Source organism: Stratiformator vulcanicus (assembly GCF_007744515.1).
Classification (GTDB): Bacteria; Planctomycetota; Planctomycetia; order Planctomycetales; family Planctomycetaceae; genus Stratiformator; species Stratiformator vulcanicus.
On sequence record NZ_CP036268.1, the window covers coordinates 1,200,858 to 1,316,200 of the forward strand.

Genomic DNA, 115,343 nt, shown 5'->3' on the forward strand with positions numbered 1-115,343 from the left:
AAAACCTTAAAGCTAGATGATGTTCTCGGTAGTACTGACCGAGTGGACTTTATCAAGGTCGATGTCGGGGGGGCGGAACTGTCAACTTTGCGAGGAGCCTCAGGCGTCATCGCAAAGAATCGCGACGTGGCCATAATCGTCGAATACGGTCCCTCGCACCTGCGTCGTGCGGGTCAAGAGTCAACAGACTGGTTCGACGCCTTCGCGGAGGCAGGGCAGATCTATAAAGTAATTAACGAGCAGGACGGAAGTCTATTCGACGCCTCAATGACAGACCTGGAATCGATAGACTCAGTCAATCTCTTCTTTGCTCGGCCGGAATCTTCGGCCTGGGAAAGAGTTGCGGCATGAACGACGAGATGTAGTGGACGGCGCCGGGGGGCATGCCAAACTATGTTTTGAATTTTTTCGCAAAGAAGACTGCCAAAACGTTCGTCCTATCGGATCGAATTCGGTAAGGGTAAAGCTCGCCGCTCGAGCGCATGACGCTCGATACGAACTTGTAAACGCAATCAGTCCGGCCGCCCAAGTTTCGCCAAGTGCGATCATGGGCCTGGGAATTGCCGTAATGACTGGTGCCGTCATCAATATCGCTCCCGAATTCGGGACTTTTCCAATCATAAACACCGGTGCGACAGTCGATCAGCCTGTCGAATCTCAAGCAGCGCTCATGTTGCCCCGCCGTGCTGTCTAGCACGAAACTTCTGATCAACGCGAAAATATTTTTCGTGATAGGCTGCAGGGTCATACCCGAAAAACAATCGTCGAATCGAGTGTGTTCGGTGGGGGCCGTGTTGTTACCAAGGATCTTCCATCGCATATCACCTCTGTGAGTGTTTCGGCGAAGGTGATCCGGTCGCACAGTCAAGCAGCCGCCTAATACGCATCCCACTATAAACCTGCGTTCTTGATGTCGTTGACGGCGCAGACGGTTTTGACGAGGTGAGTCGCTCTTCATTCTGGACGCAGCGGAAGCCGGTCATTGGGTATTGGCGGACCGGGCAGGATCCCGCAGTGGTCTTCCGGTTACGCTGCTTGAAAGACGGTCGCGACTTCGCGTCTATGGGCGTCATCAACGAACAGATGGAAGTTCGCGTCGTCTCCCGCTTCGTTGCGCTTCCCGACCGTGGTGCGTGGCATCCCTCGCTCGATCGACCCGAAGACGGGGCATTCAGTCTCAACGACCTTCGCATCCGCTATGAACTGCGTGGCGAGGGTGTTTCGGGCCGGCGGCTCGAGGGCGATCGCTTCCTGTTGTCGGCCGGATCGCGGGCTGTCCTGATCGAGCCGCAACCCGGTTTGTTCGCGGGAGAGCCGATCCAGTTTGAACTCTTAGAACGACCGGGCTTCGTGGCGGTCGACTTGATTTGCTACCGGGGGACGGAGATGTCGGTCAGTTTTGACCCTCCCCCCGAAATCAACATCGAGTGTTCTGCAACACTTCGTGACTCAGCACCTGGCGCGGGCGGCTGAGAGCCGCTGCTCGAGCATGTCGTGACGAGATCTGCCGTTCTGCTCGTGGTGACGCTAATTGGCAATCACTCCACCGTGACGCTCTTCGCCAAATTCCGTGGGCGGTCGACGTCGCAGCCTCTTAAGACGGCGATGTGGTAGGCGAGCAGTTGCAGCGGGACCGAGGTGACGAGCGGTTGGAGGTACTCTTCGACGTCGGGCACGAAGATTACGTCATCGGCCAATTCGGCGATTTTGTCATCCCCTTCGCAGGCGATCGCGATGACCGGGCCGCCGCGGGCTTTGACTTCTTCAATATTGCTGATGACCTTCGGATAAATGTGTCCCCGCGGCACAACGAACACGCTCGGGGTCTGTTCGTCGACCAGCGCGATCGGTCCGTGCTTCATCTCGGCGGCGGGGTAGCCCTCGGCATGGATGTAGCTGATCTCTTTGAGCTTCAAAGCGCCTTCAAGGGCGACGGGGAAGTTATAGAGCCGGCCGAGGTACAAGAAGTTGCGGCAGGTGAAGTACTTCTTGGCGACCTCTTCAACCGCGGCATTACAGGCCAGTGTCGCTTCAACCTTCTCAGGAATTGCCGCCAGTTGCCGCAGCAGGCGTTGGCCCGACGGGTAGGAGACGTGACGCATACGCCCGAGGTACAGGGCCAGCAGCGTCAGAACCGTGACCTGTGACGTAAAGGCCTTGGTGCTGGCGACACCGATCTCCGGTCCGGCATGCAGATAGATTCCGCCATCGGCTTCGCGGGCGATCGTGCTGCCGACAACGTTGCAGATTGAAAGCGACGGCAGACCTTTGCGACGGCATTCCCGCATCGCGGCGAGGGTGTCGGCGGTTTCGCCGCTCTGCGTGATCGAGAAGACCATCGTGTGGTCATTCAGCGGCGGGTTGCGGTAACGCAGTTCGCTGGCGTATTCGACTTCGACCGGAATGCGGGCGAACTCTTCGATCAGGTACTCCCCGACGAGGCCGGCGTGCCAGCTCGTGCCGCAGGCGGTCAGGACGATCCGATCGACGCTTCGCAGTTGTTGCACTGAGAGATTAAGCCCGCCGAACTTCGCGGTCGCTTCATCCTGATCGATGCGGCCGCGCATGGCGTTCTCGATGGTCCGCGGCTGCTCGAAGATTTCTTTAAGCATGTAGTGCGGAAACTCGCCGAGATCGGCCTGTGTTTCCGCTTTGTCGAGAATACGAATTTGAGGCTTGGCGGCGGCAGGAAGGACGTACTCGATTTAAGGAGGCACTTTCGTCCCTCTTTTACAGGGCAATCAATCGCATTTCGGAGGTATCGTTTGAACCCGGAACGGCTGACTTCCGTCTGATGGATCGCGTCGCTGTTGATGCCCTGAATCGTTTCAGCGAGCGCTGGCTGTTCTATCGGGGGCTGGTCCACTGGGCCGGATTTCGAAAAGCGGCTGTGGATTACGACGCGCCGCCTCGCTTTGCGGGTTCGTCAAGCTATTCGCTAACGCGCATGTTCAACATGGGCCTCGATGCGGTCTTCTCTTTCTCGCTTCTGCCGTTACGGGTGAGTCATGTCTTCGGCGTCATCTGCATGTTTAGCTCGATGCTCTATGGGGTCTGGGCGGTTGCAAAATGGATGGTCACGTCAACGCCGGTACCCGGATATACCTCGCTAGCCATTCTCGTGACCTTTATCGGAAGCCTCAATCTTCTCACTCTCGGAATCGTCAGTGAATACGTTGGTAGAATCCATGAACAGGTGAAGGGGAGGCCGGTCTTCTTGATCAAGGAATCGATCGGGTTTGAAAAGAGGGCAGCATCCGACGCTAGCGATACGGCTCATCTCGAAACTTGCGATGCGGCCTGACGGATATTTATCACGGTCCCAGTAGTTTGATTCTTAATCCGCCGGAATCGGCGGGCCACCATTAATAGTTCTCTCTTGACATAGGATCGCCGGCCTTACAGGCGGCAGCCGATCGTCATACTGAGGACGGGAATAGGAAGAGTCCATGACGGATACGCTTGACGAGGGTGGGCAAGTTCTGGTTACCGGTGCCGGCGGGTTTATCGGGAGTCACCTTGTCGAGGCGCTACTCGATGCGGGGCACCGCGTGAAGGCGATGGTCCGCTACAATTCGGGAGCCCGCAGTGGCTGGCTCGAAGAGATTCAAGCTCACGAGCGGCTCTCGATTGTTTATGGCGACATTACTGACAGCCGCATGGTCAGCAGTGCGGCCGAGGGCTGCGAGGTCATATACCATCTCGCTGCGCTGATCGGCATCCCTTACTCGTATGTGGCACCCGAGTCTTACGTCGCCGTCAACACGGTGGGGACGCTCAACTTTTTAGAAGCCGCGCGGACCCATGGCGTCGGCCGTGTGGTCATCACGTCGACAAGCGAGGTCTATGGAACGGCGCAATACACTCCCATGGATGAGAGTCACCCGCTCCAGGCCCAGTCCCCGTACGCCGCTACCAAGATCGCCGCCGATCAGATCGCTCTGAGCTACTACCGCTCGTTCGGTATGCCCGTGACGGTCGTCCGGCCATTCAATACCTTCGGCCCACGTCAGAGTACACGTGCTGTGCTGCCAACAATCATCACTCAGGCTTTGGTCGCCGACAAGATTCGAATCGGGAGCACTACTCCGGTCCGAGACATGGTATTCGTTCGGGACACAGCGCGTGGATTCATCGCAGCCGCTTCTAGCGACGCCTGTATCGGGCAGGTCACCAACTTGGCCACGGGCGTGGGCGTCACGGTCGGCGAGATGATTGAACTGGTCCAGCGAATTGTCGGACGCGATCTTCCGGTCGAGGAGCAATCAGATCGCAGGCGTCCAGAGCAGAGTGAGGTTTTCACTCTGCTCGGAAACGCCGAGGCCGCACAGTCGCGAGCCAACTGGTCCGCCGGCACCTCGCTCGACGAGGGGCTTCGCCAGACAATTGAATGGTTCAAATCAAACACGAATCCGCGTACCGCAGGAGCTTATACCGTATGAGGGCCATTATTCTCGCAGGTGGCAAGGGGACTCGTCTTGCACCCTACACGACCGTTATTCCGAAGCCTCTGCTGCCCGTGGGCGACAAGCCCATTCTTGAAATTGTCTTTCGACAATTAATGGCGGCCGGGTTCGATCACATCACCCTATCGCTGGGATATATGAGTGATTATTTCCGGACCTTCTTGGCACAGCATGAATGGATTTCTCAGAATGTGCATCTGGATTTCGTCGAGGAGACCGATCCCACCGGGAGTGTCACGAATTCACTTCCATTGCCTTGGCGAGCCATTCCGTCAAACCTCTGATCCTGGCTCCCTCTATTTCCGCATTGAAGGCTTCAGCCTGAAGTAAGAACTCTTACTGCCAGAAAAGGTAACTGATCAATGACGACTGAACTTGAAGTGCGACCGGAAGAACAGCAATGGGTGGATCGTGGATGCGTCTGCTGCGGTCAGATCGACTGGCGAAAACGGTGGGAGGAATTCATCGTTTGCCAGCATTGTGGGGTCATGACCGTGCAGAAGTGCTACAGCCCTGAGGAACTAACCGCCTTCTATCAGGAAGAGTACTTTAACGGCGAAGAGTACATAGATTACGTCGCCGATAAACCAGCACAGCTAAAGACGCTACGCGATCACCTTAGCGTGATACAAAAGTATGTGCCGCCGGGCCGTTCGGTCCTTGAGGTGGGCTGCGCGTATAGATTCTTCCTCGAACTGCTTGCCGCCGATTACCCGCAATCAACGGGCATTGACGTGTCCGCCCCGGGAATTGAACACGCCGCACGACAGGGGCTTGACGCCCGACTCGGAGATTTGCTCACGATGTCGTTCGACAAGGAATTCGATGCGGTCTGCATGTGGGACACGATTGAGCATTTGCCAAATCCAGGTGAGTACGTAAGTGCGTGCGCCCAGGCACTCGCCCCTGGGGGACACCTATTTCTCTCAACGGGGGATTTTAACGCGCTGCTGCCGCGTTTACAGGGACGCAAGTGGCGACAAATTCACCCTCTCACCCACCTGTATTATTTCACACGCAAATCGCTTTCAGAGATTTGCCGCAGGAATGGGCTCGACGTCATCTCATTCGGCACCGTCCGCGTCCATCGCAAGCTCGGCTCCTCACTCGAGGCCCTTCACCGGTTCCATGGCCAATCGTTGTCCGGCCGGGCGGCCAGCCTGTGCCGCAGCGTGATTCCGAATTTCGTCCAAAACTTCTCTTTTCCTCTCGATCTGCGTGACACGCTGTGGCTCGCTGCGCGGAAGCTGTGAGATACCTCATTGGGCATTTCTCGAGACTATCAAGTTAGCAGTGGTAGATGCAGGTGGGTGCATACTGGACAGCCCGTTGAAAAAGTGCCCAAAGGTTCTTGCGTTAGCTGTCGAGGGCGGAACGGTCGGGCGGCCGATTTGTTTTCGCAGTTGTTGGCAGATTACCAGCCTGACATTGCCCGATAGGGTTCAGTTCAATGTGGACTGTGACCTTGTCTTTTGCGTCGCTACGTTCTCGGTTCGAGGCCGGTCTGCCCGGAGGCCGGGTGTCCGTTGTGGTAAGTAGTCGTAAAGACGGTCCGCGCGACTTAACACCGAAGGACCGGTGATTCATTGCTGCGATTCGCCTTTTGGAATTGGTCGGGATTAATGCGCATTCTCAAAATCGGTGCTGGGGTCGGCCTAACAATTCTGTGTCTATGGCTCGCGTTTCGCGGGACAAGTCCAGCGAACGTCGCAGCGAAATTGGCGGGCGCCGACTATCGGACCGTGCCGATCATGCTCGGCTTGCTAGCAGTTGTCTTCGCGATGAAGACCTACCGTTGGGCGCTGATCCTGCGGCCGCTCGCCCGATTGAGCAGCCGGGAGGTTTTCCCCGCGCTGATCATCGGATTCATGGGCAACAACATTTATCCGCTGCGTCTCGGGGAAGGGATGCGGTGTTTAGTGCTAGCGAAACAGTATCCGGTTTCAGCCGTAGGGGTTCTCTCGACGCTCTTTTTAGAGCGAGTGCTCGATGTCACATCGGTCCTAATCCTGCTGCTTGTGTCGCTGACGGCGTTACCTGACCTGCAAGATGCTATCGGTGGGGCGGGGCTGTTGACGGCAGTCTGGACGGCAGCGATCGCCATCACAATCGCCGTGGCATTTATGATCCTCTATGTTTTTCGGACCGACTACTTCATTCGCGCGGCCGAGAAAGTTATTGAGGTTCTGCCGTTCGTGCCCGAATCATCGAAGGTGCGAGTGGAGGGGCTGCTTGAGGCGGGCTCGTTGGGAATGGGGACACTACGCGATCCTGTCCTGGCAACACAGATTGTTGCTCTGTCGCTCGGACAGTGGGTCGTTGTTTCCGCAACGGCGTACACGGCATTACGGGCGTTTGACATCGACGTTGGTGTGGCCGCGAGTCTGATGGTCAATAGTGTCACCGCTTTAGGAGTCGCAGCTCCGTCGGCACCGGGATTTTTTGGGATCGTCCAATATTGCTTCCGACTTTGTCTCACTCCGCTGGGGGTCTCGGCGGAGAACGCAGTAGCGGCTTCGTGGTATTATCATCTCTGCCATTACGTGCCGGTTACGGTGGTAGGATTGTTCTTCCTGCACCGTGTCGGAATGAGTCTTTCCCGGCTAAGTGAGGCCGTGGAGAAGGAGGGCGAAGAATTGAACTCCGAACTCGAGTCAATGCAAAAGACATCGGCCCACGGTGACATTCGTCGCGTTGACTATGCGGAAACGATCGCAAATTCTTCTGTCGCCATAAATTTTGAATCGCATATCAATATGGGCGAGCAACCTGCCCCGAAGAACGATATCAGCCTTTAGGTAGGCGCGTTTCGCTCCTAGAAGCAGTCTTAAAACCGTATTGATAAGGTGTACGCACAGGCGAGTTGGACGAAGCCGTAATAGAGGTGAGCGTGATATTCCCAGCGGGCGACGATGCGACGGAGGTTCTGCAGACACGCGAAGCTGCGTCCGACCGTCTAGCGTTTTTTATATCTTGCCAGCGTCCATTTTCTCTTGTAGCGGCGGCTTAATCCGGCCGCGATGATGCGGCGTAGTCAGGGCGATGCCTCGCGAGCGCAGGCGGAGTCTTAATGCGTCGCATCATCGCTGTCGTAGATCAGCCGTTCTGGTTTTTAATATGTAAGAACTGTCTTATCGAGCAGCGGTTCGATCAGTTTGACATCGTTTCGGCTGGCCGAATCTGTGTCGATCGCCAATGGCAGACCGCGACCGTCGAGCAAGGTCATGACCTTGGCACCTTTGCCTTGGCGGGTCGGACCGACCTTGAGACCCCACCGTTTTCAACGAAAACATGCTCAAGGCATTGCCGATGCAAAGGTCGCATCGGCAATGCACTCCCGTCAGATCACCGTCCGACGCCGGTCGGATTTTTCGAGCAGGCGGCGCCGGACTTCCTCGAAGACGCCGGCTTCGGTCCACTCTTTGTGGCGTCGCCAGCACGTCGCAGAACTGGGATATCGCGGTGGCCGACTTCTCGACAAACGGGCTTTCCATCGCGCGCCACTTTTTAAGACCCACAGGACGCCTTCAAGGCACGCCCGCGGATTGACTCTCGGGCGCCCCCCGAGTTCCGATGGCGGCGCGAGGGCGACGAAGACAGGGTGATGTGCATAAGAGCCTCCTTTCGGAGGCCGAGGTATGCAACTTGCCCGCCAAGCCGTTCACTTTAATTCGAGTTTTGAAACTGGCTCTAGAAAAGACCGCATCTGCGTGAGACGGTAGACTAGGTTACGCAGAGGCCACGACCAGGTGTCGCTTTTGATCAATGAGACACTGTTTTATAGGGCGACAGTCCGTGATGTGGTCCGGTTCGCGCGAATGGCGAGCGAAGCCGCATTGAGACACGGCCGGCGATGAAGTTCGACCAGCAAGTAACGCATTTGCTGGTGATTGTGATTTAATCCAAGTCCACCCATCGGGCGATTAATGACTCGCCGGCTTTAAGCCGCATTCCTGCGGCGACATGCAGCTCCAACTCCGGCACGTCCGGGACGATGATCTCGCATCGCGAGCCGAATTTGATCATGCCGATACGCTCGCCCGCTTCGAGCTCGTCGCCCGGTCTTAAGATGTTCACGACTTTGCTGGCAATCATTCCGGCAATCTGCCGCACTACGATCCTCCGGTGCGGGGCGGCATGCTCTTCAATGCGAGTTTCAATTGCTTCGTTTTCTCGCGCCGCCTCGGGGCGGAGTGCATTTAATTGTTTTCCGGGATGCCAGCTCACGCCGATGACCCGCCCATTCACAGGGAATCGCTGCAGATGCACGTCGAAGAGCGAAAGGAAGACGCCGACGCGAATTGCGGGCCCGCCGATGAAAGGGTGATGATCGAGGCGAGTCACTTCGACGACCTTACCATCGGCTGGGGCGAGGACGAGGTTATCTGCATTAACGATCTTACGAGGAGGATCTCTGAAAAACCGATGTACGGCCGCCACAATCAGTAATATTAAGACTCCATAGGGTGCAAAGAATAACAGCATCTGCCCTTCGGTGATCGCGTATCCGAAGTCTTCAAGAACTCTTGCGATGAAATAGGCTGCAAAGAGTGAGCCAACAAAAAAAAGCACAGCGGGAAGCTGGATTAGAATCGCGATCTCGGCGGTGCCCCAAGGGGCTGATCGCTGATACCGCCGTACGCGGGCGATGTAGTCCACGAACCGAAACGTTTCAGTCTTATCAAATTGATTGACCGTGTACTTTAGATCGGACCAGAAGGCGAGTTCGGACGGCAGGTCGACAAATCTATGAAGCAACTCTCGCTGGCGATCTTCAACCATCGCGGGATCGACGACTCGTTCGTAGAGCGTTTCCCTGCGACGCCACCATCGTTCGATTCGCATCGCCCAACCGCCCGCCGGTTGAATACACCAAATTGACGGATCGGGCTGCTCGATCGGCAGGCGCTGGGGAGTTTCAGACATCTCTTGATTGCTTGGTTCGGCCAATGTGGGAGCGTTGCCATGCTGCGACGACGATTCGCTTTGGCTTCCCGAGTTACCCGTGAATCGCGCATAGTACAAACGAGAATGTTCTTCGATTGATAGGGTATGATATGTCGTTGAAAGGAATGGCCGCCGTTATCACCGGGGGCGGGTCGGGAATCGGAGCGGCGGTCGCCGTGACGCTCGCCGACGCCGGGGCGAATGTACTCATCGCGGGGCGGACGGAATCAAAATTAAAGGAGACCGCCTCTCGGGGTCCGTCCGGAAAGATCACGTCGTCCGTTTGCGATGTGGCGGACGCCGACGCCTGTGAGACATTGATCCAAGGCGCGGCGAAAGACTTCGGGCGACTCGACATGCTGATCAACGCGGCCGGGATCAACATTCCGCACCGGCGGATTGAAGAGACGACGCCGGAAGAGTGGGATCGGCTGCTTAGAATCAATGCCTCGGGGGCGTTTTACTGCACCAAGGCGGCCCTGCCGATCATGCGGGCCCAACGGGGCGGGCTGATCGTCAACATCTGCTCGATCTCCGGGGTCCGCGCCGCGATGCTCGGCGGCGTCTCGTACAACGCATCGAAATTCGCGATGAACGCGTTAGGAGTCAGTGCTGCGCAGGAGGCGAAAGCGGACGGCGTTCGCGTGACGAACATCCACCCGGGCGAGGTTGAAACACCGATTCTCTCGCAGCGGCCGGTCGCGCCATCTGAAGAACACCGCGCGACCATGTTGCAGCCCGAGGACGTTGCCGCGGCGGTGCTGATGATCGCGAACTTGCCCCCGCGAGCGAATGTGTTGGAGATGGTGATCAAACCTACGGTGCAGGATTTTGTGTAGGTTTTGCTCCGGGCGCTGACGCTTCCGGCTCTCCCTGCCTGTTGTTCCTCGACACGTTGAAGTCTCTCTTTACGTGCCCGCGCAGATTCGCTACACCCCCGACGCTTCGCAGAACTGGGGCGGGGGTTCCGTCACAGTGGCCCGTCTGCGGAGCGTGGGACGCGGGTTTCATCCCCGGTGCCGGCGTCCCGATTGCGTTTGTTCGCCTTCATTCCGGGGGCCTCCTTCGTAGGGAAACACAGGAGAACATCGTGACCCGCACTTATCCGCAAGCTGCCAGCCGATGGCTCGCCATGCTTGCAACCGCGGCTGTTATCGCCGCCGTCGCCGGACAGGCCCTCGCTCAGGACCGTTACTCCGGAGACCGCTACGCCGACGATCGTTACCGATCGCCATCGCCGCAACCGACCGCGGGCTTCGCCCAAGTCGATGACAGGGCGATCATTCAGCAATACAATATGCAAGGCTTCGGTGACGGCTTCGAACGTCCCGACCCGTTCGCGCCGACGCTGTCGATTCAGCAAAACAATGTCGATGTGGCCCGCGTTCGTCGCGACATTGACACGTTCTCCCGTCTCTCGAATGAACTCTATACGGAACTCGACCGGATGCGGGATCGGCTGCCGGCGGTACGGAATCGCCTCGCGGACGTTCTGCGCTTGCGGGCCCGTTCGCGGCTGCTCGCCGATCGCGTGACGAACTACAGTCAACTGCAACAGTATCTGACCGACATTCAGGGCCTCGACCGTGATTGGCGGCAGATTTCGTACGATCTGCGGGCTGTGCGTGGGCTCGACCGCAACGCGATTCGATTGATCGATGAATTGGATCGTGCCAATGCGGACATTTCGACCGCACTCAAAATTCAAAATCCGACGCTAGACTACCGCCAGCTCGTGCTCACCAGTGCGGAATTGCGAGCCGGCATGTCGACCCTGCGGGACGACATCGACATCGAACTCGGTCGCCTGACGAACGCCCGCAATCTGCTGCTCATCGCCAATCAAGCTCAGCAGCAGGCCGCCCACTTCGCCGGTCTGACGCTCGAGAAGGTCAGTCGGGACGAACTTGCCAACGAGTTCAAGCGCTTCGAACGAGTTTGGACCGAACTCGAAACGGGAGTGCGGGCCTACAACAACCGCTACGTTGAGCGAAGCGTTCGCCGGGTTCGCGATAGTGAATCGCGATTGCGCGAACTGCTGCTCATTCCGCAGGAGATGGATACCGCCGACCTGATTTACACGACGCGGACCCTGGAGCGGGATGTCAACGACTTCTTCAACAAGGCTCCCTTGATGGTCCTGATGAGGCTGCCGGAAGCCTCGGTCGCGTTGCCCACCGCCGACCAGTTTTACGGCGTGCTGGAGAACTTCGTCGACAACGTTGAGCGGAATCAGACACCCGAAGACATCATCGACGCCTACGGCTACGTGGAAGATGCCTACCGCTCGTTTGAGCGGGTCTTCCGGCCGATCAATAGCGAAGACGCCCAAGTGGTGCTCAACGAAGTCGAAAAAAATATGCGGTCACTTCAGTCAGCCATGCTGATTGAAGAACCGTTCGACCGTCGCGTCGCCGGGGAAATCGCCGCCGAACTTGAAAACCTGTCGATGCACCTCGATCAGGATGTCCGCCGCTGGCTCAGTCGCAGCCGTCCGCCGTATCGTGATCAAGCTCTGCGCGACGTGCAGAATTACGTCGCCAATGCTCGGGCATTGCACGAGACCGTCGTCACCGGTGGGAACGTGCGAGATATCAAGCAGCGGGCCGACCAGATGTGGAACGACTGGATCCGCGTCTATCAGCACATCACAAAGTGCGACACGAGCGAGCGACCCTACCTCGCCCGTACTTCGAGCCGCACGACACCGAAGCTCGTTGAACTTCGGACTCTGCTGCAGTAAGCGATTTCTTTAACGATGTTCAATGCAAAGGCCGGGCGGCAACACTGCCCGGCCTTATTCTATGCGCATCACAAGCTGCGCATGAAATAAGCGGACGAAGCGTGGCTTTGCGATAGATCGATCCGTTTACTACGTGCGCGGCTTGTCGGGCACACGACGAGCCGAGGCTCGAAAAAATCGCGGAACGAGTTCTCAGCATCATTCTTTAAACGTGTGCCGGGGGCGTGTCGCCCCCGCAGTGCAAACTCGGCCCGCTCCTTGCATCGCGTCCGTTTGATTGCTCAAAACCCTGTCGGGAAACGCGGCAGTGCAAGAAGCTCACGAACTCCCAGATGCGGGGGCGACACGCGCCCCGGCACCCCTCGCGACGAGCCGAGGTTCCTGAGAACCGCGGGATGAGTGCACGGTCGAATCCCGAATTCTTAATGTCGTATCTCACCGCGCTCGATCCGCACTTCACAGGAAGTGCGGCTTGTCGGCCATACAACAAGCCGAGGTTCCTGAGAACCGCGGAACGAGCGCGCAATTAGAGCTCGATAAACCAAACCGGCTCGTCCCCTCGCTCGAGCAGGCCCACTCCGTCTCTTCCTCTTCCGCACTCACGCAAAAAGCTCACGGAGAATTCTCCGTGAGCTTTGTCGATTATCGTTGCAGGGGCTCTAAGAGGAGGCCTTGCGGAAATCGTGATCAGCGTCGGGCGAAGGCTCCGCCGAGCAGTGCGTCGGTCGCAGCTTTCACATCGGGATGATCGGCCGGACGGGTTTTGAATCCGCGGTAAGCCACGTCGTAAGTTTCATCTTCTTCAACGGTAATGTCGGGCTTGAGGCCGATTTTGCCCAGCGTGTGCCCGTTGGGCGAGTAGAACTTCGCGGTCGTGATCCGCAGTCCGGTCCGGCCCCGCATCGGAAGAATGCTCTGCACTGACCACTTGCCGTAGGTCTTCCGGCCCACAATGACGCCCCGCCCGTAATCACGGACGGCCCCGGCGACGATTTCACTCGCCGACGCGCTATTCTCGTCAACGATCAGTGCGATCTCGAGATCGCGATGCGTTCCGGATCGATGGGCGGAGTGCTTCCAGTTCTGATCGAAACTGCGACCTTTGGTCGACACGAGCACGCCGTCGTCGATGAACCGGTCGAGCACATCGACGGCGGCCGTGAGCAGGCCACCGGGATTGCCCCGCAGGTCGAGAACCAGGCGTCTCATGCCCTGTGACTTCAGCTTCGCAAGAGCCGCATCGAGTTCCTGAGCGGTCGTCTTTTGAAAGCCGCTTAATTCGATATAGCCGATGCCGTTATCGGCATCAATCATCTCGGCGACCGGAATACTTTTGACCTGCACGGCCCGTCGCGAAAACGTACTGCGACGCACCCGTCCGAAGCGATCTTCCAAACCCAGTTCAACCTGGCTGCCAGACGGGCCGCGGAGTAAGCGTGCGGCTTCGTCGGTACTCATGTCGCGGCAGTCTGCGCCGTCGATTTCGACGATGTGCTCGCCTTCGAGCATCCCGCCGGCTTCAGCAGGGCTGCCGCCGATGACGTCGACCAGCAACATGCCTTCGCCGGCTTCGCCCTTCATTTCGATCCCGAGACCGACGAATTCGCCTTCGATATTGCCATATAAATCGTCGAGACGATCGGGGGTCAGATAGTTGCTGTAATCGTCGAGGGCGTTGCAGCCGCCGAACACATATTCCATCACCACCGCGGTCTCGTCGAGATCGGCAATCTGCCGAGACAAGCGGCAGACTTCCACAACCAGCGCTCGCGATGCGCGGCCGTCTTTGACGGGACGATTCCAGTAGCGATCCCGCAGTGTCGTGCGGAGTGATCGCAATTGTTCGGTCTTTGTCGCGGGCAGGTGCCGGCTCAGAAATTTCTGATTCGCGAGGGCCAAGTACAGACTCTCGGTACCATGCGCCACAAAGGAGGTATGGCTGATGTTGTCGACGTAATTCGATCGAATCTGAGAAAGCAAATCGTCGAACACGCCCAGCGCCTCCGAAGGCGATTTGCCGAGCAAATCCTGGTCGAAGCTTTCGTCGGCATAGCGGCGTTCGATTCCGAAGTGGATCTTCGACCGACGTAGTCCGTACTCGAGGCGAGTGTTCTCGGGGTATTCTTCGACGGCCTTGCCGTAGAAGTCGATCGCTTCTCCCCACTGCCGCCGGACCTCCAGTTCCAGACCGGCCTCAACGGCTGATCTCTCGCTACGAAGCGCGACGTCATATTCGTCGGAGACTGAGGTTTCTGCGAAAGCGATGCCGTCCGTGCCTGCCCAACAGATCGCCATCCCGACGATCCACGCGTACCAGCCGTAACGGCCGCAAGCCATGTTGTTCCCCTCATCCACACGCCGAATCCCGCAGGATTCGGCCGGTTCAATTCTTCGGACTACGCATGTTTCATTAAAGAATCGCAGCCGTCATTTGTTCGACTATAAGGTGCGCTCCGAGGGTGGTCAAATTTCTGCAACGTGTCGCGCGCGGAGTAATTAGCGCGACCGTTAAGGTTTCAAAACAGGGTTCCGATTACCCCGGTTGTGTGGCCCGATTGGCCCAATTCCGAAGCAACTCGATTGAAAAAATTTCAGAAAAATTGTCAGACCGACCAGTTGGCGAACGACTCCGCCGATGCGCAGCGAAAAGCCCACGGGCCTGAACCCGTGGGCTTTTATCAATTATTGCGGCGATCTCGGTCGCGGCCGGATCGAAACGACGGCTCAGAACTACAGCGTCCAGCCGTCGCGGTATTCGCGAGCAACCAGATCGTTCGCCGCGGACGAGTTAGTGCTGCGGAGGTTCTCCGAGTCCCATTCGACCGGTTCGCCGGCCCGCAGCGAAAGATTGCCGAGCAGGATCGTCTCGGTGAGTCGACCGCCGTAGGCAAAGTTCGACATCGCCAGGTCAGGCTTGCCTTCGCGAATCGCATTAGCGAGTTCGGTGAAGTGGCCCGGCGAGCGGGGCAGAGACTGTTCCGGCATTTTGTAGTCTTCAAACTTCGCCAGCGGAAGCAGTTCCCAGATCCCGCCGTAATCGTGCGGCGAGTAGAGTCGGCCTTCCGAACCGACCGTCAGCGAGCCGCTGTTGGAGACTTTCAGCGTCTTCTTCTTACCTGCATCTTCGCCGAGGATCATGTCGGCATCGGGCTTGCGACCGCCGTCGTACCAGTAGAGCTTGCAGGCGGGCAGCGTGCTGCCGTCGACACCGGTTCGCTCCGGGAACTGGAACGTGATCTTGCAATCCTTCGGATAGCTTTCGCCTTCGACGAGTCCTTCGGACTCGGCCACGAATGAAATGGGGTCGAACAGGTTAAGAGCCATGACCGGCATGTTCGCGGTGTGACAGGCCATGTCGCCTAAGGCTCCGGTGCCGAAGTCGAGCCAGCCCCGCCACTTGAACGGGTGATACGCCGGGTGATAAGGACGCTCCGGTGCCGGACCGAGGAACAGATCCCAATCAAGGTACGGCGGCGTCGGCGGAGTTTCGGTCGGCCGGCCCTTTCCTTGGGGCCATATCGGCCGGTTGGTCCACACATGCACTTCGGTCACATCACCGAGTGCACCGCTACGAATGACTTCGACGCCTTCCCGTAATCGCGTCACAGCCGTTCCCTGGTTACCCATCTGGGTACACAGGCCGGTTTCGGCGGCCAAATTCCGGAGGTGCCGTGCTTCGTGCACGCTCCATGTCAGCGGCTTCTGGCAGTAAACGTTCATGCCCTTCTTGAGCGCCATCGAGGCGGCCGGGGCGTGCGTGTGATCGGGCGTGCTGACGGTGACCCCGTCGACCTTGCCTTCCAGTTCGTCCAGCATTTCGCGGAAATCGCTGTACGTCTTTGCCTCCGGGTAACGCAGCGACTTCTTTTTCAGCGAGCGCTTATCGACGTCGCACAGGGCGACCACCTGTCCGTGCCGACCCGCATCGTCGGTATCGCTTGAGCCCTTGCCAGCAACGCCGATGCACGCGAACTGCAGTTCTTCGTTCGCGCTGCGAGGTTGGGTATCGTCGGCCAATGCCGAGGCGCCGACCCACCAAGCCGACGAGACGGCCGCGGAGGTCTTCATGAAGTCGCGGCGAGATCGTGACGTTGCCATCGTAGAGTGCTCCTCGAATTGAAACTGACTTGAGTAAAGGACAACGGGCGATCCGGTGGACCGACCGAGAGTTTCCCAAATCAGTCTACGGGGACCAATCGGCGTATGGCAATGCAATGATATGGGACGCGCAGTGATTCGGTCCCTACGAGCCGATGGACTTTTGCGGTAAGATAGGAAACGAGGCCGCGCGATTTCGCGCCGAATCTCAGCGCGTGCCCTCGCCACAAATCCCGCACATACTGACTGTTGGATGTCCCAGCACGCGCCGTCGCGTTCCCGGCCGAGCTCCATTTTCGACGATCGATCCGCTCGCATGTTTGCGACCGTGGGGTTCGCCGATCGGGAACGCGCTGCCCGGCGGCTCGAAGACCTGTGTGATGGCGATGAGGCGCGGGCCGAGCTGGCGCGCTGCCTGCCCGCGCTCTTAGTCGCGCTTTCCGAAGCGGCAACCCCCGACGGTTCCCTCGTCAATTTCGAACGTTACGTCCTTGCGGCGGTCGATCGCGCTGCGCTGTTTCGGTATCTGGCCGAGCATCCCAGAGCCGTCGAAATCCTCGTTCGGCTTTTCATCAACAGCCAGTTCCTCACGGAGATCCTGCTCCGCAATCCTAATTACCTCGAACGGCTGACCAACCACAAACGCATCGCCGACGTCAAATCGCGAGAGGAGTTTTACGCCGAGGCTTACCTGTCTTCAAAAGCCCATCCGCCTGGTCGCGAACGGTTCGACGCCCTGCGGCGCTATCAACATTGGGAGTTGCTGCGCATCGGCGCTGGTGACTCGTTCGGCCTGCTCGACTTGAAGACGGTGACGGTGCAACTGTCCCTTTTGGCCGACAGCCTCGTGCGAGCCTGTCTGACCACACTCGCCGAGCAGGACGACATTTCGACCGACGGGTTCTGCATCGTCGCCTTCGGCAAGTTGGGTGGCGAGGAACTCAATTACAGTTCCGATATCGACCTCGTGTTCCTCGCCGATGGCGACGCGACCCGGTTTTGGAGCCTCGGCCAGAAGTTGATCAAAGCTCTCATGGAGGCGACCGGCGAGGGCTTTCTTTATCGCGTCGACATGCGACTGCGGCCTTGGGGACGCTCCGGAGCGCTCGTCAACACGGTCGAATCGCACCTGAACTATCTGCACAAACATGGGCAAGCCTGGGAAAAGCAGGCCATGCTCAAGGCCCGCGTGATCGCCGGCGACGAACCGGTTGGACTGAAGTTTCTGTCCGGTGCCGAACCACTGATTTACAGACTCCAGCCGGACGAAATTCGCCTCTCGGTCCGCGAATCGAAAGAGAAGATCGAGGCGGAGTTGGAACGCAAAGGGCGACTGTGGGGTGAAGTCAAAAGTGGCGCCGGGTCGATCCGCGATATCGAATTCGTCGTGCAGTCGCTGCAACTGATCCACGGCCGCGACGTCCCGGGCGTCCGCAGCTTCAACACCGTTGATGCCCTGCGACGTCTGGCTGATTTCAGCCTGCTGCAAGCTGACGAATACCGCCAACTCGTCGGAGGCTACAACTTCTTGCGGACCGTGGAACACTCCATTCAACTCATGCACCACAAGCAGACGCACACGCTTCCGCAGGATCGGCGTGAACTGGCATACCTCGCCCGCCGGCTCGATTACCCCGATGCCGACAGCTTCCGAAACCACTACGAGAAACACGTCGAAACGATCCGCGCGATCTATCTCAGGTATGTCGGCGATGAATCAACCGGCGAACCTTCCGATGAGGTCGAAGCAACGCCGGGACTCGCCGATCACCTGTGGCGGACGGAGGACTCATACCGCCAGGTCTTCAGCGATGACGATCGCAAACTGCACGCCCGCATGATCCGCCGGCTCTCGACCGAAAACACCGTCGAAGTCGACGCGATTTTGCAGCCCGACGGCCGGTGGCGGGTGACGGTCGCCGGACTCAACAGCGTCGGCGACCTGTCGATGATCTGCGGACTACTGTTTGTCTACGGGTTTGACATCCTCAACGGGCATGTCTTCACCGATTCCCCCGTATCGGGCCGCCGCCCGGTTTCCGGCTTCAGCAAGGGCGAATTCGTCAACGTCTTTACGGTCACGCCGCCGCCCGAAGAAGTCACGCCGAACAAATGGATTCAATTCGAACAAGACCTTGAATCCTTCGTCGGACTGGTCGTCGGAAACCACCGCGCCGAAGCGCAAGGGCGACTCGCCAAACGCGTGGCCGAAGTCCTCCGCGAAGTGCGTGAAGACGCAACCGAAGAGGCGCTGCTGCCGGTCGAAATTGATATCGACAACGATGCGTCTGAACTCTTCACCGTGCTGCACATTCAGGCCGAAGACACCATCGGGTTCCTCTATGAACTAACCAACGCCCTCGCGATGTCGGGCTATGACGTCGGCCGCGTCATCGTTTCGACGACCGGCAACCGGGTCTTCGACACCTTGTACGTCACCGATCCGAACGGCCGAAAGATCACCGCCGAAGACGACCTTCGCCGACTCCGCGCCGCCGTCGTGCTAATTAAGAATTTCACGCACCTTTTGCCAAGGTCGCCCAATCCGGAAGCAGCCCTCATTCACTTTCGCGAACTCGTCGAACAACTGTTTCGCCAAGAGAACTGGCTCGATGACCTCGCCCGTTTAGAGCAGTCAAAAGTACTCGATGGTCTGGCCCGGCTACTGGGCATCAGCGATTTTTTATGGGAAGATTTTCTGCGGCTGCAATACGCCACCCTTTTGCCGGTTGTGACCGATATCGAGGGTTTGGCAGAAACGAAAGATCGCAACCGACTCGGCCGCGAACTGGCGGAGGTTCTTGATGAACCACTCGTCGGCAAAGGCTCTGCGCACGAGACTCTTAAGCGTCGGCTTAACGACTTTAAAGATCGTGAGATGTTCCGTGTCGACATGCGGCACATCTTGGGAAACATCGAAGAGTTCGGGCAGTTTTCGGACGAATTAACAGCGATTGCCGAAACCGTCGTCGACGCCGCCTACCGACTTGCCTTAAACGATCTTCATAGTCGCTACGGCACGCCGTGCTTGGAATCGGGTGAGGACTGTCCCCTCACGATCGCCGCGCTCGGCAAATGCGGCGGACGCGAACTCGGCTTTGCCTCCGACATCGAATTAATGTTCCTCTACGGCGGCGGGGGCCGTACCGACGGAGACGAATCGATCCGCAACAGCGAGTTCTTCACTCGCCTGATCGAACTGTTTAACAGCACGATCGAATCGCGGCAGGAAGGCATTTTTCAAGTCGACCTCCGACTGCGGCCTTACGGCCGAGCAGGCAGCCCGGCCGTGCCAGTTGATGCCTTCGAAACCTACTTTTCGCCCACCGGGCCGGCATGGCCCTTCGAGCGTCAGGCTCTCGTGAAATTCCGGCCGATCGCCGGCGATGTCGACTTCGGCTACACGCTGCTCGGGATTCGCGACCGGCTGATCTACACGGGCGAACCATTCGACGCCACCGCCATGCGGGCCATGCGCGAGAAGCAAGTCCGCCAACTCGTTCAAGCCGGAACCTTTAATGCAAAACTTAGCCCCGGCGGCTTAGTCGATACCGAATACCTCGTCCAAGGGCTGCAGATCACCCACGGCAGTTTCTTCCCGCCTGTTCGATCGACAAACACGCTCGAAGCCCTCTCCGCCCTCAGCGACGCCGGCATCGTTCCCGCTGCGGTCTATGAACGCCTCGTCGACGCCTATATTTTTCAACGCCGATTAATCGACGCCCTCCGCATGGTCCGGGGCAACGCCCGCGATTTAACGGTGCCGTCAGCGGCGGATGAAAAATTCGACTTCCTCGCCCGCCGCCTCGGCTACGGCAACTCCGTTACCGATCTCGCCAAAGACATCGAACGCCAAACCGCGGTGGTTCAAGAAATGGTCGGGCTGCTCGGGTTGCGTTGAGATAGCGATGGCCGTTCGTCGACAATCGAAAGATCGCCTCAATTGCCGGTCAATCAGATAATTGCTGCTTCACCAACTCGACCCGCACACGGTTCGTACGGCTCCCGTCATTAAGTAAGAGCGACATTTCGCCACCGTCGTCCAGCCATTTGGTTGAAAGCGGTATCGATTGGAATTCTGATTTCGGCCCTCCGAACTTCTCCTTCCTTAGCGGCGGCTTTGCGAGCTCGACGGCAGCCACGCCTTGGCAACAACAAGGCCATCCTGCGCCTTACTCTACTGCTCGCTCAGTAACATACTTTAGGGGGATTTTATTACTTCGTCGATCATCGATCAGAATCAGTTGTATTTCAATGTCGTCTTCCAACCAACCCGCCGGCTGGGCAATATTTGCGGTTTCAAGAATATCAACCTCTCTATCACCAACCAGCACGAAATCGGAACGAACTCGCCAAGAAGAGTCGCTGATCGAGTCATCCGGAAGACTAACCTGCTCAATGACTTCTTGTGTTCCGGTACGCAGCGCGATCCCTTTGACCTGCTCAGGCAATCCGGCCCATAACAAGACGATGGCGGGGTCTAGCTGCGGATGTCTTTTCGTCGAAAGCGCTTCGTCCGCAAATCCAATCGCACCAATCAGTCTGACCTCTGCCAGTAGGGTTTCTGGATTATCTCGGAGCTCGGGAATCATCGTTTTAATTCGTTTCGCCATCTGCAAGTCAGCTTCTGATCTCTGCGTCGATCCTCTCTTGCGAAAAAGGTGAGCAGCGTTCTCTAGCGAACTGAGTCGACTCTCCAGACTCCGGCTCGCCATCTTTGTCATTACCTCCTTAATTCTCGAATCAATTTCGCGATACTGCGATAACAGCCCCTGTTCGTTGTCATCAACCAAATAAACAGTAGCTCGGCTATCGCTCCCCGCAAGACTTACTATTGAAAGGTCCGTCGTCCATTGTTCGGAAGCAGTAATTGTAGGGATTCTGGACAGCGTGTCGGGAAAGACTTGGTTCGTTCGATCTTTCTCTTCAGAATTTTCGGCCCGCACCAATACTTTCAATAATCGGATGACTAATTGCGGTTCTTTCCTCCCGACATAGACCGTCCCGGCTGGAACCTTTTCACCGATTTTCGCTACGCTGACTACTTCTCCTCCGCCTTTCTTGCTGAAAAGCAATGCATGCTCTCTGGCGTCGCGCTCATGCATAGTCGTCAGAATATAGCCGCCGAAGGCCGACTTCCTTTCGTCCGAAATGGCAAATGCCAGGAAATCACCGGTCTGGATCCCGTTTTTCGCCCATTTTTCCAAGATTTTTGTTGCTTCTAAGTATTGATCCCGGCTTACGAAACTTTTTTCACTCAGACCTCCTTTCAATTTAGCGCAAAACTCTTTCACGCTTACGTCGGTTCGTAGCACCCCCTGCGGATCACCAGCCCCCGCTACGGAAAACGACACGGACAGGCAAATTGCAAGGCAAATAAGACTTTTCATAACGATCTCACGTATTTCGCGACAATGATTATAGTACGGGCCGTCAATCCAGTGCATTTCTTGCAATGTACAAGTTACTGGCAACCGTCTTTAATTGCTCTTGCCTTGCACTTGGCCAAATCATTTTCGCTGGGATGGCTCGCGCCTGGTGCGGGGCATCGTCCGCTATTTAAGGGTGCCGTCGACGGCGGATGAAAAATTCGAATTCCTCGCCCGCCGTCTCGGCTACGGCAACTCCGTTACAGATCTCGCCGAAGAAATCGTACGCCAAACCGCCCTCGTCCAGGAAATGGTCAGGGCTCGAATTGCGTTGAGATAAACGACGGCAATAGAGGTCTCATCAAGACCGTACGCTTCTGGAGGAGCATGATTGATATGAGACTACCTCCACGACAGCACTTTGAACACACCCTCGTGGTTTCGGGCGCGTTCGGTCACGCTAACGAGACGATCACGATAAATCGACATCACGACGGCGGCGGTGAAAAACGCACCTCCACCGATCATCAGGTAAACCGCCGTCGTTTGCAGTTGCTCGGGCAACTGAATGTGAAAAACCAGACTAAGCACATATGTCGCGAGGGCGACACCACCGGCCAATGTGGTGACCCGCACCCGCGTCATAAGACCTGCGGCAAGCAATAGCAGTCCGAAGACAAGTGGCGCAATCTCATGAGCAACCCTCCATGCGGTACCGACTTCGTCCGGTCGAAGCCTTGCATGAATCATTCCGATTAAGAGCGGCACGATGGTTAGCAATGATCCAACAGTGAACGCGTATGTCACTTTGACATCGCGCTCGTCCTCTCTTTCACGCGACCATCCGACATGGCCGAACAAAAGGTGGCCGACACCGATCAAAATGCTCAATACCTCCAACCGTTGATAAAGATTTAGTTCGCTGAAATTGTGCAATATGATTAATGAAAGGCCCACCTGTGAGGCGGCGGCTGCGATCAATGATTGCCGCCAGGCGACGTTCGTCGGGCAAAGACATCCAAGGCCCAGCACTCCGGCCATTGGTAGCAAGAATTTCAGAGTTGCCAGCGAAGCCTCATCGCCGATGAGTTGATCGACCGTGAAGACGGCAGAGGCAATCCCGGTGACAAGCATCAGAATGTTTCCGGTCAACGAAACGTCGCCAAAAACTTTATTGGACGACAGACCCAGCCGGCCGGCGACGGCCAATGCCAATCCGATGAGGCTGCTGAGGATAATGAAGAATTCGGCCGAGGTCGGAACGGCGAACATGTCGGCAAGAATTGCGGTGGCCCACAGCACATTCGCTGAGACCAACAGGGGCGTAAAGCGGTCGCGGACGACGGCCGCGTTCCGGTAGACCAGGGCGTAAATGCCCGACACCGCAATCAGGAGCGCCGCCAAGTTTAAGCGAGGGGCGTGACCAAACGTCGGCCAGTCGAATGTTATTAATCGCCCCGACTCCGCACTGTATGCCACATGTCCGATGTGGCAGGTCAGTAAGATCAGTTCGCCAAAGACAATCGCGATCAAGCCCGCGTTGGCGAACGCTCGGCCGAATGTGTGTCCGTCAGCCGAGGGATCTTCACGTGGAAAGAATCGGCCGGCATGAAGCGAAATCAGGCCCACAACCGTCAACAACGCGGGAGGCGCGATCAGGTCATAGAATTTTCCAATGCGCGGGTCGGCGAGAACTAGCAAACCGGTCATCGCGATACCACCGACCATGGCGTACGCAAAGTTGGGGTCGCGTATTAATCGGGCAGTGACCGCGTAGATGAGACAGATAATCGTCGCCGGAATCCACAATTGACCGCCCGCTTCGATCGCGATCAGATTTTGAGAATCGTAGAACCAGAGATTTAAAGGCATCACGGCTGATGCCAGCAGGGCAAGACCTCGACCGGCGGTCTCATAACGAGTCTTTCTGACGAGTCCGATGCCGGCAATAAGAACGACGAGATTGCCGAATCCGAGCGCGGTCGCAGCCACGGCGGGGTTGTCGAATATGCCAGAAGACCAAAGCCACAATACCAGCCCGAAAACGAGCAGCGATGCACCGACTCCCATGAGCCACTGGATGGTCCGGGGATCAAGAACGAAGTCGATAACTGTCCGTCGTTGGGGCGGCGAGACTTCTTCGGAGGAGTCTGACTCACCCGCATTGCGTCTCTGACGAGCGTGCTCCGCAAGAACGCGACTGGAATGTTCAGGCTGCTCGGTTTCCGGAGGTGAAGGTTGTTCTTCGGGACGGCTCATTGTTGATTCTCCGCAAACTGGTGGCATGACCGACTTCGAGAAATTCGATGTGATTTCTCAGGCCCATCCAACGAGTAATCGCAATTGATGGGCGGATGCGCCGCAGTTTACGGCCCCGGTCGATCACCGCGAAAAGAGCGGAAAGGTTTTTCAGGTCGAGCGCAGTGATAACCGGCGGGATCAGCGGCCCGTTTCGTAAAACCTGATCAATTCGGGGCTTTCGTCGAAGGTAATCGTCATTTCGGTAATACGTTCGGCCGCATCGAGGCGGAAAGAACTTCGGCATGCGAACGACCGCGTTCGGCCCGACTGCCGATGCCGGAGCCAAGGACAGGTTCGCACGACCACGAAATCGTCCTCTCGCTGCAGCAATTGAAACTCGTCCGGCGACGGGACATATTCGAAAAGCGAGAAGAACGTTTCGAAAAACCACTCCGGAGCACTTCGCCCGTCAACGGGCTCAAACTTCCGAAACAGAGGAAATTCTCCTTCCCCCACGCATTCCCAGATGGCATCAGGGCATTGCAGATGTTCGGCATCACGAATCGGCTCCAGCCCGCCCAGACGGGTCGCGACGATGAGCCTTTTATAGACGCCGCCGGGGTCGGTCAGGCCGTCGATTAATTGCAGCGGAGTAATCGCTCGATCGCGGCCGTGCCAGGGGACGGTTTCGTTTAAGATATCGGCGAGCAACACGACCGTGTTCCACGACGCATAGTTTTTTCGCGACCGCAGATATCTTAAGTGCCTCGCGTCTTCAAAGCCGAGCCGTTTCGCGAGGTCTTTATATTTAATTCCGGCGGCCTTGACGTAGTCGTCAACCACTTCGGAATTAAGGAATACATGATTCATGACATCGGAATTAAGCAGAAACCTCTGCCGATTCCGTGGCGGAGCCGGCTTCCGGTTCAGGCTCTGACTCTTCCTGAGAATCCGCCGGGGCATCGGTCGGCGTCGTCGATGGTTTAGCCGCATCCTCGGCCGGTGCGTTGCCGTCGAGCATTGCTTTCGCGGCTTCCAGCTCGTCCTGCACGCTGCGTTCAATCCCGGTATCGGTCGGCTGGTCGTATAGGAGCAGGCCGAGCATTCGACCGGCCGCCGACGACAGTTTGCGCTGGATCGGAGTCTTCGGCTCTTCTGCGTCAAGCTGCCGGCGGACCGATTTCGTGCGAGACGCCAGTGATTTCATCGCCTCATCCTTAACGGTCCCCGCAGGCTGATTCTTGACGCGGCGGTACTCCCTGAGAATCGATCGCATTTCGGAGTGCAACGCCCGCTCGGGTCGCAGGTCGATCATCGAAGCGGCGGACCAACCGAGCCACGCGATCACAATGATAGCGGGTATGGCAATCGCAATTTTTGCGATTCGACCGAATGCGATGCGAGAAGTTCGCTGCCCCAAAGACTCGTTCACAAGTTCGGAAGCGGCCTGGGAGCGAGACGGGTAGATCGGCCAGTGCGAATCGAGATTCATGATTCGCAGGCCCTTCATCATGTCGGGCGAGATTTCACACACGCCGCCGCGGCCCCCGTTCCGCTGAGCCTGTTCGAGCAGACCGTTGATGACGCCGATCATCTCGGAGCCGAAATAGTTCGACAGACTCAGGTCGACGATCACGTTCTTGTAGCGCCGCGACGCCAACAGTTGTTGAATCCGCTTCAACTCGACGGCGAAATCGACATTGCTGAAACCGGCCCGCTCACCTTTGGGGCTGATGACCAATGTGTCGCCTCGGGGCTCGACCATAAAGATCGAATGTGAGGCGGTCTCGTGCAGTGTGGCATCCATAGCGCGTCACTCAAGTAACTCGGTCGTTCCGGCGCGATCCGCTGCCGCAAAAGTGAATTGTCTCGTCAAAAATTCCGCGAAGCAATCGCCGACGCCACGCGCGGCTCAAACTTCATCACAAGTTCATTCTTCGTCGCAATTTCAATTCGCGTGGTCTGGAACCGCGACCGACCGCTGACCCGGTGTGGTGAGAGCGACCATGGTCTGATGCAGATGGCCGTTGCTCGCAAGCAGGCTCGTCTTCGCCAATGGTAGCGAATCGCCGGCGCAGTCGGTGACTTGGCCTCCCGCCTCTTCAAGTATTAAACGGGCGGCCGCAAAATCCCAAGGAGAAAGCTGGTACTCGAAGAATGCCCCGAACCGGCCCGCGGCGACGTGACAGATATCGAGGGCGGCGCTACCGATGCGGCGAATCCCGTGAATATTTTGACCGAACAGCGATTCGACCGTCGCCAAGGTCGCTCGCATCATGTCGCCGCGGTCGTAGTAGAAGCCGCAGCCGATGAGGACCTGATCGAGCCGCGTCTGACGACCGCAGTGAATTATTTCGGCGTTGCGGCGGGCTCCGCCGTCGCGTTCGGCTTCGAAACGCTCGTTAAGCGCCGGAGCGTCGACGACACCACAGATCGGTTGTCCCTGCTCGTAATACGCAATTGAACTGGCGAAATTCGGGAGCGCGTGTGCGAAGTTGTTGGTGCCGTCGAGGGGGTCGATGATCCAAAGGTGCTCCGCATCGATCGACCCGGACTCCTCCTCCTCACCGAGAATCGTGTGATCGGGAAACGACTCGCGGATGACCGCCGCGATCGTACGTTCGGCTTCGAGGTCGGCATCGGAGACCAGATCGTACGGGACTTCGTCGCCGCGTTTGGCCCGCATGCTCGTGCCGGTCGTGAAGTACTTCATCAGTACCTTCGCGGCGGCATTCGCGGCATTGTGAGCCGTGTCGATCGGACGCATCGGTGAGAACCTGCGGTGGGATTCGAAGGAGGAGTGCGCAGGCGCGCATCATGCCATCGCACCGGCAGCAACTCAACTCGATACCAAGCCGACCGCAATGCAGCCGCGGCGAGCGGTCAGCCGCCGGAATCGATCCGCAGCGACGGCGGCGCGATCGTCGGATGCCGATTCCCGGCAAAGCCGTGCACGATTGAACCGGGATCGTCGGCCGTCGCCAGTGTGTCACGCACAATAATCAGCGTGACCAATCCGTTCGTATCGGACTGCAAGAATTCCACCAGTTCGGGCGAACGCAGTTCTCGGACTCCGGCCGTTTCGTTGCTCGAAATCGTAAATTTTCCTACGGGCCGAACGAGTTTCGAATCGAGCGCGTTCCCCTCGGCGAGATTGGCCGGAGCATTTTGCCAGTCGACCGCATCGGCGTCCCAGTCGTCGCGGGTTTCATCAGTCAGCCCGTAAACGGTGAACTCGGCATTCGGACTCCGCGATGCGTAGCCGTAGCCAGTCGGAGCGAAGGAGAGGGTCAACGTCGCGGACGCGATTTCGTCTCCGGATACGTCACCCAAATCAAATCTCACGTATGGCTTGCGGCGATAGGTCTTACCGGCGGCACTCTTGCTGAGCATCAGTGTTGAAGAGTGGTGATCGACGGTACCCGGCGAGAAGATATATTCGGTCGCGCCGAGGCCGCGCCCCGAAGAGATGGTCACTTCCGAAGACGGCAAAGCCGGGTCATCGGATGCGGTTCCCGACTCACTTTCTGAGTCGAGCGGAAACGTCGCGACGGCACCGGCGCGGGCGAACCGTGCCCCGTTGCCCGCGGCGACGGCGGTTCGTGTATTTTGCCGCGTTGATTCGACCTCGACGAGCCCGTCGAAAACCTGAACGTCGGCGGCGTCACCACGCACGCTCAGGCCGAACTGCGTTCCGTAATCGATCACGCGGCCCGAGGCGGTCTCGACGACAAAGCCTTTGGCTGACTCGGGAACGGTGGCGACGAGCGCTCCCTCCTCCAGTCGACATTTCATCGGCGAGATCAACTCGATCCGGGCCGGGCCTTCGAGATCGATCGTCGCCCCCGAACGAAATTGCAATCGCGCCACGCCATCGATCAATGCGAGCGAACCGGCGGGAAGATCGGCACCGGCGGCGGTCGGCAGCGAACTGCTGTTCCAGCGGCAGTTTTCAGATGACACGAGACGGGCGACCGGTTGCGGACTCGCTTGTTGGTTGGCAGTGCCGGCGAATAGTCCCGCGATCAAACCGACGGCGATCGATCCGATCGATGCGATCAAGACGGCCCCCGGCAAAGACATCGCCTTCCGGACCGCAGACACCTGGCGACGCCGAGAAACTTCCGTCGGCTGCTGTTCGACAACAGAAGCAGTTTCAACGCGCTGCCCGTAAAAGCCTGCGTCGTCGGCAGTCGACTCTTGGCTCTCGCCTATATCGAAATTGCCGTTGTCGACGGCAGACGAACTTTCATTCGAACTGGCAAACTCCGACTTGAGCGCACCGTGAACATGCAATCGCTCTGCGAACAGGCGGCGGGCGGCCGCGTCGGTGTCGAGACGCTGCTCCAGCACGCCGGCTTCGGCTTCATGGAGCCCGCCGTCGAGGAGACGGTCGATCTGCTCGATGAGCAAGGTATCGCCATCGGCTCCCTCGTCTGGCGGCGAAATGACTTTGTCTGACATATCGATCGACCTCATATTTCCTTGGCGAGTGGATTGCGCCGCACGATTCGCTCAACGCATCCGGCCAACTGCGATCGCAGTCGGCTCAGCAATTTGTATACGGCGGCCGGTGTGCGGCCGCTGATCTCCGAAATCTCTTCGACCGATAGCCCGCGGCGATAACGCATCGCGATAATCTCCCGGCGATCGTCGGCCAGTTTGGCGAGGCATTCGGCAAGGGCGCCGGTGCGGTCTTCAAGACCGTCGGCGTTCTCCTCCCAAGCCCGCTCCGCCTGGGCGACCAGTTCATTCGACAACACAAGCGAGTCGCGCTTAGTCCGCTTGCGGTAAGCGAGAATCTGATGAAAAAGCACCTTGCGGGCCCAAGCCTGAAAGTTCGTTCCCAATTCAAATTGGTCGAAGCTCCGCCACATCACCAATTTGCCCTGCTGCAGCACGTCTTCGGCATCGGCACTACAATTGATTAGCGCGTGAACGTACGCCCCCAGCGACCGCTCATGGCGGGCCAGTTCAGCGATAAACTGCTCGGCGTTCGGAGATGCTGCTCGACCATCACTCGACATCGCGGAATCGTCCTCCATTCGGCGACTACTCACCCACTTCAGTGCGGAATCTGCTGAAATGGACGGTCGATCTCGTTGATTTCAGGGATTCCCCCAAAATCGTTGTCCAAACGGGCTGTCAGAGAGACTCAGGTAGAAGACGCGTCAACTATTGTTGATTTGTTCGCGGTATTTTCCGACCGTGAGAGCAAATAGGTCCCTCAGTGAGAGACGGAATGGAAACCGCCCGTTTCACAGCTCGATGCCGGAACCGGCTATCAGCAAGCATGATATGTCGATTCTTCGGTATGATCGCCACCGTTTGCGGCGGATTCGCGGCGGCATCAGCCGACGATTCGTCCGCAACGGCGCACTTCGAGAAATCGATTCGGCCGCTGCTGATCGCCAGGTGCATCGATTGCCACGGCCCTGATTCGCAGGATGGCGGCTTGCGACTCGACACTCGAGCTGGCTGGGTCAAAGGAGGCGACACGGGGACGCCGATCATCGTCGGAAAACCTGCTAGCAGTCTCCTCATGCGGGCGGTCGGTTATCAGGATATCGCCCTGCAGATGCCGCCGGACGGCCGACTGAAACCTTCTGAGATCGCCGCGCTGCGAAAATGGATTGCCGACGGAGCCATCGATCCGCGGGTTGATGATTCGGAGACTGTCGAAACGGTTCAAACGGCAGATGAGTTGCTCGATACTTTTTGGGCTTATCAGCCTGTATCGGAACCCGTTCCGCCCGAAGTCGCTTCCGATGAAAATGTGCGCCAAGCCGTCGACCGGTTCGTGCTGGCCCGACTCGAAGCGAAGGGACGACAATTCAACGCCGAAGCCGATGCCCACACGCTGGTGCGTCGGATCTACTTCGATCTGACCGGACTTCCCCCTTCGCCGGATGAACTCGATCACTGGGCGCCGCTCGTGAGCGACCCGGCTCAGTGGAAGCGTCTTGTCGATGAACTTCTGGATTCACGCCGCTTCGCCGAGCATTTCGCCCGCCGCTGGCTCGACGTCGTCCGCTACAGCGAGTCGGTCACGCTTCGCGGTTTCATTCTGAATGGGGCGTGGCGGTACCGCGATTCCGTCGTGGAGGCGTTTGATTCCGATCGCCCTTACGACCAATTCGTGAGGGATCACTTAGCTGGAGACTTAATTGCCGATGAGACCGAATCCCTCGGGGAACGTCGCCAGCGAATGGCCGCGGCGACCTTCTTGCTGCTCGGAAACACGAATTTCGAAGAGCAGAACAAGCGGCAGTTGGAGATGGATATCGTCGACGAGCAGCTTTCGGTGATGGGCACGGCCTTTCTGGGACAGACGATCGGCTGCGCCCGCTGCCACGATCACAAGTTCGATCCGATCTCGACGCGGGAGTATTACTCACTGGCGGGTATCCTCCACAACGCATTGCCGATGAAGCACGGCAACATTTCCGTGTGGGAACCCTCGGATTATCCGCTCGATGAACAGACCCAAGCCGAATTCGCGTCGGTGCGAAACCGACTCGATTCTGCAAAGAAAGAATTGAAAGCCGCTCGTGATCGGCTCGCCGCACTCTCCGATGATCCGGAGATTATCGCGGCAAATTCCCTGCCGGGCATCGTCGTCGATGACTCGGACGGAAACACCGGAATCGTCGGCGAATGGAAGCATTCGCGATACAGCAAGCGTTATATCGGCGTGGGATACCGGCAGGACGACAACGAAGGCCAGGGCACCAAGACGATTACCTTCACCCCGGACCTTCCCGGACCGGGCGAGTACGAGGTTCGCTTCGCCTACATTCCCGGTGGCGGTCGCGCGACGAATGTCCCCGTCACCCTGCTTCACGCCGCGGGGGAAACAACGATCCGGGTCGATCAGTCGAAGGTTCCCGATATTGATCAGCGATTTGTCAGCCTCGGCACGTTCCGTTTCGAAGACGGAAACCAAGGCTATGTCACTGTCGCGAACGAGGGCGCCAACGGTTTCGTCACCGCCGATGCCGTGCAGTACCTGCCGATCAACAGTGATCAGACCGAAGTCGAAATGGATGTTGATCGAACCGCCGAACAGGCGACCGCGAAGGCTGCCGTCGACGCCGCACAGGAGAAGGTCAATCAACTCGACGCGCGCTGGAGTGAGCGTCCGCAAATGTTGCTCCCGCGCGAGAAAAGTAAGATTAAAGACCTTCCGGTCCACGTGCGCGGCAGCGTGCACTTAAAAGGAGAGATCGTTCCCCGAGACGTCCCCCGCATCGGCGGACCTATCGATGTTTCAGCAGCGACGGATGAAGAAAGTGGCCGCCGGGAACTGGCCTACTGGCTCTCGTCGCCCGACAACCGGCTGACGTCGCGGGTCATGGTCAACCGCCTGTGGTTGTGGGTCTTCGGTGAAGGCATCGTCCGCTCGCCCAATAATTTCGGCTCGACAGGAAGGCTGCCGACGCATCCTGAATTGCTCGATCACCTCGCAAACCTCTTTGTCGAGCAGGGTTGGTCAACGAAATCGATCGTGCGGGAATTGGTCCTCTCGCAGGCCTACCGACAAGCCTCCGCGGCCCCGGCTTCGCTCACTGAAACTGACCCGGACAATCGACTGTGGGGTCGGGCCGAACGGAAACGCCTTCCCGCTGAGTCAATTCGCGACGCGATGCTCGCCGCAACCGGTGAACTGGACTTTGTCGACAGTCGTCCTACCCCCGACGTGAAGAGCGACTACGGATATGAGTTCAAAGCCAATGTCCGCAGCATGTACCTCCCGGTATTCCGAAATGAAGTACCCGATCTGTTCGCCGCGTTCGATTTTCCCGATCCGAGCATGTCAATCGGCCGTCGCGACGAAAGCGTCATCGCTCCGCAGGCTCTCTACCTGATGAATTCCCCGTTCGTGATTAAGCGGGCAGAGCGTTTGGCGGAATTAATAACGACGCAGGACGCCGCGGGCGAATCGGCCGAGCGTCAGCTCAATTTGCTCTATCGTCGACTGCTCAGCCGAGAGCCGACCGCCGCAGAACAAGAGCTTTCGCTCCAGGTCTTAAATCAGGCCGCTGGTGAAGACGAAGTGAAAAGAACATGGGGCCTGATTGCCCATGCGTTGCTCGCCTCACCCGACTTTCGTTATCTCGACTGAACCAAAAACTTCGACCGAGTTCGACCATGCGTATTAATCCCTACGATCGCCGGACGGCTTTGAAAACGCTGGCCTGCGGGTTCGGCAATCTGGCCCTGTGCGGCATGGCCGCGCGGCGGGCAGCCGCGTCGAACTCAGCCTCGGCATCCGCACCTTCGACGCACTTCGTCCCGAAAGCGAAGCGGATCATCTTCCTGTTTATGCAGGGGGGCCCCAGTCAGGTCGACACCTTCGACTACAAGCCCGAACTGAATCGTCGCGACGGCGAAAATACCGGGATGCACGATGCGCGGATGATCGCCAACACCGGCAAGGTCGAAACTTCAAACCGTCGGCTGATGGGCGCCCAGTGGAAGTTCCGCCAATACGGCGAATCGGGATTGTGGGCGTCCGATCTGTTCCCTGAGACGGCTCAACATGCCGACGACATGTGCGTCGTCCATTCGATGCATTCCAACGGCATCGCTCACGGTCCGTCGACGCTGTTTTTACACTGCGGTTCGACGAACCTGATCCGTCCCTCGATGGGATCCTGGATCAGTTACGGCCTCGGTGTTGCGAATGAAAACCTGCCCGCCTTCGTCACGATCTGCCCGTCTCGGGGCAACGGCGGAGCTCGCAACTACGGCACCGCCTTCCTACCGCCGGTGCATCAGGCCATGCCGATCGGCTCAGCAGGGAAGTCGTTCGGACCCGATACCGTTCCTAACCTCGCCAACGATCTAAGGACCTCCGCTCAGCAGCGCGAGTTCTTTGACTTCTCTCGGCGGCTGCATCAGACACAAATGCAGAATTCGCCGACCGATTCGGTCCTCGACGCCGAGCTCAATTCGCTCGAACTCGCGTGGCGAATGCAAAACGTCGCGCCGGACCTGCTCGACGTCGAATCAGAATCGGAAGCGACCAAATCGCTGTACGGTCTCGATCAAAAGGAAACTCGCGACTACGGCCGGCAGTGCCTGTTGGCCCGCCGATTGGCTGAGGAAGGCGTCCGCTATATTCAGGTGACACACGGCGATCCGACGGCGAACCCGAAGTGGGATCAGCACTCCAACATCGAACGGCATGAGAAACATGCCCGAGCCGTCGACCGCCCAATCGCCGGCTTGCTGACCGACCTTAAACGTCGCGGCCTGCTCGACGACACGATCGTTTGGTGGGGCGGCGAATTTGGCCGCACGCCCTATGCCCAAGGCACCGGGCGCGACCACAACGCGGGCGGCTTCACCCACTTTCTCGCCGGTGGCGGCTTTCGCGGCGGTCACGTCCACGGGGCAACCGACGAGTTCGGCCACCTGGCAGTCGAAGACAAAGTCCACATGCACGACATGCACGCCACGCTCCTGGCCCACCTCGGACTCGACCACGAGCAATTAACCTACCGCCACGAAGGCCGCGACTTCCGCCTCACCGACGTCCACGGCCGGATCGTCAGCGAACTATCTTAAACTCCACTCGGACTTCCGACGAATGCCTTCGAACTAGTCTCTTAATTTGAATCGTGCCCCCCTCTCCTCTCGGGAGAGGGGCCGGGGGTGAGGGGTTACCGCGGCGGCGTCGTGAAATAGAGCCGCGATTGTGATGCTCTTAATCATTCCTTAAATGCAGCGGGCAGTGCTGTTTTACCGTCGCCCCACCGTCCCCTCACCCGGCCTTCGGCCACCTTCTCCCGAGGGAGAAGGCCCGCGATTTGCTGCCGCAGGCACACAGGCACGAACGTGCCCCCCCTCTCCTCTCGGGAGAGGGGCCGGGGGTGAGGGGAACGCAGCGGCGTCGTGAAATAGAGCCGCGATTGCGATGCTCTTAATCATTCCTTAAGGGCAGCGGGCAGTGCCGTTTTACCGTCGCCCCACCACCCCCTCATCCGGCCTATCGGCCACCTTCTCCCGAGGGAGAAGGCCCGCGATTTGCTGCCGCAGGCACAAAGGCACGGACGTGCCCCCTTCCGGCGTGCGGCTACCTTCTCCCGAGGGAGAAGGTCCGTGTATGAAACGCGATCATTAAGTCAAGGTTCACATTAAGAATCGCAGTCGCTCGATGATCCGTTTACTTCGAGCGCGGCTTACCTATCGTTACTCAATGGTCAGCCCATTAAGATACTCGTTCAACTTCCGCTGCGCGGCGTTTTCTTGCTGCTGCAACTCTTCGATCTGGTTCTTAAGCGCATCAACCCGGTCTTCTTGCTCGCCGAGTTTCGTAATATAGCGAGTGTAAAGCTCGGTGTTGCGGTCGATCGCCTGCATATTTCGGCGAATACGTTCCTGTTCTTTCGAAATCGCGTTCAACTCCGCCACGGCTTGCTGGCGCTGCTTCGTAAATTCCGCGATCTTCGTTTTCTGCCGCACGACCTCCTCCAGCGCGGCTTTCACTTCGTCGCTGATGACGTCCGACTTCATATAGGCAATCAGGGTGCGGTCGTTCGCTGATTTGTTACCCAGTGCCACCGTCGTGAGATTATTTTTGGAAAACCTCAATAGCAGCTCCTTCGTCTCGCGAGCGGGAACCTCGACGGCAAAGCGATAACGATCGCGGGTTTTCGCGGCGGGCTCTTCCGGTTCGACCAGTTTCCAGTCACCGTTCAGAGGGTACTCAATCAGTAAACTTTCCGCCTCGTCCCCGGAGTTTTTAATGGTGTATGTCCGCGTCAGTTCCTGTGACGAACGGGTATAGACGACGCCGCGTTTAATTGCGATGGAAACCATCCGCGTCGGTGACGACTTCGATTGCGCGGAGACCTCCGTGTTCAAGTCGACGGCATAGCTCAGCAGGCGATCGTTACCCGGCGAAATGTCGTCGAATTGCGAGTCTCCCGCATAGCCGCCGTCATCATAAATCGTCACCGGCCCTTGCATCAGGTGTAGATCGGTGTTGTTGATGAGCCGAATCGACCGCATCGGATGCTTGGCGAGTACGTTCTCGTTGTAAACCGAAACGCGCTCGGCTTCAACATCCTCACTAATGATCGGCAGCATCGCGGACTTCTGTCGTCCGAGCGTGACGGGCGCGGCAATTTGATATTGAAACAGCTCGCCCAACTCCTCCGCTTCCGCCATCGACCGACTTTGCGGTACGAAGAAATCGACATTCCCGAAGTCTTGATTTGCATCGCGATCTTCATTGTCTTGAGGAGCGCCGCTTACGATTGCAGGGCTACCATAAGGCAGATGCGGTGGACCCTTCAGGCCCATCGGGCGTCCAGTCCCGGGCATTCCCCAAGGAACAGAGCCTCCACCGCCTCCAGCACCGAATGAAGGGGTGCCGCTCAACCGACTCTTCGACCGTTTGATTTCTTCTGGGTCAGATAAATGCGATTTACGTTCACTCATATTCTGATCATGCTTTGGCGGCACCAATGACGCATACAACTCAGGCACCACGAGGGGTCGCTGCACATAGAGCGGTTGATAAAGGTCCATGCGAAAGGAGACCGGCCGACCGGAGACGAGCGAGAGGTCGATCGCGTCCCAATCCGATTCGGTCGTGTTCTCGACGATCGCCCAACCTTGGAGATACGCTTTGTCCTCTTCATCCATCACGAGCCGGTAGCTCGTCTTCCAAATCGGCATCTCGCGAACGTACCCGAGGCCGACGTCGCGTTTGCCTTCACCTCGAAATTCAATCGAGACCGACTTCTTCTCATTGCCGCGGGCCGTGGCGAGCACGGCGAGGGCCTTGCTAAGTTCGCGATTTAGTGCCTTGTCGAGCAATTTAATTCGACCGACCTGATCAAGGCTCACACTGCGGAGGCCGTCGTCCGTGACCAAGGTGACGTATTTTATGTCGATCTTCGTTTCCCCATCGATCTTTGCTCGCGATTCAATGCTCAGAATCGTGCCAGTGATCGTTTCGCCGAGCGATTGAACTTCGATCTTCTCCCCGCGCACCTGAGAGAGAAGATCGGACAGCGACGGCGCCTGTGTCAGGTCGATCGAAAACGTCTTGAGCGTCCGCGTAATAGGATCGCGGGAGCCGTAACTGACGATCCCCGCGGAGCCGCCGCGATCGGAGACGACGAGGCTCTTGAGCAAATCGTTAATCTGCTCCGCACCGAATTCCAATTCGATATTCTCTGTCCCCTCAACGGTCCCGGCGTGCTCAAAGAACCCCACACCGGAGGAAAACATCACGAGCCGCTTCAGCGGCACCGCTTCGTTTTCATCGGCAACGGCGATGCTGCACAGGCAAACACAAAGCGAAACGACGCAAGTAAACCGAAACCCGAGCATTTTGCTTCTCCAAAGTTGAGCGCAGCGAACAATTAGGAGATCGGACGAGTTATCCGGTCGCTAAGTTCCATCAAGTTTGTCACCGAGCACGAAACAATGTGCTTCAACGACAGGATTACCGAAAACCAAACCCAAACTCACGTACTGCCAAACGGTTCTTGGTCAGTTCGAATCGCGGCTTTAGATTTTCCGGAGATATCAATTATCAGTCGAATTACGCACAGCGCCGCAATGAATTCCAGGATAAAGTAACGGCTTCGGGGTCAGTCCGGGTCGGTCTCCGAAGCTGCTTCAAGACCGGCTCAAATTCGTCTGTCACAGCCGATAATGCCCAGACGGGCGCACCGCCGATTGATTCGATGGCTGAAAAGACCAACGTCAAGGGGTTAGGGCCCTCAGTTCGCAATGCATCGAAGGCATCGTGAGACGGGCGTGATGTCGCAAAGCTCGCCGGAGCAATAAATGCGACCAGCAGCGAATAGAACCCCAAGGCGATGAGCCAACGCCTCGAAAGGAGACGGAGGCCCAAAAATCCTGTCGCCACCATGGCGGATAGGATCAGCCAATCAACGGCGGGCCAAATCGCTTCCATACCCTCGGCTCACTAATGAAGACTAATCCAACCGCTTCACCTCGATATCCTTAAAATAAGCCACGCTCTTCGGGTCGTGGGCTTGAAAGGCGAAGGTGCCTTCGCTGAGGGCGCGCTCGAAGCGTTTGCCCGGCTTCGTCCCTTCCGGCTCGGTGTATTCGGTCACCGCTTCGCCGTTGATGCTGATCGTAATGTCTCGGCCGTCGACCTTAATGTGATAGTCGAACCACTCATTGTCGTTCGCGGGAGCTTCCATGACGTTCTGGACGGCGTAGAGGCTGCCAGTTTTCTTGGGGTCGCTGCCGGTATTGTTGACCTGGGCCTCAAAGCCGCCCTTCGGCCAACCCGACTCCTGATAGTCGGTGTGGAAGTAGATGCCGGAGTTGCTGCCCTTGGTGGTTTTTGCCTTGCAGCGAAACTCGAAGTCATCCCACGGCTTCTCATCGCCCACATAAAACAGGTGGCTCCGCGGGCCGGAGCATTTGAAGGCCCCATCCTCGATCGTCCAGCTATCGGAATTCTCGCTGGCCTTCCAGCCGTCGAACGATTTACCGTCAAACAGCGAGGTCCACTCGCCCGCTGCCGCGAACGAACCGAATGACACAAGCGCGAGCAGAGTTGCCGCAATGGTGGAAATAGAGCGCATCGATTGAGCCTTCTCAAGAAAATTCGTATTAGAGGATCGCAAACCCGGCAGATCGGGCCGCGCGATATGGTGCCACGGCCAGGCAGCCGCTGGCAAGTTGCGCCGGAATTCCCGTCGCAAACCGCTCCGTTTCTTCGTGGCGTAATCGTCTTTACTGATCCAACGCCGACGCAACAATCATGAACAGGATGCCCCCGCCATACGCCAAAAGCGAAAACCCGCCGAGGACGAGCGCGACGATCGAATGCGTTTTTCCGTGGACCGAAGGGTCCTCCGAAAACTTTCGCAATCCCATCACGCCGAGCACGATCGCGGGGATCGACAAAATGATCCCCACGCATGGGATCAGGGCCAGAATTCCGATGTAGTAACCGATCAACGCGGGAATGTTGTTCGACGGAATCATCCGTTCGATGCCGCCCGACGCGTTCTTTTTCTTACGGCCCGGCCCTCGCGATTGCTGTGGGCGTCGACGTCGCGGCGGTCGGCCGGAAGGTTGATCTTCTTCGACCGGTTCGAAATCGCTCATTGCCGATCCTTGATGCTGAAATACTGCTGCTGAAATACCGCTGTCACGCCAACGCTCGCCCCTGTCTCGCACACCAGCGCACAAGTGTCAAATCAGTGTGATCCCGAGATCGGTCGCCGATGCACGATTTACGGTCGCGATCTGCGACCTTGTCACCCCATAATCGTGCGATAACGGTTCCTACGGATGAGGCACGACGATGCGTTGGCGAGGCAGAAGAGGCAGCAAGAATATCGAAGACCGGCGCGGTCGACGCGCTCCGATGGCAACCGCCGGGTTGGGCGGCGGGGGCTTGCTGATCATCGTGATCATCCTCTTCTTACTCGGAGTCGATCCCGGGCAGATCCTGCGGGTGGTGGCTAACAACGCCGGGCCACGGCCGCAGGTCAACCAACCCGTCGGGAACGATAAAGTCAATGAGGAACGTGCCAAGTTCGTCTCCGTGGTTCTGGCCGATACCGAAGAAGTTTGGGCGGAGCAGTTCCAGCAGCTCGGTCGAAAGTATTCCGAGCCGGAACTCGTGCTCTTTAATGGCGCCGTGAAATCGGCCTGCGGATTAAATAGTTCAGCCGTCGGTCCCTTCTATTGTCCGGCCGATCATCACGTTTATATTGATCTGTCGTTCTACGATGACCTGAGCAAGAAGTTAGGCGCCCCCGGCGATTTCGCGCAGGCCTATGTCGTGGCTCATGAGGTCGGCCACCATGTGCAGAATCTGTTGGGGCTTTCGGACCGCCTGAATCGCGCCCGCGGCCGTGTCTCTGAAGAAGAATTAAATGAACTGACCGTTCGTATGGAGCTTCAGGCCGACTTTCTTGCCGGCGTGTGGGCTCATCACGCCCAAAAGAACTGGGATATTTTAGAACCAGGCGATGTTCAGGAGGCCCTCAGGGCGGCCGCCGCAATTGGCGATGATCGTCTGCAAATGAAGTCACAAGGATACGTCGTGCCGGAGTCCTTCACGCATGGGACTTCGGAGCAACGCGTTCGCTGGTTCCGTCGCGGCTTTGAAACCGGCGACATCACACAAGGCGATACGTTTAATACCAACGACTTGTGACCCGACAAATCAGGATTATTTGACGGACCGTTCTTCGAGGTACCACCTCGGCATTTCCCGCGTTTCGGCAAACGCCTTGGCCGGATCGTAGTGCGGGTTTTGGACAGGAATCGGTGCGTCGATCTTATTCAACCATTCGGCGAGCGTCGCCTTTAATTTCTCGCCGGTTTCCGGCTCGGTCGCCATGAGGTTTTGCTGCTCGCCCGGATCGGTCACCAGGTGATAAAGTTCGTCGTGTTGGCCGATCCGGTAGCGGAGATCTGCGTCGAAACGATCGCCGAAGAAGTGGATCAGCTTATACGGCCCCTGCCGGACCACTGCGCATGGCGTCAATCCCCAACGGGCATCGTACAGCGGCAGGTGCCAGAACAGCGGGCGGTCAGAATTAAAGGAGCCCTCCCCTGTAATCAGCGGGAGCAGACTGTCGCCATCAACGACATGACTGGCCGGCGTATCGGCACCGGCGGCCTCGAACAGCGTCGGCACAATGTCGACGACATGCACCGGGGTTTTGACGACCTCGCCGCTTAATCCGTAGTCCTGCCAATGGACGATCATCGGCACACGAATCCCGCCTTCGTACATCGAGCCCTTTCCCATACGAAGCGGCGCATTGTCGAATTCAGTTAGATTGAGTTCCAGTCGAGCAGGATTTTGCTCGTCCCCCGGCACTCCGACGACGTGAAACCGTTCATCAACGCCGCCGTTGTCGGAGAGAAAGATGATTAAGGTATTCTCGTCCTCTCCGAGTTCTCTTAATGCAGAGCGGATTCGACCGACAGACTGATCGATCGTTTCCAACCCGGCGAGATAGGTCGCGTTAAACATCCCTTCGGCGGGATATCCGCGATCAAGATATTTCTGAGTTAGGCGATTCGGCGCAACGACTTTCCCGTGGATCATGTGGTGCGAAAGATAGACGAACCATGGCTCGTCACGCTGGTCACCGATGAATTTGATTGCTTCATCCGTCAGCCACTCAACGCCGCGATCCCCACCGTCATTCCACACCCTCTGGGGCAACTTCTTGTTGACGTAATCGAATCCGAAGTGCTTCGCCGCATTCGGGTTCAACCTCTTATAATTTCCGTCGTCATTTGAATTCAGATGCCATTTCCCCAGGCACGCCGTGCGATAGCCGGCGGCCTTCAGTCCTTTCGCTAACGTCCAACTGTCACGAGGCAGGTCTTCGACGAACATCGGCTCGGTCATCCGTGCGTGAGGATACCCGTACCACGTCAAGACGTGCCACATGCCGTTCCGAGCGCTGTGCTGACCGGTGAGCAGGCTGGCGCGGGACGGAGTGCACTGAGGTTGCACGTACGCGTCCGTAAATTGAATCCCTTCGGCCGCGAGGCGGTCGAGGTGCGGGGTTGGCACATGCTCGTTCCCATAAGAACCGAGCGTCGGCCAACCTTGGTCATCCGTAAAGATCAATAAGATGTTCGGTCGCTCCGACCCCGTTGCTCGTCCGGTAATCGTCAAGCTAATTAAGACGGCCATCAATACGCACGGCAGTGCCGTTAATGTCGTTGACGCCGCACTGGAACAATGACCGAAGCAGCTGATGCCCCGACGGCTCGTCGTGCGGGCTTGCATCGCCGATACCTCAAGAAAACTACTGGAAATCGAAGGCATTGAGAAAACTCACATGGTGCTTAACGCGAGTGCCAGTGATCGCAGCCGCGTTTGGATTGAATCGGCCCGCGACATGAAGACCACCGGGGCAGCGGTGCCGCAAAGTACGCCGCCGAAGCGGCAATCGGCCGTGTACATGATCCCCTTGACCGTCAGGTTTGCGCTCGTCAAATCTGGAAAAACCATTGCATCGGCACTGCCAGCCACGCGGCTTGTCAGGCGCTTTTTCGTTGCCGCACCGGCCGCGTAAGCCAAGTCAAAAGAGAGCGGACCTTCGACAATGGCCGGTTGCCACGATTGACTCGCCAGCTTTGCGGCATCGAGCGAATCGGGCAATGCTTCGGTTGCCTTCTCGGTCGCGGCCATGAGGGCGATCTTGGGCTCGCTGGCGCCCAACGCGGCCGCAGTCTCAATGGCGTGACCGATTAATTCCCCGCGCTGATCAGAAGTCGGTTCGGGTGTAATTCCGGTATCGGTCAGGAGAAAGACGCGATCATCGCGAACGATCTCCATCAGCACCATTTGGGCGACCACCCGACCTGTGCGCAGGCCGGCCTCTCGCGAGAAGACCGCCTTCATTAAATCGGGCGTGGCGACCTGGCCCTTCATTAATATTTGAGCCCGTCCTTCGCGGACTTCCGAGACCGCGGTAACAGCAGGATCATCGGTATCGAGAACTCTAAATCCGGCCAGGTCGATGCCGCAGCTCTCGGCGACGTCTTCAATCTGGCCTTTACCACCGGCGACGATTGGTCGAATCCATCCGCGAGTGCGAGCTTCCGCAAGCGCTTTAATCACCGTCTCATCCGCTCCGCCGACGGCGACAGCTGAGACCGGCTCCCTTAGCGCATCGGCCCGCCGGAATAATTCGTCGAACCCCGGAAGACCGGACCCGGTTTCGCTCTCGTTCACGTTCCGGTCCACTCCGGCTTACGTTTTTCCAGAAACGCCGTCATGCCTTCCTGTGCATCATCCTTAAGCGCATTTTGAACCATAATGTCGGTCGCATCGCCGTAGGCTTCCGATTCGCTTAAGCAAAGCTGCTCATAAAACGCCTGCTTGCCGATGGCGAGCGTGAGGGGACTACTGGCGAGAATCGCCGTACAATACTCCGCGATGATGGCGTCCAGTTCCTCTGTGGGCGCGACGCGATTGACCAACCCGACTTCATAGGCCCGCCGCGCGGAGATCGGCACTCCGGTCAGCAGCATCTCCATGGCGACTTTCGGTCCGACGCTGCGAACCAACGGAACCATCGGCGTGGAGCAGAATAGCCCGATTTTGACTCCGGGAGTGGCGAACCAGGCTTCGTCGGCTGCGATGACCAAGTCACACGCCGCGGCCAATTGGCAACCGGCCGCCGTGGCCAGGGCATGAACCCGGCCGATCACTGGCTGCGGCAGGGACCTTAATTTCTGCATCACCCGCGAGCAGGTGGAAAAGAGTTCGCGGTATTCTTCTTCGGGCCGACCGGTCATCTCTTTTAAATCGTGCCCGGCGCAGAACGCGGGGCCGTTCGCTGCCAGAACGACGACCCGCGATTCCTCGTCGCTCGCAATCCTGTCAAGCGCCTCATCGATCTCGACGAGAAGTGAATGCGATAACGCATTTCGCTTTTCAGGGCGATTGAGCGTCAACGTTGTGACGCCATGCTGCGAAGATACTAATAATTCATCCATCAATTTATTCTCATCTTAAAAGGTGAGCTAAACCCGACAGACTTCGACCGCCTCGGCCAGGCTGGTGAGCGGGTCGCGCGTGGGCACAAATTCGTGAGCGAAATAGCCATCGAACCCCGTATCGGCGACCGCCTTGGCAATCGGCGTGTAATTTAATTCCTGTGAGTCGTCGAGCTCGTTCCGGCCGGGATTGCCGGCGGTGTGATAGTGACCGAAATACTCATGATTGGCTCGGATCGTCCGGATCACGTCGCCCTCCATGATCTGCATGTGATAAATGTCATAAAGCAATTTGAAGTTATCGGACCCAACTTGCTTGACCAGTTCGACGCCCCATTTCGAATTGTCACACATGTAGTCGGCGTGATCGACTTTGCTATTAAGCAGTTCCATGCAGAGTGTGACGTTCTTCTCTTCGGCGAGCGGCGTTACTTCTTTCAATGCACGCACGCAGTTCGCCATGCCGGTCTTAGGATCGATGCCGCGGGCATTTCCGGAGAAGCACGCCACATTCTTAAACTGCTCCGCGGCGTTGGCTTCGATCGCGGCGGTGATCTTGGTGATGCAATCGTCGTGGAACTTCGGATCACACAATCCGTTGGCCAATCTGTGCGAGGTCGTCATCGTGCAGACCAAGCCGTGCTTCTTGAGCGTCGGAAAGCTTTCCGGCCCCAATAAATCGATCCCGACGAGGCCGAGACGATTCACCTCTTTGCAGAATCGGTCGAGCGGAATTCGTCCGAAGCACCAGCGGGATACCGATTGCTTTAATCGTCCCCCGGCAGCCGAAGACTTGGCCGGCGAAGCGTCGTCTGCCGTCGAAGCAGGCCGACCGGTCGCGAGAAACGCCGCCCCAGCCGCCGCTCCGGCGAGTAGTCTGCGACGCGAGACAGATCCGTCGTCGAATCCGCTTGCCTGTACGACATGATCCATGTTTTGGTCTCGTAAAGTTTTGGCTGGGCGAGAGTGGTCACGGCAGAGCCCCGCGCTGATCCGTTATGCTGACCGGGAATGACGCCTGCTGTCCAGCGCACGCGAAGTGCATCCGACCGGGCGCAATGAAAAACCGCGGGGATTCCCGCGGTTTCTCGCATTGAAGGCTGTCAGCTCGTGAATTACTCGACAGAAACCGGCTCGGCGAGCGGCTTCAATTCGAACATCAGTTCGCCTTTACCTGGTTCGAAGTCGTCCGGTCGACCGGTTCCCGGAAGGGCATAGATCAACTTCGCGATCCCCGATTTCTGCTCGATCTCGATCAGTCCGCGGGCTTTCTGGCCCGGCTTGGGAATCGTACTGGTCATGTCGATCATCAATGCCCCGGGAATCTTCGAGGAGGCGCCGACGATCCGATATTTCGCCGCGTAAAGTTTATTGTCATCTTTGACTGTAACGACTGTGTCTTTGGTAAAGATGACGGTCAGGCCCTCCCATTCCGCCTTCGGTAAATCCTCGCCGTCGCGTTGGCCCCCGACCACGTCGAATGAGCCGACAACGGAGAAGGGTGAAGCTTGGGCCAGCGTCGTCAAAACCATCAGCAATACGACGACGGCGCCTGTTAAGAAACGCATCTGAAGACCTTTGAAATAAAATCCGGTGGTTCGTCGCGAGACTTTCTCACGACATCACGACAATTCTGGGGCATGTCGAAGCGCCCGCCACCAGGGCAATCCCTTGGCTGTGCTCGGGCGAATGCTTGCCGGGCGATTCATTGATCGCCGCACCGTTGTTCGGTCGGTCAGGAAGCGGCGACTTCCGAATCTCCGGCAGGCGCTGGTGTCATTTGACCGACGCTTATACTCAGAAAGATTAGACTCATCCCGCTGAAGACGAGATCGATCCCGACGAACAGGCCGATCACCCAAACACCTGAAAACGGCCACTGCGCCGCAATGAGAACGCCGAGCAGCAACCCGACCGCTCCGTTGATCAGCACAAGGAGCCAGTGCGGCGGCCGCACAGCGAATGCGGCGGCGATTCGAAAGATGCCGCCTAAAATCAGCGAAATGGCGATCAGCAGCGTGATCGCCGCGGCCGCGGCGAAGGGGTGAATCAGGCAGAGCACTCCGATGGCCGCGTAGACCAAGCCCACGATTAGATCGAGGAAGAAGCCCTTCCATTTCTTCCGCATGAATGCGTGACCGGCCTGCAGCACTCCGGCCAGCAAAATCATCACTCCGACGGCAATGATCACGCCGCCCGTCACCAGAGCGGCCGCCCCGATCGCCAGCACGCCAAGGATCGCCAGCACGATGCCGATCATCAGATACCAGGTCGAATTTTCTCGAACCTCTTCAATTCCCACATCGGACATAGGGGACATCGGGGTCATGGACATTGTCGGTTGCTCCACTCGGGCTTCGCGGCGGCTGGATGGTCAAGGTGAAGCATCAGCCTACTGTCGCCAAGGGCACCACTGCCAGACTCGATCGGGAAAACGATGCGAATCAGGGAATCCCGCCTGTGAAGCGCCGATCAGATTCTCCCCTCCGGCCCATTCTCCGTTATGATGATTTGGTATGCAGAACAGCCGCGCAGCCGACTCAGAAGGGACCGATGATTCTCGCCGACTCACCGACGCTCACCCGGTTGGAGCCCTCCCACAACGGGATGCTCATGACACCCGACGAGTTCGACGTCATCGACGACGCCGAGCGAGGCTACCGCTACGAACTGATCCACGGAGTGCTCGTCGTGTCACCACCTGCCGGCCCGTTCCATCGTCGAACCGGTGACAAACTCGGCTATCTACTTCGCAGCTACATGGAGGGGCATCCGCAAGGCGGGTGCATTGACGATACGCTGCCGGAGAACTCCGTGATCGTCGGGGAGGATCGCCGCGTGTGTGATCGGGCCATCTGGGTCGGACTCGGACGCGAGCCCGACGTCTTTCGAGACATCCCGACGATTGCGATTGAAATCGTCTCTGAATCGGCTCGCGACCGTCGGCGAGATTACGTCGACAAGGCCCGCGAGTACCCGGCAGCCGGCGTCAAGGAGTACTGGATCATCGATCGCTTTGCCCGGGAGCTGACCATTGTGCTGCAGGGCGGGACGACTCAAACACTTCCGGAGAGTCAGCCGTATCAATCACCGCTGCTTCCCGGTTTTGAGCTCGATCTGCGAGAACTGCTGTAGACTGGGCCGGGTCCGCGCGGTTCGAGTCTTCCACACTGCGCGATCGAGATGCCCGCGGAGTCGGTCGAAACTCGTACCCCGATACGCCGAATGTTCCGAACCCACGCGGGTTGTAGCGGTTGACGCCGAAGCCCGGTTGCATCCCCGGATTACGGTAGCCACGGCTGACAAAACCGTGCGTCTGGATTCCGCCGGCGACGAAGCCTCGGTTCACCAATCCGGTGCTCTGATAACCCCGCGCCACGAAGCCCCGATCGTAATTGCGATACGAGGGTACGACCTGAGCAAGCCCCTTCACGGGTGCGAAGGCGACCAGAAGCGCCGTCGCCCCCAGCAACAAGGCCGGAAGGTCGTTGCGGCAAAGTGAGATCGGTGCGGACCGTATTTTCATCGGACTCTCTCTCTCTCGTGTCAGCTCATCGTTTTCATCGTCACGATCGGCTGAATCGAACCAGCGCAGTCGCCTTGATCGTCCTAATTCAACGAAGTCTTCCCAATCGTCGCCGTCCCCCTTGGCAAGCTGTAACGATCAAACCGGAATTGCGATCTTCGCCGACACTTGCGATGCGAAGCATCCTGTCGCATAACGATCGAGTGATTCGTCAATTTTCTGAGCCGGACTGAACCACCAAAGAGGTCCTTTATGCCGTTTCGTGTCGCCGTTGTGGGAACCGGATTCATCGGCCCTGTTCATGTTGAGGGGCTGCGCAGGGCCGGGCAAGAGGTTGTCGGTATTCTCGGCTCGTCCGCCGAAAAGTCGAAGCAGGCTGCCGACCGGCTGCGCATCCCGACGGCTTATGCCGACTTCGATGCGCTTCTCGCCGATGGCGACGTCGACTCGGTCCACATCACCTCGCCCAATCGCTACCACTTCGACCAAGCCGCGGCGGCGCTGAAAGCCGGAAAGCACGTCATGTGCGAAAAGCCGCTGGCGATGACGTCGGAGGAATCGGGCAAGCTGGTCGAAATCGCGGCGGAGTCGGGAAAGGCAGCCGGGGTCAACTATAACATTCGCTACTACCCGATGTGCCTCGACGCGGCGGGACGCGTCGCCTCGGGCGAACTGGGCGGCGTCTTTCACGTCGCCGGCAGTTACGTGCAGGACTGGATGTTTCACCCGACCGACTTCAACTGGCGCGTGCTCGCCTCCGAGGGGGGCGAACTGCGAGCGGTGGCCGACATCGGCACCCACTGGCTCGACCTGATCTATTCGATCACTCGGCTGGACGTGGCTGCCGTCTGTGCCGACCTGCATACCGTCTACCCGACCCGGCAGCGGCCGACGGGCAACGTTGAGACATTCAGCAGCGGGGCCGGAGGTGACATCCCGACCGAACCGATCGCGATCGACACCGAAGACTACGGCTGCGTGATGCTCCGCTTCGCCAACGGAGCCCGCGGAGTGCTGTGGGTCTCACAGGTGACCGCGGGACGCAAAAACTGCCTCCGCTTCGAAATCGCCGGCGAAAAGGAGTCGCTCGCCTGGGTGAGCGAATCGCCCAACGACCTGTGGGTGGGCCACCGCGACAGGCCGAACGAAGCGGTCATCCGCGATCCCGGCTCACTCGCGGAATCGGCGCAAGGCTTCAGCGACTACCCCGCGGGGCACAACGAAGGCTTTCCCGACACGTTTAAGATGTGCTTCCGCGCGTTCTATAATTCGATCGAATCAGGCGGTCAACCGAACTACCCCACCTTCGCCGAAGGCCACCGAGAAATTGTCCTCTGCGAAGCAATCTTAGAAAGCCATCAAGAACAACGCTGGATCGAATTAAATACAAAATAAATACAAGCCCGAGGCGCAAGCCGTCGGGAGATTCACTATCAAAGCGTCGGTCACTAATAAGCCGATAGCTGACAGCCAACAGCTGATAGCTTTTTCAGGAACAGAACCATGCAACTCGGTTTCGTCAGTGCGATCCTCCCCGATCTCTCCTGTGAGGAAGTCCTCGACTTCGCGGCCGAAGAGCACTTCCGCTGTATCGAACTAATGTGCTGGCCGCCGGGTGGGGCGGAGCGGCGATACGCGGGCATCACGCACGTCGACGTGACGACGCTGACCGATGACGCCGCCGCCGAATTAAAACAGCAATTTGACTCCAAGGGAGTCGATATCAGCGGCCTCGGTTACTACCCGAATCCGCTTTCCGGCACAAAAGAAGAGTCCGATGTCGCGGTAGCCCATATTAAGAAGGTGATTGAAGCCGCGCCGCGATTGGGCATCGACCGCGTCAACACCTTCATCGGCCGCGAGCCGAGTCAGACACCCGATGAAAACTGGGAACGCTTCTTCGCGATCTGGCCCGATATTATCAAGCACGCGGAAGGACAGGGCGTTTACGTCGGTATTGAAAACTGCCCGATGTACTTCACAAAGGATGAATGGCCCAGTGGCAAGAATCTCGCCAGTTCACCGGCTGCGTGGCGGCGAATGTTCGACCTCATTCCGAGCGATCACTTCGGCCTCAACTATGATCCCTCGCACCTTGTGTGGCAGATGATGGACCCGGTCGGCCCGATCAAAGAATTTGCCGATCGCATTTTTCATGTACACGCCAAAGACGTCGCGATCGATTATGAAGCACTCAGCGAAGTCGGTGTCCTCGCCTACCCTCTGGAGTACCACCGGCCCAAACTCCCCGGACTCGGCGAAGTCCCTTGGGGCGAGTTCTTTAACGTGCTCGGCGAGACCGGATATCGCGGCCCCGTTTGCATTGAGGTCGAGGACCGCGTTTATGAAGGTTCATTGGAGGGACGCAAAGAAGCCCTCCGCCAAAGCGCCCGCTTCCTCCACAACTACATGCCGGCGTCCGATATTTAGGGGGATCGGGAGATGGGAATGAATCGTGGGAATTCAGAAGCCCGAAGAAGTTTGAACGGTAGTCGTGAGTAATCATGTTCGACACACCAACGACCGCCCTGTAAGGGACCCCTCGCCCACCAGCTTGATGTCCAACTTCCAACTTCCAACTTCCAACTTCCAAAACCTCCTCCCACCTCCCTGGCGACCAACCCCTCTCCGACGACCATGTCTGTTTACGCTGGAATCGATCTCGGCGGCACGACGATCACGGCGGCCCTCGGCCGGGCGGACGGCGAGATCGTCGCGCGGCAGCAGATTGACACAGATGGGCATCTTGGCCCGGATTCGGTCATCGAACGGATGGCGGAGTTAATCGAACGGCTCGCCACTCAGGCGGGCGAGCGACCGGACGGGATCGGGATCGGGCTGCCGGGCCTCGTTGACGTTCACCGCGGCGTCACGAAGTTTCTGCCGAACCTTCCGACGCAGTGGCGCGAGATCGCACTCGCAACGCGGCTTAAGGAACGCTTCGAAGTGCCGGTCCGACTGCTAAACGATGCCCGCGCCGCCACTCTGGCCGAATTGGTTTTCGGCATCGGGCGAACCGTCGACACCTTCGCCTTCTTCACGCTCGGCACCGGAGTGGGAGGCGGAGTCGTCATTGACGGCAAGCTGCGGCTGGGACCGTTGGGGGCTGCGGGTGAACTCGGGCATCAGACGGTCCAGTTCGACGGTCCACGTTGCGGATGCGGCAACCGCGGCTGTCTTGAGACAGTTGCCAGCGGGTCGGCGATCATCGGCGAAGCCGTCCGGCTTCTCAAAACGGGATTCGCTCCCCGCCTGCATGACGCGATCGACGGCGACGCCGGACAGGTGACACCGAAACGCGTTGCTGAGGCGATCGCCGCCGGGGACGAGCAGCTGGCCGGAGCGATCGATCGGGTCGGTGGCTACCTCGGGATCGCTGCGGCCAACATCGTCACCTCGCTGCATCCGCAGGCGATCGTGTACGGAGGAGGTGTCGCCGCCATGGGGGACCTATTATTCGAACCTGTTCGCCGTGAGATTCGCGACCGCGTCGGCATGTTCCCGACCGGTGATATCCTCGTCGTACGCTCTGAACTCGAAGAAGACGCCGGGCTGCTCGGGGCCATCGCGCTCGCAGCCGGGCACGCGGTCGAGTAGCATGGCCCGCTCATTCGCAATCGACTTTCGCAATCCATTTTTGAGAACGACCCGTGGCTGATTTTACCTACTCCGACGTCGCCAAGATGATCGACCATTCGCTGTTGAATCCGACGATGACGGTCCAGCAGCTCGAAGAGGGTTGCCGCCTCGCGGTCGCCTACGATGTCGCTAGCGTCTGCATTCTGCCTTACATGATGAAGCGATGTACCGAACTTCTCGCGGGCTCGAACGTCATGCCGAGCACCACGATCGGCTTTCCTCACGGCGGTCACACCACTGACATCAAACGTGCCGAAGCCGAGCGGGCCGTTGAAGACGGCTGCCAGGAGCTCGACATGGTCGTCAACATCAGCCAGGTCCTCAGCGGGAAATGGGACTACGTTGAGCGGGACATCAAGGCGGTGATCGACATCGCTCACGCCGCCGAACGCAAGGTGAAGGTCATCTTCGAAAACTGCTATTTGAACGACGAGCAGAAGGTGAAGCTCTGCCAGATCTGCACCGGTCTCAATGCCGACTGGGTCAAGACCAGCACCGGCTACGGCACCGGCGGCGCTACGATGGAAGACCTCAAGCTGATGGTCGAAAACTCCGGCGATGGCGTGCAGGTCAAAGCCGCCGGCGGAGTCAGAGATATCGACAAGCTCCTCGAGGTCCGCGCACTCGGCGTCACCCGCTGCGGAGCGAGCCGAACTCAGAGCATGATGGACGACGCCCGCCAGCGCCTCGGGCTGGAGCCGATTCAATTCGACGCCGCACCGGCCGCGTCAGGATATTAATGTGAGCGAGGTGCGAGACGCAGTCGCCTGAGCAGGCGGGCAGGTGATTGACGATCGAAACGCAAAACAGCCCGATGCTCAGTGAATGACAGACGCGAGCCTTAACACCATGAACGGTGTCCCTATCTTAGAGTTTGGCCGAGTGGCGGAATGGCAGACGCACGGGACTTAAAATCCCGGGACCCGAACGGGTCGTGTGGGTTCGAGTCCCACCTCGGCTAATTTTACTCGCGCGTAAAATTGCACCTCGTCGCATCGCGTGTCTTTAAGTCGCGACGAGAAGCTCCTTGCGGCATCAACGGCGACTGCGCACGATGATCAATCGCCATTCGGCATCGGGGCACTGATCCATCACCGCAGCGATCTCTTCGCGGGTGACAAACTGCTGCCTTGCCCGGTTGGGGCGCACGCTCGACGGCAAGTCTTCGAACGGGTTCACTGCGACAAGTTTTTGCCGCAAAGCTGTGCGGAAGATTTGCTTCGCAATCTAGAGATGCTTGCGGATCGTGTTATTGGCCAGACCGCGTCCGGCGAGTTTTCTCAAAAGGCGTCGGCGTTACCGGGAGAGACATCGGTTAACAGCTTCAACGGGCCGAAGAATTCACCGAGTTCGCGTTGCGTTGTCCGCAGCTAAGCGATCGTAGGCGGTTTCAGCGTTTTTTTGTCCCCGCATTTACTTCGCAATGAAGTCGACGACGCACGCAACGGATGCTTCATGGCGTTCGAGGCGGCCAACGCCAGCAAGCGTCTTCCCTCAATGCTGCTTTCTTCACCATGTTCGCCCCTATTACTTGCAAGCGCGCGCCTGCTCTTGCAACTACCGAGGGCACCGTCAATGACACTAACAACAGGTGGGTGATAACTGCGTTGCACTGCGGGCCGCTCTCACTGCGGGCTTGGCTGTCGCCTCGGTCCTGCGGACTGGTCTGACCCTCGCGGGATGAGACCACCGTCCGATTCACCTAACGCGAGAAGAATCTCTCGGAACCTCCGCTCAGGCTCGACAGGAGGGGCTACGGACTTAAGTCAGCAAATCCATTCGGCTGGTGCGTAGGCTTTTCAAACGTACTCACGAATTCGTTTCAGAATTCTCGCTTTCGTCAAGTACACGACGTTTACGGACACACCTAAGTCTTCCGCAATGTGAGCCGCGCTTTGCTCCTCAGCCACGTAGCGAAACAGGATTGCCCAGTCGCGGTCCGTAAACTCGGTTTTCACAATCTGCCGAAGCTGCTGAAAACGGGCCTCGGCGTCACTCGAATGCTGCGATTGAAGCGTTTCGTCATCCTTCAACTGGCGGTCCGCTTCGCCGATCGTTTTTGGGAAACTTGCCGTCTTTCTAAGAAAGTCAACGAGCCGCGATCGCGTCAGGAGACGAAGAAATCGCCGAAAGCTTCCCGGTCGTTGACGCTCAAATCGTTCCAGTCTGCGGAACAGATCGAGAAAAATGTCCTGCGTGACGCAATCCGCGTCGGCAGTGGAGAGACCGGCCCGACGACATCTCTTGAAGACGAGCGGCGAGTAGCGGGCATACAACCGCGACCAGGCATCCGATTCACCAGTCTTGGCCTTGTCGAGCAGGCTTGCCGAAGTCGCCTCGGTTATCGAAGGCGCGTCGCTGTCCGGCTCAGCCGGTTGGGCGGGGGGCTTCTCGGACATCAAAATCCTGACAGGCGGTTTCGTTCTACCAGAGGTACCTTTGCGCGTCTGTCGCGTCGCCTGTTCCGACCCTCTGCGGGCCGGAGTACGGGCGGCGCGGCAGGCTTTGCCATGTCTTGGTATCCGTAGTTCCCCTCGCTCGTCAAATCTTACTGGCAAAACTGGCTGGAAATTCGGTGTCAAACTCACTCCAATTGGTCTGAACACACGATCGGCTGGAGGTCTTTCAAGGACTCAACGCGTGCCTGTCGACAGCACTGTCTCTGCCGCCGAGGAATCGTTGCCGCACGGGGACCCCGTCGTCGAGGTCGACCTGCGTTGCGGGGAATTCCTGCAACTATGGTCCGAGGGTCGACGGCCTCGGATCGAGGACTTCTTGGTCGATACCGGCGACCTCGACCAGTCGACGCTGCTCAGCCGTCTGATCATGCTCGAAGTTCGTGAACGCGTCCGCGTCGGCGAACAGCCACAGCTTGACGATTACATATCCCGGTTCCCCACCAGCAAGGAGGTCATTAGCCGTCTCACGCCGTTGTTCCGTGATTCGGGCAGTGACCTGGCGCAACCGGACGAGGCGACGGCCTTCCTCGACGCCTGCACTATCAACCGGCTGGGCCGGTTCGAGATCGACAAGCGGCTCGGCTCCGGCTCCTTCGGCTCGGTCTGGCGGGCCTGGGACCGCAAGCTGAAGCGGTCTGTCGCCGTGAAGATCATCGACCGGGCCCGGCTCGAAAAGCACGAGATCGACCTGGCCCTGCACGAAGCCGGGGCGGCTGCGCAGCTCAATCACGCGAGCATCGTGCAGGTCCACGATGTCGGCCAGACCGACGGCGCGTTCTATATCGTCACCGAATACGTCAACGGGGCCGATCTGAAGACGCACCTTCGGCAGGGCGAGCTGAGTCATCGCGACGCCGTGGGGATGTGCGCCCAGATTGCCCGAGCTCTGCAGCATGCCCACGACAACGACGTCATCCATCGCGACGTTAAACCGTCGAACGTGTTGGTCAATTTCCGCGGCGAGGCCAAGCTGGCCGACTTCGGAATGGCCCGCTGGGACAAGGCCGACCTGACGCTGACGGCGAAGGATCGGATCGTCGGCGCCCCCGGTTATATGGCCCCCGAGCAAGCCCGTGGCCGTGGTGTCGGACCACGTAGCGACGTTTATTCGCTAGGCATCATGCTCTATGAAATGCTGACCGGGAAGCGGCCTTTCGAAGGCGAAATCCAGCAAGTCCTTTTCAGTCTCCAATTCCGTGAAGCGCCCCGGCCGCGGAAGATCAATAAGACAATTTCGCGCGACCTCGAAACGATCGTGCTCAAGGCGATCCAAAAACGGCCCGAGGATCGTTACGCCACAGCGGACGAGTTTGCTGCCGATCTGCAGCGGTGGTTAGATGGCGAGCCGGTGAAAGCGCGTCGGGTCTCGCCGATGGGCAAGGTTTGGCGGCTGGCACTGCGGCAGCCGCGAACGTCGGCGACACTCGCATTCGGAACATTCTTGATCGCTACTGCCATCTCGATTCTCGGCAGCTCGCTAATTACGGCCGTGCCGGTCGACCCGTTTGCCGACGGCGAGTGGGACGTTCAAGTCGAGACGAAACCGGAGGGCGCAGAAATTACTGTCGTCCAGTTGGATGAACACCATCAGCCGATCGCCGAAGCCTTAACGAAGTCGACCGATCGGACTCCACTGACGATGTCACTGGCGCCGGGGCGATACTTGGTGATCGCAACACTCGGGACCCGTTTCCACGAAGTCCATCGCACGGTGCCAGGAGTTAAGGAAACCATCGCGATCGGCGTTACAAAGCCGAAGCACTGGACACTGCTTGAGGAAGGAGTCATTGCTTGGCCGAGAATTGATATCCCCGGCGATAATATTACTGCCGCGATGCAATTGGTGCCGGCTAACGAGAAATTCGCGTACCGAGCACTGGAATCGAAGGGTAACACGGTCGGGGTGCCGGCTTTCTTCATTGCCCGCAACGAGTACAAAGTTCGCGATCATTTCGAAATCCGAGATCGAATACCGCCGACCGTGTTTGCGCCACAGGCCTTAAACCAGTCGATGAACGAGCGTCACGATTTTGCCGCTCATTGGGCGGAAGAGAGTGGTTGTCGCCTGCCGACTGACGCGGAACTGGCGTGGGCAGAAGAGTTTGCCGCTGCCAACCCGGTATTCGGGTTGGCCGAACTTGGGGCCGGATTAGACGAATGGACTTCCGTTCGAGCCGGCTCCGATGCAAGCCGACGTGACATGTTCCTCTTGTACGGGGGCCTGCGGCGCTCACGTCAGCTCAATCAGCCGGCCGCCCTGCCCAGAATGTACCTCACTAACAGCCGGACAATCGGTTTCCGGCTGTGTCGAAGCGCCAGTCCGCGGTACGGTGCTGACGATAGCTGAAGAATCCGATCAACGTGTTGGGGCCGGCGCTCTCCATTCCGTCGAATCGTAAGAGGCCCCACGATGCCAAAACCGCGAAAGCAGTGGTCAATCCTGTATTGCTGCATCGATCGCGCTTATAAGACGAGTTCCAGCCCGGACCCTTCGGAGAATGCAGCTGCTGCAGTCTTGCGTGGACTGGACCGACTCGCACCGGAACTCGATCACGTGTCGGTCACGGCTCTTCACGATGTTCGGCGTGGTGGGCGGTTGACGGATCGAACGGTTCACCAGACCGGTAACCGCTCGAAGACTTTCGAGGATTTCTGCGGCCTTTCGTCCGGAGAAGCAACTTCGTTGCCCGAGACGGTCCTGGCTTACCTGAAGGCCGCCATCAAGAATGCACCGGCGGACCATACGATCGTGTTCTTCACCGGGCACGGTTTCGGAGAATTTGGTTTTGGTGATAAGCCAGACCTGCTGGCACTCACGCTTCTGGCATCGCACTTCAAGACCGACCTTGATGGCTATTTGGAGAGCAGCGAGGACTATCGTGAAAAATCGGTGGAGTTAATCACAGACTGGTTGCCGAATTTAACAGCCGATATGTCACTTCGGGCAGATGATGAAGCCGCCGTAACGACAAAGAAGGCGACGGAGTTTGTCGATCGGCTCTTTGAGGTGGGGCCTTCCCTTGTGGAAGCCTACCATCACGCGGCGCCAGGACACATCGCATACACAACTTCCCTTGATTTCGACAAAGGCGTCGTTCGCGCCAAAAAACCGGACGTTCAAGATTCATTGACGATCCTCCGGCTCCGGGAGGTCATTCGGGACTTCATTACTTACGCAAGAAGTCATCGCTACTCTGCGAGTACGGGTCGGATCGACATGCTCGGCTTCGAGGCATGCGACATGTCAACGGTCGAGGTCGCATACGATTTGGGAGACCTTTGCAAACACATCGTCGCCAGTCCTATTCGTTTTTTCAGCGGCTTCCCCCATACATCTTGGATTGCGGGGCTCGATCAGTATCCGGGCACATTCGGGCTGCCGTCGTTTGCCATCGCAACCGCCATTGAGTGCGACGATCACTTGCGATCACTGGCAATCGCCTCAATGTTTGTCGCAATGGAACCACGACTCCGCAAAAACCTCGTCGCACGCATCAATAATTTCGTCCGTGTTGCAAAGCCACTTCTTAAAAACGACACGTTTCGGGATCACGTCACTAACGCGGTGGAAGCTTCTCGCTGGGACCTGAGCGAAAGAGATTCGACAACGGAGCTTGGAGAACGCGAGGTCTCACAAGTCGGGCTGATGTGGAGCGTGTTCTTACCACGATTTTTCGGCGACCTTGAAAGTCGCCTGTCCGACCCCGCATTTCAGGACGCAAAAACGGCTGCACACGCGATCGCGCGAATGACGGTCTTCCCGCCCGAAGATGGAGATAGAAACTGCATCATCGCCGATCGGTCGCTCACGACCAATAATCGGTTGAGCATGGGATTCGCCGCAGAAGATGGGATGCTCACACTCTATTTCCCCGATCGAGCCGACATTCTTGATCGATATGAAACATCCAGCGCGTTCGCCAGTATTTCTGATTGGCCGTCGTTCTTAAGGCATTATTTTCAGAAAAAATAAAAGTGCTGCCGTCGGGTGCAATCCGAGCAGCAGCACTTAAGCGGTTCTAATGAACTTGTTCGCAAATCTGCGGGACGCTGGCCGCGTCGCTCGTCCCTCCATGGCAAGAATGCCAACAATTCCTTTCAGTTCGTCTTAATAATCACTCTGATTCCGGTCAGCTCGACGAGGTACCCGTTGTCCGTGAAGCCCCCAGTGCTTCGTGCGATGCGGTTCACCATGCTGCGTTTGATCGTGACTTCGTTAGTGGTGTTACCGGCGCCGCCCGGAGGGTCATAGTCAGCACACGCGTTCGGGTCACGCGAAAGGAAGCCAAGCCCCCCTTGGATTCGCGGCTGCTGTTTGTGACGGACGTAAAAGAACTTCGCCCACCTTTGACGGCCGCTGCTGTTTTCCCAAGTCAAGTACGTCGGCTCCGAGTCGACGATCACGAAGTTGGCATCGAGGCCGGGATAGACATCGCCGAGTCGGGTCGTACAGGGACGAAAAACGGCACTGGTAATCGTTGTGGTAACCGTTGTCCTTACCGAATCTGGGTCTGTCTCCTCCGAGGCCCCTTCCTCCTCCGATTGACTTTTCGGCTTAGTTGATTCCTTCGACTCCTTTTCTTGATCGCCCGATTCATCGCCCTGTCCGCAGCACGCGGGGCCTTCCTGACCTCCTAATCCTCCAAGTGTCACACAGTTGCACGTCGCTGGCATTGTGCTCGTATCACACGAGCCTCCGGCCTGGCTGTCACAGATCACTTCGATCCCGGTTGCCACCCGCGTACCGCAGTCTTCGCCCATCGCAGGGTCAAATTCGTGCTTGTAGCCCCAATACGCTCCCGAGGAAGGTCCCATCGGACAAGCGGCGTTATCCGGTTCATCCCAAAGACGATAGAGTCCGCAGAAGCAGATATCAGCGCTTGCTTGCGTAGTAAAAACAGCCAGTAAGATTGCCGTTACGACAGTGGTCTCAAGAGTCTTCATCCAAGCTCCCATTCTCTTATCGTGATTAAGTTCAGAACTCCGCTACAACCTCACCGTCATTGCGCTGGGCCAATAGTTTGAGCACGCGCAAGTCCATACTTTCTCCAAGGAAGCGCACGCTTCCATCCGCTAACGTCACCTGTGCTCCGCCCACGTGTGTCGACAGCAGCGGGTTATTCGGCCCGCCTTTGGGATCAATCCCATCGAGCGAAGCATCACGTGTCCCGATGGGATATCGGATCGTCGTGAGGTTGAATGCCGGGAACGCGGGCGGGGTGAAGATATTCAGCGGCGGTCCACTGAAATTCCCATAGGTCGGCGGAGTCCCGTCACTAAACGTCCCGGCCGCCCAGCTTTCCGGGTGGCTCGGCGTCACGACAACTCGCGTCCCAGTCGAATCTTCCGCGAAGTCGGAAATCTCACCAATACAAATCGTGTTCGACGTTCCATCGGTGATATCGCGCAGCCGCACAATCCCGTTCGGGATCAACACTCCGTCGGCGCCCAGAATGCCTGCGTCAGCATCAGGGATCAGTGTCGTGCAGCAAACCACTGAGTCGACGGAGTTGTAGCCGCCATCAGCGAACCCAACGCTCGAAGATTCGGCGGCACCGGCAATGCCGGCATAGTGGGGTGCAGCCGCAATCCCCGTTGCCACCGTCACGGTCTTGGGAAGCGGGCTGGACGGGCAAAACATGAACGGCATCTTTCCCGCGCTGGCGATCACGGGGTTCAGAAGGCCGCTATTGTCTAAGTCAGCCTGAAACTGTTGGTAGACGTTCTGCTGTTCGAGTTGAGGCAGCAGTCCCACCCACCAACTCGGCCCCAAACCCGATTGTGATCTCGCCCCAATTGGGAAACTTTCCTTCCACGTACTCGCATAGTTATGCAATGCCAGCCCGATTTGCTTCAGATTGTTCTTGCAACTCGACCGCCGAGCGGCCTCACGCGCCTGCTGGATCGCGGGGAGTAATAAAGCAATGAGAATCGCGATAATCGCAATGACGACCAGTAGTTCGATCAACGTAAAGCCATGGGATGCTTTTGTTCTCAGTCGGCCACGCATGGGGAAATCTGCCTCTCCGGCTAGGGGGGATTGTGGGGAGCGCTTCCCGATGAGGTAACGTACCCATCTGTCACACCTCTCTTCAACAATGAATTTAACGTAAAGCCCGTGACCGCATTGACATCGGTAGTTCCCCCGCCCTTCGTGTCACCACCCCGGGGCTTGCACGTAGGTTGTTGCACTTATTCTGTGACAGGTCCGCTCGTTTCCGCAGAGGACCCATTGCCCGAGAATTTGTCTGAATCGATCGACCGAGGGTGGAGAGTTGGAATACGTCACCGACAACGACAACGAGGCCGCGAAGCAGGCCGAGGAAGAATTAGCCGTGATGGTCTGTCATCTCGCGATCTACCGGAACGTGCTGTCCTCATATTTGCGCGGACGAGACGTCCCGGTTTCGCCGGGAAGCCTGCCCTCGGCGCGAGAAATCGCTCAACGCCTCACGGAACTGAGCGATACGATCGATCGGGTCGTCGAGAACTCCAACGCCGCTTCGATTTAATCGGTCAGGCCTATCGTCCGGCGGCCACCGCGGCGAGCCGAGTCCGACTGGCATTTGTCGTCGCAGGCTGATCCTCGTCCTCGTCGATCGTGGGCTTGTGATTCGCTGGTCGAATTGGGTCTCGGAGGTATCCCGGAGAGCCGGCAGGATTGTTTGTTCGTCTCGCCCGGGTCGGCGGATACGCTGAAGAACTGCCATTGTCCCGTCCGCAGGATACGCGGGTTGATGTCGCCACTTGGCGAGCCGCCGTTTGAATTGCGAGCGAGTTTGCAGTCGCCCCGTTTGACGGCTCTGTTCCACGCGTTCTCAGAACGGCGGGCGCTATATGCTTGGGAACTGGCGTCGATTGGAATCTGCGATTACGTTCTTAATTGGTAGGACATTTTGCCCGCTGTCGATTCCCCGCCGCTGCTGATCGCTTTCGGAGCATGCCTGTGAAGGTCGCCCTGACATTAATTGCCATCGCCGCGGGATGGACGTTCCCGCTTTCGGTGTTTGCGGCAGCCGAGTCCCGACCCAATTTTCTGTTGATCGTAGCCGACGACTTATGCTGGCGCGATCTCGGGGTCACCGGGAACCCCGACGTGAAGACGCCTCACATCGATCGGCTGGCGACTGATGGAATGAGCCTGAGCGGTATGTTCACGCCGGCCCCCACTTGCTCTCCGTGTCGGCACGCGCTCTATACCGGATTGTACCCGGTTCGTTCGGGGGCCTATCCGAATCACGCCAAAGTTGACCCGGCAACGAGAAGCCTCTTCGTTTACCTGCGTGATTCGGGGTACCGTGTCGGCCTCCACAACAAGTCGCACGTCGCGCCCTTCGAGTCATTCCCCTTCGAACAGGTCGGTGAGCGGGAAGACGACTTCGCAGCGATTCGAGAATTCATCCAGCGAGATGCCACGCAGCCTTGGCTCCTGGTCTTTGCGTCGAGTAGTCCGCATTCGCCTTGGTCGAAGGGCCCGCAGGGTCGCTACGATCCTGAGAAACTAACAGTCCCATCCTATCTCCATGACAATCCGACGACGCGCGAGGCGCTCGCCCGCTATTACGCGGAGATCAACGCCCTCGATGACCAAGTCGGACGGCTCGAATCACTGTTAAAGGACACGAAGACTCGCGACGAAACAGTGACCCTCTTCCTGTCTGAGCAGGGGAGCGCATTTCCTTTCGGCGGGAAATGGACGCTATCGGACAACGGCATCCGAGTCGCCGCGTTCCTTCGCTGGCCCGGTCGAGTCCAGCCGAAATCTCGTACGGACGCGCTTGTGCAATATGTCGATGTCGCGCCGACGTTCCTGGAAATGGCGGGCATCGTTCCAGCGACGATCGACACCGGGTGCCCGGACGCGCTGGGAAATGTCGGATTCGACGGACGCAGCTTCCTGGGTCTGGTGACTGGGGCGACCGACCGGCATCGCGAGTACGTTTTCGCCGAGCATACGGCGGTCGGAGTGGCCGGTTATAAAGAGCCATACCCTCAGCGCTGTGTCCGCGACGGGCGATTTAAATTGGTCCGCAACTTGATGCCCGAGAACGAGTTCTTTATTCGCGGTATTCATCAATCATCCGTCTATCGATCATGGCTGCACGATGCCGAATCCGACGAAAAGTTAATTGCGAGAATAGACCGACTCAGCGTCCACCCGGCAGTTGAGTTGTTCGATCTGCAGAACGATCCCTTCGAAACAAATAACATTGCGGAAGACCCTCGTTACGAGGAACACCGTCGCCGTCTCAGCGGGCGACTTGATGCCTGGATGAAACAGCAGGGCGATGAAGGAATCGCCACAGAGTTGAATGCCAAGTCCCGGCAGGCGGGCCGCAAACAGTGGGCAAGGGATCGGCGGATGCATCGCGAAGCGAATCGTCACGCATCTATAGGATTTAAGTACGAGGAAATCGAATGATACTGCGGGCTGTGCCAGTTCCCGATGATTGACTGGCGAATCCATCGGTCCCCCGTGGATCGCCGATCATTTCTTAAGCATTCGGATGCTTCGACGTATGACTTCGATCTCTCGCGCGGCTCTTTCTTAATTGATGCCAGTATATCCGCCGTAACGGCAGTCGAGTCAGGTTTTAGGACGTGTTCAATGTCGAGCGATCACTCGCGGCCAAGAAGTGTCTCCCGAGTTATCCGGCTCCCGTGATCGATACCGAAGAAAGTTATAATGTCATTGAAATCAAATTCCGGTCCGACTGAACGTTCCCGCAACCGGGCAATGCAATTGTGAGAATAAATACCGCATTCCGAACTTCTTTCAACGAAAGCACGTGATGCACCGCCGAAATTTTCTAACATCGGTTATGGCCGGCGGCCTGTCGCTCGGAGCGTTCGGGAGCGTCAAAGCGCAGCCGATCGGCGCGAACGACCGCGTGCGTGTCGGTTGGATCGGCTGCGGCGGACGCGGTCGGTTCGTCGCGGAGCGATTTCGCTCGACTCCCGGCGTCGAAATCGCCGCGGTTTGCGATGTCTACGAGCCGAACGCGGGCAAAGCACGAGACTGGCTCGATGGTCGGCCCGATGCCGTGAATGATTTTCGGCGGATTCTTGATCGGAGTGATATCGACGCCGTGCTCGTCGCAACGCCGGACCATTGGCACGCCATCCCCACGGTGCTGGCATGTCAGGCCGGCAAAGATGTTTATGTGGAGAAACCACTCGGTCATAACGTCCAAGAGGGGCGGGCGATGGTCGATGCGGCGCGGCAGTATGAACGCGTCGTCCAGACGGGTACGCAGCAACGTTCGGCCGCTCACTTCGAACGCTGCCGGGAGATCGTACAGAGTGGAAGTCTCGGCGACGTGCGATTCGTCCGCATCTGGAACTACCGCAACAGCACGCCGGACGGCATCGGGAAGCCGCCGAACGGATCCGCGCCGAAAGGTCTTGACTGGGACTTCTATCTCGGGCCAGCCCCCGAAACAGCCTTTAATCGAGCTCGGTTTCTCGGCAACTATCGTTATTTCTGGGACTACGCTGGCGGGATCCCGACCGACTGGGGAACACACCGATTTGACGTGATGCATCTCATCATGGGCGCGTCAGCGCCGCGATCGGTCGTGGCGTCGGGCGGACGATATCCCGACATTGTCGACGACTCAGCCGAGGTCCCCGACCTGTTGCAAGCGACGTTCGAGTACCCAAATTTCATCCTTAACTACGAGTCGACCCGACTCAACGCGTTCGGCACGGGAGGACGGACGGCCGGTATGAAGTACTACCGTGCTAACGGTCCCGACGATCGGCCCAACGGCCTCGCATTTTATGGCACCAAAGGGACGTTGCTGGTCGACCGACTCGGCTTTGAACTCATGCCTGAATTGAAAGCCGGTATGAAGGCGACGGCGGAGGAGCGCGGGTCGCTCGAGAAGTTTCGGATGAAACCAGAGGATGCGTTCACGCCCGATTCGACAGGGCTCCATGTGGAGAATTTCGTCGATTGCGTCCGCTCACGCAATCGGCCGATCGCCGATGTCGAATTCGGTCACCACGCCTCGAACACGGCTCATCTCGCCAATATCGCTTACCGTACCGGGCAAAAGTTAAATTGGGACGCCGACCGAGAAACATTCGGTAATGCCGAGGCCGATCGATTCCTCTCGCGCGAAGCTCGAAAGCCGTGGGACCTGATTTAAAACCGATTTCTCAGATTACTTTCTTCGTCAGGACCACCTGATCCGAAGCTCCGGACTATCACCGGAAAGGCGTTTTTTAGGAGGTATCTGTTTAAAGAGTGACAGCGATCTGAGGCAGCCATGCTTACGAGAGGATCGTTCGCAATATCTGCCCGTGGACGTTTGTGAGACGACGGTCCAATCCGTTGTTGTACCACGTCAGCTTGGTGTGCTCGAAGCCGAGTAGGTGAAGCGCCGTTGCATAAAAATCCCAGACGGTGGCGGGGTCTTGCTCGGCTCGTCGGCCGAACGCATCGGTGGCACCATGACTGGTTCCACCCCTCACTCCCGCACCCATCATCCAACAGGTGAAGCCGTCCGGGTTATGGTCGCGGCCCTTGGTGCCTTCCTGACGTGTCGGCATCCGACCGAACTCCGTCGTCCAGAGGACCAGCGTGTCTTCCAAAAGACCAGAGCGTTTCAGGTCCGTCAGCAGCGCTGCTGTCGGCTGATCGAAGATCGGGCAGTGACGGTCATAGTCGGGCTTGAGCGTCGCATGCGCGTCCCAGTTGAGCAGTCCATCGACGCCGGAGGCCCGCGACGCGCAGTAGAGATTTACGTATCGAACGTCGCGTTCCAGTAGCCGCCGGGCAAGCAGGCAATTCTTCGCATAGGCTGCCTTGAGCTGATTGGGATCGTCGATCCCATAGAGGCGCTGAGTCTCCGCCGACTCACTTGCGAAGTCAGCGACCTCGGGAGCCGAAAGCTGCATTCGCGCCGCCAACTGATACGCAGAGATGCGCGCGTCGAGTTCGGTTTCACCGGGCCGAAGGTCGGCGTGCCGTCTGTTGAGCCGGTTTAAAAAATTGCGGGTCGCCAGGTCTTCCTTCTCCGAGATCGATTTCGGCCGCGCGAGGTTTCGGATCGGTTGCTTCGCACTGAGCATGATCGCCTGATGCTGGGCGGGTAGAAAGCCGTTGCTCCAATTCGCCTTTCCGTTCGGCGGTTCTCCGCGGATGTCGGGGATCGCCACGTAGGCGGGCAGGTTCTCGTTCTCGCTTCCGAGCGCGTAGCTGACCCACGAACCGGCGCTGGGGTAACCTTCCATGGCATAGCCCGTATTCATAAACACGCAGCCGGGACCATGCGTGTTCGATTCTGATGTCATTGAATGAACGAAGGCGATGTCGTCAACGTGCTTCGCCATATGCGGCAGGTTTGACGAAATCATTTTTCCACTCTCTCCGGCAGGCTGAAACGGCCACGGACTCTTCATCAGCGGACCGTTCTTTCCCTGAAAGGAAACCAGCGGCTCTCCGGGAAGCGGTTCACCGTCGCGTTTCTCGAGCTCGGGCTTGTGCTCCCACAAGTCCATGTGCGACGCGCCGCCCGGGCAGAATATCTGCAGCACCCGTTTGGCCTTCGCCGGGAAGTGCGTCATTCCCTTGCCCGGCTGCCAATTTTCGATTCCGACAGGTTCGCGTGACGTGTTGTCACTGCCGTGGGTATCACCTGCGAGCAGATGCGCCAATCCGATACCGGCCAGCCCGGTAAAAGCGTTACCGAGCAGGCCCCGGCGTGACAGCACATTGTCAAGCGGCACATTGTCAAGCGGCACATTGTCAAGCGGCACATTGTCGAGCGGCATATTCATTTGAAAGGACTCTTAATTTTAAGACACGCACCGACAATTAATCGATGTGGATCATCTCTGTGGAGTTCAGTAAGGCGCGGCAGAAGGCCGATAGGCCATGCTTTTCAATCAGCGTCACCGCTGCGGTCGCTTCCTGTTCCACCGGCTTGCGGCCGTAACAGAGGTGGAAAGCTCGCCGCACGTGAGCTTCTGCGTCGCCTCCCGCGATTTCGGACCGCAGCCGGGCCGCCATGAATTTGCTCATGTCGAGCGTGAAGCCATGGTTCAGCATTGTCAGAGCCTGCAGTGGAGTGGTCGTCGCGGCTCGTCGGGGCGCGGCGAACGCATTTTCCGGGCAGTCGAATTCACTCAGCAGATCGACCGTCGCCGCGCGGGCGTTCTTATGGTAGACGGCTCGGCGATAAGTCTCCGGCCCGTGCTCATCCAACGGGTAGTATGTAGCGACGTTGTCGTGCGTGTAGCGGTAGAGCCGAAAGCCGGGGCCGCCCATGGTCGTATCGAGTTTGCCGGCGACCTGTAGCATCGTGTCACGAAGTTCCTCGGCCGACAGCCGGCGCGGCGGGAACCGCCAGAGCAGCCGACTACTGGAATCGACGTTCGCCGCGTCTTCCCGCCATGTCGATGCCTGACGGTACGTTTGGCTGAGCATGATTTGCCGGTGCAGCGGCTTTAAACGCCAGCCGTGCCGATGCACTTCGGCGGCGAGCCAATCGAGCAGTTCGGGGTGTGAAGGCCGATCGCCCATGTATCCGAAGTCGCTCGGCGTGGCGACGATGCCCGTTCCGAAGTGATAGTGCCACAGCCGGTTCGCCAGCACCCGCGGCGTCAGCGGGTTTTTCGCATCGACAATCCATTCGGCAAGCGCGAGCCGACGTTCTCCCTCACCCGCATCCCCGTTGAGGGAGAAGCCATCTGTCACTTCTGACAGAACTGAAAGGCTTGCCGGTCGGACAGGCGGCCCCTTTCGCTCGGGGTTTCCGCCGAGGAACACGTGAAACTGCGGATTCTCAGGTAACTTGAATTTCCCCGCGTACCACAGCGGTGGTTCTTCAACGTCATCGAGGGCCCGCCGCGTATCGACAAGCCGCTTACGAATCTTCTCGAGCTTGGAGCGTTCTTCGGGTGTGATTTCGGCTTCGAACAGCCGCTTCGCACGGAACTCGTTATTGAATGGCGTGCGACCTGACGTGTCGGCAACCGTCTGCCAGCGTCGGCCGTCGACTGAGACTTCGAGCTGATACTCCGCGGGGAAGGAAGCTTTTCTGTAATCCTTTTGGAGAAGTCCGAGCCGGTCGCTTGAAAAGAAGACACGCTCAATCGCCGTGACTTCGGCCAGTTCGAGCAGGACTTGCGTTCCGATGATTTTCGCGCGCGTATTAATGTCGCCATCAAACGCACGATGAATGCCATATCCTTCGTCGAAGTCTTCAGCCTTCGGAGTTGACGCGGAGGCCGTCGCTCCATTGGCGGACAACGCGACATTCAAACCCCCATCACGGACGGGATAGACTTCGAACTCGTCCAAAAAGAAACTCTTTCCCGACCGGCGACTGGTCAGACCACTAACCGTCAGCCGAACGAATTTCGCATCGATCGCGTCGAACCGTTCTTCGGTGCCGGCCGGGTCGACGGTCGGACGTGTCCAAGCCTGCGAGTGAAGTTCCGCGTTCGCCTCCGCTCGTTGTTCGACTACCGTTCGAAGTTCCCTCTCGCTGGCTTCCAAAGCCTTTCGACGTTCCGCGAGCGGCTCACTGATTCGGCGGTACGCTTCCCACTGTTCGCTGGTCGCGATGGGGCGTTCTCCGTGATGCACGCCGCCGAAGGCGCTCACCATGCGGTAGTAGTCTTTCTGTTCGATCGGATCGAACTTGTGGTCGTGACAGCGGGCGCAGCCGACCGTCAGGCCGAGAAAGGCCTCGCTGGTCGCCCGCACGATGTCATCGATCTCGTTGGCCCGGATGACCGCCTGCGCCTTCACATCCTGATTTCCGACGTCATCATGCGGCCCGCACACGAGAAAGGCCGTCCCGATTTCAACCTCCGGGTCGTTCTTCCCGACCATATCCCCCGCCAACTGTTCGATCACGAAACGGTCGAACGGCTTGTCCTCGTTGAACGAGCGGATCACGTAATCGCGGTACGGCCACAGCGTGTCGATGATCCGATTCCGCTCATAGCCGCCGCTCTCACCGAAGCGGGCGACGTCGAGCCAGTGCCGTCCCCAGCGTTCTCCATAACGCGGCGAATCGAGCAGGCGGTCGACCAACGCGCGATAGGCTCCCGCCGAATCGACATTGACGAATGCTTCGACCTCCTCGGGCGTCGGCGGCAAGCCGGTCAGGTCATACGTCGCCCGGCGGATCAACGTGCGGCGGTCAGCCGGCGGATTCGGCTCCAGTCCCTGCTTCGCAAGTTTCGCGAAGACGAATCGGTCGATCACGTTCTCAGTCCACGCAGCCGATATGCCATCGGTAACGGGCGGTTCTCGCTTCGAGACCGGCTTTAGCGACCAGAAGTTCTTGTCAGCCGCCGATTTTTCTTGGACGACCGCGTTCTTCGGCCAGACGGCTCCCGCCGCGATCCATCGCGTGAGCGTCGCCACCTGTTCTTTGCTCAGGCGCTCGCCCTCTTTGGGCATCCGCGGCGGATCGGCTGCGGTCGGACGGACCATGTCGAGCAGGTAGCTGTGTTGAGGCTCGTCGGCGATGACATAGCCGAACTGCTCGATATCGTCTGCCGACGACAGCGAAAGCTCCCCCTGCTGATTGGTTTCGTTGTGGCACCGTACGCAATGTGCTTCGAAAATCGGAGCGACTTCCCGCTCGAAGTCGACGCCAGATTCAGCGACACGAATCGCGCCTAACAGAGTCAGGAACCCGACAAAAATTCGCATGGCGGCAGTCCACTTTTCGATTTGACGATTTGAGGGACAGTCACGCTTCCAGTGCGACCGACATGACCATTCGCGTACCTTCAATAAGATGATTCGATGCGAGCAGTCGATTATAGAAAGCCAAACAGCGGTTGTCAGTTTGCTACGGTCATTGTCGTAGTCAGTTGGCCTTCAATCATCAGCGATTTACATGGCTCCGAAGTGCCGACAAGCGATTCGAAGATAATACTTGATGACCTAATCGGAAAGGCATTGATGAAAGTTGGGGGGTCTTCAAGCGAAGTCGCTGCCGGTGCCGAGGACTTTTGGGTAGGGGGCCGGCCGTTTTTTCTTCGTTGCGAATGACGTCGCAACAGGTGGTGGTAAGTGGTGACTCAACACACAAGCCCGAGACGCGAGCCGTCGGGAAAATCGCTGGTTGATCGACCATCGGCTTGCGCCTCTGGCTCGTATTGAAATCGCTTCTAGTCGAGATGAACAATTCCCCTCTGGATCGCCGCGAGTGCTGCCTGGGTGCGATCATCGACTTTCAGTTTTTGCAGGATCTGAGTGACGTGCAGCTTGACCGTGACCTCGGCAATACCAAGTTTGCCGGCGATCTGGCCGTTACTGGCGCCTTTTGCGATCAGATGAAGTACTTCGCTCTGCCGGCGACTCAGCGACGGACGTTGACGCCGTTCTTCGAGCATCTTGCCGACGGAATCGGTCAGGTACTCTCCCCCGGTCGAAACAGTTCGTATGGCCTTGAGCAGTTCAGATCGATCCGCTGTTTTAATCAAGAAACCCTTCGCGCCGGCTTCGACGGCGCGGAAGATATCTTCTTCACCATCAAAAACCGTAAAGACGAGAATTTTCGCGGAGCGGTCAAATTTGACGATCTCTTCAATGACGTCGATGCCGGTCCCGTCCGGCAACTGATAATCAAGGACAACGACCTGCGGCTTGCAGTCCTTATAAAGAAAGATCGCGTCGGCGGCTGTGCCCGCCTCCGCCGCGATATGAATGTCTTCTTCCATCTCGAGCGAGCTTGCCAGCCCCATCCGCACCACAAAGTGATCGTCGACCAGCATGAGACGAATTTTGTCATCGACGTTCGTTACCATTACTACACTCTTAAGAGTCTGAGCCTGACTGTCGGGCCGCATTTCGATCCTGGCCTCAGTTAAACATGTCCGTTCGTAAATCGATCCTTCGGAACGATCACTTCGATTGTCGTCCCGTTGCCTTGTTCGCTGACGATATCGAGAGTTCCGCCGAGTCTTACCGCACGTTCCCGCATTCCAACTAATCCAAAATTTGGAATCCTCGACCGCGATGCCTGATTGGAATCAAAACCGGAGCCATCGTCTTCAATCTTAAGCCTGATCGCGTTGTCAACGTAGTCCAAGATTATCTTTACATGCCTGGCACGGCCATGCTTGAGTGCATTTGTCGTCGCTTCTTGAGCAATTCTCAGTAAGTTCGCCTTGACCGGACCCGGAAGTGGGTAAGGTTCGCCATCTGTCTTCACACTAATTTCATGCGACGATTCTTGAACTCCCCAAGTCAACAGTCGTTCAATCGCATTGGCGAGATCACCGTCTTCGAGTGCGACGGTGCGAAGATCCCAGACCGCACGTTTCGTCTCGCTGCGACTGTGCCGAACCATGGCCCGTGCGAGGTCGAGCGACTTGACGACCGACTCTTCCGTCGGGCCGATTCTTGACTTTAAGCCGTCGAGTTGAATGGCGACACCCGAGAGGTCCTGCTCAAGCGAATCGTGTAGCTCTCGCGCAATCCGCGCTCGCTCTTCCATGATGACACTTCGGGTTAAATTTATCTTGATGGTGTCTGCCTGAGCCGCGACCTGTCGTCTCAGCGCAACGATCCAGACGACACAAACGACTGATGCTGTCGCGGCGGTTACTATAGCCCATCGCATTCGTTCGGGCGTCCACCAGGGCGCGGCCTCAAGAACCTCGACGTCCTCATCGGTTCGTGCAAGAACCTGAACCGTTCGAATCGAGACTGGAGTTTCATCAGATTCGACCTGATGCGATGGACGCGCGACACAAATTCCGGTGACTCTGAGCCAGCTATTCGGCTTAAACCGTGTTTCGGCGAGCGGCTCTTCTTCATGCGGAATGTGGACGTGAAGCACGGCATCGCCCGACTGAAGATAAAGTATGTTCTCGCTTGCTCGGTTGGACGATCGCATGAGCAACCCATCGATCGTGATGAGTTCGCCCGTGTGCTCGCCTTGAAGAACATTTTCTGCGGTGACGGAACGAGGCATTGTATTAATATCGTTTTCGAATTTTCGAACGACCGCATTGGCGAGTGTGGCACCTCCATCCCCGAAGCTCGGGTACCCGACAACTTCGACCGCGTCACCCGTTGAAACTTCCTGGCAGATCGGATTGACAATCCTTGCCCCGGCTGTCCCATCTTGAACGTATAAGAGCGATCCGGGTCGAAAGTAGGTGACCCGACCGCGGAGGCGAACGCGGTCAGGGAAACGCTGATCGAACCGGGTCACTGAAGCCGCGGTGCGAAGTGGGGCATCGAACAGTGTTTTAAAGGCGGCGACATCGATCTTAACTTGATCAAAGTCGTTCACGAACAACCGCATTCCGGTCAATTCCCGCTGCTCACTAAAGAGACTTCCGAAGACACCCCGGACTTTGACCACCGCTCCCACCAAGCCGTCTCCGGTTGTCCGATCTTGTTCGTACTCCGGTACGATGGCGTCGAACCGTCGGTCTTCGACTTGCAGGCTGAGAACCGTTTCGCCCGGTGTGTCTCTCTTTTCGGATGAGCGAAAATTAACATCGGCTAAGACGGCCTCAACTTCAACGAATTGACTGTCATTGGCCGGGTTTGCCAATTGCCGCGCAGTCAGCTTGATCGGTGTCGGCAGTTCGGCTTGGCCGAGGACCCGCACGCTTGGCGGACCCGTACCGGACCCACCAATGCAGGGTGAGAAACTACCCGGCTGCGTGACGCCGATGACCTCGACAAGCTGTCCCGGTTTGAGATCGAGCGTGTCAGGAGTGAAACCGAGACCGGGTGCAACATAGACCCCGCCTGTCTCATCTTGCACGAAGGCTCGGACGGCGTAGACACTAGGATTGACTTCGAAATAGGTCACCACACCGACGACCCGAACAGTCAGATGTCGCATCGCATCTTCAGTCGAGAGCGCACGAACGGCTGCGGCGGTCGCGATGACCTGTGTGTCGTCCGCACATGCCTGTCGACTCGACAGGCATTGAACGTTCACAGCAAGCTGGATGATCGCTGCGATCACAGAGCCTGCCGTCTTGTTGGACCGTCGCATCAGTCGCCCGTCCCGTTTCGGATTCATCTCTTAAGGACGAGTCTAACAGGCAGAATTCATCATCGCATTGGACCAGCAAATGGTAGCGCGAGTCGAACACCTCGAAGTAGTGGGCAGGCGATCACATCCTCTCGTATAGGTTCTTCGGGTCGGGATTGGATGATCGAGCAAAACCTAGGCCTTTGCATATGTAAGCACGAGACTTCAGTAACAATTCTCAAATCAAGTGTTGCCAATCTGAAGTTTCGTTGCTGTGGTACGTGAACTCTTCTCTACACCTCGCGTTCCCGGGGTACAGCTCTCATCGCTCAAGGGATCGAACATGTTAACTTGCAAACGCTCATCTCGACCACGTACCGGCTTCACGCTGATCGAACTTCTCGTTGTGATTGCGATCATTGCGATCCTCATTGCGCTGCTGCTGCCCGCCGTGCAGCAGGCTCGCGCCGCCGCACGGCGAACACAATGTAAGAACAATCTAAAGCAGTTCGGCCTCGCTCTGCACAATTACCATGACGCCTACAACTGCTTTCCGATCGGTTATAACGATGGCAACATCAAGAACCAGAATCAGGATACCTCGTTGGGTGTAGGCTGGGCGTGGGGGGCAGCGATATTGCCGTACATCGAGCAGGATGCGATGTACAACTCGCTCAACTTTAACGAACCCCCCATGTGGGGCACGTTTTCGAACCCGTCAAATCCGAAGATCGGCGAAGTCACCGGAGGAAATTTATTTCCTATATATAACGTCGTGACTTCGGCCCTTTGCCCCGCCGATTCGTTTCGCCCGAAAACGCAGAAGGACCTCAAGTTCGGGGCGGCTTCAAATTACTGCGCAAACTTCGGAATTCTGGGCGGCGGCCAATGGAGTCGGCCGAGTGCGGAAGTCCCGTCGCATTACGGTCCTGAAGATGCGAGGAATAACGGCTTGTTTATGGTCGACAAGGTGATTGGCCTCCGTCACGTGACGGACGGAAGTTCAAACACGATTCTGCTCGGCGAAATCAGCTATCGACTTACTGCCAGTGGGAGCGGAAACGATGCCGGCATGGGTTTGTTAGTCGGCTCCTCGTGCGTCGGTGGAAGCTGCCCCTCGTTCGTGACCGACACGACCACCCCCGTACGGTCCAGTATTGGGAAGAACTGGTCTCGATTCGGTCGAATGAACGGAATGGGACTCAATACGGGTGACAGCAATTCCTTTAGCGGCAACCACTCGGGCGGCGTTCAATTCGTCATGGCCGATGGCTCTGTCCACTTCCTCAGTGATAATATTGAGGACAACTTGCGAATGGCTCAAAAGTCCTTTGGCGAAGGCATCTCCCCGGACTATCGCAACAATCACACTCTGGCCAAAGTCGGCGCCAATAATAATAGCCTGAAGAACAAACTTTACTCCGGCGCGACGAATTCGCCGCCGAACTCGTCGGCTACTTGGGCCAGTGGATCAGATTTTGAAGATTGGATGGGGGTGTACCAGCGGCTTCTGGCGCGTAATGATGGTCTCACCATCGGCAAGTTCTAGCAGTGCCATCTCGCCATTCGGGCCTTTTCTGAACCACCTCCCTCCAAGGACTGAACATGCAAGTCACTATCTTTCGCCGACATGGTTTTACGCTGATTGAGTTGCTGGTCGTCATCGCGATTATTGCGATCCTGATCGCGCTGCTTCTTCCGGCGGTACAGCAGGCACGCGAAGCGGCCCGAAGAAGCCAGTGCCAGAACAACTTAAAGCAGTATGCATTGGCGGTACACAACTTCCATGACGTGGAGGGAGTCCTGCCGCAGGGAATCTATGCCAGTGAAGGGGGCTATTCGTGGCAAACGCGGATTCTCCCTTACATCGACCAAGCCGCACTTTTTGAGCAGTTCGATTTGTCGTCCGGCATCGGCAGTGGCTCGAACGCCGCCCTGACGACAAACGCATTCGCATTGCTTCGATGTCCGTCCGACATTGCGCCGAAGCAAGAAGTGCCGGTCGCTAATCCCGACTACTCCAATATTTCGCCGACGAGTCAGCCGCAAGCGGTCACGAGTTATGTCGCCAACATCGGGTCAATCCCTTCGCACTGGGAATTGCACGGCAGCAATATGATCCATTCGCAGTTCGCTCATACATCTAAAGCACACGCCCCGTTCGGGGACGACAATCCCGGCCGCTTCGGTGCGAATTATCCCACCGAATTAACACTGGAAGACATCATCGACGGGACTTCCAACACGATCCTCTTGGGAGAAGTCACTTGGAATCGATCTGACACCCAGCGTGCGTACGGCGACACAGACGGACAGGTCAGAGAGCAGCATCGCTGTGTGCGGATGACTTATTTTCCGCCAAATCCCGACGAAACCCTGGTCACACCTTGGTGCCAGAGTTTTAGCGCAGGCACGTGGCCTTATGGCTGCGATGCGGCGCCAAACGCTTTAGGTCCCGCCGACTATTCTTTTCATTCCCAACACTCTGGTGGGGCTCAATTCGCACTGGCGGACGGCTCTGTCAAATATATCGCCGACACGATCGACTCGAAGCTCATCCTCCATTCCGACGTGCCGTGGAACGGAAGTGGTGATGAGTTTAATAATAATCACGTCGGACCGTATAACGACGCCGCCCGCAAGGGAGAATTGGATTGGGGCGTCTTCCAATATCTAGGCTGTCGCAACGATGGCGGAGTTGTCGGTGAGTTCTGAGTATCAAAGCGAATTGAAATCGGCTGGTGAGGTGGAAAGTCGTCGGTCGACTCTGCGTCGATGAATGAAGTAATAAGACTTTCGTCTGTGTTTCTCGTCAGCCAAAAACGAATTCATCAGACGTAAACGTTTTCTACGCGACCGCTCTGAGCAGAATGTGTATTTTTACAGGGGCAGACACGACTCTCGATTATTAGTCGATCGTAACAGGTGGTTCATTCGATGGCCGTCGCCTTATTTAGATGTCACTTACTGACTCTTGCTTTGGCAGTAGCGGTCAGTTGCGGCACGTTCATCGCCGGTTGCGGCAAAGATGAGCGGTTGGTCGAATCGGGAGCGGACGATCTATTCGCCACAGCGATCGCTTCAAATTTGTCGGCAGATGCCGATCGCGTCGATCAGACGAATATAAGCGGGCCACCCAACGTGGTGGCAGTAACCGAACCGGCCGCTCGCCCCAATGAATTCACTCCGCCAGATGAAGTCGGAACAGGCGAGATCATCGGTTCGCCGATTGACGCGAAGGCAAAGAAGAGCGACCGTCCGCTAGAAGTGACACCATCACCAAAGTCGCAATTGCCTGCGAATTTCGTCGAGGTTAAACAGGTCGGTTTCAGGGTGCAGCCGTTTGTCACTGCCTATTGCGTGTCCTGCCACAAAGATGGCAAAGACAGTGGTGGACTTCGCCTCGACACGATCGGCGATCTCACAGCGGGAGAGGATATTGAGCATTGGGAGGCCGTGCTCGATCGCCTGAATCTGGGCGACATGCCGCCGGACGACACTCCCAAAACGCTGTCCGACGAAGAGCGCAACTCTGCCGTCGAATGGCTGAATACCGAACTGCACCGCGCAATCGAATCCTCGAAAGGCGATGCCGAGGTCGTCTTACGGCGTTTGAACCGGAACGAATACGACAACACAATCCGTGATCTGCTGGGTATCGTCGGATACGCCGGTTCAGAGATGTTGCCCGAGGACGACTCGGCTCATGGCTTCGATAATAACGCCGCAGCGCTCGTCATGTCGCCACTGCTGCTCGAGCAATACATGGCGGCTGCTGACGTTGCTCTGGAGATGGGCCTTGCGGGGTACTTGGGGAAAGTCCCCGAAGCGAGGAAACAGGTTTTCGATCCGCTCGATCAAATGATTGTGACATGGGGTGCGCTTAAGGGCGAACTCGATTACAACGTTCGTGAGCATGAGGGCCAATTGGCGCTCGTTTATGAACGGCCGTTGCGAACCCCCTCAGTAAAAGTCGGCGGCACTTACATCTATCGCATCCGCGCGCGGGCCCTTCGTTCGGGAGTCGAGTCTGCGATTTTGACGATTGATGCGGGTCAGCCGACGAACGGCAATCCGCCGCGAATCCGATTCGGAGGGTTCAGCATTGCCGAAGGCGAGGCAACCACGATTGAACTTCAATGCTACCTGAGGCCTCGCGAGTTCGTAGAAGCCAGCTATAACAATTCGGGCAACGGTCGTCCGACTGTCGGGGGCGGTCGATACCCCCTTAAACTCAATCCCGATTTCGACTTTGAGAAGTCTAAGGCGGTCATCGTTGAATCGGTCGAACTTGAAGGCCCGTTTTATAGTATCCCAGCGCGCGATTGGCCCTCCGCGCTGCCGCGCGACGTGGAGAGCCAGCCCCTTCGCCAGACATTAACCGAGTTCGCTGAAAGAGCCTTTCGACGGCCGGTGATGGCCGGCGAACTCGACGCAATTTTCTCGCTGGCCGAATCCATTAAGTCAAAGAGCGGTTTGAAGGAGGCCATTCGCGTCGGGTTTAAGGCGATACTCTGCTCACCGGGGTTCCTCTATATGAACGAAGAGCCGGGACCGCTCGACGATTATGCAATCGCCTCACGAATGTCCTATTTCCTGTGGTCGAGTATGCCTGATGGGTCCTTAATGGAACTCGCAAAGGCTGGCCGACTCAGCGACCCATCCGTGCGGGCCAAAGAAGTACGACGGATGCTCGCCGACGACAAAGCCGAAGCGTTCGTTCGCAATTTCGCCGGACAGTGGCTTCAAGTTCGCAAGGTCGGTGAGAATCGGCCTGACGCTGTCATATATCCTGAATACGACCATCAGCTGGAGATTTGGGTTCAGGAGGAGGCGTTCGCCCTGTTTCGGGAGGTTCTTAGAGATCAGGATCGGAGCCTGACAGAATTTCTTGACTCTGACTTCGTGATGATCAATGAGGGGCTGGCTAAGCTCTACGGAATTGAAGGCGTCTCAGGTTCCGAGTTGCGTCGTGTCGCGCTCAGCGCGGCGGACCGGCGCGGGGGTGTACTGGGTTTGGCGAGCTTGCAGACGGTGACTTCGAATGGGACGGTTACCTCTCCCATCGTGCGGGGGGCGTGGATCATGGAGAACCTCCTCGGAACGCCGCCGCCCCCTCCCCCGCCTGACGTTCCCGCGATTGAAGCCGACATTAGCGGGAACTTGACGATTAAAGAGCAGCTTGCCCAGCACCGTGAAATTAAAGCGTGTGCGTCCTGCCACGCGAAGATGGATCCGCTGGGTTTCGCGATGGAAAACTACGACGTCATGGGTGGATGGCGGACGAATTATCGGATTCGCAAGTCCGACGAACCACCCCGCGGTCGCGGTCCCCATTGGAAAAGCGGCGCGGAAGTCGATCCGACCGGCGTGCTTGCCACCGGCGAGAATCTTGGCGGGCTCAATGACCTGAAAGCGTACCTTAAGAGTCGGCGGGCCGATTTCGCGCGGTGTCTCACTGAGAAGCTAATAGCTTACGGGACGGGACGCGAACCTCGCACGACCGATCGGCCGGCGATCAATGCCATCGTCGATCGCATCGCGGCACAGGACTTCCAATACCCGCTCGCCGAACTCGTTACTGATGTCGTCAACAGTAAACCCTTCCTCACCAAGTAGCAGCCCGCCTCAGTACTCAATAGATTGATTCATAATATGCCCGCACTTTCACGACGAACATTTCTCCACGGTACGGGAGTGGCGATCGCGTTGCCATTGTTGGAATCGCACGCCTCAGCCGCGCAGGCCGACGCGGGGCCACTGCGCATCTTTACAATTCACGCCCATCTCGGCTTCTACCCCGACACCTTCTGGCCTTCGGCATCCGGTCGGGACTACCAGCTATCTGAGGCTCTTAAACCGCTCGAACCGCTTAAGGACGATTTCACGGTCATTCAAGGAATGACTCATCCCGGTGTGAAAGGCGGGCATGGTGCGGCCAATCGGGCGCTGACCGCGACGCCGACAGATATTACAAAGAACGGAATTTCGTTCGACCAACTCGCTGCGGAGCATGTGGGGGAGCACACGCGGTTCTCGTCAATCGAGATGGGCGGGAGCGTTTCAATTAATCGGTCCGGCGTGAAAATCCCCGGCTGGGGCTCGCAAACCGACGTTTACAAGCGGCTCTTCCTCGCTCCAGATGAGAAGCAGCTCGAACAGACCATCGCGGGGTTCCGTGAAGGTCGTAGCGTTCTTGACGCCGTCCGCGAACAGTCCAAAGTGATCGCGAAGAAAGTCAGCGTTCGTGATCGCGCGAAGCTGGACGAGTATTATAGTTCGATCCGGCATGTAGAGCGTCGCTTGGAAAAGGCGGAAGCGTGGGCACATAAGCCAATGGCTGACGTACCGTTAAAAGAAACTCAGGTCAAAGATGTCCGCGGATCCGAAAACTTAAAAGCTTATACGTCCACGTGGGGCGAGCTGGCGCGACTGGCGCTACTGACCGACTCAAGCCGCGTTCTGACTTGGGACGTCGGCATCAATCGCAATCTGACAAAGGTCGGGTTCGCAAAGACGTGGCACGGCCTGACGCACACCGAAACCGACCTGTGGGGGAAGTTCGACGTCAAGCTGTTCGACGAGTTCTCCAAGGTGCTACAAAGCCTCAAGAATACCGATGAACTCGGCGCGAGCCTGCTCGACCGGACAATGGTCTTATTTACCAGCCCGCTTGGTAACGCTCGTAATCACCGCAATAACAATATGCCTGCCTTACTTGCCGGCGGTCCTTTTCGTCATGGGCAGCACCTGAAATTTGACGAGAAGTCGGCCCCGCCCTACCCGAACTTGTTTACCTCGATGCTGCAGGCACAGGGGATTCCCTGCGAGAAATTCGCGACTGCGACCGGGACGCTGACAGGGTTGGAACTTAAGCCCGTCTTAAATAAGCGCAGCCGCAATTAGGATTTGCTACAATGCGTGGTATGAAACGTTTCCTTGCCCATTCGTGTGCAGTGTTAGTGGCCCTTGCGATTGCCATTGTGGCGGACCCGTGCTCGGCGGAAGGGCCTCTGTTTGTGGCAGTCGGTGGCGGCGGGCATCGAATGTCGAGCGCGGACGGCCGCACCTTCAGCCATCATCAGGAATGGGGGCCGCCACGTCATGACAAAAATGATCTGTGGGAAGTCGTCTATGGCAACGGTGTATTCGTTGGTGCCGGCGGATGGAGTTCCCCTCGCGTGGTCGTCACGAAAGACGGGATCGACTGGCAGGAGGTGCCTGCGAAAGAGTTAGACGACATTAGAGGACCGACGCACAATCTACTTTTTAACGGAAGTCAATTTGCCTACATGACGATGCGGGGCTGCCTCGCCGGGTCATCCAACGGACGTGGCTGGCGACTTCTAGGGACTGCCGAATTGAAGAGTGCCGGAGATAAACGGTACGCCGTCCGATCGCTCGCCTACGGCAATGAAATTTACGTGGGTGTCGGTGACTATGGTGTTATTGCAACGACGGCTGACGACGGCAAATCGTGGACGTTGCAAACAGCACCGGGACACGACGAGACACGCCAATGGCTCTCGGTGGCGTACGGAAACGGTCGCTTCGTCATTGTTGGGCAAGACGGCTACACCGCCACATCGACTGACGGCGTGACCTGGGAGAATGAGTCTACCGATACACGTTTTAAGTCAATTGGCTCACTCATGTGGGTCAATGATCATTTCCGAGCGATCGGGCGGCAGCACAAGGGACCGCTGCTGCTGCGAACTTCGAATGACGGAATTGAATGGCGAGAACGGCCGTTCCGCTGGAAACAGGAACCCTCCGAAGTTTGGCACCACGGAGATGCCTTTTACGGGATTTTCGGAAATGCGTTGGGAGGCAATACGACGATATTTCGGTCCAAAGACGGAGAGTCGTGGGAAGTTCTGCCCAATCCGAAGCAGTATTCGGTCCGGTCGATCGGTTATCGGCCGGCGGTTCGTTAATCGGTCCTCTGCATCGCCTCTTACATACTTTTTCACTTTCGTCGGTGGCCCGACGCACTTCGCGTGATCAATTCAACAGTTCTTTCTGAGACGCACTCATGTACCGACTGACTTCCGCTTCGGTCCACTGCATCTTGCCAATCCTTCTCGCCGGGGTCGCTGAGCATTCAGTCTTTGCAGATCAGGCGTTTGACGGGCGCGTCGAGACGTTAGTATCGCCGGAGGCAAGCCATCCTGACGACGGGCCCGAGGTCGTGCACGTCGGCTGTGCAGCCGCAGATATCATCGGCATCGAAATTGTGGCCGGCCGAGTGCCGCTGGCATCACCTGTGCCCTATGACGAGCAGCCAAACGACATTGTTAAGCCGATCGGCTCGCAGCACTTGCTGTGGCGAAATGGAAAGCCTGAGATAGGGTCTGTCGGCTTCGAAGTCTTTCGAAAAGCAGGAAATAAGAAGTTCAATGTGGGACGACTTAATCGAGAAGCAGGCACCGTCTGGAAACAGGAAATGACAGGTCAGGAGCTTGACCTGAGAGCTGTCGACGAACTGCATTCGTATTTGATCAGTATCGATGGCGGTAAACCGTTTCATCCATTAGCTGTTTATCGCAAGAGCAAACCGGGACCGGTCGCGATCGGCTCGAGTGGGGCAACGGGGCATCATTTCATCTACCTGCAATTGCCGCGCGCTCTTGTCGAGGGGCAAGTATATGAAATTCAGTTGAAAGGTCTTAATACTCGCGACGACTCACTCAAATTTACTCATCACTCCGGCGAGAACCGCAGTGAAGCAGTGCATGTCAGCGCACTCGGCTTCCGGCCTGACGATCCGTTCAAACGCGCTTTTCTTTCGCTTTGGGCAGGGACTGGGGGAGGGCGATCGTTCGATGTCGATCGGTTCGAACTCTTAGATGAATCGGGCCGGGTAGTTTTTGTCGGAGATGTTCAGCTTGGAATCGCCAGCGAGACCACAGAGCCATTCTCTGCGCGGCGAAATCATACCGGAGCGGATGTCTTTCATCTCGATTTCAGTGACTATATGCAGCCGGGGACTTATCGCGTCCATGTACCGGGAGTTGGTGTCAGTTACTCGTTTCGAATTGGATCGGATTCTTGGGAGAAAGCGTTCAAAGTGTCGATGCACGGCTTCCTGTCGCATCGAAGCGGAATCTCGCTCGGCCCACCATTTACCGATTACGTGCGTCCGCGTCCGATGCACCCGGACGATGGGTTTGTCGTCTTTAAGACCGATACGACGATCTGGGATGGTGAAGCCGATGTGATCGAGCGAAGCCTTAAAAAACTACTCGGCCCGGAACTTGATACTTCTCGACTTCAACGGCATCCCCACGCGTGGGGTGGATACATGGATGCCGGTGATTGGGACCGTCGGAGTCAGCACTTAATTCCGAGTTTCCGTCATCTCGAACTCTATGAAATATTCCCCGACGAAATGGCCGAGCTGAAACTCGCACTTCCTCCAGCGGAGTCCAACAACGACACTCCTGATATTCTTGATGAGGCATTGTGGAACATCGATTTCTTTCGACGGCTTCAAGACCCGGATGGCGGGGTCCGGGGTGGTGTGGAATCAACCGCTCATCCCAGTCCGGGCGAGGCGAGTTGGCAGGAAACGTTGCTGGTGGGAGCCTACCGTTCCGACCCGGAATCGACATATCTCTATGCGGCCTGCGCAGCGAAAGCGGCACGGCTTCTAACGGATTTAACACGTTCCGCAGAATTGCATGATTCGGCGATTCGCGCATGGGAATGGGGGGAGAAAAACGCGCAGGCGGAAATTCGTGCGGCAAAAGAGCGAAAGGCGCGTCGAGCGGGGGCAGCTTCCAAAGCTGTTATGAACATGAAAGCGCTGGCCGCCATCGAACTGTTTCGCTTAACCGGCAACGAGCAATATCACAAAGCGGTCCTGGGCATGAACCAGTCGGTCCTTGGCGACGCTGACGTGGCAATGTCTTATGCATTGATCCCGGAGCAATCGAGCGATCCTGCTTTAAGAGCACTTGCGATTAAAAAAATTATTTCGGCGGCGGATGCGGCGATCGCCTTCAGCGAGAAAAACGGATTTAACATCGCGTTGTCGAATCGCTATCTGCCGATGATGGGCTTTACCTGTATCTGGTCAGCTCCGGGAGGGACACTGCCGCCAGTGTTACCGCGGGCCCACTATCTGACCGGGGGTAAGAAATATCTGGCGGCCACTGTGGCATCCTGTCAATATTCCGGCGGCGCAAACCCGATGAACATGGCCTATACGACCGGAATCGGCCCGAGACATCCACAGGCACCGCTTCACATTGACAGTCGAATCAGCGGGCAGAAACCACCGGATGGAATCACCGTTTACGGGCAGAGTGATCGGCGGGCAGGCTACGAGTTTAATCAGTGGGCCCACAAATGGTATTTTAATCGTTTCGGGAGCGTGCCGTCACGCGACTGGCCGACGGCGGAGGCGTACGTTGATCTTGGCACGTTGCCATCGATGAATGAATACACCATTCATCAATGTTTTTCGCCGACAAGTTTTACGTGGGGCTACTTGGCGGCACGTCCGGCGCTCGACACCCCGAACGAGTGAGACTGGGAGTTAGCATTAATAGACGCGGCCTCTCACCGCCGATCATTCACCAATGATCTTTCATACGCGAAAGCCAACTGCTATGAATAAATCGCGCCGTAAACTGTGCCAGTTAATGGCGACAGGAGCTGCCTCTTTGCTTACCCCGTGGCCGCTTCGTCGGGCGGTCTCTGATGACTTCCGCAGCCCGAATGAGCGGCCGGTCGTCGGGTGCATCGGCACTGGCAGCCGGTGGGGCTTTCGCGAGGACGGCATGTTCAAAGGCGTCGGCTCGTTCGCGATGGAGTTCGGCGACGTGGCCGCAGTCTCTGACGTCGATGCCAACCGCATGAATGCCGCGGCTTTGAAAGTGAGGGACCTGCAAGCCGAAGCGGGGCGGCCGAGCGATGTCGCGAAGGAAGCCGATTACCGCAAGGTACTCGATCGCGACGATATTGACCTCGTCACGATCGTCACGCCCGACCACTGGCACACCAAGATCGCGATCGAAGCGCTGCGGGCGGGCAAGGATGTATACTGCGAAAAACCGCTCACGCTTACGATTGAAGAGTCAAAGCAAATCCGCAAAGCGGTCGAAGAGACCGGGCGGGTCTTTCAGGTCGGCACTCAGCAGCGGACCGAGAGCAGCCAAGGGTTCCTTAAGGCCATCGCGATGGTCCGCGACGGCCGGTTGGGAAAGATCCATTCCATTAAGATCGGTATTAATGGCGCCCCCGTCAGCGACTCGATTCCGAAGGTCGACGTTCCGGACGGGCTTCATTGGGAACGCTGGCTTGGGCAGGCGCCGCTCGTCGACTATCGCTGGTCGCCCAAAACACGCGATGCAAAGCAGTATTGGAACTACACCAACTGCCACTACGATTTCCGTTGGTGGTACGCTTACAGTGGCGGAAAGATGACCGACTGGGGGGCTCACCATGTCGACATCGCCCAGTGGCTGATCAACCAAAACGGAGACGGGCAGGGGCCGACACGGATTGAGCCGGTCGTTGCCAACCATCCGGTTCCGCTTAATGAGAGAGGCGAACCGACCGACCCGACGCGGTACAACACCGCTGACCGTTTTGTCGTGCATGTCGACTTCCCGAACGACACGCAGTTCCGGATCGGCAGTGAGTTTCGCAACGGCCTGCTGGTTGAGGGGACGAAGGGCCGCATCTTCGTCAATCGTGGGGCGCTCGAGGGTTCACCGGTCGAAGATATGAAATCGAACCCGCTGCCCGATGGTGCCGTGGAAGCTGTCTACGGAGGCGAGCCGACGACTCATATGGCCAACTTCATGCAGTGCGTGAAGTCGCGTAAGACGCCGATCTCCGATGTCGCCTCACACGTGCGGGCGATCAACACCTGCCATTTGGGCAACATCGCCCTCCGGCTGAACCGGACCGTCAAATGGGATGCCGCGCGGGAAGAGATCATCGGCGACGAACTCGCCCGCAACATGCAGGGCCGCGAGCAGCGGAAGGGGTACGAAACGGACGCGTGAAGGACAGTCCAACGGCCCTTCGAACTCTGTTGTGACCGACGCGAGGACTTAGCCTGCACGTCCATCCGGAAAGATGCGAGATTTTTCCAACCAGATGTGTCAGAGTTGGCGTAGGAGGATTACCGGCCATGATCGGATGTGAATTCCGCTTCACAATCATCGTCAGGATTGAAATTGGTCGGCCTCTGAAGAACACTGCGTTTATGCTGATTCGTCGCACAACGTCGGTCGTCGTGATCCTCAGCCAGTTGGTTCTGGCAGGGGCCGGTCATGCGCTGCACGGTCTGACCTGTTCGGAGCACGGTCACGCCGTCGAAACGACTTGCGACCATGACCATGCCGACGGCGGGCACGATCACGGTCATCACGGCCACACTTGTGGCCAATCGAACGAGAATTCAAAAGCGGTTGCGGCAAAGTCGGACAATATTGATCAGCCGGACGGATTCCGCCTGACCGCTGCTGGTCACTCTCATTCGCTGCACGATTCCGCGAACTGTGTGCTCTGCCAAACGCTGAGTATGAGCCTCACATTGGCGTCGGCGACTGACGTCGTTGTCGCCGTTCAGCCGGTGACTGGCGAGGTTCTTTACACCGGTCCGGCAGCTTCGCAACTTGCTCATCGTCCTCACTTCGCCCGAGGGCCGCCCGTTTCCGCCGTGTGAGGAACGGGTTCAACCGATATCTCGCAACAGCGATCGGCCTCTGTAACTGCGCAAATTCAGCCGTAGTGGTGGTTGGATGCTGTATGTGGCCGCTAAACGGCACGTCGAGATTTGTTCGGTGATGCTTTCCGGCGTCGTGTCTCGTTCCTCACTGACGATTCGTCTGACGGCGGTCGGTCCGTCGTCGCCAATCGAAGTCGTCTTGCGCGAGGAACGTCGCCGTGCGCACCGAAAAGGATGACGCTCGAACGTCCGGCTCCAAACATCTGGAGCGGGCGGCCGGAGCGCTCCATCATGATTTCTGCCCTTGGGCAAACCGTTGGACTTATTGGCTCAAGCATCCGCTCGTCGGGCTGACCGCGGCGGCTGTCGCCAGCGCGTTTGTCGGACTATTCGTCAATCCGTTCTTGCTGCTTGTCGCGGCGGTGATTGCGGCGATGTCGGTCATCGGCTCGATCTGGCCGTGGCTGACGATCCGCGGGATCGACTGCGAAGTTCGCTTTGAGCGGAAACGCGTTCGAGAAGGCCGGCCGGTCGCGGCGGCGCTTCGCATCGAGAACCGCTGGCCCTGGCCGCTTTGGGGCATCGCCCTCAAAAAGGGCTTTGCGAGCGACGAATTTTCTCCGCCAGCCGCAGCACTCGGACGTGTGACGGCGTGGTCGAAGTCGGAGTTTGAATGGGAATTCGTACCACAGCATCGGGGCGTTTATCCGCTGGAGCCGCCGACGATCGAGTCGGCTTTTCCCTTCGGCTTCTGGACCTGCCGGAAGACGATCGAGTGCGATCGACTGATTGTGTGGCCGACATCAAGCCCGCTATCCAACCTGCCCGACTCCGCGGCAGTCGATTCGCATGATGAGACGCTTTCGGATCGGCGGGCCGGGGACTTCGGCGACCTGCTCGGAACGCGACGATTTCGCGATGGCGACTCCCTCCGCCGAGTCCACTGGGCGCAAACGGCTCGGCACGGACATCTCATTTTTTGCGAGAGGCAGGCCGGAGCCGTGGCCGCGATCCGCGTCATCGCCGACCTGTCTCGCGATGCGTTCGCCGGGCGCGAAGGCGATCTCGAGGCGGCGATTCGAGTCGTCGCCAGTCTCTGCGAGTATTTGCCGCAACAACATGCCCTCGTGGAGTGTCGCCTCAATGGTGAGCTCATTCGGATCGGAAGCAACGCGTCGGGCTTGCGGGATATTCTCGACCGCCTCGCCGCCGTACCGCGTGAGGGATTTGACACGGTCGTCGCGGCGAAGAGTGAGAGCAACACCGAAGGTCTGCTGACGCTCCTGGTGACCGGAAATTCAGACAATTCGGCGAGTGGAACGTGCCGGGGCGCCCGCGTCATCGCTGTCGGCGACGAGCCGCCAGTGATCACTTCTCGTCGACCTTGGTTGCGGGTGTCTCCTGCCGACTTGAGCCGCCTGGGTGACATCTGGCGAAGGGCCTGTCATGCATAAAAATACGGAAAAGCAGCGCGAGCGGTCCCTGATCGAGTCGACGTCGGTCCCCACGACGATCGGCCTTTCATTGTTGGCCTGCGGGATCCTGACGGTGGCTTCAGGCGAAGATCACCATCAATGGTGGACCTACGGTGAACTCGCTTTGCAGACGGCGATCACGATTGCCGCCGCGATTTGGGTCGGACGTAAGGCGTCCAAGTGGGAACGACCACCGGCGGTGGCTCCGATCCTGCTTCTGCTTGCGATCCTGACGATCGCCTGTGAGCCGATTCACCGGCTGTGCGGCGCAGGCCGCCCGGGTGAGATCGTGGTGATGGACGCCCTCAAGCACGTCGTGCTCGGCTTGGCCGCGGTGAGTCACTGGCTGGTGTTTCGTCGGATGGCGGCGTTTCTGAGTCTATTCTTAATGATGTTCGCGGTCTCCCTGACGGTCGACCCCCGCATTCAAATCATGGCGGGCATTTTCAGCGCGATCGCGATCTTCTGGGCGGCCGTGACCTATTGGGAAGGTCTGCAGGAACAGATCGTGGCGAAAACAGAGAGCCGGATGCCTCGCTGGTGGCTGGGCGGATTGGGAGCCTTCGTCGTGTTGCTGCTGGCGACGGTCTCCGTCGGCGGCGACCGTGCCTTGAACAGCCTGAAGGGCTTCTTTCCGAGCTCCGGCGGCGACGGATGGTACGACCCGGCCGCGCGAGACGGCGTTCGGGATGGTGACGCGGTCGTTGCGGGGACGAAGGACATTAAGAGTTTCGCGCCGATCGAAGACGCGCCGTTCATGATCGACGATCGGCCGACGCTTTATGACGTGTTCGATGATTCTTACCAAGAGCCCTATCCGAATAAGAAACAGGATCGGGCCATCGGTCTGACCCAAGATTTCGAGATGAATCGGTGTCAGGAACGTCTGGCGGCATTAAAGAAGGCGGGCAAAGAGTTTTCGACATTCCGTAAGCCGCAAAGTCAGAAGGAGAACGATCGACTCTCTGATCGTGACGGCGGAGCCCTGTTCTACGTCGTCGGGCGAACGCCGCTGCATTTGCGGATGTGTGCTCACGACCTGTTCGACGGCGAAGTGTGGGTGCATGAAGAAGGCAATGCCGGTCATTTTTCCATTGAAGTCGTTGATGGCAAACCGTGGGCCGTTCCCCCGTTGCCGCCGCCCAATTTGGCGGTCTTCGGTGGAGTCGAAGGGCACACGCTTAAGATCATCGATCTCGATTCCGCAGTGATTCCGGCGCCCGGAAACCTGCGCGGCGTCCACATTGATCAGGTCAATCGGGGCGATTTCTTTGAAATCGTTCACGCCGACATTCCCGCGATGGATCGAGAGGTGCTGCCACCGCTAACGACGATTAACATCGTGAGCGAACTGATCGACAGTTCTAAAGTCGTCGGGCAGTGGAATCGGTCCACCAGTGCGGGTCCTTCCTATCAACAATGGCCCGATCATCCGGACTGGGATCGGATTAAGAAGCTCGCCGGCGAATGTGCCGGAGACGCCGCGTTCGGTGTCGAACAGGTCAAAGCGGTGACGGACTTCTTCAAAGCCAACTATCGCTTTGAGCGGGGCGTCGGGACCGATAAGAATTTCGCCGACCCGGTGCATGACCACAACGACCATTCGCATGCCGGTCACGAACATGCCCATCACGACCATGATCATCAGGGACATCAACACACGGACGAACCGCTGCCGGTGAGTTGCTTCCTGTTCGAAACAAAAGTTGGCGACGACTACCACTTCGCCACGGCGACGGCCTTAATGCTGCGGTCGCTCGGGTATTCCACGCGGCTGGTGCAGGGCTTTTATGCCGATCCGGCCGACTATGATCCGAAAGCGCGGAATACGCCAATCCGCACGGATGACGTCCACACGTGGGTCGAGGTCTATCTCGGCACCGGCATCTGGATGACCGTTGAGCCGACCCCCGGCTACGAAATACTCGGTCCGCCGCCGACGCTGTTTGATCATGCTAAAGAGGCGGCGGTGACGGCTGCGATTTTTGTCGGATCGCACCCGTGGCCGTTCGCGTCCGGTTTGATCGTGCTGATATTGCTCTGGGTTTACCGTTTGGACCTGGTCGACGCCGCCGATAGTGCCGCGTTTCGGCTTCGATTCCGACACAACGACCGGCAACGACTGCTTGCCGCTGCAAATCTTTTGGAGCGTCGAGCGGTTCGTGCCGGCCTGACAAGGCCGCCGGGCATGACACTCCGCATGTGGTTAAGAAGCATTTTTGAAGCCGAGACCCGCGAACAGGCCGATCGGCTCACGGCATTTTTAATCGCAAGAGATCGAGCAGCTTTCGGGTCGATTAATGACGCTCGCCTTCCGTTGGGCGAGTTGAATTCACTGCTCGGGGAGATGTCTCTGAGCCAACTCAGACGAACGCGTCGGCATCGGTCCCGGAACGCAACCGAAAAGATGGACGTCAATAACCTAATGGAATTAAGCGGCGGTTTGCGGCCTGCGTGAAAATTAATCGCCGATCGAAACATAAGAAATAATACACTTGGAGGACTTACCACTATGACTTCAACCGCAGTCGCGGAGCCCGTTCAACACGCGACACATGAATCCGATTTCGCCAAGCTCGACGAGCTGCGACGGCGGCTCAACGAGACCCTTCGCGGTAAAGCGGAGGTCGTCGAAAACGTCCTCGTCTGCCTGCTCGCTCGCGGGCACCTGTTACTCGAGGACAAGCCCGGTCTTGGCAAGACGACGCTCGCGAAGGCACTCGCCGACGGGGTCGGGGGCCAATTCGCCCGCGTGCAATGTACTCCCGATCTGCTCCCCAGTGACGTGACCGGTTTTAATATCTTCAATCAAAAATCACATGAGTTTGAATTCCGTGAAGGGCCGGTCTTCGCCGACGTGCTGCTGGCCGATGAAATTAATCGGGCAACGCCACGAACGCAGTCGGCTCTACTCGAAGCGATGGCCGAACGACAGGTCACCTATGACGGCATCCGCTATTCGCTGTCGCCGCAGTTCTTCGTGATTGCGACACAAAACCCGATCGACCAGCACGGCACGTATCCTCTGCCGGAGGCGCAGCTCGACCGCTTCGCGATGAAGCTCTCGATCGGCTACCCCGACCGCAGCCATGAACTTCACATGCTCGGCGCGGCGATCGGTGATGTTAGCAAGGCGGATGAGCAGGGGCTCGCCCCTGTCTTCAGCGAACAGGAATTGGCCCAGATGCAGCGCGAGGTGGCCGCAGTAACGGTCGCCGAATCGGTCCGCGACTATATCGTCCGCCTGGGCGAAGCGACGCGTTCCCACCGGCTGATCGAATTGGGGCTCAGTCCCCGGGGCCTACTCACTTTGCAGCGGGCGGCACAAGCGAAGGCGTTTCTCGACCATCGCGAATTCGTGACGCCTGACGATATCCAAGAAGTGGCCCGGCCGGTCTTGTCGGTCCGATTGGGAGTAGAGGGGGACGAGCCGACATCGATTATTAAAGAAATTCTCGAGAAGGTCTCCGTCCCCACCGAGTAGATCGGGAGAAGCGGTAGACTCATTAAATCTCTGCCGAGTTGACCGCCGACTGATGAAACTGCCTTCGCGAAACTGATTGCCAGCCGACTTGAGTCAAACCGACCGCCATCATAACGAGGCCTGCTAAGAAGAACTGCACAATCGGGAAGTCGACCAGGGTCCACAATTCGTGCCGCGCGAATGCCCAGGCATACTGCGGACTATCGAGTTCCCGTGCGAGCCAGAGTGACCGACGCTGCAGGAGGAAAGCGATGGTCAGGGCGGCGCTGGCGACCGAAATAGCAAAACCGGCACTTGCCAATCGCCGAGGGGGTAACATTAAACTAAGGACAGCAACCGGCCCCGCGAAGAAAACCAGCCAGAAGGCGTGAAAGGAAAGTAGTGCTTCGACCGGCGGTCCGCAGCCCCAAGGTCCGCAATAGTTTCGGTCGGTCAGGCCGACAAACAGGGACTGCTGCAACACGAAGATCATGCTAGCCCCCCAGGCAGCGAGTCCCGTCATCCAGATTGCGATGCGATAAATCATGCCGACTGTGATTAGTGAAGAACTGTGAGTAGCGCAAAATTGCCATTCGCAGAATCGTTCGATTCCGAGTGATCTCTCACCGATCAGTCTATCAACTTTCTAAAGACAAAATCGTCAAGAATGAAATGTTAATTCCGAATTTCATCCAAGTTAAACGCATCGTCACGTCTTCTCGTCGATCGTTGGCTGAAACGGTTCACTTGTCTGATCGTGTAGGGGTTGGCTGTTGACTCTTGATTTGCCCACTATCGAAATGTTCGTCGTGACCCTGGTCGTCGGGGCTGCGCGAACGATTGTGGAAGGCTCGGCGACGATCCTCGCGGGGATCGTGACCGCGGCCTATCTGCGCACGCTCGCAACTCCAGAGAAGGTAGCCGTCATCTTCCGCGGTGAGGGGCCGCAGGGACTGCTGCGGGCGACGCTCGTGGGTATGGCGCTGCCGGTCTGTGCCATCGGGGTCCTGCCGGTGCTGCGCGAGTTGCGTCGGCTGGGGCTACCGACTTCGAAGCTGCTCACATTCGGACTCGCCGCGCCGCTACTGAATCCGATCACGCTGGTCTATGGGCTCAGTGTCCTCTCCTTCTCGAACTTCCTGCTGGTGGTGGCAGCGACCGTGGTCGTTTCAATCACGGTTTGCGACGTCTCCTCCCGATTCGCCGTTGATCCCCAGCCGACTTCGGAGCCACTGCCCCGGGGACTGACGGGAGGAACACGATTATGGAACCTGTTCATCGCGTCCGGTCGAATCGCGACCGGGTGGACCGCGACCGACTTCGCCATTGTCGTTCTGGTCTCGGCGGTGACGGCCTCATTCCTGCCGCCGGGGTTGTTTGAAGAGTTGTGCTCTCGTTCCAATCGGCTCGGACCGATCGAGGCGACGGCACTGGCGTTGCCTCAATACGTCAGTCCGGCGACCGGGGTGATGCAGCTCTCTTCGCTGTCGAAAGTCAATCTTTCGATCCCCACGGGACTCGCCGTCTATGTCTTCGGCGTCGGCTTCAGCGCGGGAACCATCGTCTGGCTCGTGAAATGGTTCGGACCGCGTCGGGTTACGGCGCTCGGGTTGGCGACGATCTTAGTCGCGGTCGCGGCTTCCTACGGTTCGCAGAGCCTCCTCCCGGTCCCCGTGGCACAGGAGGAAGAGACGCACGGGCTCGACGCGCTGACCCGCCCCCATCATGCCAGTTTCGGCAGCCTCGGCCACGCCGTTTCCTATGGTCTCTCTTACACCGATCCGATGATGCGGGGCGGTGCGGTGTTGCTCGCATTGCTACTCACGTCCGGAGTCGTCTTTCGATTGCTGAAGGTCCGCTTCCGCGACGATGACCCGGAGAAGGTCGCCACCGACACAGATAGCCGAATGAGCCGCGCAGTCCCCGCGTCTCAAATCGGGGCCGTCGCCGTCTGTGGGATGGCCCTCTTCGTGTGTCTGGTCAGTTACATCTATTTCCCCGGCCCGAAGGAATCGATGGAAGAGATGAGGACGCTGCAGGCCGACGCGATCGTCGCAATAAGGACGGGGAAGACGGGCTGGGCGCTGGAGCAACTTGCGGCTTGGGATCAGACGGCGGCGAAGCTCCCGGTCGGAGCGGCTATCCGTTTTTCCTTTCCGACGGCGGAACAGAGATCCGCGACCCGGGCCCTGCGAACCCAGCTCTTATGGATGCAAGATCGCGTCCGCGACGGCGACATGATCGCCGCGACTCAACAATCGGGTGACTTGATGAATCTCCAACTTGCTGCCCAGCGCGCCTACCTGCGAGAGCGACCGTGAGCGATACCCCGGACCGATCGCCCGACACGAAATCCAGCTCAGGGTCGGCCGAGCCGATGCTGCGAAGCGCGTTGTGGTGCGTCGGGATCGCCGCCGTCACTGCGTTCGCCTATGCCTTTCAGATCGAGTCGGGATTGTTCCGCGCCGCAGGCTTGGAGTTATGTCTTTGCGCCACGGCGATTTGGGCGGCGCTCGATGCCGCAAAGTCCCGCCGTCGGCTCGATGCGGACGACTCAGCCAACGCGCTGGCCAAGAAGCGGGAAACGAGTGCGGTTCATCATTTGTTCGTCGCCGCACCGACTGTGGCAGTGCTGGTGTTCTCAGTCCTTTCTCTCCTGTCGCAACTGGTCGAGATCCCGCGCGCCCAGTCCCAACAGCAGGTGATCGGCGGCGCGATCGCCGCGGTACTGGCAGCCAGTCTCTGGACGGTCTTTGCCCGGTCCCTGCGGCAGGCGGAGCGAAATGTATTTCCTGAACTTTTTGCCGTCCGCGATGCCTTGTCGGAGGCCCGGCTGGCGGCCCTCGTATCGGGCGGCGCGTTGCTCATTGCCACCGTTTATCGCCCCGCCGAGAGCTGGGCGGCATGGGCGATCAGCATTTGGACGCTTGCGGTGGGAACCGAGCAATTGCTTCGAGTTCTCGCCGGCTGGTTCCGCCCGATCACCCGCGACGAGCCGCTCGTCGCACCGGTCCACTCGCTGCTTCGGGAGGTGTTCCTCTCAACGACGAATCCCGTCGGAGCGTTGTTCGACATCGCCGAATCGCGGTTCGGTTTAAGCCTGCGGTCGTCTTGGACGATCCGCTTCTTCCGCCGGTCGATCCTGCCGATCTCAATCGGTTGTGTGCTGATCGTCTGGCTGGCGACCTGTTTCGTGGTCATCGAGCCGCACCAGGCCGGGCTGCGGGAACGCTTCGGTGTCGCCGAACGGACCAAGCTCGAACCGGGACTGCACACAAAGCTGCCGTGGCCGTTCGGGACGATCCGCCGCTATCCGGCGGGTGTGGTCCAGACGATGCAGGTCGGCTTCGAGGAAGCGATCGACGAAAGCCTCGTCTCGCTCGACCAGGAACGCTTACTCCTATGGACGAAACCGCACGCGCAGGAATTTTCATTAGTCCTCGGCTCGGAGACCGAACTGGTCGCCATCAACGCGATCATTTATTTCCAAATTGCCGAGGATGTTGAGGGATTCCTCAAGCACGCATTTGCGACTTCGAATCCGCAGTCGGCACTGGAGGCGTTCGCCTATCGCGTCTTAATGGAGGAGACACGTTCGGCGACGCTCGACGAAATTTTATCGCGTGGGCGGGACGACTTTGCCGAAACGATTCGCCGGCGTTTGAGTGAGTATTCCGCCGCGAATGACCTCGGGCTTGAGATCGTGGATGTCGCGCTCATTAACCTGCACCCTCCTGTGCAGGTGGCGACGAATTATCTCGACGTCGTCAATGCCGAACTCGACAGCTCACGCGTTGTGACGACCGCCAAAGGAGAAGCTTCGAAGCAGGTACTCGACGCCGAGACAGAAAGCGGTTTGCGCGTGGCGACGGCGAAGGTCGACGCAGCCAAACGTGTCTCTGAGGCAGGGCGGGAGTCGGCCGAGTTTCTCGCAGTCGGCGAAGCCTACGCCGCCGCTCCGGAAACGTATCGGCTGAGGCTCTGGTTCGAAGCGTTCGAACGTGTGCTCTTCGGTCGTCGGCTGTTCGTGATCGATGCAGCATTACCCAACGTGATCTTTGACGAACGGGCCGACGGGGCGAACACTTCACTTCCGAATGCGGCGATCTCGACGACACCTTAAATTTATTCTTTATCACAAACGACTCGGTCGAATTAATGGCAAAGCAATCTGACAAAAAGCGGGCGACGCTGGCGGGTACGCTTTCGCGTTGGCTGATTGCGACGACGCTGGTCGCGCTCCTGGTGGGCTACGCCTGTTACCTTCAGGTACCCGAAGGCCGGGCCGCCGTCGTGACACGCTTTGGTCAGCCGGTGCGCGAACTCGTTGAACCGGGGCCTTATTTCAAACTGCCTTGGCCGGTGGAAGATGCCCGGCTGATCGACATGCGAAAGCGTGTGTTTAATACCCCGTATACCGCAACCTTAACGCGCGACCGCCGCAATGTTGTGCTGCTGACCTATGTCGTTTGGCGTGTTGCCGAACCCGAGCTATTTCTGCAATCGGTGGGTGATGAGAAGGCCGCAGCGGCCAAACTCGACGGCATGGTCACCGCCGCAAAAAACACCTTAATGGGTCGCTATGATCTCTCAGCCCTTGTATCGACCGATCCGAGCAACATTAAGACGTCGGAAATTGAGGCGGGGATCGAGTCAGACGTCCAATCGGTCGCGGCTGAGAAATTCGGCATCGCCGTCGAACAGGTCGGTTTTAAGCGAATCGCCTATGAAGACGCCAACGTCACGGCGGTGCTGGCGCAAATGCGGGCCGAGCGAGAGGCCGAGGCCAAACAGCTTCGCGCGTTCGGTGATAAAGAAGCTCGGCGGATCCGTGATGACGCGGCGGTGACGAGTGAGGAAATCCTTCGCGATGGTCGTCTCACTGCGGGCAAGATTCGCGGCGAAGCCGAGCGCAAAGCGGCCGAAATTTATGCCAAAGCACATCAAACCGATCCCGACTTCTATCGCTATTGGCGCTCGCTCGAAGCACTGAAGCGGACGCTCAGCCGCGACGCAACCGTGGTCCTGCGAACCGATCAAGGCTTCTTCGATCTGCTGACCGATCCGCCCGAGGCACCGCGTCCGGTACCGACACCTTCCGGCGGACGCACGCTTGCGAACGAGCGCGACGGCCGCCTTAACGGAGGCGGCGATGAGTGACACATTCCACCCGGAAGAGCAACCGCCGAGCGATGGCGAATTCGTTCCGCCCCCCGTGCCGCCCAAGCAGCGGACGACCGAACGCTTCTCCATGATCGAGGGCGCGGCGTCCGGCCTGCGGATGGTCAGTTGGCTCGCCGTCGGTCTGTTCGTCCTGTTTTGGTGCTCGGGCATAACGACGATTCAGCCGGGTGAAGTCGGGCTGCTGTTGCGCTGCGGGAAGCTCGTCGGAGCGACGCCGTCCGAGCAGATTCGCCAACCGGGCCTCCTGCTCGCGTTGCCTTACCCGATCGACGAAGTCATTCGTGTCCCCGTCAAACAGGAGCGGGAGATTTCGGTCGCCGCGTTACGGTCGCGACGGATCGATCTCGATGGCGTTAAAACCGGCGTGGGGCTTAACGGCTATGCCCTCTCTGGCGACCAGAACATTCTGCAGGCCGACCTGACTTTGAAGTATCGCATCCGCGACCCGATCGCCTATCGGCTTGGCAACGACGACCCGGAGCGCATCCTACGCGACATTGCGACGGGGGCGGCGGCCGAGACGATCGCTGCATGGAACGTCGACGACGCTCTCCGGCTTCAACGGGAATCGGACGTCGGTCCGCAGAAGCTCGCCTTCGTCGTACGTGACTCCGCTCAGCAACTGGCCGATACCACCCGGCTGGGGGTCGAGATCACCGCTGTGGAGTTTCGTGAGATTCAGCCACCCGAGGCCGTCGCGGATGCCTTCCAGTCGGTGCAAAGCGAACGGATCGCCATCGAAACGAAGAAACGGGAATCCGAGGGCTTCGCCGCCCGCACCGTTCCCGCCGCGGAGGCGGAGAGCAACTCGATGATTCAGGAAGCCAACCGGCTCGCGACCGACCTGCGAACGCGAGCCGAGGAAGAGGTCGAGTTGTTCGACCGCCTGCACGACGAATACCGGCGGAATCCCGAATTGGTTTGGAACCGCCTGCATCTCGAAACGATTGAAGGCCTGATGCGTGACGGCAGCCAATTCCGGTTCGTCGACCCGGGAACGCGGCTGATCCTCACACCAAGAGGGCACCGCCACACGCAGGAGACCGCTTCACCACCCGATAAGACGACACCGGCCGCCGGAGGTGAATTATGAGCAGCATGACCGCGCCGGTTGCCGATCGGATTCAACGCGACCTTGATGCCGGGATGACGGTTGGGGAGCGTCTGCGTCTGGGCCTGCGTATTGGGACGGCGTTGGCCGCGGGGGTGCTGCTGATTGCCGCCTACGCGATCGGATGGGCCTTTCCCGCAGAGCAGGGCCCCATCGCTGAGAGTTTGAAGGCACTGGCCGCGATTCTCGTTTTGCTTCCGATCCTGCGGGAAGCGGCTCGCGGCGTGTTGACCGGTGCGACCGATGCCTACAGTTCCCAACTCGTCGCGATCGCGTCGCTCGCCGCCCTCGCCGTAGGTGATTTTGCCACGGCTGCGCTGATTCCGATCATCCTTAGCGTGGCGTTTTTTCTCGAAGAACGCAGTGTGCTCGGAGCGCAGGCGGCGATTGAAGGTCTTAAGTCGCTGCAGGCCAGAAAGGCCCGACGCCTTGATTCCCGCGGCCTCGAACACGAGGTCGAGACCGATGTCCTGCTCCCCGGCGATACGGTCGTCGTCCGCCCCGGCGAGACGATTCCGGCTGACGGCACGGTGGCGAGGGGGCATTCCGCAATCGATCAATCGACGATCACGGGTGAGTCGACGCCGGAGGATGTGGCCCCCGGCTCGACAGTCTTCGCCGGAACAATTAATCATAACGGGCTGCTGCACATCACGGTGGCGACCGCGGGTGGCTCGTCGACGTTGGGAAAGGTACTGGAACTCTTAAAAGATGCCGAGCAGTCCAAGACGGCGATGCTGCGATTAATTGAGCAATATGCGAAGTACTTTGTGCTCGGTGTGCTGTTGATCGCCGGAATTACGCTTTTCCTCAGCCGCGACCTGTCTCGGGCGATCGCCGTGCTCGTGGTCGGTTGCCCGGGACCGTTTATTCTTGCCGGCCCCGCCGCGATGGTCGCAGCACTCGCTTCGGCTTCACGAAAAGGAATATTAATTAAGAATGCGAAGTTCCTTGAAGCGTTGACGGAAGTTGACTCGGTGATCTTCGACAAAACCGGAACCGTCACACTCGGCCAATTGGAAGTCGCGTCACTGATGCCTCATGAGGGCACGGATGAGGAACTGCTGCGGGCGGCGACCGTTTGTGCCGAGGCATCGCAGCACCCGGTCTCGCGAGCGATCATTAATTATGCGAATCAGTTGGAACGATCGGACCACCTCGAATCGACATCGGCAGAAGAACTCGCGGGTCGGGGCGTTATCGCGAAAACGGATCAGGGACGTTTCGTATTGGGCCGTCGCGTTTGGGTTGAACAATCGGGCTTTGATCTGCCCGTCGAACCCGACCACGCCGGGCCGATCGTGTGGGTCGCAGTGGAGACCGCAAAAGAGAAACGTTGCCTCGGCTGCGTACTCTTGGCTGATCATGCGCGGACCGATGCGAAAGAGGTCATCGAGGATCTGCACCGAATCGGCATCGAACGGGCAACCTTATTAACCGGGGACCGTCGACAGGTTGCTGACCAAATCGCATCGGAACTTGGCGTCGACAATGTCGTGTCGGAAGTGTTGCCGGGACATAAACTCGATGTGGTTCGAGCCGAACGTGAGGCGGGCTATCGCGTGATGGTCGTCGGCGACGGCGTCAACGATGCCCCGGCGCTGGCGGGCGGAGACGTCGGCATCGCCATGGGAGCCGCCGGGGCGGAAATCGCGCTTCGCAGCGCCGACGTGGTCTTAATGACCGAGCGCCTCGATCGACTACCATTCGCAGTCGGGCTTGCCAGACGCACCCGAACGACCATTCATCGCAATGTGATCGTGGGAGCGGGCCTGACGATCGTGATGCTCGGCCTCGCCTCGGCGGGCTATATTTCCCCGATCGCCGGCGCCGTCCTGCAAAACGTCGGCGAGCTCTATGTGATTATTAATAGCGCTGCCCTTCTAAAAGATCGTGCCGGCTGATCTGAGAGCGTCGCGCCCGGCGTTGATCGGGCGTTGCGGGCTGTTTTGGTTTATCGAGTTTTAACTACGCGATCGTTCCGCGGTTCGCAGGAACCTCGGCTTATTGGAATGGGTGCCGGGGTGCGTGTCGCCCCCGCATCTGGGTGTTCGTGAGCTTATTGCACCGCCGAGTTTCCCGACAGGGTTTCGAACTTCACAATGGGCGCGATGCAAGGCATGAGCCGAGTCTCGCCGACGGAATCGACACGCCCTCCGCATACGGCGCAACCCGAATCAATAGGTTAGAGGACTGGTGCACCACCTCTTATCACCCCGCCGGTGATCGCAGCACTTTGCTGCCGTTCACGCGGCGGAAGTTGCCGCGGCAAACCGTCGGGCGCGTCCGATTTTTTCTTTCGATCTCGAATCACAGCAACTGAGGCTCTGAACTCAAAACACGAAGAATAACAAGCCATATTCAATAATCATCGGGTAGCCCGGCCGATGTTCGGCCGGGTGCCGACAGGCACAGGATGTTGTTCGAGAAACTTACAATGGAGTGAGTTGATTCCACAGTTCGAACGCTTCTCGAACGGCATCTTGTCGCTGCGTGACCGGGCTGACGCGTCGGTCGGCACAACCGGTGCATGGCTGCATCTCCCTCACTGCCACGCTCCGTCGCAATGCCACCCACCACACACATTTCGTCGGAAATGCATGAACTCATTCCACCCCATCATCGGTCAACAAATCAACTCTCTTTTCATCGTTCACCAGCTGTTCGATATCACGGGAAATGATATCAAGGCCGATTTCCTCCTCTGAGGGAAGCGAGGTGATATTGAGCTCTGACAGGAATTGTAGAAAGTCAAGGTCATCTCCGATCGCGTTTAAATCTGCGTCATTAATAAAGTATGGCAGAACTTTGACCTTTTTCTGACGTGCGAGCGAGACAGCAATTTTCGTCTCAAGATGAACATAGTCTTTATCGCTCACAATTCGATCGGGCTTCTCCATACTTTGCTTGCCTCGCCAATCATGAGAGAGCAGCATTACGACCACATTAGATGTTGCAATCGATTGTTCGATCTTCTCTCGGATATCTTCACCGGTGGATATTTCCGCAGAATCAAGAAAGGCTCCTTCGGACGGGAATTTGTCTCTAAGATGACGGTAAAGCCGTTCAGCAAACCTTTTCGCATCAGTTCTTCTGTAGGAAATAAACGCTTGATACTTTCTCGGTTGCCAAAGAGCGGCAGCAGATGCATGCACGCTCCATTTATTTAATGTGTCTTCGTCAACGTAGCACGCGGAGACTTCGAGTTCGCTATCGATATATGGGAGCTCTTCAGGGCTTATTCGACCACCGGAGAATGTTCTCTTGAAAGTATCTGATGCGAAATGCTCTAGCGGAAAGCTTCTAGAAAGGACTCTGAAATCAGCAACTGTGAAAGCCATCATCTCACCGTTGAGGCCGCGGTAAGATGAGTGAAAGGAATTCATGTAGTAGAAAAAGTCATTCTGCGAAAAAACCGTCTCATTATTGCTCACCCTCTCAAGAATCTCTTCGTATGACTCTTGATTCGGCACCCCAACTATTCGGCAGTCGGCCCAAACTCCAGGGCCTTTGTCCTTTCTTGACGGTCCTCCATCCCCGTGGTACAGCAGGACACGTGGCTCATCATCAGAGAAACCATGCTCCCACCACGATCTACCTATCCCGCTCGCAACCGGGAAGATGAGTTCTTTCCCATTCTGCTGTGCGTGGTAGAGCCGAGATGCCGACGTTGAATGTAGCTCGAACAACAAGCCGGAAATGTCCTCGATAGGAATAGCATCTCGCCTCACCGTAGTGTCGGGCCCCGTGTTCAATTCTAGCCAAACCCGATTGAATACCCTTGCCGTACTCGAAGATGTGCGAATGCGATCAAACGTATCGCTCCTTGGTACATATGGCGTTAAGAATAGCTTGAGATCAAAGCCTTCGAAGATATCGTAATCGCTATTAGTTAATTCGTGTTCGATGATGGAAGCATTCGGAAAATACTTCCGGCAAATCACCCACCGTGCCTTGAGTGGTTCGACTTTGGCAGGCGACTGCCAATCTGCGGGGCGAATTTCAAAGTCTAGAGCGGTTAAGGCATCCGTCCCAAGACAATCCAATGGAATTTCGGAAGATCGCAAGCTGAAGTCCGGCAACCCACGCATTTTAAAGTAATGCTTTGCTATCCACCTCGTGATTGACTCCATATCGTGAGGGTCGCCACGATAAGATTCTATTAATGTTTTTCGCAAACGATAAATGACATCTCCCCGAACATAAACGTCCGGGCGGGTACCAACGACCGAGAATCCATGGGAGACGTAAAATTCAATCTCGCTGTTCTCAGTCGAGGGAATCTCGACAATTAATTCCCGAAATCCACGCAGAATTGCAAACGCCTCGCATTTCTCCAGAAGTTGGGTCATCCCTGCAACTTTCGCCGAGGAATACGGCAGCGTCGATTGCGCTACACCTTTCCCCGCAGCCGACTTGTTACCTTTCTCTTGCTCAAGCTCCTTAACGATCAGATTTTTTACGACAACCGCGTCTGTCTCGGAGAGTGATGGCTGCGTCAAGATCACGCAGCCAATAATCTCTTCGGACGTGTGATCGCCGACCCATACCGGTCGAAACAGCCCGTATGCAATCCGACCCTTGCCTTTTGCGATATCATTGAGAGCGCGGTCAAGCCATACCGAGTGGCGTGGAAAGCAACTCGCAAGGTAGCTCGCCTCAGCCTGCAGATCTCTAATGACTGGGACCTGATTAGGCCGAAGGCGCCGGACACGAAAACCACTCACGATGCCTTAGCCTATTATTGTACTTCGCCCCTAGAGTTACCCGAGTCGCTGGGGCAGGTTAGATCAGGCAGCACCTCGCCAGTGTCGCCAAGTGACACCTTACAGCTCACGCGATTGTCGATAATTTTTACTCTTTTCTGTATTTTCGCCGCGGGATTATCGTACCCCCGGTGCGAAGAAATGAAATACAAGACGGCCTCCGGACTCTCGACGTTAGCAGGACCCCTCCGGGTCAGCAGGTCGCGTCGAAAGTCGCATATAGCTGCTTCCGCAGCCGTGGAAATGTCATCTATAGATGCGTAAAACCCTTGCTTGTTTACAAAATAAAGCGAGTATCGCGCGCGAGGTGAACTCATTCTTCGAATCCTTGCCTGTTCTCATTGACTGAAAGTTAAGCTGTTAAACTAACTGGGTAGTTACTAGAGGACCAGATTTCATTCGAGGCTCGACATTCCCGACATAGTCGACTGCCCAGCGGCTTTGTCAAGCCGACTGGTGCGAAAACGTCAGGATGAAGAGGGGAGCGTCAATGTAACACGCGCACTGACTGAACTTTGTCATTGCACAAGTGCCAGTTTACCGGAAGTCTGTTGTAGTGCAACTCTGTCAAGAAGGTGGACGCTTTCTGCGAGGGTGCTTTTCTTTCGCCACTGCAAGAATGTGCGGAGTTACATGTCGTGACCACTTCCCAGTCCCGACGTCAATTGTTAAACGGCCTTTGGTGCTGGCAGCAAACTCTCGTGCCACGTATCACGCGAGGCTACTCTTCCCCCGCGCTCAGTACACTCAAAAACGCCTTTTGCGGGATCTCGACGCGGCCGAATTGTTTCATCCGCTTCTTGCCCTCTTTTTGCTTTTCGAGGAGCTTTCTCTTCCGCGTGATGTCGCCGCCGTAGCATTTGGCGGTGACGTTTTTGCGGAGGGCGGAGATGGTTTCGCGGGCGATGACTTTGCCGCCGATGGCGGCTTGAATGGGGATTTGAAACTGGTGCTTGGAGATTTCCTCTTTTAATTTCTTACACAGACCGCGGCCGCGGCGGTCGGCGGTGGTGCGGTGCACGATCGTGGCGAGGGCGTCGACTCGTTCGGCGTTGACGAGGATGTCCATTTTGACCAACTCGGCAGGTTCCATCCGCTGGACTTCGTAGTCCATCGTGCCGTAGCCCTGCGTGATGCTTTTGAGTTTGTCGTACATGTCGTAGACGATCTCGGCCAGCGGGAGGTCGTACTCCAGCCGGGCGCGGTCGCCGCCGATAAATTCGGTTGTGCGGTACTCGCCGCGCCGCTCGGCGCATAATTGCATGATCGAACCGATATGCTCCTTCGGTACGATGAAGTTCACGCGGGCAATCGGTTCGCGAAACTCGTCGATCGAGCCCGCGTCGGGGACGTCTTGTGGATTGTCAATTTTTACCACGTCGCCGTTACGCATCTTAATTTCATAGGAGACGTTAGGCGCTGTCTGGATCAGGTCGACATCCTGCTCTTTCTCCAATCGCTGCTGGACGATCTCCATGTGGAGCATTCCGAGGAAGCCGCAGCGGAAGCCGAAGCCGAGGGCGTCGGAGGTTTCCGGCGCAAACGAAAAGCTGCTGTCATTAAGTGACAGGCGGCCGAGCTCGTCGCGGAGCTTTTCGAAGTCTTTCGAGTCGATCGGGTACATCCCGCAGAACACCATTTGCTTGGGCTTCTGGTAGCCCGGCAGCGGCGTGATGAGCTCGGCCTCTTTGGGATGGGTGATCGTGTCGCCGATGTCGATATGGTCGAGCTGTTTCTGGCCGGTGATGATATATCCGACCTGACCGGCTGACAGCGTTTTGCACGGCTCTCCCTTGGGCCGGAACTGACCCACTTCAATTACTTCATCGCTGAATGCTTTCCGCATGAAGCGGACGGGGTCGCCTTTCTTAAGAGTGCCCTCGACGACCCGCACGTAGACAATGACGCCGCGGAACGGGTCGTACTTGGCATCGAAAATTAAGGCGGTCAGCGGGTTGTCAACTTTTCCCGACGGGGGTGGGACCTTCTCGACGATCGCTTGGAACACGTCTTCGATATTCGTGCCCTTCTTGGCGCTGACCTTTAGCGCCTCGTAGGGATCGAGACCGAGGATCGTCTCGACTTCCTCAAGGACGTCGTCGATCCGCGTGACCGGGAGGTCGATCTTGTTGACCACGGTGATGATTTCGAGGTCGACCTCGATCGCGGCGTAGGCGTTGGCGACCGTTTGAGCCTGCACGCCCTGAAAGGCGTCGACCAGCAGCAGCGCCCCTTCGCATGCGGCGAGGCTGCGGTTGACCTCGTAGTGGAAGTCGACGTGGCCGGGCGTGTCGATCAGATTGAGCTCGTACATCTGACCGTCGGTGTGCTTGTAGTTGAGCGCAACCGTCCGGGCTTTGACAGTGATACCTCGTTCCCGCTCGACATCGAGGTCGTCGAGAATCTGGTTGTGGAACTCGCGCTCGGTGATCGCCCCGGTTTTCAGGAGGAGCTGATCGGCGAGCGTACTCTTCCCATGATCGATGTGCGCGATTATGGAAAAGTTGCGGATGTACTGCGGATCCATCGAGGTTCGGATCACTCTTCAGGCGGGTTGAAAACAGAGGTGACGGACTCGGTCACGCGGATGGACAGCATCTTATCGAGAGCACCGCCCGCTTTCATTCCCCCACGGGCGGGCGGACATGGTCCGCTCTTGTGCCTGCGGGCGGGCATGGCCCGCTTTTGTGCCTGCGGCAGCGAATGTGGTTGGCGATCAATGAATAGAGGGGTCGGGTTGGATTTTCGGGATGGCGCGTGAGAAAACCGCCGTGGGGGTCGGCGGTTTTCGATCGGTCAAGTTGTGTAACGCTGTTTGATCAGCGAATTCTCAACGAGAAGTAGGGGACGTTGATGTTGAGGCGGCTGCCGCCGTATCCGCCATAGCGTCCGTAGTAGCCACCCCGATAGCCGTGGTAGCCGCCGTAGTACGGGCTGGGTGCGTAATAGCGAGGTTGGCCGTAGTAGTACTGTCGCGGCACGACGCGCGGTGCGTACGGCTGGTAGAAGCTGCGTCCGCGGAAGCCGCGGATGCCATCGTCGTCATCGTAATCGAAGTTGCGCCGAAAGCCGTCATCGTCGTCGTAATCAAAATTGCGACGGAAGCCATCGTCGTCATCATAGTCGAAACGTTGCGCCGAAGCCGTGTTCGACGACGCGGTCATCGCGAACGCGGTGCAGAGCGTTGCGACGGCGATACCTGCGGACCTCATATCGTTCTCCATTCATCCTGGATGAAATCTTGTCCCCCGGTTCATTGTTGCGACCGGCGGGCCGATTGTCACACCGAAGCGGGGCTGACGCCGACGAATTGATCGTAAGTGTCTACTGGTAAGCGGCTTGCAAAAATCTTCGATTTTCGGGGAGGGTTTAGCTTCATTTTGGACTGTCCGGTATCGGTTCGCACTGATTGATCAACGTGCAGGAGCATGAAGTTAGCCCCTCATAGATACCGGACTTGGTTGCGTGGTGTGGCGTTTTGGGTTGGACTATCAACAATGCATCGTCAACAACGCCGATCTCCATTTCTGCCCATCTTCCGCAAGTTTCGAGACCACAGATGAGACACACACTTCATTATGCCGCCTGTCTTTTCGTACTCACGAGTTGCGTAATCGCGAATTCGGCTGCCGCGCAGGGATTCGATGACCTTCTTGAGCGGGTACCAAGGGCCGCCAACGCGATTCTGGCACTCGACGTCGAACGATTGCTCGAGACGCCGATGGCCAAGAACGATGGCTGGTCGTCAAAGCTGGAAGCCAAATACTCCGACCGGGCGACCTATCTGCCGCCGGAAGCGCGAAAGATCGTTGTTGCGTCAAGACTGGCGCCGACGAAAGACTTTCAGGAGGAATGGGAACTCGCCGTCATGTCTCTCAGCGAGACGATCCCGGCGCGGTTCATGGCAAAGCTGGAGGGCGGATACGTCGATGAGATCGCCGGTGCCGAAGCCGTTTGGACGCCCTCCGGAGCGTACCTGGTGCCCTTGTCGGGCAATCGCCTCGCAGTCGCTTCGCCGGACAATCGACAGTCCGTGGGACGTTGGATCGAGGGGGCCTTTGCTGGCAACGGATCGGTCACGTCGTTTCTTGAAGCGGCTGTCGATGGTGCTGATCCCGATGCCCAAATCGTTTTGGCGATGGACCTGAAGCACCTGCCGCAGCCGGGCAAAGTTCGCGAGCGGGTCGAAAAGTCGGCGGTCTTCGCCGGGAAAGACATCGCGGCTGATACTGCCGTCGAGATTCTCACCTCGATCGAAGGCATCGTGCTGCAAATTTCGATCGACGACAAAGCCGAAGGCGTGATGCGGATTCAATTCGGCAAGAACGTCGAACCACTTCGGCCGATCGCGCGTGATCTTCTGCTCGACACCTTCAACGAACTCGGTATTTCCTGGCCGGGGCTGACGCGGTGGGACGTCACGACCGAGTCGTTCGCGATCGTCGCCTCTGGTCCGCTCGATAAAGATGAGCTGCGTCGAATTATGAGTTTGCTGGAAGTTCCGACGACAAAATTCAGCGAACTGGAAGGGCAAGAGCCGGGAAGCGATGACAAAGATGTGGTCGCAAAAACCACACTCAATTACTTCCGCTCCCTCGAAACCCTCGTGGAAGATACCGAGCGGAACGTCGAAGCCTCGCGGCGAAAGCGGTCCAACAATGAAGCCGTCTGGTACGAACGGTACGCTCGGAAGATCGACCGCTTGCCGATCCTGAACGTCGACGAACAGATGCTCGCGTTCGGCCAGAGCGTCGCCGAGACCTTTCGCAATGTGGCCCTCGGTCAACGGTCGACGCGGATTCAAGGGGGCGTGGCCAAGACGAACATCAATGTCAGCGGCGACTCGATGAGCAATCGCGTCGGCTATGGCACAGTCGGTCGCAACTACGGAAATAATGGCTGGGGCTACGGCAATTACGGCAGCAACTATTACAGCGGCACGTACGACTATCGGTCTGGACCCGACCGGGCCAAAGATGACATCGCCGCCTACGGCCGCGAGGCACGGAAGATCGATACAGCCAATCAGGCCAAGGTGACGATTTCGGTCTTCAGCACCGCCGCCGAAATGAGCGGGGCGATGACCAAAATTCGTACGATTATGACCAAGCGCTACGGCGTCGAATTCTAACGCGACTGATTGACGCAATGCTGATCGCTCGGTGCCTTCCGCGTGAAAGCGGATGACCGCGAGACGCAGCAGTCGTTCAAGAGTAAAAGCCTCCGGCCGCTCAACGATCGAGATCACGGCGTTCGCCTGAATTTCGCTGCGAGTCAGCTTTGCGCTTTCGCCGAGCGCGAAAATGGCGCACGCTGGTTGGGTCACAATCCCCTGTGACGGGGCGTGCCGCGGGCCATCGCGACAGTCACGCAAACGATATCAAACGAGGAACGATCATGAAGTCCCTGCCGTCGCTCGCGGCGCTGCTGTTGTTCGGCGCCGCATTGCCGCACGCCACCGCCGACGATCCGACCGACCGGGTGCGGTCGAACGTCGCCGCTTATGTCGAAGCCTTCAACGCTCATGATGCATCCAAAGCCGCCGGCTTCTGGTCGGAAGTCGGGTGCTATCGAGGTCCCGATGGCACGCTCATTGAAGGTCGCGAGGCGATTCGCACCGGGTATGCGGGACTGTTCGAATCGTCTCCCGACATCAAGATTGAAGTCGATGTGCTTGCCATTCGGCAGACCTCGCCGAGTGTCATTCTTGAACAGGGAACGGCAACGCTGCTGGCGGGTGAGGACGTCAAACGTGATCTGGTCTACAAAGCAACGCACATCCGCACGTCGGACGGATGGAAGCTCGATAGCGTGAATGAACTGGATGCCGCCGCCGGCGGCGAACATCAGACGGCCTTGGAACCGCTCTCGTTTCTGATCGGTAATTGGGTTGATGACGGCGGCGACTTCAAAATTAAGATGACCTGCATCTGGTCGAAGAACAGACACTCATTGCTCCGCAAGTTCGAAGTGGTCTCCGCAGGGACCCTCGAACTCGAAGGCACCCAGATCATCGCTTGGGACCCACGCCGCGAAGAAATCCGCTCGTGGTTGTTCGATAGTGAAGGCGGCATCGGTAAGGGCACATGGGAGCGATCCGGGGATCGCTGGATCGTGACCAACGTGCAAACCCAGGGCGACGGCTCTTTGGCGGCAGCGGTCAATACGATTACGCCGCTCGACGACGACCGTTATCTGTGGCAGTCGACCGAGAGGGAGGTGGGCGGACGCCTGTTGCCGGACATCGCGCCGGTCACCGTTGTCCGGAAGGGAGCGAGCGAGAACGCCGATCCGCCGGAAGAGGAACATTCGAACTCAAACTCTCACGACAGCAACGCGGCCGCCCAGGAGGAGAAATAATGAACTCGCTTACAAAACGATTCTCGATCGCGTTGGCCGTCGCACTGTCATGCTCTCTGGTCGCCCATGACGCGTTCGCTCGCGGTGGATTGCGCGGCGGCGGCGGAGGTGGAGGCGGTCGCATTGGTGGTGGAGGACGATCAGGCGGTGGCGGAGGTGGCGGTCGATTAGGCGGCGGAGGAGGTGGCGGTCGGCCCAACATCGGCGGCGGGGGCTCTTTCAACCGCAGCCCATCATTAAGTCGACCAAACGCTGGCGGCGGAAGTCGTCCTAATTTCGGCGGCGGAAACCGTCCGAACACTGGCGGCGGAAATCGACCCAATATCGGAGGTGGAAATCGGCCCAATATCGGAGGAAACCGACCATCCACGCCGCCCGGCAATATCGGCGGCAATCGGCCGAGCATTGGCAACCGTCCCGGCGGCGGGGACCGGCCTAATTTCGGGGGCGGTGATCGGCCCGGTATTGGTAATCGTCCCGGCAGCGGGGACCGGCCCAACATTGGCAATCGTCCCGGCGGCGGGGACCGTCCGAATATCGGTGGTGGAGATCGACCCGGCATCGGCAACAGGCCCGGCGGCGGAGATCGACCGAATATCGGCGGCGGAGATCGCCCAGGCATCGGCAACAGGCCCGGCGGTGGAGACCGTCCGAGTATCGGCGGTGGAGACCGCCCAGGCATCGGCAACAGGCCCGGCGGCGGAGATCGACCGAATATCGGCGGCGGAGATCGACCCGGCATCGGCAATCGTCCGGGCGGCGGGGACCGACCGAACATCGGCGGTGGAGATCGACCCGGCATCGGCAATCGTCCGGGCGGCGGGGACCGACCGAACATCGGCGGTGGAGATCGTCCCGGCATCGGCAACAGGCCCGGTGGTGGCGATCGTCCAAACATCGGTAATCGGCCCGGTATTGGAGACCGACCGAATATTGGCGGCGGCAACCGTCCAAACCTTGGCAATCGGCCCGGTGGTGATCGGCCCGACTTTAGCAACTCGATACGCAATCGGGTTAATAACTCCAATTCGGGAAACCGCATTAATATCGACAATCGAGGCGATCGGAAGAACACAGCCGTCAATATTCGAAATGATTTTCGCAGCCGCCCGACAACCCTGCCCGGCCGACCCGGCTATGGAAACCGTCCCGGCTATCGACCGAATCGCCCGACCTTTGACCGAAACTGGTGGAATGGTCGCGTCAACGTCAACAATCGCCGGTATTGGGGCTACCATGCCGGTTGGGTGAATCGCCCGCGCGGATATTGGTGGGGGGCGACAACCTTCGCCGGCTTAACCGGCTGGATGGTCGGCACGGCATGGTCCGAGCCCGTTTATTACACCTACGGCACCGGGGGGAACGTCTACTACGAGGGCGACACCGTCTACGTGGAAGGCTCCCCCGTCAGTTCGCAGACCTATTATGACCAAGCCGTCACGCTGGCGAAGGCGGCGCCGGAGGTGACCGAGGAACAGGCCGAACAGATCGAATGGAAGCCGCTCGGCGTGTTCGCGATTGCGGCCGAAGACGCCGAAAAATCATATCGATATCTGCAGCTCGCCGTCAGTAAGGACGGCGTGATCGCAGGGACCTTCTATAATGAACTAACCGATACGACACGGCCGATCGAGGGAACGGTCGATAAAGAAACGCAACGGGCCGCGTTCACCTTCGCCGACGGCGAAAACACCGAAATTGTGATGGAAACGACGCTCGGCAATCTCTCTCAAGAGGACTCGACCGCCCTGGTCCACTTCGGTGACGTGATGACGCAGACGTGGTTACTTGTAAGGCTTCCCGATCCCGAGTCGGAAGAGTCGAACAGTTGATTGCGTATTTCGAATCCAGTCCAGATGCCCTATTGATCCGGCAATAGTCAAGTCAGTTTGGACAAGCGAAATACTCGAGTGGGATGAATGTGGACGGCGTCTCTACGACGCCCACAGCGATCTTGTGTCGGCTGAGATTACGCGAAGAGCCGAGGGTTTGCGTTCCGGGGGCGGCGAAAGCGCCGTCCCCGGCCACCTGAGAGAGAGCATACTTTTTCGGAACTGATTCTCTACTGATCCGCCGGACGCTTTTCCCTTCGCACTGGTTTGAGCATCTTGCCGCTCAACTGATCGACATTTTCCGCGATGTCATACCAAAGCTCCTTTAATTCCGCGGCAAGGCCGGCGTTTTTGTCGATCAGGTTGTGCATCTCCGTTCGGTCTTTCGCGACGTCGTAGAGCTCCCACGGGGCCGCCCGCGGCGTGACCAGTTTCAAATCGCCGCGTCGTATCGCCCGGTTTGTCGAGAATTGAAAATAAAGCCACTCATGCGGCTCCCGCTCCTTACCCGCGAAAATCGGTCTTAAGGTCTCGCCTTGCAGCGGTTCGACGGCTCGGTCGTTATAAGAGGTTGGATATTCGGCACCCGCCACATCGACGAGTGTCGCCATCAGGTCAATTAAGTGCGCGGGTTGATCGGAGATCGAACCCGGATCGGTCTTCAAGCCATTCGGCCAATGCACGATGCAGGGCGAAGAGATTCCCCCTTCATGCTGATTCTGTTTATAGAGGCGAAACGGCGTATTGCCGACGTGGGCCCAGCCCTTGTCATAGGTCCAATAGGATCGGGAATCCCAGGGTTGATATTGCTTGCCTCTGGTTCGCTCGAACGGGCAGGCACCATTGTCTGAGCAGAATACAATCAGCGTATTGTCGATTTCGCCATTCGATTTTAGGTCGGCGATCAGACGCCCGATGTTGCGATCCATGCGGTCGACCATCGCGGCGTAAGTCGCCATGCGAAAGTCTTCCCAGTCTTGCTGCTCGTCGGTCAAGTCCTCCCACGCCTTCACGTCCTTCGGTCGCGGACTCAACCCCCATTGTTTCTCGGCGATGCCCAATTTCACCTGCCGCTGATGCCGGTCCGCTCGGATGCGATCCCATCCCACAGAATATCGGCCGCGGTATTTCTTCACGTCTTCTTCAGGGGCCTGCAGCGGATAGTGCGGTGCGTTGTAGGCGACGTAGAGCAGGTACGGTTTCTCTTCCTGCCTCGCTTGATCTAAGAATGTGAGTGCGTAATCGGTGATGGCATCGGTCGTGTAATAGTCAGGGCCGAAGTCATCCCACTTTTTACCGTTTAACCGGAAGGTGTCATCACCGGTGAAGAAATTGGTCGCTCCGCTGAGGTGCCCATAGTAGCGATCAAACCCGCGATCGGTCGGCTGCTTTCTAAGGTGCCACTTCCCGGACATCTGAGTCGAGTACCCGGCTTGCCGTGCGACCTCGGCGATTGTCACGCCGCGATTCATGGCTTCATCGCCCGCCTGGCCGCAATACAGTCCCGTTAATAAGCAAACACGGGATGAGTGACACTTCGCCGTGTTATAGAACTGGCGCAGCCGCAGTCCTTCGGCCGCCAGTTGATCCAGCACGGGCGTCTCAATTTCCGATCCGTAACACCCGAGGTCCGCATAGCCGAGGTCATCGGCCATAATGTAGATGACATTCGGACGGTCATCCGCCGCGGCCGCATTCGTTAGCATACCGGGCAGGAACATTACGGCTGCTGAAAGATACTGGAGCGAGCGATTCATTAATTCTATCTCTTAAAGTTGCTTGTCCGGCGAGTGTTGCCTCGGTGCCATCCGACGTTCGATTTCTTCAAGGGGTACGCCCTTGGTCTCAGGGACGAACAGGATGATCCACGCCAGTTGCAGCATCATCATGCTGCAGAAGAAGAGGAAGACGGTGCCGGGCACGAAGAGGGAAACCATCTTTGGAAACAGCGTTGTCAGCAGTGCCGCGAAGATCCAGTGGGTAAAGCTACCCAGCGATTGCCCGGCGGCACGATGGCGATTCGGGAATATTTCGGCGATGAACACCCAGATCACAGTGCCCTGGCCAATCGCGTGGGACGCAATAAAAACAAAGATGCAAGCCGGGATAATCGAGAAATGCTCATTATAGAACGCCCACGAACAAGTTCCCAAAGAGGCGATATAGCCGAAGCCGCCGATCAGCAGCAGGGTCCGGCGTCCGAGGCGATCAATTAACCATAAACCGACAAAGGTAAAAATAAGATTCGTGACTCCGATGCCGACCGATTGCAGCAGCGCGGCCGACTGACCGAGTCCCGCGAGTTCGAAAATCCTCGGGGCAAAATAGAAGATCGCATTGATGCCCGACATTTGATTAAAAAATGCGATCAGAAATGCCAGTAGAATTGGTCGCGTCAGTTTCGTTGAGAAAAATGCATCGTTTCGATCGCCCTCTGACGTTGCGTTTTCGATCTCTTCGACCAGTCGATTAACTTCTTCATCAGTCCGGTGAGGATCAATTTGAAGCAAGACGTTTCTACCGCCGAGCCGATCACCTCGGGCTCCGATCAGCCAGCGAGGGCTTTCTGGCAGACACAGACACAATGCCGTGTAAATTAAAGCCGGGGCTGCTTCGACGCCGAGCATCCATCGCCAGGCCGATGGTCCGATTTCTGATAGCAGATAATTTGACAGCAGTGCCACAACGATGCCGAATACGATATTGAACTGAAATAGTCCGGCGAGACTGCCTCGAATTTTCGGCGGCGCGATCTCAGAAATATAAAGCGGAGCGGCCACAGTGGTGATACCGACGCCAAGGCCGCCGATCAGCCGAGCGATCATGAATGAATAGACGTCGGGTGCGAGGGCCGACCAGATCGCCGAGACAAAATAGAGGAAACCGATCGCAATCAATGTGGGGCGACGTCCGAAGCGATCGGTCGGCCATCCGCCGCAAAGGGAACCGATGACGGTACCCCACAGTGCGGCCCCCATCGCGGCGCCGTGCAACAGGTCGCTCAAACCCCAGATCGACTGGATTTGCTTTTCCGCACCGGAAATGACGACGGTATCGAAGCCGAACAAAAAGCCGGCGAGCGCGGAGGTGACGGAAAAAAAGAACAGGCGAGCGGTCATGCCCCTGTTGTAATTCGGTTGCGTCGAAACCGAAAGGAAGCGCGCTCAATTCGTGTCGGCGTGCCGCACGTCAGCGGAAGTCGGATCGCCCCGCGCGGCTTGATGAGCCGTTCGAAGTGCGTTCCGGTGGCGACGGGACTGGCCGGGTATCGCTCTTAAGACCGTCGCTGCCTCGCAGGGCACCGCGAACGCCGATCAACTCGGGATGACGGGCGATTTTGTCGCTGAAGACACGCAGGTCGCGCAGAACAGGCCCGAGATTCGACAGCAATACGCTGAGCGACTCGGCCGATCGATTAAGATTCTTGTAGAGCTTCGGGTCGGATGCGAGCAAGTGCAGGCTGCCGTCGCCGTCGTTGACGAGGTGGGCAAACTTATCGAGTTCGGCGGCGAAGCCTTCCGCGCTGACCAGAATCGATTCGACACGAGCTGTCATGCGTTCGGAACGCTCGGCCAGCGGCCCCGTCACATTCTTAAGATTAATCATATTCTCGTCGATGTTTGAGATCGTGCGCTGCGCGGCGTTGACCGTTTTGCGGGTATCTTCGACGAGTGTGGGCAGAATTTGCAGAGTTTCTTTAATCGCTTTCTGGTTTGCCTCATCGGCCACCAGGGCGTTGGCGGCGTCGATGGCGTTCTGCATCCCTCGCATGGTGACGGCGAACTCGTCGAGCGAAGTCGCCGCTTTGGCGATGATGACTTCGATCTGGCCGCGGTTCTCGTTGATCAGCCCGTTGACGTTTTTGGCCAGTGACCGGTATTCAATACTCGTTTGTTCGAGCGAAGCGACCGCGTCGGAAAACTGTGTCTCAAGGCGTCCGACGATCTCCATCGGGTCGATCGGCGGAACGCCGTGAAGCTGCTGTCCGGGCTTAACAAATTCCTGCGATGTCCCCGGTTCAAAGTTAATGCTCGCGTCGCCGATGAGCGTCCGCTGGAGCAGCGGTTTGGCATCCGTCCGCAGTTTAACGTGTTGCTGGATATCGGCGACAATGATCACTCCGCCATGTTCGTCATCGAAGCGAATGTCGACGACCTTTCCGATCGAAATGCCGTTCTTGCGAACCGGCGTCCCCGGAAAGATTCCGGGCGCTTTCTCGAAGTGGACGGCAATTTGATACGACTCGTCGAATAAAGAGTCGACCTTTCCGAAGGCGATCACCATGGCGGAAGCCGCGACGATCGCGAAGACCGTAAAGATGCCGACTCGAAATTGAAGCTGGCGTTCACTCATTGGTGCAGTACGTTGGAAAGGCTGTGGAAATGGATTCGGCCGGAAGTTTTGTCGTTAGAGTCTTGAGCGCGCCATACTCCTCGCTTCTCGCTTCTCGAATGGTCGCCGCGCTGCCGAGAAATTAATAGATGAATTAAGACATGCTTAACTCAGCAAGTCGTGATTTCGATTCGCCTCGAACGAATGAACGGATACGGTCGTCATCACTGTCGAGAGCATCTTCCGGCGTGCCTTCATATATGACTTGCGGCTCATCCGGTTCGAGTCGGGCGGCCGGATAGAGCATGACGACGCGGTCGGCGACGCGATCGACGGTGTGCATGTCGTGCGTCACGACGACACTGGTGACGCCCTGGCGTTCGGCCGTCTGAAGGATGAGTTCGTTGATGACGTCGCTCATGACGGGGTCGAGTCCCGTCGTCGGCTCGTCATAAAACATGACCTCGGGACTGAGCGCGAGGGCTCTTGCGAGGCCGACGCGTTTTTTCATGCCGCCGGATAGTTCCGCGGGTTTGCGGTCGCAGGCGGCATCGGGCAACCCGACTTCACGCACGCGCTCGCGGACGATCTGATCGATCTCGCGCTCGGACATCCGCGTATTCTGCCGGAGTCCGAAAGCGACGTTCTCGAAGACGGTCAGGCTGTCGAACAGCGCGGCGCCCTGGAAGAGGTAGCCGAATCTCAGTCGACGCTGCGTAATTTCGCGATCACTCAAATCGCTGACACAGTCCCCGTTCCAATAAGCCGAGCCGCTGGTCGGTTTAAGCAGCGACATCATCAACTTCATCGTAACGCTTTTGCCGCAGCCGCTCTCACCAATGAGAACGAGGGTTTCGCCCTTCCACAATTCGATATCAATGCCGCGTAGAATCACCGTCTTACCGAAGGTGCGCCACACATCGACCAGCGAGATGCACGGCGTCGCTTCGGCAGTTTGGTGAACCGCGGCGGATTGTTCGGTCACAGATGTCATTGTTCGTTCGCAGATGTCATTGATCAGGGGCGCAGTGAGGGACGATCAACCAAAGGCCGACGGGACGGGCCACAGCAGGAAGAAGAGCCGGTTGACGACGATCCCGATCAGAAAGTCGAGAACCAAAATGCTCACGAACGAAAAGACGAAGGCTTGCGTCGCGGCGCGGCCGACACCTTCGGCTCCGCTTCCGCATTGAAAGCCCTGATGGGAGGCGATCAGGCCGATCGATGCTCCGAAGAAGACGGATTTGATCAGACCGCTCATAAAGTCATAGGCGGTGATATAGACGAGCGTGTGGTGCCAGTAGAAGAAACTGTTCACACCGAGGACTTGCGTGCCGAAGAACCAGCCGCCGAAGATACCCATCGCGTCGGCGAGGACGGTCAGCAAAGGAATCAACAAGAGGCAGGCGAGAAACCGCGGCACAACGAGGTGACGAATCGGGTTCGCACCGAGGGCCCGGAGGGCGTCGATCTGTTCGGTCACCCGCATCGTGCCGAGTTCGGCAGCGATCGCCGATCCGACACGACCGGCGAGCATCGTCGCGGCCAGGACCGGTCCGAGTTCTTTAACGATCGTGATATTAATGACCGATCCGAGTCGGTTTTCGAGCCTCATCAACCGCAGTTGGTCGAAGCTTTGAACGGCCAGGACCATGCCGATGAATCCGCCGGTCACCAAGACGACCGGCAGGCTGAGCACGCCGATCTCGTACATGCATGTCAGCGTGACCGACCGCCGCGGACGCCCGGCGAGCGAACTCCGGATGACGTTCAGCGCAAATAACGTGAGATCGCCCAAGCCGCATACGGTGTGCAGCGTGACGCGCCCCAAGCGATGCAGTGAGGTGTCTCGTGGAACGGAAACCGTTGCCATGAAGTCGGTTCCGGGAATTGATCGGTTCGAGTTCGAAGTCACGACCGGTCTCGCGAGGAGGCCGGGGGCGAGACCGTAGCGAATCCGTCCGAACGGAGCGATAGCGAGTTGGAGCCGCGGCCGTCTCCGGGGAGAAGCCGCTTTTTGCTCCTGAGCTCTCAGCTCTCAGCTCTCAGCAGTCGGCGCATTGATGTCGCCGGTCATTCTGCGGCTTCGCCGCTTCCGAGCGTGGCCTGCTTGCGACGTTTGCGGTGGCGGTGCATGCCTTTCATCAGACAGTCGATGGCGGCGGCGTATTCCGCAACGGCTTTTCGGGTGTCCCCCTTGGCCATCGCTTTTGAGGCCCGTTGATAGTGCCTTTCGTGCTCGCCGGAGGTCAGGGGCCAACTTTCCTCTTCGGCGGCCCTGTGCAGGTCGGACTCGATCTGGGCGAGGTGCCTCGCAAACGGGACGTCGATTTGAGCCGTCGCGGCGCGATAGGCCTTCCATGTGCGGGTCGCGCTGCTTCCTGTTTCATGCAGGGTCGTTTCTGAGGACGACCGGAACCACAGTTGCCACAGGCGAAAGCCGATCCCCGCCAAGGCCATGACGGAGAGCCCGACGATAATCGTTCCGGGGACATAACGCTGGAACAGAATCAGGACGATGCCGAGCAGAAAGATGCCCGAAACGCCCCACGCTCCGGCGAGCAGCCAGATGTTCGTCGGCTCGGTTGGGTCAACCGGTTCCGGCTCCGGAGCTCCGGCCGGTCGCTTCCCGACTCGGGCGATTACCACCGAAATATTGTCCGATCCACCGCGGACGTTGGCCAGATTGACCAAAAGACGACACGCCTCGGCCGGGGGCAATGATCCGGCGATGGCCCCGATTTCCGGGTCGGTCACGTGACCCGTCAGCCCGTCGGAACAGAGGACGTAGACATCGTCCGACAGGATTTGAAACGGTCCTTCGAGGTCGACGTCGACCTTCGGTTCCGGCCCGAGCGACCGCGTGATTATATTTCGCGGCTCGTACATCTCGGCCACGTCGACGCTGATGCCCTTGCGCCGCGCCAGTTCCCACTGCAGGCTGTGGTCGAACGTCAGTTGATTGATGCGACCACGACGAATTCGGTAGCAGCGGCTATCGCCGACATGTCCGACGTAGGCCCCGTCTTTAGAGAGCACGAGCGACGAACAGGTCGTCCCCATGCGGCCGAAATCGGAGTTCATCTCTCCTTTTTCGTGGATCGCCGCGTTGGCATTGGTGATCGCTTCGACCAGCGCCTCGCCGGGCGAATCGAGTTTTGACTTCAAATAGGACTGCGGCAATACGTCTGTGCACATTCCGCTGGCGAGTTCGCCGACGGCGTGCCCACCCATTCCGTCGGCAACGACGAATAAATGGCCGCGCAACTCAAACGTTTCGGCATCCGACGCGACGCGGGTCGTCGTCGAATCCTCGTTGTTCTGGCGCCGCAAGCCGACGTCGCTGACGGTCGCGTAACGGACCGATTGATCAAACCGCATGAATTTCTCAGTGTCGCGGGCCGAGGAAGGGTCGCGGGCCGCGGGAGGACCCGAAGTTCGTCTTGCCTTCTCGGGCGGTATGGTAACGAAGCAGTCGATAGAAGGAACTGTCTTCGGACCATTCGGCGCTAAACTCGATGTCTCCACTGAAATTAGTATTCTTACTCAGTGCCCCCACGAGGGCCCGTTTCGCGAATTGATCGCGTCCCCGCGTCGTTCGAATCTTCTCCAGCGAAATGTGCGTGACCGCCAGCTTTCGGACCCATCTTGCGGCGGGTGGCCGGGGACGGCGCTTTCGCCGCCCCCGGAACGAAATATCTCGAATTTGGACGGTCTAGCGAAGGCGTCGGTAGTGACAAGTTCCCCGTGGGCGTCGTAAGAACGCCGTCCGCAGCCACCCTCCCGAACTTCTGATCCCTGCGAACTGACCCAATACCCAGCTTTCGGACCCCTCTTGCGGCAGCGGGTCAGTTCGCTACAATCCCGCCGCGCATCGGGCAGAGTCTGTCCCTTCCTCACGGGGATTGGCCTCTCGAAAGGATTCGCGTCGAATCCGATGATCACCCCCACACTGTTTCTGCCGACAGCCTCGATTCTTAACGAACAGACCGGGTCAATGGCGTATCGCCACGGCCAATTCGGACGGCGACGGGCGCTGATCGGCGTGGTGATCGCGTTGTCGACTGTGTTCGCTACCGGATGTAATTCGGTGCAGCGGCGGCTGACGATCCAATCCAATCCGCCCGGGGCGTTTGTGCTTGTTGATGGTGAAGAGGTCGGATACACGCCG

General features: G+C 58.0%; 80 protein-coding genes, 1 tRNA gene and 2 pseudogenes (2 of these 83 cut by a window edge). 44 read left to right on the forward strand and 39 right to left on the reverse strand.

Annotation, left to right across the window (positions count from 1 at the left end; all coding sequences use genetic code 11):
* Positions 1-351 carry the 3' portion of an FkbM family methyltransferase gene (locus Pan189_RS04590; RefSeq protein ID WP_445785726.1) on the forward strand. It extends 291 nt beyond the left edge of the window, so the window shows 351 of its 642 coding nt (coding positions 292-642); its start codon lies beyond the left edge, outside the window; its stop codon occupies positions 349-351.
* 591 nt (positions 352-942) lie between these two features.
* Positions 943-1,473 (forward strand): hypothetical protein, encoded by a 531-nt coding sequence (locus Pan189_RS04595; RefSeq protein ID WP_145362786.1) that lies wholly within the window; start codon positions 943-945, stop codon positions 1,471-1,473.
* 65 nt (positions 1,474-1,538) lie between these two features.
* On the opposite strand, the pseudogene glmS reads toward Pan189_RS04595, so the two are convergent.
* Positions 1,539-2,669: pseudogene (glmS, locus tag Pan189_RS04600) on the reverse strand (glutamine--fructose-6-phosphate transaminase (isomerizing)); the annotation flags it as partial.
* A 125-nt stretch (positions 2,670-2,794) separates the two neighbouring features.
* On the opposite strand from glmS, the gene Pan189_RS04605 reads away from it, so the two are divergent.
* From Pan189_RS04605 to Pan189_RS04625, 5 genes are all read left to right on the forward strand, one after another.
* Positions 2,795-3,304, forward strand: a complete 510-nt coding sequence (locus Pan189_RS04605; RefSeq protein ID WP_145362787.1) for a hypothetical protein — start codon at positions 2,795-2,797, stop codon at positions 3,302-3,304.
* Positions 3,305-3,449: 145 nt separating this feature from the next.
* Positions 3,450-4,442, forward strand: coding sequence for an SDR family NAD(P)-dependent oxidoreductase (locus tag Pan189_RS04610; RefSeq protein ID WP_145362788.1), 993 nt, complete (start codon positions 3,450-3,452; stop codon positions 4,440-4,442).
* Complete coding sequence (locus Pan189_RS04615) at positions 4,439-4,750, forward strand: sugar phosphate nucleotidyltransferase (RefSeq protein WP_145362789.1); 312 nt, start codon at positions 4,439-4,441, stop codon at positions 4,748-4,750. The genes Pan189_RS04610 and Pan189_RS04615 overlap by 4 nt, the downstream gene beginning before the upstream one ends.
* Positions 4,751-4,828: 78 nt before the next feature.
* Complete coding sequence (locus Pan189_RS04620; protein WP_145362790.1) at positions 4,829-5,719, forward strand: class I SAM-dependent methyltransferase; 891 nt, start codon at positions 4,829-4,831, stop codon at positions 5,717-5,719.
* A 369-nt stretch (positions 5,720-6,088) separates the two neighbouring features.
* Positions 6,089-7,264, forward strand: coding sequence for a lysylphosphatidylglycerol synthase transmembrane domain-containing protein (locus Pan189_RS04625; RefSeq protein ID WP_145362791.1), 1,176 nt, complete (start codon positions 6,089-6,091; stop codon positions 7,262-7,264).
* A gap of 542 nt (positions 7,265-7,806) precedes the next feature.
* Here the strand turns inward: Pan189_RS04625 and Pan189_RS21625 are convergent.
* A complete protein-coding gene (locus tag Pan189_RS21625; protein ID WP_145366092.1) occupies positions 7,807-8,106 on the reverse strand; it encodes a transposase in 300 nt (99 codons plus the stop codon).
* Between the two features lie 257 nt (positions 8,107-8,363).
* Positions 8,364-9,392, reverse strand: coding sequence for a phosphatidylserine decarboxylase (locus tag Pan189_RS04635; protein WP_145362792.1), 1,029 nt, complete (start codon positions 9,390-9,392; stop codon positions 8,364-8,366).
* 131 nt (positions 9,393-9,523) lie between these two features.
* On the opposite strand from Pan189_RS04635, the gene Pan189_RS04640 reads away from it, so the two are divergent.
* Together Pan189_RS04640 and Pan189_RS04645 are read left to right on the forward strand one after the other, a co-directional pair.
* Positions 9,524-10,252: an SDR family oxidoreductase gene (locus tag Pan189_RS04640; protein WP_145362793.1), complete on the forward strand. Its 729-nt coding sequence runs from the start codon at positions 9,524-9,526 to the stop codon at positions 10,250-10,252.
* A gap of 251 nt (positions 10,253-10,503) precedes the next feature.
* Positions 10,504-12,156 carry a hypothetical protein gene (locus Pan189_RS04645; protein ID WP_145362794.1) on the forward strand — a complete coding sequence of 551 codons (1,653 nt, stop codon included), beginning with the start codon at positions 10,504-10,506 and terminating at the stop codon, positions 12,154-12,156.
* A gap of 687 nt (positions 12,157-12,843) precedes the next feature.
* Here Pan189_RS04645 and Pan189_RS04650 read toward each other — a convergent pair.
* Positions 12,844-14,493, reverse strand: coding sequence for a S41 family peptidase (locus tag Pan189_RS04650; RefSeq protein WP_310821083.1), 1,650 nt, complete (start codon positions 14,491-14,493; stop codon positions 12,844-12,846).
* A 393-nt stretch (positions 14,494-14,886) separates the two neighbouring features.
* A complete protein-coding gene (locus Pan189_RS04655; RefSeq protein WP_145362795.1) occupies positions 14,887-16,254 on the reverse strand; it encodes a Gfo/Idh/MocA family protein in 1,368 nt (455 codons plus the stop codon).
* Between the two features lie 316 nt (positions 16,255-16,570).
* Between Pan189_RS04655 and Pan189_RS04660 the strand changes: the two genes are divergently transcribed.
* Positions 16,571-20,155, forward strand: coding sequence for a [protein-PII] uridylyltransferase family protein (locus tag Pan189_RS04660; RefSeq protein ID WP_310821084.1), 3,585 nt, complete (start codon positions 16,571-16,573; stop codon positions 20,153-20,155).
* 271 nt (positions 20,156-20,426) lie between these two features.
* Here Pan189_RS04660 and Pan189_RS04665 read toward each other — a convergent pair whose 3' ends face one another.
* The 7 genes from Pan189_RS04665 to Pan189_RS04695 form a co-directional block, all read right to left on the reverse strand.
* On the reverse strand, positions 20,427-21,644 hold the full coding sequence (locus tag Pan189_RS04665) for a hypothetical protein (RefSeq protein WP_145362797.1): 1,218 nt from the start codon (positions 21,642-21,644) through the stop codon (positions 20,427-20,429).
* 381 nt (positions 21,645-22,025) lie between these two features.
* Positions 22,026-23,882, reverse strand: coding sequence for a hypothetical protein (locus Pan189_RS04670; RefSeq protein ID WP_145362798.1), 1,857 nt, complete (start codon positions 23,880-23,882; stop codon positions 22,026-22,028).
* A 180-nt stretch (positions 23,883-24,062) separates the two neighbouring features.
* Entirely contained in the window at positions 24,063-24,734 is a 672-nt protein-coding gene (locus Pan189_RS04675; RefSeq protein WP_145362799.1) for a hypothetical protein, read from the reverse strand.
* 10 nt (positions 24,735-24,744) lie between these two features.
* Positions 24,745-25,671, reverse strand: a complete 927-nt coding sequence (locus tag Pan189_RS04680; protein ID WP_145362800.1) for an STAS domain-containing protein — start codon at positions 25,669-25,671, stop codon at positions 24,745-24,747.
* 141 nt (positions 25,672-25,812) lie between these two features.
* Entirely contained in the window at positions 25,813-26,631 is an 819-nt protein-coding gene (locus Pan189_RS04685) for an inositol monophosphatase family protein (RefSeq protein WP_145362801.1), read from the reverse strand.
* A 116-nt stretch (positions 26,632-26,747) separates the two neighbouring features.
* A complete protein-coding gene (locus tag Pan189_RS04690) occupies positions 26,748-28,328 on the reverse strand; it encodes a DNRLRE domain-containing protein (protein ID WP_310821085.1) in 1,581 nt (526 codons plus the stop codon).
* Between the two features lie 11 nt (positions 28,329-28,339).
* Entirely contained in the window at positions 28,340-28,909 is a 570-nt protein-coding gene (locus Pan189_RS04695) for a sigma-70 family RNA polymerase sigma factor (protein WP_310821086.1), read from the reverse strand.
* A 269-nt stretch (positions 28,910-29,178) separates the two neighbouring features.
* Here Pan189_RS04695 and Pan189_RS04700 point away from each other — a divergent pair, with 269 nt between their 5' ends.
* Together Pan189_RS04700 and Pan189_RS04705 are read left to right on the forward strand one after the other, a co-directional pair.
* Entirely contained in the window at positions 29,179-31,989 is a 2,811-nt protein-coding gene (locus Pan189_RS04700; protein WP_310821087.1) for a DUF1553 domain-containing protein, read from the forward strand.
* Positions 31,990-32,015: 26 nt separating this feature from the next.
* On the forward strand, positions 32,016-33,437 hold the full coding sequence (locus Pan189_RS04705; protein WP_145362804.1) for a DUF1501 domain-containing protein: 1,422 nt from the start codon (positions 32,016-32,018) through the stop codon (positions 33,435-33,437).
* A 624-nt stretch (positions 33,438-34,061) separates the two neighbouring features.
* On the opposite strand, the gene Pan189_RS04710 is transcribed toward Pan189_RS04705, so the two are convergent.
* The 3 genes from Pan189_RS04710 to Pan189_RS04720 all read right to left on the reverse strand — a co-directional run bounded on the left by Pan189_RS04710 (position 34,062) and on the right by Pan189_RS04720 (position 37,982).
* A complete protein-coding gene (locus tag Pan189_RS04710; protein ID WP_145362805.1) occupies positions 34,062-36,215 on the reverse strand; it encodes a hypothetical protein in 2,154 nt (717 codons plus the stop codon).
* A 614-nt stretch (positions 36,216-36,829) separates the two neighbouring features.
* The gene (locus Pan189_RS04715) at positions 36,830-37,453 is read right to left on the reverse strand and encodes a 3-keto-disaccharide hydrolase (protein ID WP_145362806.1); all 624 of its coding nucleotides are present in this window, start codon (positions 37,451-37,453) and stop codon (positions 36,830-36,832) included.
* 151 nt (positions 37,454-37,604) lie between these two features.
* The gene (locus Pan189_RS04720) at positions 37,605-37,982 is read right to left on the reverse strand and encodes a hypothetical protein (protein WP_145362807.1); all 378 of its coding nucleotides are present in this window, start codon (positions 37,980-37,982) and stop codon (positions 37,605-37,607) included.
* 199 nt (positions 37,983-38,181) lie between these two features.
* Between Pan189_RS04720 and ypfJ the strand changes: the two genes are divergently transcribed.
* A complete protein-coding gene (gene ypfJ, locus Pan189_RS04725) occupies positions 38,182-39,042 on the forward strand; it encodes a KPN_02809 family neutral zinc metallopeptidase (protein ID WP_145362808.1) in 861 nt (286 codons plus the stop codon).
* A gap of 15 nt (positions 39,043-39,057) precedes the next feature.
* On the opposite strand, the gene Pan189_RS04730 is transcribed toward ypfJ, so the two are convergent.
* The 6 genes from Pan189_RS04730 to Pan189_RS04755 all read right to left on the reverse strand — a co-directional run bounded on the left by Pan189_RS04730 (position 39,058) and on the right by Pan189_RS04755 (position 44,670).
* Positions 39,058-40,680, reverse strand: a complete 1,623-nt coding sequence (locus tag Pan189_RS04730; protein WP_145362809.1) for a sulfatase — start codon at positions 40,678-40,680, stop codon at positions 39,058-39,060.
* 9 nt (positions 40,681-40,689) lie between these two features.
* Positions 40,690-41,592, reverse strand: coding sequence for a phosphate acyltransferase (locus Pan189_RS04735; protein WP_145362810.1), 903 nt, complete (start codon positions 41,590-41,592; stop codon positions 40,690-40,692).
* Positions 41,589-42,359 carry an enoyl-CoA hydratase gene (locus tag Pan189_RS04740; RefSeq protein ID WP_145362811.1) on the reverse strand — a complete coding sequence of 257 codons (771 nt, stop codon included), beginning with the start codon at positions 42,357-42,359 and terminating at the stop codon, positions 41,589-41,591. The genes Pan189_RS04735 and Pan189_RS04740 overlap by 4 nt, the downstream gene beginning before the upstream one ends.
* Positions 42,360-42,386: 27 nt before the next feature.
* Entirely contained in the window at positions 42,387-43,292 is a 906-nt protein-coding gene (locus tag Pan189_RS04745; protein WP_145362812.1) for a hydroxypyruvate isomerase family protein, read from the reverse strand.
* A gap of 182 nt (positions 43,293-43,474) precedes the next feature.
* Positions 43,475-43,927: a hypothetical protein gene (locus Pan189_RS04750; RefSeq protein WP_145362813.1), complete on the reverse strand. Its 453-nt coding sequence runs from the start codon at positions 43,925-43,927 to the stop codon at positions 43,475-43,477.
* 167 nt (positions 43,928-44,094) lie between these two features.
* Positions 44,095-44,670 carry an HdeD family acid-resistance protein gene (locus Pan189_RS04755; RefSeq protein ID WP_310821088.1) on the reverse strand — a complete coding sequence of 192 codons (576 nt, stop codon included), beginning with the start codon at positions 44,668-44,670 and terminating at the stop codon, positions 44,095-44,097.
* Between the two features lie 242 nt (positions 44,671-44,912).
* On the opposite strand from Pan189_RS04755, the gene Pan189_RS04760 reads away from it, so the two are divergent.
* From Pan189_RS04760 to Pan189_RS04785, 6 genes are all read left to right on the forward strand, one after another.
* Positions 44,913-45,494 carry a Uma2 family endonuclease gene (locus tag Pan189_RS04760; RefSeq protein WP_310821089.1) on the forward strand — a complete coding sequence of 194 codons (582 nt, stop codon included), beginning with the start codon at positions 44,913-44,915 and terminating at the stop codon, positions 45,492-45,494.
* A 643-nt stretch (positions 45,495-46,137) separates the two neighbouring features.
* Positions 46,138-47,280, forward strand: coding sequence for a Gfo/Idh/MocA family protein (locus tag Pan189_RS04765; RefSeq protein WP_145362816.1), 1,143 nt, complete (start codon positions 46,138-46,140; stop codon positions 47,278-47,280).
* A 108-nt stretch (positions 47,281-47,388) separates the two neighbouring features.
* Positions 47,389-48,315, forward strand: a complete 927-nt coding sequence (locus Pan189_RS04770) for a sugar phosphate isomerase/epimerase family protein (RefSeq protein ID WP_145362817.1) — start codon at positions 47,389-47,391, stop codon at positions 48,313-48,315.
* Between the two features lie 207 nt (positions 48,316-48,522).
* Positions 48,523-49,482, forward strand: a complete 960-nt coding sequence (locus Pan189_RS04775) for an ROK family protein (RefSeq protein ID WP_145362818.1) — start codon at positions 48,523-48,525, stop codon at positions 49,480-49,482.
* Between the two features lie 53 nt (positions 49,483-49,535).
* On the forward strand, positions 49,536-50,264 hold the full coding sequence (gene deoC / locus Pan189_RS04780) for a deoxyribose-phosphate aldolase (RefSeq protein WP_145362819.1): 729 nt from the start codon (positions 49,536-49,538) through the stop codon (positions 50,262-50,264).
* 136 nt (positions 50,265-50,400) lie between these two features.
* A tRNA-Leu gene (locus Pan189_RS04785) sits at positions 50,401-50,485 on the forward strand.
* Positions 50,486-51,323: 838 nt separating this feature from the next.
* Here Pan189_RS04785 and Pan189_RS04790 read toward each other — a convergent pair.
* Entirely contained in the window at positions 51,324-51,923 is a 600-nt protein-coding gene (locus tag Pan189_RS04790) for an RNA polymerase sigma factor (protein ID WP_145362820.1), read from the reverse strand.
* Positions 51,924-52,164: 241 nt separating this feature from the next.
* Between Pan189_RS04790 and Pan189_RS04795 the strand changes: the two genes are divergently transcribed.
* Positions 52,165-54,330: a serine/threonine-protein kinase gene (locus Pan189_RS04795; protein WP_145362821.1), complete on the forward strand. Its 2,166-nt coding sequence runs from the start codon at positions 52,165-52,167 to the stop codon at positions 54,328-54,330.
* Positions 54,331-54,393: 63 nt separating this feature from the next.
* The gene (locus Pan189_RS04800) at positions 54,394-55,956 is read left to right on the forward strand and encodes a clostripain-related cysteine peptidase (protein WP_145362822.1); all 1,563 of its coding nucleotides are present in this window, start codon (positions 54,394-54,396) and stop codon (positions 55,954-55,956) included.
* 125 nt (positions 55,957-56,081) lie between these two features.
* Here Pan189_RS04800 and Pan189_RS04805 read toward each other — a convergent pair whose 3' ends face one another.
* Together Pan189_RS04805 and Pan189_RS04810 are read right to left on the reverse strand one after the other, a co-directional pair.
* Positions 56,082-56,927, reverse strand: a complete 846-nt coding sequence (locus Pan189_RS04805) for a hypothetical protein (protein ID WP_310821090.1) — start codon at positions 56,925-56,927, stop codon at positions 56,082-56,084.
* Positions 56,928-56,958: 31 nt separating this feature from the next.
* Entirely contained in the window at positions 56,959-57,993 is a 1,035-nt protein-coding gene (locus tag Pan189_RS04810) for a DUF1559 domain-containing protein (protein WP_145362824.1), read from the reverse strand.
* 265 nt (positions 57,994-58,258) lie between these two features.
* On the opposite strand from Pan189_RS04810, the gene Pan189_RS04815 reads away from it, so the two are divergent.
* The 3 genes from Pan189_RS04815 (at position 58,259) to Pan189_RS04825 (ending at position 62,137) form a co-directional block, all read left to right on the forward strand.
* Entirely contained in the window at positions 58,259-58,495 is a 237-nt protein-coding gene (locus tag Pan189_RS04815; protein ID WP_145362825.1) for a hypothetical protein, read from the forward strand.
* Between the two features lie 434 nt (positions 58,496-58,929).
* Positions 58,930-60,405 carry a sulfatase family protein gene (locus tag Pan189_RS04820; RefSeq protein ID WP_310821092.1) on the forward strand — a complete coding sequence of 492 codons (1,476 nt, stop codon included), beginning with the start codon at positions 58,930-58,932 and terminating at the stop codon, positions 60,403-60,405.
* Positions 60,406-60,775: 370 nt separating this feature from the next.
* On the forward strand, positions 60,776-62,137 hold the full coding sequence (locus Pan189_RS04825) for a Gfo/Idh/MocA family protein (protein ID WP_145362827.1): 1,362 nt from the start codon (positions 60,776-60,778) through the stop codon (positions 62,135-62,137).
* A gap of 124 nt (positions 62,138-62,261) precedes the next feature.
* On the opposite strand, the gene Pan189_RS04830 is transcribed toward Pan189_RS04825, so the two are convergent.
* From Pan189_RS04830 to Pan189_RS04845, 4 genes are all read right to left on the reverse strand, one after another.
* A complete protein-coding gene (locus tag Pan189_RS04830; RefSeq protein ID WP_145366095.1) occupies positions 62,262-63,764 on the reverse strand; it encodes a DUF1501 domain-containing protein in 1,503 nt (500 codons plus the stop codon).
* A gap of 43 nt (positions 63,765-63,807) precedes the next feature.
* Positions 63,808-66,663: a DUF1553 domain-containing protein gene (locus Pan189_RS04835; protein WP_145362828.1), complete on the reverse strand. Its 2,856-nt coding sequence runs from the start codon at positions 66,661-66,663 to the stop codon at positions 63,808-63,810.
* A 464-nt stretch (positions 66,664-67,127) separates the two neighbouring features.
* The gene (locus Pan189_RS04840) at positions 67,128-67,766 is read right to left on the reverse strand and encodes a response regulator (RefSeq protein WP_145362829.1); all 639 of its coding nucleotides are present in this window, start codon (positions 67,764-67,766) and stop codon (positions 67,128-67,130) included.
* Positions 67,767-67,825: 59 nt separating this feature from the next.
* Positions 67,826-69,982, reverse strand: coding sequence for a sensor histidine kinase (locus Pan189_RS04845; protein WP_310821094.1), 2,157 nt, complete (start codon positions 69,980-69,982; stop codon positions 67,826-67,828).
* Positions 69,983-70,304: 322 nt separating this feature from the next.
* Between Pan189_RS04845 and Pan189_RS04850 the strand changes: the two genes are divergently transcribed.
* The 11 genes from Pan189_RS04850 to Pan189_RS04900 all read left to right on the forward strand — a co-directional run bounded on the left by Pan189_RS04850 (position 70,305) and on the right by Pan189_RS04900 (position 87,608).
* Positions 70,305-71,510: a DUF1559 domain-containing protein gene (locus Pan189_RS04850; protein WP_145366096.1), complete on the forward strand. Its 1,206-nt coding sequence runs from the start codon at positions 70,305-70,307 to the stop codon at positions 71,508-71,510.
* A 56-nt stretch (positions 71,511-71,566) separates the two neighbouring features.
* Positions 71,567-72,676, forward strand: coding sequence for a DUF1559 domain-containing protein (locus Pan189_RS04855; RefSeq protein WP_145362831.1), 1,110 nt, complete (start codon positions 71,567-71,569; stop codon positions 72,674-72,676).
* Between the two features lie 210 nt (positions 72,677-72,886).
* Entirely contained in the window at positions 72,887-75,580 is a 2,694-nt protein-coding gene (locus Pan189_RS04860) for a DUF1592 domain-containing protein (RefSeq protein ID WP_310821095.1), read from the forward strand.
* A 36-nt stretch (positions 75,581-75,616) separates the two neighbouring features.
* Positions 75,617-76,867 (forward strand): DUF1552 domain-containing protein, encoded by a 1,251-nt coding sequence (locus Pan189_RS04865; RefSeq protein ID WP_145362833.1) that lies wholly within the window; start codon positions 75,617-75,619, stop codon positions 76,865-76,867.
* A gap of 140 nt (positions 76,868-77,007) precedes the next feature.
* Positions 77,008-77,898, forward strand: coding sequence for a DUF6242 domain-containing protein (locus Pan189_RS04870; RefSeq protein ID WP_145362834.1), 891 nt, complete (start codon positions 77,008-77,010; stop codon positions 77,896-77,898).
* Positions 77,899-77,996: 98 nt separating this feature from the next.
* Positions 77,997-80,495: a glycoside hydrolase family 9 protein gene (locus Pan189_RS04875; RefSeq protein ID WP_145362835.1), complete on the forward strand. Its 2,499-nt coding sequence runs from the start codon at positions 77,997-77,999 to the stop codon at positions 80,493-80,495.
* 136 nt (positions 80,496-80,631) lie between these two features.
* On the forward strand, positions 80,632-81,981 hold the full coding sequence (locus tag Pan189_RS04880; protein WP_310821096.1) for a Gfo/Idh/MocA family protein: 1,350 nt from the start codon (positions 80,632-80,634) through the stop codon (positions 81,979-81,981).
* Between the two features lie 128 nt (positions 81,982-82,109).
* Complete coding sequence (locus Pan189_RS04885) at positions 82,110-82,646, forward strand: hypothetical protein (protein ID WP_145362837.1); 537 nt, start codon at positions 82,110-82,112, stop codon at positions 82,644-82,646.
* 221 nt (positions 82,647-82,867) lie between these two features.
* Positions 82,868-84,103: a DUF58 domain-containing protein gene (locus Pan189_RS04890; protein WP_145362838.1), complete on the forward strand. Its 1,236-nt coding sequence runs from the start codon at positions 82,868-82,870 to the stop codon at positions 84,101-84,103.
* The gene (locus Pan189_RS04895; protein ID WP_145362839.1) at positions 84,096-86,582 is read left to right on the forward strand and encodes a transglutaminase-like domain-containing protein; all 2,487 of its coding nucleotides are present in this window, start codon (positions 84,096-84,098) and stop codon (positions 86,580-86,582) included. Before Pan189_RS04890 ends, Pan189_RS04895 begins: the two co-directional genes overlap by 8 nt.
* A 54-nt stretch (positions 86,583-86,636) precedes the next feature.
* Entirely contained in the window at positions 86,637-87,608 is a 972-nt protein-coding gene (locus tag Pan189_RS04900) for an AAA family ATPase (protein WP_145362840.1), read from the forward strand.
* 22 nt (positions 87,609-87,630) lie between these two features.
* On the opposite strand, the gene Pan189_RS04905 is transcribed toward Pan189_RS04900, so the two are convergent.
* Entirely contained in the window at positions 87,631-88,134 is a 504-nt protein-coding gene (locus tag Pan189_RS04905; protein WP_145362841.1) for a hypothetical protein, read from the reverse strand.
* A gap of 262 nt (positions 88,135-88,396) precedes the next feature.
* Here Pan189_RS04905 and Pan189_RS04910 point away from each other — a divergent pair, with 262 nt between their 5' ends.
* Genes Pan189_RS04910 through Pan189_RS04930 form a run of 5 tightly spaced genes read left to right on the forward strand, consistent with a single transcriptional unit; the run spans position 88,397 to position 95,786 of the window.
* Positions 88,397-89,908, forward strand: a complete 1,512-nt coding sequence (locus Pan189_RS04910; RefSeq protein ID WP_310821099.1) for a permease — start codon at positions 88,397-88,399, stop codon at positions 89,906-89,908.
* Positions 89,905-91,710: a protease modulator HflK gene (hflK, locus tag Pan189_RS04915; protein ID WP_145362843.1), complete on the forward strand. Its 1,806-nt coding sequence runs from the start codon at positions 89,905-89,907 to the stop codon at positions 91,708-91,710. The genes Pan189_RS04910 and hflK (Pan189_RS04915) overlap by 4 nt, the downstream gene beginning before the upstream one ends.
* Positions 91,711-91,745: 35 nt before the next feature.
* A complete protein-coding gene (hflC, locus tag Pan189_RS04920) occupies positions 91,746-92,747 on the forward strand; it encodes a protease modulator HflC (protein ID WP_145362844.1) in 1,002 nt (333 codons plus the stop codon).
* Complete coding sequence (gene hflK / locus Pan189_RS04925) at positions 92,740-93,864, forward strand: protease modulator HflK (protein ID WP_145362845.1); 1,125 nt, start codon at positions 92,740-92,742, stop codon at positions 93,862-93,864. The genes hflC and hflK (Pan189_RS04925) overlap by 8 nt, the downstream gene beginning before the upstream one ends.
* Positions 93,861-95,786, forward strand: coding sequence for a heavy metal translocating P-type ATPase (locus Pan189_RS04930; RefSeq protein ID WP_145362846.1), 1,926 nt, complete (start codon positions 93,861-93,863; stop codon positions 95,784-95,786). The genes hflK (Pan189_RS04925) and Pan189_RS04930 overlap by 4 nt, the downstream gene beginning before the upstream one ends.
* 702 nt (positions 95,787-96,488) lie before the next feature.
* Here the strand turns inward: Pan189_RS04930 and Pan189_RS04935 are convergent.
* The 3 genes from Pan189_RS04935 to Pan189_RS04945 all read right to left on the reverse strand — a co-directional run bounded on the left by Pan189_RS04935 (position 96,489) and on the right by Pan189_RS04945 (position 101,860).
* Complete coding sequence (locus Pan189_RS04935) at positions 96,489-98,609, reverse strand: TIR domain-containing protein (protein ID WP_145362847.1); 2,121 nt, start codon at positions 98,607-98,609, stop codon at positions 96,489-96,491.
* Positions 98,610-99,369: 760 nt separating this feature from the next.
* Complete coding sequence (lepA, locus tag Pan189_RS04940; protein ID WP_145362848.1) at positions 99,370-101,175, reverse strand: translation elongation factor 4; 1,806 nt, start codon at positions 101,173-101,175, stop codon at positions 99,370-99,372.
* Between the two features lie 292 nt (positions 101,176-101,467).
* The gene (locus Pan189_RS04945; protein ID WP_145362849.1) at positions 101,468-101,860 is read right to left on the reverse strand and encodes a hypothetical protein; all 393 of its coding nucleotides are present in this window, start codon (positions 101,858-101,860) and stop codon (positions 101,468-101,470) included.
* Positions 101,861-102,207: 347 nt separating this feature from the next.
* On the opposite strand from Pan189_RS04945, the gene Pan189_RS04950 reads away from it, so the two are divergent.
* Positions 102,208-103,779, forward strand: a complete 1,572-nt coding sequence (locus tag Pan189_RS04950; RefSeq protein WP_145362850.1) for a hypothetical protein — start codon at positions 102,208-102,210, stop codon at positions 103,777-103,779.
* 266 nt (positions 103,780-104,045) lie between these two features.
* A complete protein-coding gene (locus tag Pan189_RS04955; protein ID WP_145362851.1) occupies positions 104,046-105,008 on the forward strand; it encodes a YybH family protein in 963 nt (320 codons plus the stop codon).
* A gap of 236 nt (positions 105,009-105,244) precedes the next feature.
* Here the strand turns inward: Pan189_RS04955 and Pan189_RS04965 are convergent, their stop codons facing one another.
* Entirely contained in the window at positions 105,245-106,246 is a 1,002-nt protein-coding gene (locus Pan189_RS04965) for a hypothetical protein (RefSeq protein ID WP_145362853.1), read from the reverse strand.
* 9 nt (positions 106,247-106,255) lie between these two features.
* On the opposite strand from Pan189_RS04965, the gene Pan189_RS04970 reads away from it, so the two are divergent.
* Positions 106,256-106,840: a hypothetical protein gene (locus Pan189_RS04970; RefSeq protein ID WP_145362854.1), complete on the forward strand. Its 585-nt coding sequence runs from the start codon at positions 106,256-106,258 to the stop codon at positions 106,838-106,840.
* Positions 106,841-107,070: 230 nt separating this feature from the next.
* Here the strand turns inward: Pan189_RS04970 and Pan189_RS04975 are convergent, their stop codons facing one another.
* The 6 genes and pseudogenes from Pan189_RS04975 to Pan189_RS05000 all read right to left on the reverse strand — a co-directional run bounded on the left by Pan189_RS04975 (position 107,071) and on the right by Pan189_RS05000 (position 114,553).
* Positions 107,071-108,597 (reverse strand): arylsulfatase, encoded by a 1,527-nt coding sequence (locus Pan189_RS04975; RefSeq protein WP_145362855.1) that lies wholly within the window; start codon positions 108,595-108,597, stop codon positions 107,071-107,073.
* 12 nt (positions 108,598-108,609) lie between these two features.
* A pseudogene (locus Pan189_RS04980) lies at positions 108,610-109,971 on the reverse strand (sugar porter family MFS transporter); the annotation flags it as partial.
* A gap of 58 nt (positions 109,972-110,029) precedes the next feature.
* Positions 110,030-111,193: an MlaD family protein gene (locus tag Pan189_RS04985; RefSeq protein WP_145362857.1), complete on the reverse strand. Its 1,164-nt coding sequence runs from the start codon at positions 111,191-111,193 to the stop codon at positions 110,030-110,032.
* Between the two features lie 133 nt (positions 111,194-111,326).
* Positions 111,327-112,166, reverse strand: coding sequence for an ABC transporter ATP-binding protein (locus Pan189_RS04990; RefSeq protein ID WP_145362858.1), 840 nt, complete (start codon positions 112,164-112,166; stop codon positions 111,327-111,329).
* A gap of 45 nt (positions 112,167-112,211) precedes the next feature.
* Positions 112,212-113,045 carry an MlaE family ABC transporter permease gene (locus Pan189_RS04995; RefSeq protein ID WP_145362859.1) on the reverse strand — a complete coding sequence of 278 codons (834 nt, stop codon included), beginning with the start codon at positions 113,043-113,045 and terminating at the stop codon, positions 112,212-112,214.
* A 200-nt stretch (positions 113,046-113,245) separates the two neighbouring features.
* Positions 113,246-114,553 carry a PP2C family protein-serine/threonine phosphatase gene (locus tag Pan189_RS05000; protein ID WP_145362860.1) on the reverse strand — a complete coding sequence of 436 codons (1,308 nt, stop codon included), beginning with the start codon at positions 114,551-114,553 and terminating at the stop codon, positions 113,246-113,248.
* A 556-nt stretch (positions 114,554-115,109) separates the two neighbouring features.
* On the opposite strand from Pan189_RS05000, the gene Pan189_RS05005 reads away from it, so the two are divergent.
* A protein-coding gene (locus Pan189_RS05005) for a PEGA domain-containing protein (protein WP_310821100.1) crosses the window boundary here: on the forward strand, positions 115,110-115,343 show its start. The gene runs 264 nt beyond the window's last position; the window shows 234 of its 498 coding nt (coding positions 1-234); it begins with the start codon at positions 115,110-115,112; its stop codon lies off the right edge, out of view.

Excerpts from the sequence above, each read along its gene's own strand:
- Pan189_RS04605 (WP_145362787.1), top strand. The coding sequence starts at position 2,795 with ATGGATCGCGTCGCTGTTGATGCCCTGAATCGTTTCAGCGAGCGCTGG.
- Pan189_RS04610 (WP_145362788.1), top strand. The coding sequence starts at position 3,450 with ATGACGGATACGCTTGACGAGGGTGGGCAAGTTCTGGTTACCGGTGCC.
- Pan189_RS04615 (WP_145362789.1), top strand. The coding sequence starts at position 4,439 with ATGAGGGCCATTATTCTCGCAGGTGGCAAGGGGACTCGTCTTGCACCC.
- Pan189_RS04620 (WP_145362790.1), top strand. The coding sequence starts at position 4,829 with ATGACGACTGAACTTGAAGTGCGACCGGAAGAACAGCAATGGGTGGAT.
- Pan189_RS04625 (WP_145362791.1), top strand. The coding sequence starts at position 6,089 with ATGCGCATTCTCAAAATCGGTGCTGGGGTCGGCCTAACAATTCTGTGT.
- Pan189_RS04635 (WP_145362792.1), bottom strand. The coding sequence starts at position 9,392 with ATGTCTGAAACTCCCCAGCGCCTGCCGATCGAGCAGCCCGATCCGTCA.
- Pan189_RS04640 (WP_145362793.1), top strand. The coding sequence starts at position 9,524 with ATGTCGTTGAAAGGAATGGCCGCCGTTATCACCGGGGGCGGGTCGGGA.
- Pan189_RS04650 (WP_310821083.1), bottom strand. The coding sequence starts at position 14,493 with ATGGCTTGCGGCCGTTACGGCTGGTACGCGTGGATCGTCGGGATGGCG.
- Pan189_RS04655 (WP_145362795.1), bottom strand. The coding sequence starts at position 16,254 with ATGGCAACGTCACGATCTCGCCGCGACTTCATGAAGACCTCCGCGGCC.
- Pan189_RS04660 (WP_310821084.1), top strand. The coding sequence starts at position 16,571 with ATGTTTGCGACCGTGGGGTTCGCCGATCGGGAACGCGCTGCCCGGCGG.
- Pan189_RS04665 (WP_145362797.1), bottom strand. The coding sequence starts at position 21,644 with ATGAAAAGTCTTATTTGCCTTGCAATTTGCCTGTCCGTGTCGTTTTCC.
- Pan189_RS04670 (WP_145362798.1), bottom strand. The coding sequence starts at position 23,882 with ATGAGCCGTCCCGAAGAACAACCTTCACCTCCGGAAACCGAGCAGCCT.
- Pan189_RS04675 (WP_145362799.1), bottom strand. The coding sequence starts at position 24,734 with ATGAATCATGTATTCCTTAATTCCGAAGTGGTTGACGACTACGTCAAG.
- Pan189_RS04680 (WP_145362800.1), bottom strand. The coding sequence starts at position 25,671 with ATGGATGCCACACTGCACGAGACCGCCTCACATTCGATCTTTATGGTC.
- Pan189_RS04685 (WP_145362801.1), bottom strand. The coding sequence starts at position 26,631 with ATGCGTCCGATCGACACGGCTCACAATGCCGCGAATGCCGCCGCGAAG.
- Pan189_RS04690 (WP_310821085.1), bottom strand. The coding sequence starts at position 28,328 with ATGTCAGACAAAGTCATTTCGCCGCCAGACGAGGGAGCCGATGGCGAT.
- Pan189_RS04695 (WP_310821086.1), bottom strand. The coding sequence starts at position 28,909 with ATGGAGGACGATTCCGCGATGTCGAGTGATGGTCGAGCAGCATCTCCG.
- Pan189_RS04700 (WP_310821087.1), top strand. The coding sequence starts at position 29,179 with ATGATCGCCACCGTTTGCGGCGGATTCGCGGCGGCATCAGCCGACGAT.
- Pan189_RS04705 (WP_145362804.1), top strand. The coding sequence starts at position 32,016 with ATGCGTATTAATCCCTACGATCGCCGGACGGCTTTGAAAACGCTGGCC.
- Pan189_RS04710 (WP_145362805.1), bottom strand. The coding sequence starts at position 36,215 with ATGCTCGGGTTTCGGTTTACTTGCGTCGTTTCGCTTTGTGTTTGCCTG.
- Pan189_RS04715 (WP_145362806.1), bottom strand. The coding sequence starts at position 37,453 with ATGCGCTCTATTTCCACCATTGCGGCAACTCTGCTCGCGCTTGTGTCA.
- Pan189_RS04720 (WP_145362807.1), bottom strand. The coding sequence starts at position 37,982 with ATGAGCGATTTCGAACCGGTCGAAGAAGATCAACCTTCCGGCCGACCG.
- ypfJ (WP_145362808.1), top strand. The coding sequence starts at position 38,182 with ATGCGTTGGCGAGGCAGAAGAGGCAGCAAGAATATCGAAGACCGGCGC.
- Pan189_RS04730 (WP_145362809.1), bottom strand. The coding sequence starts at position 40,680 with ATGCCTTCGATTTCCAGTAGTTTTCTTGAGGTATCGGCGATGCAAGCC.
- Pan189_RS04740 (WP_145362811.1), bottom strand. The coding sequence starts at position 42,359 with ATGGATGAATTATTAGTATCTTCGCAGCATGGCGTCACAACGTTGACG.
- Pan189_RS04745 (WP_145362812.1), bottom strand. The coding sequence starts at position 43,292 with ATGGATCATGTCGTACAGGCAAGCGGATTCGACGACGGATCTGTCTCG.
- Pan189_RS04750 (WP_145362813.1), bottom strand. The coding sequence starts at position 43,927 with ATGCGTTTCTTAACAGGCGCCGTCGTCGTATTGCTGATGGTTTTGACG.
- Pan189_RS04755 (WP_310821088.1), bottom strand. The coding sequence starts at position 44,670 with ATGTCCGATGTGGGAATTGAAGAGGTTCGAGAAAATTCGACCTGGTAT.
- Pan189_RS04760 (WP_310821089.1), top strand. The coding sequence starts at position 44,913 with ATGATTCTCGCCGACTCACCGACGCTCACCCGGTTGGAGCCCTCCCAC.
- Pan189_RS04765 (WP_145362816.1), top strand. The coding sequence starts at position 46,138 with ATGCCGTTTCGTGTCGCCGTTGTGGGAACCGGATTCATCGGCCCTGTT.
- Pan189_RS04770 (WP_145362817.1), top strand. The coding sequence starts at position 47,389 with ATGCAACTCGGTTTCGTCAGTGCGATCCTCCCCGATCTCTCCTGTGAG.
- Pan189_RS04775 (WP_145362818.1), top strand. The coding sequence starts at position 48,523 with ATGTCTGTTTACGCTGGAATCGATCTCGGCGGCACGACGATCACGGCG.
- Pan189_RS04790 (WP_145362820.1), bottom strand. The coding sequence starts at position 51,923 with ATGTCCGAGAAGCCCCCCGCCCAACCGGCTGAGCCGGACAGCGACGCG.
- Pan189_RS04800 (WP_145362822.1), top strand. The coding sequence starts at position 54,394 with ATGCCAAAACCGCGAAAGCAGTGGTCAATCCTGTATTGCTGCATCGAT.
- Pan189_RS04805 (WP_310821090.1), bottom strand. The coding sequence starts at position 56,927 with ATGAAGACTCTTGAGACCACTGTCGTAACGGCAATCTTACTGGCTGTT.
- Pan189_RS04810 (WP_145362824.1), bottom strand. The coding sequence starts at position 57,993 with ATGCGTGGCCGACTGAGAACAAAAGCATCCCATGGCTTTACGTTGATC.
- Pan189_RS04825 (WP_145362827.1), top strand. The coding sequence starts at position 60,776 with ATGCACCGCCGAAATTTTCTAACATCGGTTATGGCCGGCGGCCTGTCG.
- Pan189_RS04830 (WP_145366095.1), bottom strand. The coding sequence starts at position 63,764 with ATGCCGCTCGACAATGTGCCGCTTGACAATGTGCCGCTTGACAATGTG.
- Pan189_RS04835 (WP_145362828.1), bottom strand. The coding sequence starts at position 66,663 with ATGCGAATTTTTGTCGGGTTCCTGACTCTGTTAGGCGCGATTCGTGTC.
- Pan189_RS04840 (WP_145362829.1), bottom strand. The coding sequence starts at position 67,766 with ATGGTAACGAACGTCGATGACAAAATTCGTCTCATGCTGGTCGACGAT.
- Pan189_RS04845 (WP_310821094.1), bottom strand. The coding sequence starts at position 69,982 with ATGCGACGGTCCAACAAGACGGCAGGCTCTGTGATCGCAGCGATCATC.
- Pan189_RS04850 (WP_145366096.1), top strand. The coding sequence starts at position 70,305 with ATGTTAACTTGCAAACGCTCATCTCGACCACGTACCGGCTTCACGCTG.
- Pan189_RS04855 (WP_145362831.1), top strand. The coding sequence starts at position 71,567 with ATGCAAGTCACTATCTTTCGCCGACATGGTTTTACGCTGATTGAGTTG.
- Pan189_RS04865 (WP_145362833.1), top strand. The coding sequence starts at position 75,617 with ATGCCCGCACTTTCACGACGAACATTTCTCCACGGTACGGGAGTGGCG.
- Pan189_RS04870 (WP_145362834.1), top strand. The coding sequence starts at position 77,008 with ATGTCGAGCGCGGACGGCCGCACCTTCAGCCATCATCAGGAATGGGGG.
- Pan189_RS04875 (WP_145362835.1), top strand. The coding sequence starts at position 77,997 with ATGTACCGACTGACTTCCGCTTCGGTCCACTGCATCTTGCCAATCCTT.
- Pan189_RS04885 (WP_145362837.1), top strand. The coding sequence starts at position 82,110 with ATGATCGGATGTGAATTCCGCTTCACAATCATCGTCAGGATTGAAATT.
- Pan189_RS04895 (WP_145362839.1), top strand. The coding sequence starts at position 84,096 with ATGCATAAAAATACGGAAAAGCAGCGCGAGCGGTCCCTGATCGAGTCG.
- Pan189_RS04900 (WP_145362840.1), top strand. The coding sequence starts at position 86,637 with ATGACTTCAACCGCAGTCGCGGAGCCCGTTCAACACGCGACACATGAA.
- Pan189_RS04905 (WP_145362841.1), bottom strand. The coding sequence starts at position 88,134 with ATGATTTATCGCATCGCAATCTGGATGACGGGACTCGCTGCCTGGGGG.
- hflC (WP_145362844.1), top strand. The coding sequence starts at position 91,746 with ATGGCAAAGCAATCTGACAAAAAGCGGGCGACGCTGGCGGGTACGCTT.
- hflK (WP_145362845.1), top strand. The coding sequence starts at position 92,740 with ATGAGTGACACATTCCACCCGGAAGAGCAACCGCCGAGCGATGGCGAA.
- Pan189_RS04930 (WP_145362846.1), top strand. The coding sequence starts at position 93,861 with ATGAGCAGCATGACCGCGCCGGTTGCCGATCGGATTCAACGCGACCTT.
- lepA (WP_145362848.1), bottom strand. The coding sequence starts at position 101,175 with ATGGATCCGCAGTACATCCGCAACTTTTCCATAATCGCGCACATCGAT.
- Pan189_RS04945 (WP_145362849.1), bottom strand. The coding sequence starts at position 101,860 with ATGAGGTCCGCAGGTATCGCCGTCGCAACGCTCTGCACCGCGTTCGCG.
- Pan189_RS04950 (WP_145362850.1), top strand. The coding sequence starts at position 102,208 with ATGAGACACACACTTCATTATGCCGCCTGTCTTTTCGTACTCACGAGT.
- Pan189_RS04955 (WP_145362851.1), top strand. The coding sequence starts at position 104,046 with ATGAAGTCCCTGCCGTCGCTCGCGGCGCTGCTGTTGTTCGGCGCCGCA.
- Pan189_RS04965 (WP_145362853.1), bottom strand. The coding sequence starts at position 106,246 with ATGGTAGCCCCAATACCGGCGATTGTTGACGTTGACGCGACCATTCCA.
- Pan189_RS04975 (WP_145362855.1), bottom strand. The coding sequence starts at position 108,597 with ATGAATCGCTCGCTCCAGTATCTTTCAGCAGCCGTAATGTTCCTGCCC.
- Pan189_RS04985 (WP_145362857.1), bottom strand. The coding sequence starts at position 111,193 with ATGAGTGAACGCCAGCTTCAATTTCGAGTCGGCATCTTTACGGTCTTC.
- Pan189_RS04990 (WP_145362858.1), bottom strand. The coding sequence starts at position 112,166 with ATGACATCTGTGACCGAACAATCCGCCGCGGTTCACCAAACTGCCGAA.
- Pan189_RS04995 (WP_145362859.1), bottom strand. The coding sequence starts at position 113,045 with ATGGCAACGGTTTCCGTTCCACGAGACACCTCACTGCATCGCTTGGGG.
- Pan189_RS05000 (WP_145362860.1), bottom strand. The coding sequence starts at position 114,553 with ATGCGGTTTGATCAATCGGTCCGTTACGCGACCGTCAGCGACGTCGGC.